This is a genomic window from Caulobacter endophyticus (assembly GCF_029543245.1).
Taxonomy (GTDB): Bacteria; Pseudomonadota; Alphaproteobacteria; order Caulobacterales; family Caulobacteraceae; genus Caulobacter; species Caulobacter endophyticus_A.
On record NZ_JARQWV010000004.1, the window covers coordinates 170,351 to 277,138 of the forward strand.

The window sequence follows — 106,788 nt, forward strand, 5'->3', positions numbered from 1 at the left end:
CCTGGCGACGCCTTGCGCCTCTATGAGCTGGAGCGGCTGGCGGTCGCGGCCGGGGTCACGCCCGTGGTGACCAACCGAGTGCTCTTTCACGACAAGGACCGCCGCCTGTTGCAGGACGTCGTCACCTGCATCCGCGAGAACACCACGATCGACGACGTCGGCTTCAAGCGCGACCGCCACGCCGACCGCTATCTGAAGCCCCCGGCCGAGATCCAGCGGCTCTTCCCTCGCCATCCACGGGCCATCGCCGCGTCCGTGGCGATCGCCAAGCGCTGCCGGTTCTCGCTGTCCGAACTGAGCTATCAGTATCCGCGCGAAGTGGTCGCCGACGGCGAGACGGCGCAGCAGACCCTGGAGCGCCTGACCTGGGAAGGCGCGGTCCAGCGTTTTCCGGACGGGGTGACGCCCGAGGTCCGCAGGATCCTCGAGCACGAGCTGAAGCTGATCGGACAGTTGGGCTATGCGCCCTACTTCCTGACGGTCAATTCCATCGTCGGCTACTCACGCAGCCAGGACATCCTCTGTCAGGGTCGCGGCTCGGCCGCCAATTCGGCGGTCTGCTACGTGCTGGGCATCACCAGCATCGACCCCGAGCGCAACGACCTTCTGTTCGAGCGCTTCGTCAGCGCCGAGCGCGACGAGCCGCCGGACATCGATGTCGACTTCGAGCATGCCCGCCGCGAGACGGTGATGCAGTGGATCTTCGAGACCTATGGCCGCCATCGCTCGGCCATCGTCGCCGTCGTCCAGCGCTTCCGACCGCGCGGCGCGGTGCGTGACGTCGGCAAGGTGCTGGGCCTGCCCGAGGACATGACCAAGGGTCTCTCCAGCCAGATCTGGAGTTTCAGCCGCGAGGATATCGAGGAAAGGCACGCCCGCGACATGGGCCTGGACCTGTCCGACCGCCGCCTGCGCCTGACCCTGGAGCTGTCGCAGATCTTGCTCAACACCCCGCGCCATTTCTCCCAGCACCCCGGCGGCTTCGTCCTCACCCAGGACCGGCTCGACGAGCTCGTCCCCATCGAGCCGGCCCGGATGGAGGGCCGCCAGATCATCGAATGGGACAAGGACGACATCGACGAGCTGAAGTTCATGAAGGTCGACGTCCTGGGCCTGGGCATGATGACCTGCCTCAAGCGCGGCCTGGATCTGCTCAGAGACGCCAAGGGGATCGCCCTCGACCTGGCCAGCATCCCGCCGGAGGATCCGCGCACCTACGCGATGATCCGCCGGGCCGACACCCTGGGCGTCTTCCAGATCGAGAGCCGCGCGCAGATGGCCATGCTGCCGCGCCTCAAGCCCCGGTCGTTCTACGACCTGGTCATCGAGGTGGCGATCGTGCGCCCAGGACCCATCCAGGGCGACATGGTCCATCCCTATCTTCGCCGCCGCGAGGGCAAGGAGCCGGTGACCTTCCCCAAGCCCGAGTTGGAGAAGGTGCTGGGCAAGACCTTGGGCGTGCCGCTCTTCCAGGAGCAGGCCATGCGGGTGGCCATCGAGTGCGCCGGCTTCACGCCCGGCGAGGCCGACCAGCTGCGCCGCGCCATGGCCACCTTCAAGTTCACCGGCGGGGTCAGTCACTTCAAGGACAAGCTGGTCGGCGGCATGGTCGAGCGCGGCTATCCGGTCGAGTTCGCCGAGCAGACCTTCGCGCAGCTCGAGGGTTTTGGCTCCTACGGTTTTCCGGAAAGTCACGCGGCCAGCTTCGCCCTCCTGGCCTACGCGTCATCCTGGCTCAAATGCCATCACCCCGAGGTGTTCTGCGCGGCCCTGCTGAACAGCCAACCGATGGGCTTCTACCAGCCGGCCCAGATCGTCCGCGACGCCATCGAACACGGCGTCGAGGTGCGGCCCATCTGCGTCAACGCCTCGCGCTGGGACTGCACGTTGGAGGAGGCCCCCGACGGGTCGCTGGCCGTGCGGCTGGGTCTGCGCATGGTCGGCAGGCTGGCCGAGGCCGACGCGGCGCGTGTCGTGCTCGCCCGCGCCGAGGCCCCCTATCGGTCTATCGACGATGTCTGGCGCCGGGCCCAGGTCGGGACCGGGGCCTTGTCGCGCCTGGCCGAGGCCGACGCCTTCCGCCCGAGCCTCGCCCTGGCCCGCCGCGAGGCCGGCTGGCTCATCAAAGGCTTGCGCGACACCGCCCTGCCCCTCTTCGACCAGGCCGGTGCGAACGAACTTAACGAGCCTGCCCTAGCTCTAAAGCCCATGACCGAGGGCCGCGAGATCGTCGAGGACTACGGCCATGTCGGCCTCAGTCTCCGCCGCCATCCCTTGGCGCTGCTGCGTGATGAACTCGCCGCCCAGGGCTATCGCCCTTGCCAGGCCGCCGCCAGCGGTCGCGATCGCCAGTTCATCAAGACGGCGGGCCTGGTCTTGGTGCGCCAGATGCCCGGCACGGCCAAGGGCGTGATGTTCATGACCCTCGAGGACGAAACCGGCGTCTCCAACCTGGTGATCTGGAAGACGCTCTACGAAAAGCAGCGGCGCGTGGCGCTGGGCGCCCACCTGCTGGGCGTCGAGGGACGCATCCAGCGCGAGGGCGATGTTGTCCACCTGGTCGCCTACAAGCTCCATGACCTGGGCGCGGTCCTGTCGAGCCTGCAGGATCGCGGCGTCGACGCCGGCGATCTCTCCTGGGCCCGCCGCAGCCGGAATTTCTGTTGAGGGCCCGATGATCGACAGGCAACCCTTGCTCTTCGACCTGCCCCAAGACCTGCCGATCACGCCCAAGACGCCGTGGCCGGAAGGCTTTCGCTATCAGGCCGAGTTGATCGACGCGGCCGAGGAACGCGACCTCGTCGCCAGCTTCCAGGATCTGCCGTTCAAGGCCTATGAGCATCTGGGCTATTTCGGAAATCGCCGCATTGCCGGCTTTGGTTGGCGCCAGGACGAGAGCGGCCGGATGGTCGAGACCGGCGAGCCGATCCCCGACCTGCTCCTGCCCTTGCTCGACGAGGTGGCGGCGTTTACGGGCCTGGCGCGCGACAGCTTCCGCCATGCCCTGGTCACCGAATATTCGCCGGGCGCGGGGATCGGCTGGCATCGCGACCGGCCGCCGGCCGTGGCGATCGCCGGGGTTTCGCTCCTGTCGCCCTGCCATTTTCGCCTAAGGCGCAAGGCCGGGGACCGCTGGGACCGCGCCTCGATCATCGCCGCGCCCCGCTCGGCCTACCTGATGGCCGGTCCGGCGCGCAGCGACTGGCAGCACAGCATCCCCGCGCTCGAAGCGCTGCGCTATTCGGTGACGTTCCGGACGGTGCGGCGCTAGACGCGCCAGCCGACCAGGAACGTCTCGATCAGGGTCTTGGCCAAGCCTTCGAACCGCGCGGCGGCGGCTACGGGAACGCGGGCCAAAAGACCGCCCGGAAACTTGGCTAGCGCGCCGCCGGTCAGAGCGATCAGCAGCTCAAGCTGGCCGCGCGCGTCACGCGGCTCCGCATCCGAACCAAGGCCCGAAACCTTGGCGTCGGCAGGAATGACGAACTCATAGGTGACGACTTTGCTGGCGGCGGCGGCGTGGGCCAGGAAGCGCTCGCGGCGCTCGGTGACGCCCTCCAAATCGAGGATCTCGGCGCTCGTCTCGACCGTCAGATCGTCCTCGAACGGCAAGGGCGCGGCCTGCGCCGAAGATCGCTTTTTCATGCCCTTGATATGGGGACGGCCCTGGGATTTTGGAGAGGTTGACCGGCCCGCGGGCGCTAGAGGGCGAACCCGGCGGTCCGGCTTTCCCGCCCGTCATACGCACGCGACGGACCGTATCTCAGCGCCCGATGCGGCGGCCAAGTTTCACCGCCGGCGACGGGGCGGAATCCTTTCGCCGCGCGAGGCGTTGTCTCGTCGCCAGGAGATCGCCATGCCCGACACCCAGACCTATCGCGTCCATGCGCGCGGCGAAGCGGCCAGCCACGGCCATGCGGTCGACGCCGTCAGCTTCGAGGATGCGGCGGTGGCCTTCGTCGAGCTCTGGCATCCGCCGGTCGACGCCGACAACGAGATTTCGCTGATCGTGCGTGAGACTGAGAGCGGCGTGGAGCACTGCTTCCGCATCGACCTGGACAGCGGCGAGGCCGCCCCCTGCCAGTAGAGGCAGGCCAGAACGAATCACCCCTTGCCCCGTTGAGTCGAGTCTTCGCGGCCCGGCGCTCCTGAGGGCCCTCACGGAAGCAAGACCATGGCCGGCTATCGCCCCACCTGGCAGGGACACCTTCGCCTTTCGCTCGTCACCTGCCCGGTGGCGCTTTACACCGCGACCAATTCCGGCGGCGAGGTCCATTTCAACCTGATCAATCCGGAGACCAACAACCGGATCAAGATGGTCACGACCGACCCCGACACCGGGCCGGTCGAGCGCGCCAAACTGGTCAAGGGCTATGAGTTCGAGAAGGGTCAGTATGTCCTGCTGACCAACGAGGAGATCGCCTCGGTCAAGCTGGAAAGCACCAAGACCATCGACATCGAACGCTTCGTGCCCGAGGCCGACATCGATCGCATCTACTGGGACAATCCCTATTACCTCGCGCCCGACGGCAAGCTGGCCCAGGAAGCCTTCAGCGTTATCCGCGAAGCCATGGCGCGCTCAGGCCAGATCGCACTGGGCCGCGTGGTGATGTCGACCCGTGAGCGCCTACTGGCCCTGGAGCCGCGCGGCAAGGGCATCCTGGCCTATACCCTGCGCACCGATGCGGAGGTCCGCGCCGAGGATGAGATCTTCGGGGCGATCAGCGACAAGGCGCCGGACGCGGCGATGATCTCGATCGCCGAGAAGATCATCCAGCAGCAGGAAGGTCCGTTCGATCCCAGCCAGTTCACAGACCGCTACGAGGAGGCGCTCAAGGCGCTGATCGCCGACAAGCGCAAGGGCCACAAGGTGGCCAAGGTCGCCGAGCCGGACGACACCAATGTCGTCGATCTGATGGCGGCGCTGCGCGCCAGCCTTGGCGGCGCGCCCGGCGCCAAGGCAAAGCCCGCGAGGGCCGCGGCCAAAGCCACCGGTCGTTCGAAGGCGACAGCCGCGCCGGCGCCCGCCAAGGCGCCGGCCCGCCGCAAGGCCAGCTAGGCCTTCTGGCGGTCGCTCTTGTCGCCCTGGCCGCGTCCAGCGTCATGGCTGGAGTGGCGGCGCTGGTCGGCGGCGGACGACTTGCCGACATCGACCTGTTCGGAGAAGTGACCCCCGTCGTCGCGGCGAACATAGCGCTTGTCGCCCGGCGTCGGCTCGATCAATTCACGTTTGGACATGATGGGTGGTTTCCCTTTCGGAATACGAATCCGCAGGCCGGCCCATCTGTTCCGCACCCAGCCTTTGGAACGACGTCCCGGCGGCGACGGTTGTCCTGGCGTGCGGATCGCCACCTTGAACATCAACAACGTCCTCGGCCGCTTCGATCCGTTGATCGAATGGCTGGACGACGCCCAGCCCGACGTTGTCTGCCTCCAGGAACTGAAAGCCGAGCAAGGCCGGTTTCCCGCCGAGGCTTTGGAGCAGATGGGCTATGGCGCGGTCTGGAAGGGCCAGCGCACCTGGAACGGTGTGGCGATCCTGGCCCGCGGCATGACCCCCGTCCTGACCCGGACCGCCCTGCCCGGCGAGCCCGATCCCTCCCAGAGCCGCTATATCGAGGCGGCGGTGGGCGGCGTGCTGATCGGCTGCCTCTACCTGCCCAACGGCAACCCCGTTCCGGGTCCCAAGTTCGACTACAAGCTGGCCTGGTTCGAGGCGCTCCTGGTCCATGCTCAGGATCTTCTGAACACCGGGGCGCCGGTCGTGCTGGCCGGCGACTACAACGTCGTGCCGACCGAGGCCGACATCTATCCCAACCATTCCTATGGCGGCGACGCCCTGCTGCGCCCTGAAAGCCGCGCGGCGTTCCAACGACTGTTGGCTCAAGGCTGGACGGACGCGCTGCGCGCCGTGCATCCGAACGCCGCGCCGTGGACCTATTGGTCGTATCTGCGGGAGCGCTGGCCCAGGGACAAAGGCCTGCGCATCGATCACCTTCTTCTGTCGCCGGACCTGGCCGACCAGCTCGAAGACGCCGGCGTCGATCGATGGGTGCGGGGGCTCGACGGCGCGAGCGATCACGCGCCGGCGTGGATCAGCCTCGCCGACAAATAGGCCGACGCCGGCGCATCCTAGACGCGGCCCGATCGCCTAGCGATCTGGTCCCGATGGCTCGCGCCCTGGCAGCAAGCCCTTGCCGCGCGCGAGGGCGAGCACCTGGCTGAGCCCCTTCTCCTGCGCGGCGACGGGGTGGCGGCCGATGGCCTCGATCGCCCGTCGATCGACCTCGCGCACGGCCTGGCCCACCCCAAGCGCCATCTGTGAGGGCGCAACCAGGGTCTCTTCGCCGAGCGCCTGGGCGACCATCAACCGCGTGCGGGTGCGCGCCACCGCCTCGATGCGCTTGTCGGCGCGTTTGATCTTGCGCTCCAGGGTCCGCCCTTCCCGGCGCGCGGCCTCGGCCGCCTGCTTTTCCGGATCCAGCCGCGCGGCCAAAAAGGCGCGGCCTTCGGGCCCGCTCAGCCAGTCGCGGCGGACGGCGTAGCGGATCTCGGCCAGGCGGGCGGCCTGCTTGGCCCGCGCCAGCGCGTTGAGTTCAGCGTGCGCCGCCCAGATCATCCGCGCCGGATCGCGCGCCCAGCGGACCAGGGTCGAGCGTCGGGCGCGCCCCTTGGCGATGCGGCGTTCGGTGGCCGCAAGGCGACCTTTCGCGATCGCTCGGGCCGCGGCGGCCTCGGCCAGCATCTCGCGCGCGATATCGCCCGCCCGGGGCGGGGTCGCACGCTGCAGACGCGCCAGGTCGCGGGTCCAACCGTCGCGCTCACCAACCATGGTGGCGTGAATCGCCTCAAATTCGCGGATCACCGCCCCGATCGGATAGGGCCCGCGCTCCAGGCCCGCCGCCATGCGGTCTTCCAGGTCGCGCAGCTTGGCCGGCCCGTCCTTGCGCGCCTGGTTGCGCTCGGCCACCCGGCGATTGATGTCGCCGCGATCGGAACCCTCGCCGCGCCGCTCCATGCCCGACGCGGCCGGCCCCAGATGGATGGTCGGCTCCTTTTCCTCGCCCTGGTCGGCCAGGCTGTGATGAGTGACCTGCGGCGCGTCCTGGCCCAGGTGCTGGCGCAGATGCTGGTTCTGGATCTCGCACCATTCCAGCCTCAGCGCCTTGACCGCGTCGGGATTGTCCCACTCGCGCCCCTTCAGGCCGAAGCCTTCGGGGCTCACGCGGCGGGTGGTGACCAGGATGTGGGCGTGATGATTGCGCTGGTCGCCGTGGGCGTCGGGATCGTGCAGGGCGTAGTCGGCGATCATACCGCGAGCGACCAGGCTCTGCTGGACGAAGGCCCGCACGAGGGCATGGCGCTGGACGTCATCGAGCTCGTGCGGCAACGAGATGAGCACCTCCCGCGCGGTCCGCGAGTCCGCCCGCTTGTCGGCCGCTTCCGCGGCGTTCCACAATCTCTCGCGATCGCCGAACGCCGCCGGCGCGGTGTCCGGGGCCATGACGCCGGAGAAGGCCACCCCGCCCTTGGCGGTGTAGTCGAAGGTCATTTCCAGGCGCTTGTCGTGCAGGCTGGTCGCGGCGCGATAGGCGGCGGCCGCCACGGCCGACCGGCCGTCCGCGCGCTTGATCGCCTGCACCTCGAGCCGGAACTGCGCCACCGGGTCTCCTCGTCCAAATCGCGCCTCTGCGCTTAAGGATCGCTAAGGGGCTGGCCCCTTGGCTGTCGGCGTCATCCCGATGACGCCGGCCGCAGGCATTGCTTGCAATGCATAACTGCGCCCTTGTCACCAACGACGCGTTAGGGGTACGCTCCTCCCTGCCCGAAATCAAGTCGCCGCCCGTCCCCCGCCCCCTCAACCGGCCCGACGCCATGCCAGTCGACAACGCCTCCCAGACCGCCCGCCCCCGCCGACAGCCCGAGAGCGACGCCGCCCGCCAGCGCCGGCTCCAGGCCCTCGAAGTCGCGCTGGCCGATCGCGAGCATCGCGCCAAGGAAGCGCTCTCGGGCCTGCGCGGCACGCTTCCCCGCAACCGGGGTCACGTCACGCCGCTGGCCAAGATCAAGGACGACGAGGAGCGGCTGGCTGTCTGGCGCGCCCGGGTCGAGCGCCTGGAAGCCCTGCTCGACCAGACCGAGCGCAAGCGTGAGACGCGGGCCAAGATCGTGCTGAGCACCACCCTGCTGGCGCAGGCGGCCGAGGACCCCGACGACCCGCTGCTGGCGCGTCTGCAGGCCATCGTCGACGCCCGTGTGCATCGCCCCCGCGACCGGCTGGCGATCGCCGAGACCCTGGGCCTGGCCATCGCGCCGGTGCGGTCGCGGCCTGTTCCCGACCTGCCCGACTTCGACGCCCTGGCCGACGAGATCCTGCGCGAGGACGCCGCGGTTCCCGATGCCGCCTCGCCGCCTCGACGGCGCAAAAAAGGGGGCTGACGCCCCCTCCCCTAGTGCCGGGTTTCAGCCTCCCACCGCTCGAACATCTGCTCGAGGGCTTCGTCGCACTCGGCCTTCAGTTGGTCGGCGGTCTTGGCTCCGGGCGGAAAGTCGACGGCGAGACTCGTCACGGCCAGATGGTCGAAGGTGATGACCCAGCTCAGCCGCGGATCGTCGCGATCGGCCGCGTGCCGCGCCAGCACCGCCTCGCGATCGTCCGACCAGCTGCGGATGTAGCCGCCGCCCAGCAGGTAGAACGTCGTGCTGTACCGTGGCTGGCCGCTGGCGATGTGGGCCTCGATCAGCTCACGCTCGACGAGGTCGAATGAGGTCTTGGACATTGGACAACTCCGGCTGGACCGACGCTCCCCTTGAGCGCCTTTGTCCCTCACCTCCTGTCGGGCCCCGGCCCGTCACCGCAGGGGTCGCGCAGAGCGCGGCCCCGTAGGGGAACCCGCGCCAGCGGGTTGACGGGCTGGGTGACAGGATAAACTTGGAAGAGGCGCCCCCAGGCTCAGTCGGGCCGGCTACGCCGTCGCCAGTCGACGGCGGCGAGATCCCGTGGGGATCTCGTCAGTCCGGACCGCCGCGCGCGTTGGACGCGAGGGCGACGGACGCCACGGCGCGCCGCCACCGGCGGCCGCCCGCGTCCGGGAGCCTCGCGCGCCGGGCCTGTCAGTAGGACCGCCTCGCCCGCTGGCGGGCCAGCGAGGCCGGCCGCATGACGCCCGAGGCGCGGCGCCATCAAGCTCACGCGGCCGTGGGACGACCGCAAGAGCGTGCGAAACCCGCCGGCCACGCCGGCGCGCCGAGCGACGGTCCCCGACCGGCGGCGGCCTGGCTCGAGGCCAGGCCCAGCGACCCAAGTCGCAGACGGGGTCGCTCGAACCGCGCCCGACGCGCCTTGCGCCCTCGCGGTCGGGGAGCCGACAGGCCCGACCGCCGGGCGCTCAAGGCGCGAGCGCCCGCGCCAACCGTCCGTCGGCGACAAAAGGGGGGCCAAGGCCCCCGGGTCAGTCGCCGACGTAGCCGTCCATGCGGCTCGCCTGCCACTGCTCGAAGAACAGGTGATCCACCAGGACGCCGCGGGCGTTGAGCATGTCCAGCTCATCCAGGATCACCCAGGTCTCCTCGGCGTCCATGGCGTCCCAAAGCGCCTGCACGCGCACCCGCTCCCGGGCGCGATCCACGGCCTCAGCCCTATGCAGGGCGGCGTCCAGCGCGCTGAGATGGAACTGCCAGCACCAGACGTGCTCATCGAACGCCTCGTCGCCCAGAACCGGCTCGGCCGCGCGCAGCACCAGCGGAGCCGTCCGCCCCGAACGCGTCGTGAAGAGATTGAACATCGTGAAACCTCCAGGCCGCCGCTCCTCGTGAGCGACGTTGAACCCGAGGGCCACGGACGGGGTCCCGCAGTCACCGCAGCGGCCGCGCCAGCGGACGCGCAGGGGAACGGCGCAGCCGTTGACTTCGGGTCGTCCGTGACACGATGGGAAGACGTCGCCACCAGGCTCAGTAGGACGCCCTACGCCGTCGCCAGACGACGGCGGCGAGATCTCATGGAGATCTCGTCAGGGCGGCCGGGCCCGCCCGTCGGCGGACGGTTCGATGGGCGCCTGGGCGACGCCGCCAGGCGTGCGCCCGCGCCCCTGAGAACCGCGATCACCGTCCGTTACGTGCAAACCCTAGCGACGGGTCTCGACCGTGCCCCCGTCCGACAGCACGAAGATGCCGCGCGCGCCGGCCTGGTGCGGCGGCGGCGTCACGTCGGGGGCGTCCGTTCCGTCCGCCGGCGGCCTTGGCACGAAGATCGCGTCGCGAGACGATGCGATCGGCCCGGCGGCCGCCTTCCCGCCGCCTGTTTCGACATAGAAGGCGTGGTCGCCGATCACCGCGCTGGGCGCGCGGCCGCCGAAGTGGACAAGCCTGGGCGAGACCTGGCCGGCCGCGGCCCGCGCCGCGACGATGCGCGGGTTCTGGAAGTAGAGCGCTTTGCCCGTGGGATCGGGAACGCGCCCCTCCAGCACCAGATTGACCAGGGTGTCGACGCGGGCCCGCTGAACCGGGCTGGCCGCCGGCAAGGCCCGCCAGTCCCCGCCCGCGCGAAGCACCGGCTCGAACTGGGCCCGGGCGTTGAGCACCTGGTCGACGCTCCTCCCCCAGCGCCCGTCGGCGAGACGATTGAGGATGGTGCAGACGACGGCCAGGAGGCCGCTGTCGCCCTGGTTGGCGGCCTCGGCCACCGTGACGCGGGCGATCGCCTCGCGCGCGCCGGGCGCAGCCAGGGCCGCGGCCAGGTCCTCTGCGCGCGCAACACCGCCCTGCAGGCCCAGAAGCAGCCCCAGGAGAGCCATAAGCGCCCGGCGCGGCCTCATGCGCCCCGCGTCCAGATCGGGGCGTAGACGCCGAGGATTTCCGAAGCCTGGACCGGACCGTAGTAGCGGCTGTCGAAACTGCTGGGGATCCGTCCGGAAAAGACGACGTACTCGCCCGCGCCCAGGCGCCGGCACCCGCGCCAGCGCGGCAACGTGCGTCCGCCCCGATCGCGGTCGGCGATGGCCCCCAGCGCGCGCCCGTCGATGGATAGACGGCGCTCGGCGCAGGCCAGCGCCCCCTCCCCGGCCGCCACCGTCTTCAGGATGCTGCCCCGCGCCCGACCCGGCTGGGCGAGACGCAGATAGGGCATGGCGGCGGGCGGCGGCCGAAAGGCGATCAACAAACCGGGGGCCGGATCGGCGGCGATGCGGCGGTAGAGGCCGACAGGCTCGCTGGGCGAGGTGTTGAGCAGCACCAGCGGCGCATCCAGCAAGGCCGACCCCAGCGCCAGGGGCGCGGGGATCAGGGCGGCCAGGACGAGAGCACCGGAGACGCGCATGCGCTCAGCCTCCCCTACCCCGCCCGACCGTTTCAATCCCCCAGAAATCAGGGGCGGCCGCGGCATGCTCGCGCGGCCCGGTCACTGATCCACCGTGGAAGTTGCCACCTGGCAACCTGCTTCATCCAAGCCCGCTGGCGCGCGCGTCAGGCCCATCGGCGCGCACCGGCCGCCTCTGTAAGGCGCACGAACCTGCTCGGCGTCGCCGCCGCCGGTCACTGATCCCCCGACAAGGTTGCCATGTGGCAACCTGGGTTCCCGACAACGAAAAAGCCCCGCCGGCTCGGCCGACGGGGCTTCAGAAGCCAATGATCGATCGCGCCTCAGGCGCTGGGGCGCAGCCGGACCAGCTCGGCCTGCAGGGCGGCGATGAAGTCGGCGTTGGACGCGCCGGCGTCGAGCGCCAGCTCCAGCACCGCCTTGCCTGGCCCCTTCGGCTTGACGGTGAACAAGGTCACCGCCCCGTGCTTGACGACCCGGGTCTCCCCCGAGGCCGTGGGCGCCTCGGTCTTGCCCAGGCCAGCATTGCGCAAGGTCGCGACCACCTTGGCCGGCTCGATATAGGGCAGGCCGGCCGCGCGCCGCCCGGCCTGCTCGTCGGCGAGCTTCCCGGCCGCGGCGATCACCCGGCCCCGTTCGGGGTTCTGGGCCAGGACGGGCTTGAGGTCGCGGGCGTGCTTTTCCAGGACCTGCAGGTGGTCGCCGAAGGCCCCGACGACCTCGACCGGCAGCCGTCCCAGATCCAGGAAGCGCGACAGCCACGCCTTGGGGCGCTCCAGGCGCTCGGCCATGCGCGAGGCCACGCCGCCGTAGTAGAGGTCGATGGCGCTCAGATAGTCGACGGCCCGCTCGTAGTCGGAAAGATCCTTGCGGGCGCGGTTTTCGATGTCGGCCAGGCGGAAGGCCTGCTCGTCGGAGAGCTCGCGCTCCTCGATGAGATACTTGATCTCGCGATGCTCGACCGCCCGCAGATAGCTGACCGCCCAGTGGCGGCGGGCCCCGGCGATGACCTCGTAGTCGAAGTTGGGATCGTCGGCGACCCGCCGAACGATGGCCGGGAACTCCTGCTTGCCCTGGGCCCGCAGGCCCTCCAGCAGCTCGGCGGTGTTCTCGGGGCTCAGCAGTCCGTAGTTGCGGTTATGGCGCGCCCACATCCGGCAGCGGGCCGGATCGACCAGCCGCAGGGTCTTTTCCTTGAGGTCGCCCGAGGCCAGGCGGGACAGGCCCGCCATGCGGTCGTTGAGGCGCGGCGGTATGGTCGCGGCCGGCGCAGAGGCCGGCGCGGCCCGCGCGACCTCGGCCGCCGGCGCGCTGGCTCTCGGGGGATTGGTGACCGCCGCCGGCGGCGTGTCGCCGACCAGGCTGGCCAGGATGTTGCGGTTCTTGCCCGTGGTGGACGCCATCGTCCCCTCCCCTTTCCTAGCCCACGCCCAGTCGCCGCAGCTCGGCGCGATGGCTCGGCCAGGCCTTGCGGATCAGGATCTCGATCTCGCTGTTGAGGCGATCGAGGTTGTTGCGGCAGCGCTCGTGGACGCGGCCGCCGCTGGCGACCTCGTAGACCGTGCGCAGCTGGACGTTGGCGTTGTCGATCTCGGCCGAGTCCAGCAGCGAGTTGGTCAGCATGTCCGAACCGAACACCGCCGCCATCATCTCGCGGATCTGGATGTGGGCGCTCTTGCCTTCGTCGACCTTGGTGGCCACGACGCGCAGGAACTCAAAGCCGTTCTTGTTCAGGCCGTATTGGTCAAGGACCTGGACGGTGTCGACGATCATGCGCAGGAAGTGGGCGGTCGAGGCGAAGTCGACGGTGGACGGCGGCGTCGGGATCAGCAGGGCGTTGGCCGCGCGCAGCACCGCCAGCGAGATCATGCCCAGGGCCGGCGGCGGATCGAGCAGCACGACGTCATACCGGTCGGCAATACCGGCAATACCATCGCGCAGCCGGTCGAGCAGTTCGGGCCGGCCCTTCATGCGGGCGGCGGCCTCGTATTCGGCCTGGTAGAGCCCGAGATTGGCCGGGATCAGGTCAATGCCGGCCCAGGCCGTCGGCCGGATGGCGTAGTCGAGAGTGGGCGCCCCGCCATGCTCGAAGAACGGCAGCAGGGTGTCGTCGTCGTCGATGTCGATGTCGGGATTGAACCCGAACACCGTCGTCGACGAGGCCTGGCTGTCGCAGTCGATAATCGCGACCCGATAACCCTTTAGGGCCAGATATTGAGCGATGTGGCAGGTCAGGGTCGACTTGCCGACCCCGCCCTTGAAGTTCTGCACGGCCAGCACGATCGGCGGATCGCCCTCGGCCCGGCGCGGCCGGGTGCCGAAGAGATCGCGCATGGCGTTGACCTCGGCCAGGCTGTAGCCCTCGCGGCGACCGGTCTCGGTCATACGCGGCGCGGGCAGCCTGCCCTCGGCCTCGGCCTGGCGTATGGCCTCGGGGGTCCTACCGACCATCTCGGCGGCCTTGCTGATCGGAAAGCGCGTGTCGACGATCTTCTCGACGCCCGGCGCGAACACCGTCGCCCGCAGGCGGGTGATCACGTCGTCGGCCCGATTGGTCAGATTGTTCAGCGCGTCGAGCAGCACCGGTCCGGTGGCTGGCTCGGGCGCCATGGCGATCGCGGTCATCACCCCCTCCACTTTGCAAATTTCGACGAGACTAGACGATATTTGCAAAGTTGTCGTTGGAGAGCGTAAACAAAACCTTAACCGTCAAGCGTCGCGTCGAGCCCTCCAAGGCTCGAGGCGCGTCGCGCTCGCAACGACTTCCCTGCCCGCGTTAGAAGAAATCGTTATCGACGAAAGTTAGAAGGGTTAAGCGGTCCGAAACAGCCTCCAAAGCCTTGTCTGGCAAGGGTTCGCCAAGACGGCCGGTCACCGATCCCCCGACACGACGGTCACCGATCCCCCGATGGACCGGTCATCGATCCCCCGAGGAAAAGGTCACTGATCCCCCGACGGTCGGCGACGACGGTCCAGCATCCCGTCCAGGCTCACCGCCCGCGCGTCCTCGCGGGCCCGGCGCGAATCGGCGGCGGCCAGGGCGTCGAGCTCGGCCTTGATTCGGGCGCGCTCGGCCGCGTCGCGGCGCACGAAATGGACGGCCGCGGCCCCGTCCCGGGTGGTGGCGTGGGTCAGGGCGTAGTCGGGCAGGCTGTCGGCGGCGATGATCTTCTTGAGCAGGTAGGTGAACTGCTTGAGCGGTCCTTCGCTGCCGGACTTGTCGTAGAGGACGCTGACCCGGCAGGTCCACCCGCCCTCCTGGTCGCCGGCGTGCTTGCGGGCGATGCGGTAGATGGCCCGCTCCAGGCCGCCGGTCAGCAGGAAATAGTCCGGATGCAGGGTCAGTAGGGCCCGGTCGCGCATCAGCCCCTCATAGACCCAGTTGGACAGGGTCAGGGTCAGGCCGCGCGGCGCGCCGGTGACCGGATCGGACTCCAGCGTCCACTCGTCCAGCCAGCCGAACTGCGCGCGCTTGTTGCGCTTGGGCGCGCGCAAGCTGGTCTCGATCGTCGTCGACTGCAGCCGCTCCAGGGCCGCCTGCAGTTCGCGATAGGCCGTGCCGCCGGTGTCGCGGTGGATGGCCTTGAGCAGGTCGTAGGAGGTGGTGTGGATGGTGCGCGGGATGTCGTTGTCGCCCCGGTCGCGCAGCTTGTTCAGGTGCGAGGTCGCCCAGATCAGGATGTCGGCGTCCCAGATGGTGGCGATGCCGAACTGGGGATTGGCGCTGACCCGGACATGGACGTCGCCGTCGGGCGAGACGTACTCGATGGGCTTGAGGCGCTTGCGCTTGCCCAGCGAGAAGAACGGCCGCTCCATCAGCTCGCGCTGGTCCTTCCAGGCCAGGTCCGCGACCTGGGGGATGAAGAGATCGAACTCTTGATTACGAATCGCGCGCTTGGACATGTCGGGATCCATTGTGCGCCCCCGACCCGGCCGACGCAAAAGCCCGCCCAGCCCTCCTCAAAGCCGCCCGCCGCGCTCGCGGCGCCCGCGGCGCCTGCGACGCCGCGGGCCCTTCATCGCTGAAGGACACTCCCGCGCGCCGCGGCCGGAAAGTTGCCACCTGGCAACTCCCGGCCCTGACGGTGGATCAGTGACCGCCGCCGGCCTCGCCCCAACGGCTCGCGCCCGTTCACCACGACCGCGGCCGCCACGCCGGGCCCCGCAAGTTGCCACGTGGCAACTCCCCGCCGCCCGAAAGTCGCCACGTGGCTCCGCGCGGCCCTGTCGGTGGATCAGTGACCGAACGGCCCGCCCCGGATCGGGGCGGGCCTGCCGGCCTTAGCCGTCCTGGCCAGGCTCAGGCTCGGGGTTGGCCTCGGGGCGATCGAGCGACTTCAGCTCATGGTCCGGGCCGGCGACGACGATCTTGGTGAAGTAGTGCTCCTTGCCGTCCTTGTCGGTGTAGCGCTCGTTGCGGATCTCGCCCTCGACATAGACCTTGGAGCCCTTGGCCAGAACCCGGCCCTCCAGCCACTTCACCGTGCTGGGGCTCCAGACCTCGACCTGGTGCCAGGTGGTGAAGTCCTGCCGCTCGCCTTCCTTCTTGCTGTAGCGGCTGGTGGCGACCCGCAGCACCGCATAGGCCTTGCCCTTCTGGGTGGTGCGGATCTCGCTGTCCGCGCCGGTGAAGCCGATCAGTTGCGCCTTGTTCAGCATGGTCTTTCTCCGTCTCCCGCCGGGAAGAGCCCCGGCGGTCCGCGGCCTCGCCGCGATCACGGCCCCTGGCTGGGCGGGGAAGGAGGGACGGGCCCAAGCCCGCGGCGGCTGGACGCCGGCCTGCACGAGAGCGCAGCGCAGGAAGGCCGGAGGCTCCGGCCAGAGCGCCTGGCCGCGCCAGGTCGGCTTGGACCCGGCCCGCCCCGCCCTAGGGACGACGTGATCGATCGCGGCGCGGTCGCGGCCCGCAGGCTTGCATCCGCCGCAGCGCGAAAGACCCGCCGACCCAGGGCGCGCGCGGCTTCACCGCCGCGGGCGGCGAGCCGCTCGCCCGAACGGCAGGGGAGGACGCCACGAGGGTCGCCGCCAGACGCGCCAGAGGCCGAAAGCAGGCGCGCCCAGGATCCGCCGCCGCCGCCAGCTCGCCGTCGGCGTGCGGCGCGCCAAGCGGCCAGCAGGGCAGGGCGGCCAGGGCCCGGACCTCTGTCGAGGCGATCCCTCCCAACGCCGCCGACCTGGACGGCGGCCCGCCGCCAGGGTCGTCGCCGGTCCGAACCGAGCGCCGCACGAACGAATCGCCAACCCCAAGCCGTCGTGGCCGGCAAGGGCGCGGACCCGAGATCTGGATCGCCGTTCCGGGTTCATTCCGCCCCGCCGCGAGGCCAGGCGGCGCGGCGAGAACCGCCGCGCCGAAGGCGGGCTACCTCGCCGGGCGGATCGGCACGCAGCGGACGCCGCGCTCGGCCGCCTTCTGGGCCAGGTTCAGGGCCGGACCGAACGGCCGCTCGGCAGCCCTCGGACCTGGCTGCAGGCTCGCCGCCAGGGTCAGGACGCAGACCGGCTCCAGGTCCAGCAGCGCGTCATTGGCCTTGAACAGGGCCGCGCGGCCCGCGCCGTCGAAGTCGGGCCTGGCCAGGACGAGCTTGACGCGCTTCTGCCTGGCCCAGCTGATGGCGAGCTTCTCGCCGCCTCGGGCCCCGCAGGTGGCCAGGGCCATGTCGGGCCAGGTTTCCAGGGCCCAGTTGAGAGCGTCGAAGATCCGCCCGCCGTCGAGCGGGGTGTCGGCCCCCGGCGCGGCCCGGAAGGCGACCACGGCGCAGCCTGGATCGACCGCCTGCTGGCGACGGGCCTTCATCGCCCGCACCGCCTCGCGCGCCTCGACCTGGGCGGCGGTGACGCGCGAGCCGCGCACGCTGCCGCGCCAGGGCGTCCAGACCTCGCCGGTGGCCGCCCGGTAGGTCTCGGCGGCGGCGTCGCGCACCAGGTCGGCGGCCAGGACCGCCACGTCGGCCGCGCGGGTCCGCGCCGTCGCCGCCTGCAGGTCGGTGTCGGCCACCTCCGAGGCGTCGAAGTCGCGCAGCAGGCGGATGATCTCGTCACGGCCGCGATCGGCCTCGCGGTCGATGCGCTGGGAGGCTGAATGGAAGGCGCCGATCAGGGCCTCGCAGAGCACGCCCTGGAAGTCCTCCAGGGCGGTCTCGCCGACGAGGTCGAGCAGCTCGGTCATCAGCGCCTGGCCCAGTTGGACGAGGGCCTCCTCGGGCGGATGCGGGCGCGGATCGTCCAGGTCCAGCGCCTGGGCCTCCAGGGGCGTCAGGCGGCCGGTGAGGGGAGGGGGCTGAAAGGTCATGGGAAAGCTCCTGTGGGCTTGAGGTCGGAACGAGCCCTTCGGCTCGCGACCGCCCTTCGCGCCGCCGGCCCGGCGGCCGCCGCAGGGGCTTTGAGCGCAGCGTCCCTTGCGGCGGCCTCCGGACGGTGGCGAGGTCGCCAGGGCCAAGGGCCCGTTCCTGCCAAGCCCCAGACCGCCATGCCGATCAGGCTCAGACCCCGCGTCGCGCCGTCCCTAAAGCCCCGCGACTCCCCGGATCGGCCGGGCCCGATAGGCGCGGGCGCGGTGGCCCTCGCAGTAGGACGCCCGTCCCGTCGGGGTCCGCGCGACGGGCCGGCCGCACCAACTGAAGGCCCCTTCCCTGGGATCGCCGATCGGCCAGCGGCAGGCCTGGCGGGGCAGGGCGGCCAGATCAGCCGCCAGCCCGACCGCATCGACGAGCGCGGCCCGCGGCCGAGCCAGCGCCGCGGCCGCTGGGGCCCCGCCGCAGGGCGGCGGCGGGGGAGGGGAGGGGGCCTTGCGCCGGAGCCGGGGCCGCGCCGACAGGCGCGCGCGCCGCCCCGGGGCGGACGGCGACCCGCCGCCGGCCAGGCCCAGGCGGTGGATCTTGCCGATTACGGCGTTGCGGCTCACCGCCCCCAGGGCTTGGGCGATCTGGCGGGCGCTCAGCCCCTGCGCCAGGAGCGCTTTGAGGCGCGCCACCCGGGCATCGGACCAGCCGCCGACAGCGGGCAAAACGCCCTCTGCCGCAGACGATTTCACAACAGAAGACATGGTCGACGCTCACTCTGCGCGCCCCTTCGGCGCGCCCGCCGCGTCCCTGGCTCCGCCTTCCGCGCCCCCCCAAGAACTGGGGGATTGCCCCAGCCGCCGCCGCAACCTAGCGTGACGTCGGTCGGGAACCCGACTGTCATCGCTCCGCCTCGCGAGCTGATCCCGCCGTCGCCGAGCGACGGCCAAACTATCGGCCCCGCCGGGTGGTCGGCGCTATGTCCAAGCCTTCGGGCCAAAGGCGCCGGCGCGCGTGGTTCACGCGTTCTCAACGCCCGGCTTCCGCTCATGCCCGCGCCTCGAGCCGCCAGGGTCAGGTCGTCCCAGCGCCCGACCAGGCGGTCACGATCGGCGACGATTTACGGACGTCAAATTCTAGGGCGCTCCCCCGACCGCCATCTTCCAAATCCCGCGGAGAAGCGCATCGCCCCTTCGGACAACTCGATCAATGTCCTCGATCATGAGGACGCTGCTGGGCGCAATACAGGCCGCCTCCCGGCCTCCCCAAACCCCCTAAAATTGGGGTATTGCACGCCCGGCGGCACACAACCTAACGTCGATCATCCTCGACGGTCCGCCGGCGAGGCCAGGGTCGGGCGCTCGCAAGGGCGCACCCCGGCCGGGCGGTCGTCGCTCTGTACAGGCTTTCGGGCTAAAGGCGGCGGCGCACGTGGTTCACGTGTTCTCAACGCCCGGCTTCCCGTCCCTTCCACCGCCGCGCGATCCTGCGCAAACCCCTTGTCCGCCAAGGCCCGCTCGGCGAGACTCCAAGTCCGATGAAGTCGAATCTCGATCACCTGCCTGACCGCCAGCAAGAAGAGCTGGCCGCCATCACCGGCCACCTGCTGCGCGGCTTCGAGACGGCCACGGATGGCGGCACCTCGGCCTGGCGCCGCTACGCCAAGATCCACAAGATCATCCTGTTCGGCAGCTATGCGCGCGGCGACTTCGTCGACGAGCCCGAGAACGGCTACCTGTCGGACTTCGACATCCTGGTGGTGGTCAGCGACGAGAAGCTGACCGACATCGCCGAGTACTGGTACGAGACCGAGCAGAAGATCCTCCACGACCCGGCCATCGGCCGGATCGTCAACCTGCTGGTCAACGACCTCGACGACATCAACAAGGGCCTGGACGCCGGCCGCTTCTTCTTCCGCGAAGTGATCGAACAGGGCGTGGTCCTCTATGAGGTCCCAGGCCACATCTTTCATCCACTGAAGCCGTTAACGCCTCAGGCAGCCTTGGACTTGGCGACGCTGTACGACAAGGAACAACGGTCCTCGATCAAGACCTCTTTGGTTAGGGCTGCCCAGGCAATTGCTATGGGACAGGAGGACGACTGGCCCCAGAAGGCGGCCTTCGACCTGCACCAGGCCACCGAGGCGGCCTATATCGCGGTGCTGCTGCTAACCGGCTTCTACGCGCCGCGCTCGCACAACATCCTGTTCCTTCGCGGCCGGGCCGAGGCCAAGGCGCCCGCCCTGATCTCAGCCTGGCCGCGCGAAACCCGAGAAGCGCGCAAGCCCTTCGGGAAACTCAAGCGCGCCTATGTCGACGCCCGCTACAATCAAGCCTCCTACCAGATCAGCACCGCCGAACTGCAGGACCTCAGGGCCTCGGTCGAAACCCTCGTCAGTTTGGTCCGCGCCGTCTGCGACGAGCGCCTGACACAACTGGCCAAGGCGGCGGAAGAGGAAAGCTGAGCCTCTCGGCATTCCCGCGTCAGGGATCGCAACCCGAACGGGCCGAGACCCCGACCGGAGAGGGGAGGCGGCTCGGGGCGGCTCCGCCGCCTAGAGCCCGGCCGCCGCAGGCGGGACGCCTCGCGGTCCCAGCGTCGCAGCTGTAACAATTCGTTCCCCTGCTGGAGCTCGCATCCTGGAGCCATGCAGCCTAGGGTCGCCGCATCGTCGGCCACGATCCATGGGCGCCGGCGGCTGAGAGACCAGGCCTTGCCCCACGCTCCCGCCTGACGACGCGGGAGGTCTCGATGGCCATTTTCCTGTTCTATCCCAGACTGCATGACGGCGCCTGCCTGACCTTCGTCACGGCCAGCCTCGCCGACGACGGCGCGGCCCTGCGCCACGCCGCCCTGATCCTGGCGGACCACGACTCGGCAGAGACCGTGTCGGTGTGGCAGGGCGAGCGCCCCGTCGGCGCCGTGGGCCAGGGCGGCTTCACGTCGCCATCCCGAGGCGCGGTCCTTCTGGTCGAGGACTGCTTCTTCCAGGCCGAGGCCTTCAGCCTGGCCCTGCGCGGGGCCGGCTTTGCGGTCACCTGCGCCGGCGACGAGGCCCAGGCCCTGGCGCACCTGCGCCGCCACGACCCGGATGCGGCCATGGTGGACCTCGATCTGGGCGAGGGACCGTCCTACGCCGTGGCCGAAGCCCTCGAGGCCCAAGGCGCGCCGTTCCTGTTCATCACCGGCTATGACCCCGGGGTTCTGCCGCCGCGCTGGCGCCACATCGACCATGTCTGCAAGCCGGTGATGGGCGGCCAGGTCGTCGAGGCCGCCGAGAGACTCCTTGGACCGACCCCGACCCGCATTTCCGCCGCCCCGAGACTGCATCGCGCGCCGCCTTCCCATACGGTCTAGGCTTGGGCGCTCGCCCAACCGGACCAGAGCAAGGCCACGGTCCCATCCGCGCCAGCGCACCTCTCAAGCGTGATCTCAACGCCCGGATCGAGGGACCCACGGCAACCCTAGCCCCGCCGTCCAGTCCGACCGAGCCGCAGGGGAGGGGCCCGCCTGGAGCCCGGCCGCTGGCGGGACGCCAATCCCCTGACGGTGTGGTTGGGATCTCGGGACGGAAGACCAGATGTCGACGTCAGGCGCATCGCCAGGGCTGCAGCGTCACTCCGAACCCGGATTCTCGACTGCGGTCCCTGCCTGTCGACCGCGCCCCGGAAGGCGGAGATCTGCCTGTTGCATGTAGCCGGCGGATCGAACAGCCGTCGCCGCGATCAGCGTCCAGCCCTGCCATTACCGCGAACAGCCGGTGGGTGGGTCAGCTAGGGGTGGATAGCGGCCACGGGCTAGCGTCGCTTCCTGAAAAGGGTTCTCGGCATAGGCGGCTTGAGCGGGGATTTACGCACGCTGCGTTGTCTGATTTTCCATGCCCGTGCTCAGCTGGCAGGGCGTCCAAAGGGCTGTATCGGATCAAGCGGTGCCGTTAAGGTAGACCCACCGATAGATGGGCTAAGAGGCCGATTTGAACAGCCGCTCACAGTCGTTGGCGTTCCCACCCGGCTTTCTTAAGAAGTTGCGGGATGCCATCGGGCAACTGATTGCAGTCAGCTCTGCCAATGACGTTCCCGCCATTTGCCGGCGATACGGCATCGGCGATGGAACGCGCGAAGAGGCAATGGGTGGCAAGTTCCGCTATGTGAACAATCGGCTGCTCGGACTTCCGAACGAACAGGTTCTGGCAATCGCCAGGACCATCAGCCAGGAGGAGGGCGACGCGGAGTTGCTTGCTCTGCTGGCCAGTATCGAGCCGAAAGTCGCACCGCCGAAGTCGGACCCCGTTCCTGGATTTGGTGCCCCAACACGACCCTACTATGCCGAGCGTACCGGTAAACAACCTGCGGGCGGGAAGATCGATCTGAAGACGCTCAAGGCGCTTTACCGGTCGGAGTACGATCGGTGGGAACGAGACGGATATTTCCAAGAGCACTTTGGAATGTACTGCGTTGATGCCGACTTCCTCCCCGGGAAGCTGGGGTGTGATATCGGCACTCGGATGCTCTATCACCTCAATAAGAGCGACCTCTGGCCTATAGCTGAACAGCTCGACATCTACAGCGAGGATGACCTCTTCAGCGTCATCGAGTTTCTGTTCGATCACATCTCCAAGCCGCTAGATGGTCAGCACCATTCCTATAACGACTGTGGAATGCACTGGCAGACTTTCGATCGGGCTCTTGGGCAGGCCGAGTATCGTGTCAGCGTGAACGCCATCTTGGGCCGTTATGCAAATGGGTACGAGCTGTCTCCGACCGGCGAAGTGATGGAACTTGGTCCTCCGGGGACAGCGAACCTGCTTCAAACCGAAGTGCCGATCGCGGACCACAATGTGTCAGGCCGGGTCGACGCCGCGATCAAGAAATATCGCCAACGACGGTCAACGATGGACGATCGGAGGGACGCGGTTCGCGACCTTGCCGACGTGTTGGAGTGGCTGCGCCCACAAGTCAAACAGGTCCTTGATAGGAAGGACGAAGCCGCGCTCTTCGACATTGCGAACAACTTCAGCATCCGCCACCACAAGCCCGAGCAGAAGAGCGACTACGACCCTGCAATTTGGCTTAGCTGGATGTTCTATTTCTACCTCGCGACGATCCATGCCGTCGTGAGGATGATCGAGAAGGGCAAGGCCTGATGGAATGGAGCGCTGAGGTTCAGGCGGCACTCTGGGGAGCCGGCGCTAGCTGACCCACCCACCGGCTGTTCGCGGTAATGGCCGGGCTGGACGCCGATCGTGGCGACAGCTGTTCGATCCGCCGGCTACATGCACCTGTCGCACCTTCGCCTCCTGCACACCGCCTGCCACGACAGGCTGCACAAGGCGGAGAAGCGCGACCCGGACTGGCGACGGGCGATGGGCATGCCGCCCAGGGCCGACTAGGCCGCCCGCGGGCGCAGGCGACCGGCAGCCCCCTCATCCTCCCGGCCCCTCTAACCGCCTGACCGCCCGCCAGAACGACCAAGGCCTGGCGCTGACCTGCTCGACCTCGAACCAGGCCTCCTCGCCCTCGAAGTCGGGCACGCGCTCCTTGTCGATGAAGCTGTCGCGGCTGCGCTGGGCGCGGCGCGTGCCGCCCTCGAAGGTGAACATCAGCGTGCGCCCCTGGTCGGCGCCGCCATACTGGCGCACGCGCCGCAGCTTCACGATCTCGCGGCTGATGATCTTCTCGACCGTAGGCGCGTGCGGGCTCGCGCGCCGGCCGGCGCGTTGGGTGGGCATGACAACCTCCGCGTCCCTGAAATGTTCTCATTCCGGTGCGCCCAAGAGTCAACAGCTCACGACCCCAAGTTGGCCGCACATCCGGGCGGCGATCAGTGACCGCCAAGGCCAGAACTTGAGCCAAGCCTTCAGGGAAGGGTGCTGGGGGCGGCCCAACCGCGTGGGGTCCGGCCGCCGCAGGCGGGACGCCACGCGTTCCCAGCTTCCCAGCTGTAACAATTCGTTCCCCTGCTGGCGCTCGCATGCCGGAGCCATGCAGCCTAGGGTCGCGGCATCGTCGGCCACGATCCACGGGCGCCGGCGGCTGAGAGACCTGGCTTTGCCCCACGCTCCCGCCTGACGGCGCGGGAGGTCTCGATGGCTGCTTTCCTGTTCTATCCCCGTCTGCCGGACGGCGCCTGCCTGACCTTCGTCATGGCCAACTTGGCCAATGACGGCGCCGCCCTGGAGCACGCCGTCCAGGTGCTGAACGACCACGCCTCGGCCATGGCGGTTTCGGTATGGCAGGGCGAGCGCCACGTGGCGACCTACCGACGCGCCGCCGCCAGGCTGTCGTGGAAAGACCCGTCGGAGACACCGTGGGCGATCCCCTGTTCGTAACGGCGAATTCACGCGACATACCGCGGCGGATGCGGGATCCAGGTCGGGCTGATGATCATGCCGATCCCAAGGAGCCCTGGATGCTCGCCTTCCTCGCCGCGCTGGCCGCCGCGGCCGTCTCTGTCCCTCCTCAACCGGCGCTGACCCAGGCTATCGCCGCACGCGACGCGGCCCTGTTCGACGTCATGTTCGCCCAATGCGATCCGGAGGCGCTGGCGGCTCTGGTGACCGAGGACATGGAGTTCTACCACGACAAGGGCGGGGCGATGGACCGCAAGGCCTTCGTGGACGACTACGCCAGCAGCTGCGCGGCCAAGCGCGCCCCTGACGCCTGGCGTTCCCGGCGCGAACTGGTCCCCGAAACGTTGAAAGTCCATCCCATTCCCGGCTTCGGCGCGGTCGAGGAGGGCGCTCACCGTTTCTATGAGCGCAAGGGCGAGGGGCCCGAGCGCCTGGCCGGCACGGCGCGGTTCTCGATCCTGTGGAAGCTGGGCCCCGACGGCCAATGGCGCATGGCCCGGACCTTCAGCATCGACCACGCTGCCGCGCCCTGATGATTTTCCCCGGCGCCAGACCAGGCTCGCGCGACACAAAGGATCGAGCCGCCCCCGCTCACGACCTAGGACGTCGGACGGGCGCAGACCATGGCCGCACCGGGGCCGGGCGGCTGTCGCGGCTGTCCGGGCGTTCGTTCAAGGCGTCAGCGCACGTTTCAAGCGTGATCTCAACGCCCGGATCGAGGAGCCCAGTCCGGCGACCAGCCCGACACCCGCCCCACCGAAGCCTCCTTCGGACCGGACGCGAGGAAGCGATCGCCTGGCTGCTCATCCTCTGGACGATCCCGATCTCAAACGAGGTCATCGAAGGCTTCTTCCGGTGGAGCCGCGAAAAGCCCAAGGCCCGGGCGATCCGTGACGACCGTTCCCACCACGTGCACGAGGCGTTCATGGCGCGGGCTCAGTGACAGGTCGGGGTCTCGAAGTGCTCGGCCAGGAAGGTCCTGATCAGCTGGGCGCCTGCCCGCCACAGCGCAGTGGCCGCCTCGATATCGGCGGCGGCGTCCATCTGGCGCGTGATCCGATCGATGGTGCGGCCCAGGCGGCGATAGGCTTCCACCTGCGCCAGGGTCAGGCGGCCCGCCTTGAGGTCGTCGCGAACCATCATGATCCGGGCCAGCAACGCGTCGGCCTCGTCCTGCTGATCGTCCACCCGCCTAGCGCCTTATGTCCAGAGTCGCCCCCGGATCCCGATCATCCCCATCCGCCCGCCGTCCACAAGCCCCCCGGCGGTATGGCAGGATGGCCCGACGAATCTCCCGGACGCCCATGCCCGACGCCCCGCCCACAGCCCTGGACCAACCCGACCTCGCCGCCCTGGAAGCCATGGCCGCCCAGCTCGAAGCCAGCGGCCGCTATCGCCTGCTGCGCCGGTTCGAGGGCTGCACCCTGCACGCCGGCGCCGATCCGGCCACGCTGAAGCGCGGGATCTTCCTCGACACAGAGACCACGGGCGTCGACACCCGCAAGGACGAGATCATCGAACTGGCGATGGTCCCGTTCGATTACGACGCCGATGGCCGCCTCTGCGCCGTCCACGAGCCGTTCATCGCCCTCCACCAGCCCTCCAAGCCGATCCCGGCCGAGGTGACCAAGATCACCGGCATCACCGACGCCATGGTCGAGGGCCGGGCGATCGATCCCGCCCAGGTCGCCGCCTTTATCGCACCAGCCCTCATAGTCGTCGCGCACAACGCCGCCTTCGACCGTCCGATCGTCGAGCGCCTGACCGAGGCCTTCAAGCTCAAGGGCTGGGCCTGCTCGATGAGCCAGGTCGACTGGAAAGGGGAGGGCGCCGAAAGCGCCAAACTCTCCCATCTCGCCAGCCGGTGCGGTTTCTTCTTCGACGGCCACCGGGCCGAGAACGACTGCCTGGCCGGCCTGGAGATCCTGGGCCGCCCGCTCGCCGACGGCCGCACGGCTCTCGCCCACCTTCTCCAGGCCGCCCGCGCCCCGACCTGGCGGATCACCGCCACCAACGCCCCCTTCGAGCAGAAGGACAGGCTCAAGGCCCGCGGCTATCGCTGGAACGGCGACGACGTCGCCGGCCCCAGGGCCTGGTACACCGACGTCGCCGAATCCGACCGCGAGGCTGAACTTCTCTTCCTCGCCCAGGAAATCTACGGCTACGACCCTGGCCTCACCCCACGCCGGATCACCGCGTTCGAGCGGTTCTCGGAGCGAGCCTGATGACGCAAGGCCCTCGCCCGCCTGACGACCTGAACGTCCGCGAGGGGCAAGCAGCCGACATCCAGCCGATCGTGGCCCTGTGGCGCACGTCCATGGCCCAGCACGCGCAAAAACATCCGATCTTCACACCCAAGGCCGACGGCCACATCGCCTTCGAGGGCTTCCTGGCCGAGCACATGGCGGTGAACGACGCCGCGGTCGTCGTGGCCGAAGCCGGCGGCGAGATCGTCGGCTACGGCATTTGCCAGCTTCGCCGGCGCCCCGCCTGTTTCGAGCCCCTCGAACACGGCCTGATCACCGACCTCGAGGTCGCCGCCAGCCATCGGCGGCGCGGCGTCGGCGAACTGATCCTGGGCGCACTCTGCAACTGGCTGGCCGGCCGCGGCCTCACGCGAGTTGAGATCGAAGTGGCCGCCGCCAACGAGATAGCCGTCAGCTTCTGGCGCAAATGGGGTTTCGAAACCTACTGCCAGACCATGGGCAGGACGCTTTGACCGGGCCAGACCGACGCACATGCGCCATGTTCAAGTGGCGTAGGTTGACTCGTCGCTGACGTTGGGAAGGTCCGCTTCCTGGCGGCTGCGAAGCCGTGGGCGACGTCGGTCCGGTATGGTCATCATCGAAGCTGCGGGCGCAGCCCCCGCGCCTGCCGAGGGGGACCTTTTCCTGCTGGCCACGTTGTTATGCCTGGACGGCGAATTCGAGGTGGTCAGCGTGACAGTCCACGAGGGCGCGTGGCGCGCAAGCTGTCTGGCTCGCGAACGCGACAAGCGCGTTTTTTTTTGAACCTCTGAACTCTTTGCCCGAAAGGCCGCGCCCATGTGCGACAACATCGATTTCAGCGGCGCAGGCGATCGGGCGAGGATCAAGCCCAATGAGCCGATGGAGGTCCGCTACTGGACCGAGCGGTTCAACGTCACCGAGGAGGGCCTACTGAAGGCTATCCAGCTAGTTGGTGCCGACGCCGAAGCCGTGCAGGCTCACCTCAAATCAAGTTCGGCGGGCGGCGGATGACGAGAGGCTGAGCGGGACAAGGCCGCCGAGGCGTTCGCCGAACTGTATGCGCCGCGGCTCGCGGGCGGGGCCGTTGATGGTTGGCCTCGCGGGGCAGTTAAGCTCGTTGGCCTTGTCGCGAGAAGTTCTACGGCTGGCGGCAATATTGCGGGCTCGGGAGATAATCGCGGACCTTTAATCGCAAAATCCGAGAGATGATGGGGCCGAAGCCACATCCAAGCGTTGTCAAACCAGTTCCCTAAAATGATCGGCTCACCTGTGCTCACCGACCCGGCTCTCGCGGCCCTGATTATCGAGAATGCACGGGACTTCGCTATCCTTACGCTGACTCCCGATGGGATGATCACCAGTTGGAGTCCGGGAGCCGAGCGAATAACTGGCTACACGCCCCGTGCGGCGATCGGTCAAAGCGTCGATATTCTCCTGACGGCGCCGGATCTTGCGGCGGGCGCCGGCGCGCTCGAGATCAGCACGGCCTTTAACCGTGGCCGCGCCGAGGACAGCCGCTGGCATGTCCGGCGGGATAAGGAATGGTTCTGGGCAAACGGGGTCATGGTGCCGTTCCAGCATGCGGGAGAGTGCGCGCTGCTGAAGATCATGCGTGACGAGACGCCCGCCAAGCTGGCCGCCGAGCATCGCATTCTCCTTCTCAACGAGCTCAACCATCGGATCAAGAATACTCTTGCGACCGTCCAGTCGGTGACTGAGCAAACCCTGCGCGCCGGCGGCGTCGCGGCAAGCACGCGGCAGAGCCTGACTGGACGGCTGATGGCGCTCTCCAAAGTTCACGACGTACTGACCCAGGAGAGCTGGGCTAGCGCGGATCTTGCCGAGGTGGTCGGCAAGGCTGTTGCGCCGTTTCAGGTCGCTGAGCCTGTTATCGGGATTTCCGGTCCACCTGTCCGGTTGAGCCCCAACCTCGCGGTCGCGATCTCGCTCGCGCTGCATGAACTGGCCACCAACGCCAACAAGTTCGGAGCGCTAAACCGCCCCGGCGGCCGGGTTGAGGTCAGCTGGACCGACGCTCACGATGGCGTAGGGCAGCGCTTCCTAAACTTTCTTTGGCGGGAATCTGGGGGGCCGCCAGTGAGCCCTCCTGAACGGCGCGGATTTGGGGCTCGACTTCTGTCGCGGGTCTTCGCCGACGCCCGCGGCGAGGCTCGGCTGGATTTTGCCGCGTCGGGCGTATGCTGCGTGATAACTCTCCCGCTTTCAGAAGATGGCGAGACGCCGATACTGAAAGTTGCGCAAGATCCTCGCGGCTTGGCTTTCTAGAAAGCTGAGATCATGCGGCGAAAGCCAGGCCCGAGAAGGGCGCGCCCCTACGGCGAAACGGTAGCGCATGTTTTTGAGCACGGCCGCAGGCAGGATGGTGCTTCACGGCCGGTTGGAGCGTCCAGTCCTCGGAACTGTCCCACCGACCGCAACTGGCGTGAGATGGCATGGAAGTTGCCATCGCTCACTGGCCAAGCGGATGACTTCAAGACATTGGCTCACCTCTTGGTGAGAACGGTTAGGTCGCCGGCTGTAAGGGCAAGATCAGAGTTGCACCTCACAGCAACGCAGCGGAAGTCGACGGCGCGATGACTTAGCACATGTAGCTGGCGCGCTACCTTGCAAAGCTCTTCCGTTTTAGATCGCGAAACCATTCTCGCCGGAGATCCGGATTTGGCAGGCATGGCCTTCCTCAATTCGCTTTCTGGCCCGACGCATGGCCGAAGCCTTGGCGATATCCTTGTCGGGCGAGGCGCCAAAGAAGAGACCTGCCTCTTCCGCCGCCCATAGGCCGTCGTTGCGGCAGACCGTGATGACAATGCGATCGATCGGGGGCTGTTTCATGGGTGTCCTGTTGTCGGGGCCGATAGTGGCTGGCGACCGCACTAGGCATCGCGATGCCGGGAAGGGCGCGAGGCGTTGAACGCTTCGTCGGAAAAACGACGCCCAAGCTCGTCGGTCAGACCGCCAACTTGCGACGTCAGGTCGTTCAACTGGCGCTGAAGTTCATCGCAGCGCTGGCGAAGCTGGTCGCATTCGTCGCGAAGGCGCAGCAGGTCCTCGCTCATGCATCACCTCGCCAAGCGGTTGCGGCTTCAGTCCGGACCGTTCCGGTCCTGGTGCTTGCCAAGGTAGTTCAGGCCGTCGTTAGTCGGGCGCCAGCCACCACGGCCATGGTGCGCAAGGCCGAGCACGGCCAGCTCTTGGACGTGCCGGATATTGACCGCATCGAGCGCTCCGGTGCGCAGGCGACGCTCCAACTGGCGAAGCGCGCGGTAGGCGCCTAGCGACAGCTGGCTGGGGCCAGTGTCGCACGCGGCGTCCGGCACAAGGCTCAGCACCTGTGAGGTTGCGGTGAGGTCTACGGGTTCGGGCATCTGCGACTCCTGGTGTCGCAGCTCAGCGACGCTGTTGATGGCCGGGGCGCCGTGATGGGCTGCGGCTGGCCCGCAAACGCGCGATCATGGCGCGGCGCAGATCCCGCCCTCGGGCGGCCATCGGCCGGGCATCAGATGGCGCAGCGAAGGCGTCGATCAGGGTCTCGTGGACCAGGAACCGAGCCGCGTTGGGATCGGGCAGAAATCGATCAGCCAGGCGCTGAAGGTCATGAGACAGCATCATGACTTGGAGATTGCGCTGATGGTGAGACAGCATCTGGATGTTTCCTTCCCTTGAAGAGGTGAAACCGAATGACGCGTCCCTGTTATCGAAGGATTTACCAGCGATCCCGTTTAATTTTCGGCGATGTTATGGCGCGGCGGAAAAATCATCGCCGCACCTTATATTTTCGTATCATACAATTATATTGAAGGCATTGCCAGGATCGACCGGATCCTTTCCTCTATTTATTTTCATTGAACTCGCGCTGGCATCGCGTGAGCGGCGGCGTTGCCGCCTGAAGGGCGTGCATGCGTTTCCAGGTCGAAGCCTCCCTCACCTACGACTTTGCAGCGCCATGCGAAGTTCTTCTGCTGGTCGAAGCCGCGCACGGGCGGGACCAGCAGGTGACGTCGGATGCGCTCACCTTCTGGCCGCCCGCACCGGCCCGCCGTATCGATGACCCGTCGACAGGCGAGCGCCGTACGGTGTTCGCAGCTTCGGGCAGGATCAACGCGCTCTATCGCGCCACGGTCGAGACGGCGGCGTCCGATCATGGGCTGGCTGGCGCGGAGGAAACGGCGATCGCAGACCTGCCGAGTGAAGTGCTGCCTTACCTTCGGGCCAGCCGTTACAGCCCCTCGGATCGACTGATGCGCTTCGTCGAGCGGGAGGTCGGCGGTTTGCGCGGCGGGGAAAAGGTCGCCGCGATCCTGGCCTGGATCGCCGAGCATGTGGACTATCGCGCCGGGGTCAGTCACGCCGCGACGACAGCGGTCGACACTCTCGTCGACCGCGCCGGCGTTTGCCGAGACTTCAGCCATTTGGCGATCGCGCTCTGTCGGGCGGGCAATATCCCGGCTCGAGCTGTCAGCGGGTACGCGTGGAGGCTGGAGCCGCCCGATCTCCATGCCGTGGCCGAGATCTATCTCGGTGGCCGCTGGCGATTGGTCGACCCCTCCGGCCTTGCTCCGCTCGAGGGTCTTGTTCGGGTCGCGACAGGCCGTGACGCTGCGGACATCGCGTTCATGACGATCTTCGGCGCCGCGACGCTCGTCGAGCAGCACTTCAGCATCGACAGGGTCGGCGGGTGAGGTCGTGACTGCGCGCAGAAGCCACCGGGGCCTGCCCGATACGCTCGGGCCATTCCACTATCAGTTTCGGCCCGGTCAGGCTGGGCGCTTTGGCACAGTCCTGATCCGAGCGCCCGCCGGGGCGCCGCTGCCGGCGTGCGGCGATGCGATCACCCTGACGACCCGCGACTGTTACGACGCCGAGTTCGAGGTGACGCAGGTCGATCAAGATGGCGAGGGGTGGCGGATCGGATGTGAGCGCAGACCACGATAGAAGTTCGCGAACCACACGATTTTGGCGGGCTAGGCCTGAAAGCGTTTATGGCCTCCATCTCAGCAGCCGCCAATTGGAAGGGCCGTTAAAGGTCGATCTCGCCCGTACGCATGGCGGGCTAAAAGTCGTGTTCTTGGAGAGGTGCCAACGTCGGCAACTGGCGCCACCCGGTCGGCAATGTGGACCTGCGGATTGGCAGGGAAGGGTGGGGAGCGGACTTCGCCTCAGTCCTGACCGACAGGTGGCCGGTGTAGCGCCCAATCCTCCATGCCCTCGATCGTAAGTGAGGGAAGCCCTCCGATATGGATGAAGCGCGTTTCCAGCCAGCACCAGTCGTCCGGGCTGTCTGCGGCCGCTTGCCTCTCCACAGGGCAAGGTCTTGCTTCGTAGGAACAGATCGCGTCGTGGCTTGGGAGGTAGCGACAGGATGCAGTGCGGACACGAACCCGAGCGGCTCTATTCATCGAGCGGCCGTCAACCACGCCCACCGATTGAATGATCTGGTCAAGTCGGAGCCCTGTCTCCAGCTGGGCAATGTCGCGAGCAGATGGAAGAGCCCACGGGATGAAGCGACAGTGTTCAGTCAGGCTCGTCAACAACCACTGCGCGCCGTTGCGCTCGAATAGGGCCGAGCAGGAATAACGTGGGCCTCCGTAGGCGGCGAACGTTGTGAACCGACAGGAAGCCGGCCCGGGCCCTCGGAGCTTGCAGCGAGACTCAGAAACGAAAGACTCTGGCGGCCTTCCGCAGGTTGCCTGCTCCGGACAAGGCAGTCGCGCGATGTAGTTGCGATAGGCGCTCTCGACTTCAGCAACGTCCGGAGTTCCTGACGAGCCGCGATCCGGCGCCTGAGAGGGCGTGGCACAGGCTGCCAACGCCAGGGCGAACAGTAGGGTGCTAAGTCGAAACGGCATCCATCATCCTCCTGTAGCCGCTCCGCAGACGAACTGACATTACACCCAATGGCCCCTTTCCGCTGTCTGAAACTGGCCCGAAGCGAAGGGCCCGCGACCACTCGCGCCAACGTCCGCAATGGGTCGTGAGCGGTCGCCAACGTCAACGATGCAATGTCCCGAATTTGGCGTGATGTAATGTTCGCTGCGCGCCGCTGCCGCCATGAGCGTCCGATCATGGTAGGATGAGGCGAGGGGAGTAGCCAATTCGCAGGAGGCGAACATGGCTCAATTTGACCTCTTCCTTCCGCCCAAGCGTCCTTGGAATACTGGCCGCATCATCGGTCCCAAGCCGCCGTTCAAGCCCAGGCACATCTGGGGAATCCGACAGCAGCTCAAAGCGAACGGGCGTGTCCGGGACCTAGCCATGTTCAATTGCGCCATCGACGCCAAGCTGAGAGGCTGCGATTTGGTGAAGCTGCGGGTAAGCGACGTGGCGCCAGGCGGTTCGCTTCGAGCGCGCGCGACGATCATCCAGCAGAAGACCGGTCAGCCGGTGCCGTTCGAAATTACAGAGCCCACAAGGGACGCTCTGGCAGTTTGGCTGAAGGTGCGCGGCCGGCGTAACGACGACTGGCTGTTTCCCAGCCGCAGTCGATCAGGCGATCACGTCAGCACTCGGCAGTATGCCCGCCTTGTTGATAAGTGGGTGTCGATGATCGAGCTTGAGCCACGGGCCTATGGCACGCATAGCCTCCGCCGAACGAAGGTCGCGCTGATCTACAAGAAGACCGGCAACTTGCGCGCCTGCCAACTCCTCCTCGGACACAGAAAACTCGAGAGTACGGTCCGATACCTTGGCATCGAGGTCGATGACGCGCTGGAGATGTCGGAGCAGATCGACCTGTAAAGCGCCGGCTCACCCCCGTTTACTGCGGCGCGGGCGGCTCGGCGCGCCTCCCACGAACGCGCCTTCCTGGAGGCACGTCAACGTCAACAATTGGCGCGACCTCGTCCGCGCGGAAAGCCAGAATGCCCCTGAAGATCGGCCGCGCGGTCAAACGTCAGGCGGGTCCTTGGAATTGGCTGTGGACTGCGCCAGCCGCGGGTTGAAGTTGTCACGAGACACCTGCCACTGTCGGCCTGCGGCGCGCCGCCGAACTCAAGGAGATCCAGGTCCATGTCGGACAAACGCCTTAACACCCGCGCATGTTTTGCCTTGCTGTCGCTCGGCAGCGCCATGCTGGCGACGTCCGCCCTGGCGCAGGTCACGCCGTCTGACGTCCGTGACTTGATCGGCGCGCGGGGTTCGAGCGGCGAGGCGGAACTAGCGTCGCGCGGCTACGTCAACACCGGCGTCCAATCGGGCGATGATCGCAAGTGGACCTATTGGTGGAATGCGAGGCGCGGCGTCTGCCTGTCGGTGTCGACGGTCAACGGTCGCTATGACTCGATCGTCTCGACGCCGGCTCCCGACTGCCGGCAGGGCGGCGGCAGGGCCGACGACGACCGCGGCTATCGTCCGCCGGAATTCGGCTATGGCCGTCCGGGCGGCGGCTATCGCGAGCACATTGCGCTGGTCTGCTACGGCGAGGGCCAGCGCATGACCAACCAGATGAAGTCCGGATATGAGTGGGACTCGGACAAGCACCGCTATGTGCCGCGCAGCGGCTTCGAGCTTTCGCGCCAGGACTACGACACCTCGGTCACCATCGAGATCGACGGTGGCCAGGGTCGCATCCGTCCCGCCAAGAACATGATCCCGCCGCTCCATTCGAGCAGCGACGGCGGCTGGTACGATATCGCCAACCTGTCGGTCTCCCGCGATTTCATCCGGGGCGAGTTCAAGTTGAACGGCGCAAACCGTCCCAAGATGACGATCGACCGCCGCGCGGGCCGCATCACGCTGGATGGCCTGACCAAGTTCAGCGGGACCTGTGATCCCCTGGATGGCGACCGCAAGTTCTAGACTCCAGAGCCGGCGCGTCTTGTCGCGCCGGCGCTCTTTCACCATCCGAGGAGATGATGATGCGACGTTTGGCCATAACGCTGGGCATGACGCTGCTGGCGACCGCGGCGGCTGGATCCGCCCTGGCGCAGTCGACCCCGGCCGACGTCCGGGATCTGGTCGGCGCGCGCGCCTCGAGCGGGGAAGGGGTCCTGGCCTCGAGAGGCTACGTCAATGTCGGCGGCCAGGCGGGCGATGACCGCAAATGGACCTATTGGTGGAACGAGCGGCGGGCGACTTGCCTGTCGGTGACCACCCTCAATGGCCGCTATGACGCCATCGTCTCGACCCCCGCGCCCGATTGCCGTCGCCGGCCATCGCCCAGCACCTTGCCGGGGCCTGTCGGCGGCCCGGTGTCCGACAGTCGCGCCGAGGATATCCGCTTCGAGCGCGGAGCCTCGTCGGCGACCCGGCGCGGCGTAATCCGGGGTTATGAGACGGTGACCTACCGGCTGGACGTCCGCGCCGGCCAGATGATCAACGTGTCGATGCAGGGCAACAACCGCTCGGGCTATTTCAACGTCACCCCGCCGCGCGCCAACCAGGCCGTGTTCAACGGTTCGACTAGCGGGAACCGCTGGCGCGGCCGGGCGGCGACCAGCGGCCCCTACGAGATCCAGGTCTATCTGATGCGCAACGCCGCCCGTCGTGGTGAACAGCTGCGCTACACGCTGGACGTTGGCGTCACCCGCTAGGTCGGCGCTCGCCGAGCCTGCTCGTCAGTCTAGCCAGATCCTTGAGCCGCGCTGCGTTGGCGCGCGCGATGTAGCCGCGGCTCGAGGACTTGAAGACGCAGGCGTTTCGCCGGGCGAGCCAGGCGCGCTGTTCGTCTTCGAGAACCGTCGCCGCAGCGGGCGCCAGTCGACCGCGAAGATCGAGATAAGCCGCCTCGACCCGCCCGTTCTGGGCAAGCAGATCGGGACTCTCGCAAACGATCGTCTCGGCCACAAAAACCTTTTGCGCGCAGTCGAGCAGCGGTGGGCGATCCGGTGGCGGCGGGACGGGCGCTGTCTGCGCCGCAGCGTTCGATGCGAGAACCGCCAGCGTCAGCGTCAACGCGGCGCCTCGAAACGGAAACGCGGAACACAATCGAGCCGAGCGCATGCGGGAACTCCAATCTCGGCTTGCTGGCCAGCAGTCTGTCGCGCCAAGGTTACGCTAGCGTGCGACGCCACTACCAGTGCGATATGGAGCGAGGGGCAGGATGACGGACAATGATCGCGGGCTGAGCCTTGCGTCGCGGATTGCCTCGGTGGTCTGGTTCCTGCTCGGCGTAGGCTTTCTGCTCAGCCTGCCGCCACTGATCGAACTCTATGCCTGGATTCCGCTGGCCATTCTCGCCCTGGCCGCGGTCCTGGCGGTTCCTGTCGCCGCTGTCACCCGCTTCGTCCTCGACCGCGCGCGGCGCAAGTCGTTCCTGGCCCATTGGCTCAAGGCCAGCGTCGCCCTCCTGCTGGTCCTGACCACCCTGGCTGCAGCGCCGCTCTACTATCTGGCCGCCATCGTCCAGACCGACCCGTTGCTAGCCCCGCAGGTCGTGCTGACCAACGGCAAGAAGACGATCCTCTTCCAGGGCATGATGCACATCGGCAGCGACACCTTCTACAAGACCGCGATCTACGACTTGGAACACGCCCTCAACGAAGGCTACGTGGCCTATTACGAAGGCGTTCGGCCTGACCCGGCGGGCGATGTGTGGTTCCGCGACACCCTGGCGGGCGGCGGCGATCTCAACGCCATCTACGGCAGCGCCGGCAAGGCTTGCGGCCTGGCTTTCCAGGGGCCTTATTTTCAGCTGCTGAAGACCGACATCCAGGATCATCCCAACCGGCACGTCGCCGCCGATGTCACCACCCTGGACCTGAAGACTGAGTACGAGCGGATGATCGCCGCCGATCCGAAGTTCGCCGACGCCATACGCCAGGCGCGGGAGGCGGATAAGAAGGACGCCGGTATCGCCACCGAGGTCGCCGGCTTCGTTCGTTGGGCCGAGGACGGCACGCCAGGCCACCGCTCGATCGCCGGCGTGCTCTGCCGCGGCGTGCTGACCTACGCGCTCGGCGACAAGCACAGCCGCGACAAAGATGACCCAATGAACCGGTTGATCCTCGACTATCGCAACCGTCAGCTGGTCGCCCGTATCGAGGCAGATCCGCGCCAGAAGATCTACATCAACTACGGGGCAGCCCACCTTCCGGGCCTGTTGGCGATGCTGCGTCAAGGCGATCCGAACTGGAAGGTGGTGTCGGAGAAGTGGTCCCGCGTTGTAGAGCCGCCCGAGGACCTCCAAGGCCGGCCGCTGAATTAGCTGTAAGGTCGCGTCAGCTGCTTAAATCAAGGGTCTGGCCAGCCGCCAGGGCGAGTATCAGGGAGATACCGACCACGACCATCCATGCCAGAACGAAGCACCCGAAGGCCGATGCGAACGCGCGCGTGCGGCCATAACCATTGCGCCGGCGCCAGCGCGTCTCGGTCGCCACGTACCAACTCGAAATGCCGACGAACAGCACGGCGGCATGCGGCCTCAAGGCAGGCCACCCCGAGAGGACCATCAACGCCAGACCCACGACCAGCGCATACACCGCTGCCGGGAAACACTCCGGATAGACGTGCCCGCGAAGGGTTTTGCGTGTCATCGGCTGCCTGGCTGTCAAGGTTCGCTCGATCGAGAACAGCAACGGAAATACGCCGTACAGCACCGACTGGAAAATCACCGCGTTCTCATGTGAACGCAGCGCCTTGACCGGCGTCTCCAAGAGCGGCGTTGGCGCCATCGGAGCTACGGCGAGACGGATCAGATGGAAGATCAGCAGGCTTAGGATCAGGAAGAGCGGCGGACTCAGGGCGTCGTCGAACTGCTGTTCCTCCGGCTTCCGCAGTTCGGCATGGGCGTGGTCCAGCATGCGCTGAGGCGTAAACAGCGTCCTAAAGAGCACGAGGGGGTAGAAGACCAGCCAGCTCATCACCTCGAAGACCAGTTCTTCGAGCGATCTGAGGATCTTCATGAAGTCCATTAGCTAGTCCTAGCGGCGTCGGGATGAGAACCACCGTGCGCCAGACTCGCCCTAGCGTCCAGCCGTCGAGGTGCCGCTTGGCTATCGAGCGTCGTGTTGCTGGAGGAAAGCTAACGGCAGCTTGTGGCGCTGCCCGGCCCGCGACGCAGATGTTGGGATCGGCCGTGGTGGGGCGCTAGCGGTGCATGGAATACTTTAGTCGGGCAGATTAATCAGGAATTTCGCAGCGCTCGAAGGTGGAAACAGCGGCTGTGACAGCAGTGGGTGAACTAGGCGAGGATCGATTGTAGTCTCGAAAGACCGACCTTGGTTTGGCGGCTCACGATACCCCTAACAAGCAGCGCGATCAGAAGTCGAAGCAAGAAAGAGCGGCTACGGCTCAGGAACTTGAGGCGCAGCTCTGTCACCTGAGGAGATTTGGACGTCAGCCTTATTTCCATTCGCGGAAATACCGGGGAAAGCTCGCCCTCGGTGACAAAGAGATCCGGGGCTCGGACCTCGATCGTCCGGATGGTGAAGACAGTAGTTCGGCCAGAGGGCAGCACGAGGGTTTCCTCATAGGCCTTTCCCGGCGCGCCGTGCGGCAGGTCGTCCAGGGCGACGACCTTCAGGGCCCCAGGATACCAGCGGGCGTAGTTCTCATGGTTCGCAACGAAGGCGAAGACCTCGTCCGCCGGGCGGGCGATCTCGATGACTTGGTCGGCGAGCGGGATCGGGGTTTTCTGGCTCATTGAGCGATCTGGACAAATTTGGTTCAATCTGTCAACTTGCTGCATGGCCACCACGCAGACCACCACCGACGCCATACTGGACGGCGCTCTGCGCGAGTTCACCCGGCATGGCCTTGCCAAGACATCTATGTCCGACATCGCTCAGTCGGCTGGCGTCTCGCGAACGTCGCTCTACAGCGCCTTTCCCACAAAGGTCGATGTGTTCCGCGCCTTGAGCGGTCGGATCAACGAGCGTGTCCTTGCTGCGGTCGTCGCCGCCATCTCGACAACGGGGACGTGGGATGAGCGCTTGCAGGCGATCATCAGCGCGCGCGTCGGATGGGTCTACGACTTGCTTCGCGCCACTGAACACGGTCGAGAACTGATAAGCGAGAAAAACAGAATCTGCGGCGGCTCCGTCCTCGCAGCGAACGATCGGTTCGAAGCGGTCGTCGCTGGCGTGCTCGCTGAGGCCAGGCTCGAAGCCCAGGACGAGGCGCGGCTCGCACGTTTACTTATCCAGTCTGTCAACGGGGTCCTAGAACAGGCCTCGACCAGAGAGGAAGCGGAGCAGGGCGTTGAAACCTTGGTCGCCATCTTCTGCGCCGGTCTGACGGCCGGAAGGTGAGCATTGCCGCGTAGTCGAACGACGCTAGGGTCCCAAGGCGGGCAAGGGGGCCGATGTGTTGGACGATAGCTACCAGATGCTCAAGGTCGTCGGGCTGTCGATGACCGTGGCGGTGATTGCGTTCGCTGTGCATTTGCTGCTGGGGCGGCGGACGAAGCGGCGCGATCAGGTTGTTCTGCTGGCAGGCTTTCTCGTCATCTACGGCGCCTTCAAGCTGGACGCTTTGCTGCTGGAGAGCGGCTTCTATCTTGCGGCGCCGCATATATCGGGCGTGATGGTGTTCGCGCGCTTCTTGCTGCCGCCGGCGATCTTCTTCTATGCGCGAGCAATGACCTCCCCGGCGCCGCGCTGGCTGGACCGGCGCGACCTTTGGGCCGCGCTCTGGCCCTGCGCCTTCGTGGCGGCAATGGCGCCGGTCTATCTGCAGGATGCACGGGTCAAGGCGGAGATGATCGCCGGCGATCTGACCGCTTCGCCGCAAGGGGGCTATGTCGCCCTGCTGTGCAAGATTTCCTTCGTCGCCTTCCTTGGCGTGGCGATCACCTATCTTGTCCTCAGCCTCAATCTTTTGCGCGCTCACGGCGTGCGGATCCGCGATGCGTTCTCGAACATCGACGATCTCGCGCTGAACTGGCTGGCCCATGTTCTGCTGGTGCTGGTGGTGGGCTGGGCCTGGATCGTCGTCGGAGACTTCTTCGCCATCTGGCGCCTGCGCCCGCCTTGGTATCCGACGCTGACAATTTACCTCGAACTGGCCTGGATTGGCTTCATCGCCCTTAGTGGCGTGAACCAGCCATCGCTCTACGAAGCGCCGGCAGCCGCCACAAACGCTGCATCGGAGGGCTATGCGCGCTCGGCATTGAGCCGTGAGCAAATGGCGCGGATTGGCGCCAAGCTCGACCGGGCGCTGGCGCAGGACCGCCTGCACGTCGATCCGAACCTGTCGCTGCACACGCTCTCGGCGCATATCGGCGTCTCGGAGAACTATGTGTCCGAGACGCTGAACAAGCATCTCGGGGTCAACTTCTTCGAGTTCGTGAACCGGCGACGGATCGACGATGCGTGCGCTCTGCTGCGCGCCGGCGATTGCTCGGTCCTGAGCATAGCCTACGAGGTCGGCTTCAATTCGCGCTCGACCTTCCATGCCGCGTTCAAGAAACATCTCGGCGCCTCGCCGCACGCCTTTCGCAAGGCGGGCCCGCAGCCGCAGGGCGAGGGCACCCAGGCCTAGCGAGTTTTCGACCCAACACATGTCCTGACGGGCCCGTTTGGACGAAATGGGCGCGGTACTCCTCCATAGCCTCGGTGCTCAAGCATTGAATGAGGCAGGCATGCAGTTCGAGACCAAATACCGACCCCAAGCCATGGCGCGCTTTGCCGGACTTTCCTACGTCGCCTACGTCGCGCTGGGGCTCTACATCTCGTTCGGTCCGGCGGGGCAGATCTTCAAGGCGGGTGTCAGTGCGAAGACCGACTTCTTCTTCCGCACCGGCCTCGTCGCTGAAATGGCGCTCTACATTTTCGTCGTCCTGTCGGCCGCGGCGATGTACGGCGTGCTGCGTGAGGTCGACCGCAACCTCGCCTTTCTGGCGGCGAGCTGCCGCCTGATCGAGGGCGCGATGGGCGCGTGCTTCCTACTTTTGAAATACGCCGCATTCGCTGCCCTGACGCGAGATGACCTGGCCGGCGGCCTGACGGATGCGGACCGGCAAGGGCTGATGATGCTCTTCAAGCACGTCCACGGCTCGGGGCTCTACTTCTTGATGACGGTCATGGGCGTCGGCGGGGCAATTTACTTCTGGCTGTTCTACCGTACGCGCCTGATCCCGCACTGGCTGGCCGCCTGGGGCGTCTTCACCTACGTGCTGATGATCGCGATTGGCGCAGCCGTGATCCTGTTCCCGCTCTTGAAGCAATGGGTGATGATCGCATTCCTGCCGGGCGCCGCGTTCGAGCTCTTGGCCGGGCTCTGGCTGCTCTTCGCCGGCATCGATATGCGTCGGCATGACGGCGAGGGGATGGCTGCGGGGTAGGCGCAAGGTCGCCTTTTTGAAGGTGGACCAATTTCCGCTTATGGCGCTGCCAGGTCGGCGAGATAGGACCGTGGTATTGGCCGGGGAACGGACACAGTTCTCGGGCTGAGCGTGAGGTTCCCCCGGGGCGCAAGAAGTCGGCCGACGTTAATGCTCGGCGGAAGCCGGCCGGTCCGCTCGACCGGCAGGGTTGAATCTGCAATTGCCAAGCTTGCATCGGTCGAGCCGCGCTCATACGGCTGACTGGACAAGTTGTCGCAGGGGGATGGTCCGGCCTTGGAAAGACTAGGTTCTGTTCAAGACTTCCAGCCTGGGTTCTCGACCACGCGCCATTTGGTTGCTTGGCGATGAGCTTGACGCAGATCCCGGATCTGGACGCTTGCGCCGCTGAACCCATCCGTATTCCCGGTGGCGTCCAGCCCCATGGGGCCTTGGTTGTCGTCGAGCCCGTGACGGGCGCGATCCTGCAGTCCAGCGCGAACCTGCCGACCGTCCTGCGATTGTCCTCGCCTGCAACAGGCTTGAGCGACTTGGACCCAAGCGGGGCCCTTGCGGCTGACCTGGAAGCTTGGCGCGCGAGCAATGAGCCTTTGTTCCTGCGAACAATAACCTTGACCTCTGGTCCTCAGCAGGTCGCGGCGCATCAGGGCGAGCAAGGCATCATCGTAGAATTCGAAGCGCCGCCCGCCAGTGAAGGTGAGACGCTCGAGGCGCTCTATCCGCGCCTGCGAAGGTTCGTGGCCGCCACCGAGGATGCGCGCGAGGTACGGGCCATTGCCGAGGCGGCCGTGCGCGAGGTGCGCGCCCTGACGGGCTTTAATCGGGTGATGCTCTACAGCTTCGACACCGAAGGAGTCGGAACCGTCATCGCGGAAGACGGCGATGGCGTCCTGCCGTCCTATCTAGATCTTCGCTTTCCAGCCTCTGACATTCCCGCCCAGGCGCGCGCGCTTTATCGCCTCAACCGCCTGCGCCTCATCCCTGACGCCAACTACACGCCGTCACCGATCGAGCCGGCGCTCAATCCGATCGATGGCCAAGCGCTCGACCTTTCCGGCGCGGCGCTACGCAGCGTCTCGCCCATCCATCTTCAGTACATGCGCAACATGGGCACCTTGGCGTCCATGTCGATCTCGATCCTGGTCGATGGCGAGCTTTGGGGGCTGATTTCGGGCCACAGCGCCCAACCCCATCTGGTTAATCCGCAGGTCCGGACGGCCTGCGACTTCCTGGGCCAGATCGTCTCCCTGCAGATCGCCGCGCGCGTGCGCGCTCAGCTGGCCGCGGACCATGTGGCCGCCAAGCGCACCGAGACTGCGCTGCTCAGCCGGCTGGCGCCGGCCCAGGATTTCCAGGTCGGCCTTGTCCAGAACCCGGATCTCTGGCTCGATCTGGTCCATGCCCAGGGCGCGGCGCTTGTCGTGGACGGCGTGGTGTCCGTGGTGGGCCAGGCCCCCTCAGTCCCGGAGATCGAGCTGCTGACAGCCTGGTTGAAGGCGCGCGGCGATGCGGTCTTCACCACGGACGCGCTGAGCAGCCTGTGGCCACCGGGCGAGGTCTTCGCGCCCGACGCCAGCGGCGTCCTGGCGATCTCGATCTCCCAGTTGCACCCCGACTATATCCTCTGGTTCCGGCCGGAGGTGATCCGCACGGTCACCTGGAGCGGCGATCCGACCAAGCCAGCGATCGAAACCGGCGTCCTGCATCCGCGAAAGTCGTTCGAGGCTTGGAAGCAGCAGGTGCGCCTGCGCAGCCTCCCCTGGACAGACGTCGAGACCGAGACGGCCGCCGATTTTCGCAACGCCATCCAGAACTTCGTGCTGCGGCGAGCCGAGGAGCGCGCTGAACTGACCGCCGAACTGGAGCGCAGCAACAAGGAGCTGGAGGCCTTCTCCTACTCGATCAGCCACGATCTCCGCGCGCCGTTCCGGCACATCGTCGGCTATGCTGAACTCCTGAAGACCAAGGAATCAAACCTCGACGACAAGTCACGCCATTACATCCAGACCATCGTCGATTCAGCTCTCACCGCAGGACGCCTGGTCGATGATCTTCTGGCCTTTTCGCAACTGGGCCGATCGCAGGTCACTCGCGCGCCAGTCGATATGCGCAAGCTGGCCGAGGAGACCCGTCGCGCGCTGGAAACTGAGATCGAGGGGCGTGTCGTGCGCTGGGAGATCGGTAACCTGCCGCCGGCCTTCGGCGATGCGGGCCTGCTGCGCCAGGTGATGATGAACTTGGTCGACAACGCCCTCAAATACACCCGCCCGCGCGAGGAGGCCGTGATCGCCATCGCCGGCGAGGATCGCGGCGACACGACGGCCTATTGGGTGCGCGACAACGGCGTCGGCTTCGACATGGCTTACGTCGGCAAGCTGTTTGGCGTCTTTCAACGCCTGCACCGGATCGAGGACTTCGAGGGCACCGGCATAGGTTTGGCGCTCTCCAAGCGGATCATCGACCGCCACCATGGAACCATCGAGGCCTATGGCAAGCTTGGGCAAGGGGCCACGCTATTGTTCACCCTGCCCAAAGCCCCACGGAAAGACGACGAAGGACACTGACGAGACGTGGCTGACCTGCGACCCATCCTCCTGGTGGAGGACAATCCGCGCGACCTGGAACTGACCTTGGCGGCTCTGGCCAAGTGCCAGCTGGCTAACGAGATCATCACCACCCGCGACGGTGCCGAGGCGCTCGACTATGTCTATGCGCGCGGCGACTATGCCGATCGCCCGGCCGGCGACCCGGCCGTCATCCTACTCGACCTGAAGCTGCCGAAAATCGATGGCCTCGAAGTGTTGGAGAAGCTCAAAAGCGACAGCAACTTCCGCCAGATTCCGGTTGTTATGCTGACGTCTTCGCGCGAGGAGCGCGATCTTGTCAAAAGCTACGAGCAAGGGGTCAACGCCTTCGTGGTCAAGCCGGTCGACTTCAACGCCTTCTTCGAGGCCATCGAGTCCCTAGGCATGTTCTGGGCGATCCTCAACGAGCCACCGCCACGTTCCGGCCCCGCCGATGGACGGTAGCTCGGTCCGCGCGCTCTGCGCGCTCCTTCTGGAAGACAGCGATATCGACGCCGAACTCGTCGAGGGCCATCTGGCCAAGGCGGGCTTGGTCTGCACGATACGGCGCGCCGTTGACCGAAAGAGCTTCGTCGCCGCCATCGAGAGCGGCGAGTGCGAGATCATCCTCGCCGACTACGCCTTGCCGGATTTCGATGGCCTGTCGGCGCTGACCATTGCCAAGGCTCTGGCTCCGGACACGCCGTTTGTCTTCGTCTCCGGTGTGGTTGGCGAAGAGTTCGCCACCGCCGCGATCAAGCGTGGCGCTACTGACTACGTCCTCAAGCGCAACCTAACGCGCCTGGGCACCGCCGTCGAAAGGGCCCTGACCGAGGCGCGCCAACGAAATGAGCGCCGCTGGGCCGAAGAGGCCCTGGCGCGCAGCGAACTTAACCACCGCCTGGCGATCGAGGGCGCAGGTCTTGGTGTCTGGAGCTTCGACAGACGCACCGGCCTGCTGTCCATCGACGCTCGATGCAAGGCGCTCTGCGGCCTGGCCGAGAATGCCGATGTAAATCTTGGCCAACTGATGAGCCTGTGCTGGCCCAATGACCGTCTGAAGCTGCGGGCCGCCGCCCGCCGGGCCACGCGAGCGGGGCATGAGGGAGAGGGCGTTTTCACGCAGGAGGTGGCGATCGACGGGGCCGACGGTCGCGAGCGGATGATCGCGCTGCACGGTCAGGCGGTGTTTGAGGCTGGCGTCTGCTTGCGTTTCGCCGGCGTGGCCAGCGACGTCACCGAGCAGCGGCGCGCTCATGCGGCGCTGGAGCGCCTGAACGAGCGGTTGGAGGCCGAGGTCGAAGCGCGCACCGCCGAGCGCGACCGCATCTGGCGGCTCAGCCGCGATCTCTTCGCGGTCCTGGATCCGCGCGGCCGCTTCAAGCAGATCAATCCTGCTTGGACGGCGCATCTGGGGCATGCGGCCGGCGGCCTCTTGGCCATGCAACTGTCCGATATCCTACACGCAGACGATCTAGAGATGGCCCGCCAGACCTTCGCGGGTCTTGCCGGTGGCGGGTTCGATCGCTTCGACGCGCGAGTTCGTCACGCCGACGGGACTTGGCGCTGTATCGCCTGGACCGTGACGCCCGAGCGCGACGCCTTCTATGTCGTCGGACGCGACATCACCGAGGAGAAGCTGTCGGCCGACGCCCTGGTCATGACCAATGATCGCTTGCGCGCCCAGATCGACGAGCGCCAGCAGATCGAGCAGACCCTCCAGCAGATGCAGCGCCTAGAGGCCGTCGGTCAACTGACCTCGGGCGTCGCGCACGACTTCAACAACCTGCTGACAGTAATCCTGGGCAATATCACCTTCGTCGAACGTGCGATAACCGACCTGCGCGCCGATCCCGCCATCGCGCGGCGGATCCAACATATGCGCTCGGCGGCCGAGCGCGGGGCGAGCTTGACCGCGCAGCTTCTGGCCTTCTCGCGCAAACAGAAGCTCGCACCCAAAGCGCTGAATCTCAACGAGGCGGTGAGCGGGATGCGCGAGCTGCTGCAGAGCACGATGGGGGGCAGCATTCGCATCGAGACGGTGCTGCAGCCCGCGCTCTGGGCCGCCCTTGTCGACCCGACCCAAATCGAGATGATCATCCTCAACTTGGCGATCAATTCTCGCGACGCGATGGAGGTCGGCGGCGGCCTGACCCTTGAGACCCGCAATGTGGCGATCAGCGAGACGCCAACCCGGCCCGAGGAACCCGTGCCCGGCGACTATGTCGAGCTCTCCGTCAGCGACACGGGCCCTGGCATGCCTGACGAGGTTCTGGCCAAGGCCTTCGAGCCTTTCTTCACCACGAAAGCCGTGGGCAAGGGCTCGGGCCTGGGTCTCGCCCAGGTGTTTGGCTTCGCCAAGCAATCGGGCGGCGGGGTTCGCATCGAGACCAAGTTGGGGGAGGGGACCTCGGTGAAGGTATACCTCCCGCGCGCCGCGGCCGATGAACTCAGCGCCGCGCCGGGACGCCTGGAGCCCCTCGCCGCGGTTGCGGCCAACACCACCATCCTGGTCGTCGACGACGACAGCGCGGTGCGGGAAATCACCGTCTCTCTGCTGCGCGAGCTCGGCTACGGCATTTTGGAAGCGGGTAGCGGGGCCTCAGCTCTGTCGATGCTGGCCGACCGCGCCGACATTGATCTGCTGCTAGTCGACTACGCGATGCCGGGCATGAGTGGCCTGGAGACGGCAACCCGGGCTCGCGCCATGCGCCCGAACCTGCCTTGCATGTACGTCACCGGCTATGCCGACCTGGCGGCCCTACGTGAAGTCGGCGGCCAATCTGTCGTACAGAAGCCCTTCGTCGGCGATGAATTGGCTCGGAAGGTTCAGGCCGTACTGGGCGAATGGACGGACAACGCCAACGTGGTTTCCCTCGCGAAGAGCCGGCTTCGCGATCCGCGTCGTTAGGGCCTGTCAATGTGCCACCAGCCTTGCTGTGCTGACGGTCTTCGCGGCCTACGTGGCGTGTCGGCCGCTCTCCGAACTTAGGTTCGACCCTCCACAGCTATGGGGACTGCGGCGACGGCTAGTGTCTGGAGGCGTGCCAACGTCAGCTTCTGGCGCGCGTCGGACGACGACCGAGGCCTCGATGACGAGCTGGGGGCGATCGTCGCACGAAAAGGTTGTCGATCAGGGGGCGGAACAGGCCGCGAAGGCGCCCATCGTCGCGCGTGCTCGAGACGATCGAACGCTCCGGCGAACTCCTCTCGCGACATCACGCCCAGCGCGATGAGGATGCCGATCAGGGCCGCGGTAACGCCAGACTGATAGTCGCTCATCAGCAATGTGGATTCGTCAGCGGTCATGCGCTCGCTCCAATGTGGGCCTGACTCAGAACTCTTCCCAGCTATCGAGCGTCGGCGCCGCTGAGCCCCGGACCAGCATCGGGCCGCGGGTCATTGGGCGCGTCTTTTTGATCGCGCCGGGACGCTCGCGAGGCGGGCTGGACGCGGCGCTTGTCGCCGTGACCGCGCTGATTCTGAACCGTCCGACCATCTGGCGAAGCTCGCCTGCTTCGAACTTCAGGCTGGCGGACGCGGCGGTGGCCTCCTCGACCATGGCCGCATTTTGCTGGGTGACCTGATCCATCTGATTGACCGCGACATTGACCTCGTTGAGGCCGGTCGCCTGTTCCTTGGAAGACTGGGCAATCTCGGAGATCAGGCCGTCGATCTGGCCAACCTTCTCGACGATTTCGCCGAGCGCGCGGCCGGTTTCGCCGACCAGCTTCACGCCGCGTTCGACCTGCGAGCCGCTATTGGCGATCAGGGTCTTGATCTCCTTGGCCGCCTCGGCTGAGCGTTGGGCCAGAGCACGGACTTCCTGGGCGACAACCGCGAAGCCGCGACCAGCCTCCCCAGCGCGGGCGGCCTCGACGCCAGCGTTGAGAGCCAACAGATTGGTCTGGAAGGCGATTTCGTCGATGACGCCGATGATGCTGGTGATCTGGCCCGACGACTTCTCTATCTCGCCCATGGCGGCCACGGCGTCGCCAACGATCTCGCCCGAACGAGCGGCGTCTGCCCGGGCGCTGGATGCCGCTGCCGAAGCCTGCCGGGCGCCCTCAGCGCTGCGATTGACCGTGGCGGTGATCTCGTCGAGCGCGGCGGCGGTCTCCTCGAGGCTGGCGGCCTGTTGCTCGGTGCGGCGGGAGAGGTCGTCCGAGGCTATAGAGATCTCGTCGGCGCCAGCGCCGACGCTGCCGGTGGCCGTGGTCACCGAACTCATGGTCTCGTCGAGGGCGGCCAGGGCGCGGTTGAGATCGTCGCGCAGTTTCTGGAACTGCGGATCGATCGGCTGGTCGAGCCGGCAGGTCAGGTCGTTAGCCGCCAAGCGCTCAAGGGCGGCGGCGATCTGGTTGACGGCGTCGACCCGCCCGGTCACCACCGTGGCGAATTTCACGATCTTCTCGACGCGGCCCCTAGGCCCGAACACGGGGTTGTAAGAGGCCTGGATCCAGACCTCCTGGCCGCCCTTGCCGACACGCTTAAACTCGGCGGCGACATATTCGCCCGCGTTCAACTTACGCCAGAAGTCAGCGTATTCGGGCGAGCCGGCGTAGGTCTTGTCGACGAACATCCGGTGGTGTTGCCCTTTGATCTCCGAGAGGCTGTAGCCCAGCGCGTCGAGGAAGTTCTGATTGGTGTCCAGAACCAAGCCGTCGGTGGAGAATTCGATGATCGCCTGAGCGCGGCTGATGGCGGTGAGCTTGGCTTCAAAATCCGCGTTACGCAGCTTCTGGTCCGTGATTACGGTGGCGACCTTCACCACGCGCTCAACCTTGCCCGAGCCGTTGCGGACAGGATTGTAGGAGGCCTGGATCCAGACCTCGCGACCGCCCTTGCCGATGCGCAGATATTCACGCGCATCGAACTCGCCTTGGCCGAGCTTGGACCAGAAGTCGCGGTAGTCTTGACTCGCTGCATACTCAGGCTCGACGAATAGGCTGTGGTGCTTGCCGACGATCTCGGAGAGCCCATAGCCCATGGCGTCGCAGAAGTTGGCGTTGGCGGACAGGATCTTGCCCGACAGGTCGAATTCGATCGTGGCGAGTGAACGATCCAGCGCCGCCAAGGTATGGGCCGGATTGCCATTCAAACGATTGCGTAACCCAATCACCGCGCTTCCTCCGAGGTCAAGCTTTCGCGCAAAGGAAGCGAACTGGGGTCAACGAACGGTAAAATTCGAAGGCGTGATTTGTCGCGGTCTTAGAAAATCGAGCCCGATTTGGGTTGCTTGTTCTCAATTAAAGGTAGCTATTTTCTGTTCAGAGAATTTGATGATGGAGAATATTGACCTGATTTCGCGCTATGCGGGAAACCCCCGACACGAACGTGAAGATTTCTAGCGACGATCTGCCGCATCGCATCGGGCCTGAGAAACGACCGGCTTATTTGATGACATCTACAGAGGAAGTTTGGCGCGCGGCGCGATTGGATGCTCTCGGCCCGAGGCGCGTGCGCCACCTGAGCGCCGAAGTCGTGTTCTCGGAGGTGATCCAAAGTCGGCTATTGGCGCGCCGGGCCCAAGAGCGTCGTGTTCTTGGTGCCGACGCAATGTCCGCAAATGGCGCTGGCAGGACCGTCAAGCGGTTGGCCCCTGACGCTTTGGAGTAGCGGACTTCAACCAAAGAAAGAGGGGCCCGAAGGCCCCTCGAAGTTAGCGTCCGCTAGGCGCGATGATCAGTATTCCATCGCCGGAACCGGAGCCGGCGCGACGTCCTTGGGCGCCTCGGCAATCAAGGCCTCGGTGGTGATCAGCAGCGAGGCGACCGAGGCGGCGTCCTGCAGGGCCGTGCGCACCACCTTGGCCGGGTCGATGACCCCGGCCTTCACCAGGTCCTGGTACTCGCCGGTCGCGGCGTTGAAGCCCCAGCTGTAGTCGGTCTTCTCCAGGAGTTTGCCGACGACGTACGAGGCGTCCTCGCCGGCATTGGCGACGATCTGGCGGGCTGGGGCCTGCAGGGCGCGGCGCACGATATCGAGACCAGCCTTCTGATCGTCATTGGCCGGCTTGACGCCGTCCAGGGCCTTTAGGGCGCGCAGCAGGGCCACGCCCCCGCCGGGCAGGATGCCTTCCTCGACGGCCGCGCGGGTGGCGTGCAGGGCGTCGTCGACGCGGTCCTTCTTTTCCTTGACCTCGACCTCGGTCGCCCCGCCGACGCGCACCACGGCCACGCCGCCGGCGAGCTTGGCCAGGCGTTCCTGCAGCTTCTCGCGGTCGTAGTCGGAGGTGGTGTCCTCGATCTGCCTGCGAATCTGGGCGACGCGAGCATCGATCTCGCCGCGCTGGCCCGCCCCGTCGACGATGGTGGTGTTGTCCTTGTCGATCGTGACCTTCTTGGCCCGGCCGAGCATCTCGACGGTGATGTTCTCCAGCTTGGTTCCCAGCTCCTCGGAGACCACATTGCCGGCGGTCAGCACCGCGATGTCCTCGAGCATGGCCTTGCGGCGATCGCCAAAGCCCGGAGCCTTGACGGCCGCGACTTTCAGGCCGCCGCGCAGCTTGTTGACCACCAGGGTGGCCAGGGCCTCGCCCTCGACGTCCTCGGCGATGATCAGCAGCGGGCGGCCGGACTGCACGACCTTCTCCAGTAGCGGCACAAGCGCGGCCAGGTTCGAGAGCTTCTTCTCGTGGATCAGAATGTACGGGTCGTCGAGCTCGACGCGGAGCTTGTCGTTGTTGGTCACGAAATACGGGCTGATATAGCCGCGGTCGAACTGCATGCCTTCCACCACCTCCAGCTCGGTGGCCAGGCTCTTGGCTTCCTCGACCGTGATCACGCCCTCGTTGCCGACCTTTTCCATAGCCTCGGCCAAGATGCGGCCGATCTCCTCATCGCCATTGGCCGAGATGGTCCCGACCTGGGCGATCTCGGTGTTGGCGCTGATCTTGCGCGCGTGGCTCTTGAGATCGGCCACCACGGCGCCGACCCCCAGGTCGATGCCGCGCTTGAGATCCATCGGGTTCATGCCGGCCGCCACGGCCTTGGAGCCTTCACGGACGATGGCTTGGGCCAGCACAGTGGCGGTCGTGGTGCCGTCGCCGGCCAGATCGTTGGTTTTGGAGGCCACCTCGCGCAGCATTTGCGCGCCCATGTTCTCGAACTTGTCCTTCAGTTCGATTTCCTTGGCGACGCTGACGCCGTCCTTGGTGATGCGCGGGGCGCCGAAACTCTTGTCGATGACGACGTTGCGGCCCTTGGGGCCCAGGGTGACCTTGACCGCATCGGCCAGGATGTCGACGCCACGCATCATGCGGTCGCGCGCGTCGGATGAGAACTTTACTTCCTTGGCAGCCATGGTTCCTACTCCTCTCGGTTGGGCTGTCAGTGGACGGAAATGGGATGGCGAATTAGGCGGCCTTCTTGAGCGTCGCCTCCGTCTCCAGAACGCCGAGGATATCGCTCTCCTTCATGATTAGCAGGTCCTCGCCATCGATCTTGATCTCCGTGCCGGACCACTTGCCGAACAGGACGCGATCGCCGGCCTTGAGGTCCAGCGCGACCAGCTTGCCGGCGTCATCGCGGGCGCCGGGGCCGACGGCGACCACCTGGCCCTGCTGGGGCTTTTCCTTGGCGGTGTCGGGGATGATGATGCCGCCCGAGGTCTTCTCCTCGGCCTCGATGCGGCGGACGACCACACGGTCGTGCAAGGGGCGGAAATGCATGCATAACCTCCAGATGCAAAACAGAATGTGATGGGTCCACCGGGCTCGCACCTAGCGGACGGACGTCAAGCTAGGCGGCGCCGAAGAGGCTTCAAGAGCCCGCGGTGAAAATTTTTCGACGGGGTTGGATCCGCCCCTGGCGGCCGTTTGCGATGGTCCCTGACGGCTTGACGCTTCCAGCGCCTGGGCCAAAAAATCAGCGCACGCGAATGCGCCAGATCGGCGTTCGCTGACGGGAAAGGATCAAAGAACAGGAGGTTCGATTTGCCCCGCGCCCGTGTCTCTAACGCCAAGCGCCTGGTCGCTATCGCCTGAGGACGCCGCCCATGGACAGGGATTTTCTCAAGCAGCTCGACGGCTACGGCCTGGCGACCGCCCAAATCCACTACTATCGGCTCGACTATCCGGCCGTGCTTCAGCTCTACGTCTGGCAGGAATACGACCTTGCTCCGCGCTTTCCCATGCTGCAGGCCTTTCTCGACCATTGGCGGCGCGAGATCGAAGCCGCGCTGCACTCGGTCCAGGTCGCCCACCATCGATTGATCGGTCCGTCGGAGTGGCGAGCCGTCAATGGCGTGATCTCGCTGCATTAGCCCCCGGCAAGCCATGCGCGGTGGCTCGGCTCCGCCTTGGCTTTGGGCCCGGTGACACCTTGGTTCACGGATCGAAAAATTTCTGATGCGAGCGTCTTGACGCGTTTCGGCCGTGTCCTAATTCATCGCCTGCTTGCCGGGCGCCGACAGGGCCTGGCCCTGGGGCGCATAGCGCGTGGCTCGGCGCCCCTCATGTCCAACTTGCTTTCGAGGAGATGGAAATGAGCACTGTTTTTGATTTCAGCCCTCTCTACAGCTCCATGATCGGTGTGGATCGCATGGTCGATCTCGTCGAGACCGCGCTCCGCACCGAGGCGAGCGCCAGCTATCCTCCGTTCGACATCGAGAAAACCGGCGAGACCGCCTACCGCATTTCGCTGGCGGTCGCGGGCTTCGCGCCGAAGGATCTCGAGGTCGTGGCCCAGCCGAACCTCCTGGTGATCAAGGGCCGAAGGGCGGCGAACGAAGACCAGGGCGCGCGAACCTTCCTTCACCAGGGCCTGGCCCACCGCGCGTTCGAGCGCCGGTTCGAGCTGGCCGACTATGTCGTGGTCAAGGACGCCGTCCATGCCCATGGCGTCTTGTCGATCGATCTGGTCCGCGAGGTGCCCGAGGCCTTGAAGCCCAAGCAGATTGCGATCGGGGTCGGCGCGCGCCAGCAGGCGCTGGAGCTCAAGCCGGCCAAGACGCGCAAGGCCGCGTAAGGAGCTGGCCATGCGCACGCATACCCATGCGAAAGATCGGGCTCGGCCATGGCCCGTTCGGCCGGCGGTCGGCTTCCTCCACCCCTTGGAGGTGCTGAAGGATCAGGATCTCGATCTCGCCGAAAAGCGCGAAATCCTGGCGGCCTGGGCTTCCGATGCGAGCGCGGTCGAGCATCGGCCCAGTCAGAGATGGCTCTTGGGAACGCCCGCGCCTGTGCCGCTCAGCGAGGTCCTGTCCGCGCTGCGCCGCCTGGACCGCGACCTGTTCTCTTGAGTTGGGGCGGGCGGCCGGCCAGCCGATGGTCGGCCGCCACTTCGCTCCGCTCGCTGCTTTGCGTTATGACCATGCCTTGTTTCATCTTTGTCGAGCCGTCGAGCGACGGCTGGATCGTTCGCGGCGACTTCCGCGACAGTCCCCTGCAGTTCACCACCGGCGCCCGGGCCGAGCAGGCCGCGCGTGACTGGGCGCATCGCCTGGCGGACGCCGGCGAGCCTGTGGTCTTGGAGATTCGCCTGCGCGATGGCGCGCGCGCCGGCCGGTTCCTGTTTCCGCCTCACGCGGCGGACACGGAAGCGGGCTTGGCACTGCGCGCTTAGCTAGGCCGCAAGCGACTCAGCCGTCGCCCGCATTCGCCTTAGGGCGGCGGCAAGGTCTGAAAGCGCCAAGGCGAAGGGCGACCCATCGCGGAGCGATTTCTGAGCCTCGGACCATTGCCCGCGATTGATTTGGTCGGCAACCAAACCCGCCTGCTGGTGGAAGGCCCGATGGTTTTCCAGCAAGCCTAGGAAGGCATGGTTGCCGGCCCAACGCCGGGCGCCCTCGCCGTGGATCCAGCAGCCGGTGGGGCAGTGACGATCCGATCGCAAGGCGGCCAAATCGATCGGTTGTCGCTCGCTCAGAGCCGCGACGAGCGCTTCGCGGATGTGGTGATGGTTGTGTGCGTGTTCCTGAAAATCCATGACCAAACCTCTCGGCTCAATCCAATGCGGGGGTTTTCGCGCAGGATGGTTGCCGGTTGGTTTTCGCTGGATCGCTGTCCACAGTTTTTGATGGTCTGATGCACGGCCCTTCTCTCGATCGCGCAGTGATTTCCCCCTGGCGAAACGTCGCGCTGTCAGATGGCGGCGGAAGGTCCAGTTCCTGGAGGTGCATCAAGGGCAGCAACTGGCGCGATCCGGTCATCTAGCCCATGCCCAACAGCGTAAAACCCTTGGGCCCTCGGAAGGGTCGTGGCATCAGCGGGCCTACCACCCCAGCCATGAACGCCGACCCATGACCCCCGACGACTTCCGCCAGCTGGCGCTCAGCCAACTCAACGCCCGCGTCGCCTCCCGCCTGGGGACGATCGAATTCCTCGTCGGCGACAAGGTGTTCGCCACCCTGGGCGCGCCCGACCCGGCCTTCGCCGTCCTGCGCCTTTCGCCCCAGGACCAGGCGGCGGCCATGGCCGCGGCGCCCGGCGTGTTCTCGCCTCAGGCCGGCGGGGCGGGGGCGCGAGGGGTGACCTGCGTGCGCCTGGCCCTGGCCGAGCCGGCACATCTCAAGCCGGTCCTGGCCAAGGCCGCCGCCAAGGCGCGCAACAGCCGCAGCGCGTTCAGCCGGATCGGCTAGCCTGCTTGACGCAGGCGGCGTCCTGCGAGGCGACGATCCGGCAGGCGGCTAAGACCTTGCCTTGCCATCTTGCCGAACCCTGTTCTAGACTCGTCCCACGTCGCTGAAAGCGCGGCGTCGAGGCGTGAGAACCTCGCTTGAACCAACCGCTTCGCGTTCGGCTCCGCCCCGGCGCGACCGGTGTGCTGCGCCGGCGGCGCCGTCGATGACGGCCGCTCCACACTCAAGCTTGTGTCTCGGGAACGCGGCTTTGCCGCTTCCGCCGCCTCTCCTTGGAGGCGGACGTGACCGGGCCAGCAGAGACCAGACTTCGAGCCAGACCCCCTCGGCGCGGGAGCCCGCGCCGATGACCCTCAAGACCATCGACCCGGTCCTGGGCGAGACCCAGACCGACGCCCGCCGCAAGCTCGACGCGCTGTTCCGGCGCCAGGCGCCGGCCCTGTTGCGGTTCCTGTCGCGGCGGACCAGTCCCGAGGAGGCCCAGGACCTGGCCCAGGAGGCCTTCCTGCGCCTGACCCATGCGGCAGGCAAGCAGGCCCTGCAGAAGCCGGAGGCCTATCTTGGCCGCATCGCCCGCAACCTGCTGCGCGATCGGGCCAAGAGCGTCTCGGGTCGCCGCGAGCGCAGCCACGCCGTTCTTGAGCCCGAGGCGCATGCGACGAGCGACGGCGATCCCCACCTGGCCCTCGAAGCGCGCCAGCTGCTCGAGCGTCACGAGGCCGCCGTCCTCAAGCTCAAGCCCAAGACGCGCGAGGTCTATCTGCGCCATCGCGTCGACGGCCAGTCCTACGCCCAGATCGGCGCCGCCCTGGGGATCGGCGTCAGCGCTGTGGAAAAGCACATGATGAAGGCGATCGCCGCCGTCGACCGCAGCCTCGGCCGGCCCTAGGATCACGCCATGACCTTGGGGGAAGAAGAGCATCTGCGCCGTGAGGCGGCCGCCTGGTTTGCGCGCATGCGCGGACCTGGCGCACAAACCGCGCGCCCTGACTTCGACGCCTGGCGCGCCGCGCCCGGCCGCCAGGAGGCCTATGACCGACTGGTCCGGCGCTACGAGGAGTCGGCGATCCTGGGTCATTCCAAGCTCTCGGACCTGCGCCTGCGCACCAGCGCCTCGCGTCGGGGCCCCCCGCCCGCGGCGTGGTGGGCGGCCAGCGCCGCCGGCCTCGTTGTGGCCATCGCCCTGGTCACCGTATCGCCCTGGCCGATCCTTCCCGACGATCAGCCGCCACAGCAGCGGCTCGCCGCCGGGGCCGGCCAGATCCGCAGCCTGTCTCCTGCGCCAGGTCTCACCGTGGTGCTCGACGCTGACACCGTGCTGCTGGCGTCCAGCGAGCGCGGCCGCTCGCGCCTGGTCCTCGAACGCGGACGCGCCCGCATCCACGCCCGGGGTCCGGTCGATGTCCAGGCCGGGGCCATGCGCGTCATGGGCCAGGACGCGGCCTTTGATCTGCGCCTCAGCGAGCGGTCGGTCGAGGTCTCCGCCCTCTCCGGGAGCCTGGAGGCGCGGCGCGACCGGCATCCCCTGATCTCGGGCCGCACCCGCCTTCAGCCGGGACAGGCGCTGATCCTCGCCGACGACCGCCTGGGCCCGCCGACCCGGGCCGCCGGGCGCGAGCGTCAGTGGCCCCAGGGACTTCGCCTCTACCAGGACACCCCGCTCGCCGAAGTTCTCACCGACGCCAATCGCTACGGCGCCCGCAAGATCCGGCTGGCCGATCCCGCGCTGGGGTCCCTGCAGGTCAGCGGCGCCCTGAAGGTCACCGATCCCGACGGCCTGGCCCGGGCCCTGGCCGCGGCCCTGTCGCTGACGGTGACCCAGCTCCCGGGCGGCGACCTGGCGCTGTCGCGCCGCGGGGCGTGATTTCGGCCGGACCGAGAAGTTTTTTGTGAGGGGTCGCCGCGCGGCCTCGTCAGAGCCACCCGGAACGACCGCGACCGTCGCGGTCCGCCGCCCGGGGGCTTCATGCAACACCACACCACCCTTCTACGCCGCGGCCTGATGGCCACGGTCGCCGGTCTCGTCCTGGCCGCCGCCGCGCCGGCCCTGGCCGCGCCGCCCCTCCTGCAGGCCGAGCACCAGACCTATGACCTGCCCGCCCAGCCGCTGGGCGAGGCGCTCGGCGCGGCGGCCCGGATCAGCGGCCGCCAGGTGGTCGTCGCCTCGCCGCTGGTGCGGGGCAAGACCGCCCCGGCGCTGTCGGGCCGCTACACCGCCGACCAGGCCTATGCGGCGCTGCTCTCCGGGTCGGGTCTCAAGCTCGTCCGGGTGGGCGCGACGCTGGTGCTCAAGCCCGCCGACGAGACCGCGCCGGGGGAGGTCCGCGCCGGTGACGAGCCCGAAAGCCTCGCCGAGGTCGTCGTCACCGGCTCGCGGATCCGAGGCGCTGGACCGGCCGGCGCCAACATCATCGCCATCAGCCGCCAGGACATCGAGGCCAGCGGCCTTGCCTCGACCCAGGAGATCCTGCAGGCGCTGCCGCAGAACTATGCCGGCGGAGCCTCGGAAGGCGCGGCTTCACTGAGCAATCGCAACGGCGCGCTGTACAATGGCGGCTATGGCACGGGCGTAAACCTCAGGGGCCTGGGCAACACCTCGACGCTTGTGCTGATCAATGGCGATCGTCCCGCCATGGGCGGTCTTGCTGGGAGCTTCGCCGACCTCTCCCTGATCCCGTCCACTGCGGTGCAACGGGTCGAGGTGCTCGCCGACGGGGCCTCGGCGATCTATGGCTCGGACGCGGTGGCCGGCGTCGTCAACCTGGTCATGCGAGATCGGATGGACGGGGGCGAGGCCCGCCTCCGCTTCGGTTCCGCCGATGGCGATCTCAGCCAGGGCCAGGCCGCGCTGATCATCGGAAAGGTGTGGGACCAAGGCAATGTCACCCTGGCCTACGAGGCCTTGCGTCGAGGTCGCCTGGCGGCCGAAGACCGTGACTACGCCCGGGAAGACCTTCGCCCGTTCGGCGGCCTGGACAGGCGCTCCAACTATGCCAGCCCCGGCACGATCGTAGCGGGCGGGCGCTACTTCGCGATCCCGGCCGGACAGAACGGGGCGGGCTTGGGCCCGGCGCGCCTGGCGCCGGACCAGATCAACCGTCGGGACGCGCGGCTGGGCACCGACATTCTGCCGCGCCAGACCAGCCAGTCGCTCTATGTGTCGGGCGGCTACGACATCGACGCCGACACGACGATCACCGCCAGGCTGCTCGCCGCCGATCGCCGCTATGACCTGCGTGGCATTCCGGTCTGGGCCAGCGCCGTCTCGGTCCCCGTCACCAACCCGTTCTACGTCGATCCGCTCGGAACCCGCCTGCCGGTCCGCGTCCTCTATCGGTTCGCCGAAGATCTCGGCGCAGAGCGTGACCGCGGCCACGTCCGCGCGGTGAACACCGGCGCGGAACTGACGCGCCGTATCGGCGCCTGGTCGCTGACGGCTTCCGGCGGCTACGGCCGCCAGAACGACGCGATGGGCCTGCAGAACATGGTCAACACCTATCGTCTCGGCCTCGCGCTCGCCGACACCAATCCAGTCACGGCCTACAATCTGTTCGGCGGACCACGGGCGACAAATCCCTCCACCATCGAGTCGATCCGCGGTTGGTCCAAGAGCAACGGCGTCTACACCGTCTGGACGGCGGGCCTGAAGGGCGACGGCGACCTTCTCGAGTTGCCGGGCGGGCCGCTGAAACTCGCGGTCGGCTACGAGCACCGCAGCGAGCGCTACAGGCTGACATCGTCCAGCTATCAGACAACCGCCAATCAGCGCGTGGTCCAGACAGCCTTCCCCGGCGCGCGCAAGATCGAGGCGCTCTACGCCGAACTTCGCGCGCCGCTGATCGGCGAGCGCCAGCAGACGCCGGGCGTACGGCGCCTTGAGCTGTCCCTGGCCGGGCGGCTCGAGGACTACAGCGACTTTGGCCGCACCACGAACCCCAAGGTGGGGTTCGACTGGGCGACCTTCGGAGGGCTGACCGTCAAGGGCAGCTACGGCGCCTCATTCCGCGCGCCCAGTTTCCAGGATCAGCGGATCGGCCCCGGGCAAATCCAGTACTTTCCCTATGCCGTGGTCGATCCCCGGTCGCCGACGGGCATGACCAATGTCCTCTTCCTGCTCGGCAATACGCCGGGGATCGGCCCGGAACGGGCCAAGACCTGGACTGCCGGTGTCGAGTGGAAGCCGCCCGGGGCGCCCGGCGTGCGCATCGCGGCCACCTATTATCGCGTCGACTACCGGGACCGGATCGGCGCGCTGAACGCCGACGCCCTTAACATGCTGATCAATCGCGACCTCTACGCCAGCCAGCTCAACGAGGCTCCAACGGCGGCGGAGATCGCCGAGTACTATGCCTCGCCCTACCTCTCGAACACGTCGAACATCGCGGCCGGCGACATCAAGATCATCGCCAACGCCCGCAATCAGAACCTGTCCTCCATGGTGCAGGACGGGATCGACTTCGATGCGGGCTGGCAGGGCGACCTGGCCGGCGAGCGCATCGGTTTGGGCGTGTCGGGCGCCTACACCTTCCGCGTCGACAAGCGATACACCGCCGGGGCGCCGTCGGTCGACGTGGCCGACAGCGTCGGCAATCCGCTGAAGCTACGTCTGCGAGGGCGGGCAAACTGGTCCCGCGGCCTATGGGATTTCGCCGCCGCGCTCAACCATTCGGGCGGCTACGTCAATCAGACGGTGACGCCCAACAGGTCCGTTTCAAGCTGGACCACCCTCGACCTCAATGTCGCTGTTCGCCTGCCGCCGACCCCGGGCCTCTTGAAAGGCCTGCGGCTGGCTCTGTCGGTGACCAATCTGTTCGACAAAGACCCGCCGTTCGTCGAAAGCGTCACCCCGTCGAGCGCCATCGGCTTCGATGTGGACAACGCCTCGCCGATCGGCCGCCTGGCAGCCCTGACGGTGACCCGGTCATGGTGACGTTTCTGATGGCGCTGGCGATTGCGGCGACGCCGCCGTCGCCGGCATTGCGCGACATGGTGGAGATGGCCACGCTTTCTAGCGTCTCGGTCTCGCCCGACCAGCGCTGGGTGGCCTATCGCCAGGAGGAGGCCTCGATCGCGGAGAACCGCCGGCGCCTGTCCTGGTGGGCCGCCCCCACCGACGGTTCGCGCCCGCCGGCCAGGCTCGCCGACGGCGGCGAGCCCGTCTGGACCGATGCCGGGCCGGCCGACGCCGAAGCGCCGCAATGGTCGAGCGACGGACAATGGCTCTATTTCAGGGCCGTGAGCGAGACGGGCGTCCAGGTCTGGAGAGCCCGCCCGTCGGATCGTCGCGTCGAGCAGGTGACGCAGGATCCCGCCGATATCGAGGCGTTCGTCCTGAAGGGCGGCACGCTGACCTGGCGCGTCCGCGCAACCCGCGAAGCCATCCGGCAGGCCGAGCGCGACGCCTACGATCACGGCGTCCGGATCGACGGCGCCGTCGATCCGGCCCAGAACCTGTTCGACGCGGTCGACGTCAACGGCCGGTTCGCGGCCCAGCGTCTTGCCGGCCAATGGTTTCAACGGCGCGGTCTGCTGGGCGCCGCGCCCGCGAGGTTCTACGAGGCCGACCCCGGCGGCCGAGCCGTGCAGGAAATCGACGCGGCCGCCGCCGCGAGCCGCGGACTGTCGTCTGGAGAGACGCGGGCTCCATTGTTTTCGGGCCCTGCCGCGCTCGACGCGACATCCAGCTACGGTCGCCTGACAATCACCCGCGCGCGAGACGGCTCGGCGAGGGTGGTCGTAAGCCGTTCGGCCGGAGCCGCGCCCATCGTCTGTTCCGCCCCCCTCTGCCGGTCCAGGATCAGCGCCGGCGTCTGGCGGCCCGGCAGGGACCAGATCATCCTGACGCGGGTGGAGCCTGGCTATCGGCAAAGCCTCCTTGTCTGGGACGTCGCCCGCGACAAGGTCCGCCTGCTCGCAAAGGGCGACGGCGTTTTGGGCGGCGACCCGAGGGACGTCGCCCCCTGCGCCCTGACCCAGGACCTGGCGTTCTGCGTTTCGGCGACGCCACAGCATCCGCCGCGGCTGGTGGCCATCGATCTCGACGAGGGGGCCGCCACAATCGTCGCCGAGCCAAACGCTTCGCGAGCTCTGCTGGGGGTCGCGCCGCAGAGACTGGCCTGGCGTGATCCTCAAGGGAACCAATTTACCGGCGTGTTCTTTCCGGCGGTCCCGGTGACCGGCGGCGGCAAGCCGCCGCTGTTCATCACCTACTATACCTGCCAGGGGTTCGCGCTGGGCGGGGAGGGAGACGAGTGGCCTCTCCGCGCCCTGGCCGATGCGGGGATCGCCGCCCTGTGCATCAACAAGACGAGCGTGCCGACCGACAAGCAGGACTCGGTGGCCAACTACCGGGTCGCCCTGTCGGGCGTTCGCGCCATCCTCGGCCGGCTGGACGGCGAAGGCCGCATAGACGTTCGGCGGATCGGGATGGGCGGCCTGAGCTTCGGCAGCGAGGTGACCATGTGGGTCGCCACCGAATCCGACCTGCTCACGGCGGTCTCGATCAGCACGCCCCAACTCGAGCCGGCCTACTACTGGATCCATGGGGTGGCCGGCCGCGACAACCACGCCCCGATGCGCGTGGCGTGGGGTCTGGGCGCGCCCGACGAGACCCCGGAGCGTTGGAAAATGGTGGCGCCGGCGCTGAAGACCGATCGCCTCCGGGCGGCCACCCTGATGCAGATGTCCGAGCAAGAATATCGCGTCGGTCCCGAGCTTCTGGCCCGCCTCTCCAACAGCAACACGCCCGTCGAAGCGTACGTCTTCGCGCAGGAACCACACATAAAGGTCCAGCCCCGTCACAAACTGGTGGTCTATCAGCGCAATCTCGACTGGTTTCGGTTCTGGCTGCTGGACGTCGAGGATAGCGATCCGGCCAAGTCCGAGCAGTATGTCCGATGGCGCGCGATGCGGGATCGCGCCAAGACCTAGGACCAACGGCGCGCCCAGGATTCGACGTCGGCGATCTGCAGGATCCGGAAATAGTCCGAGCCTCTCGGGGGGCCGGTTTCGCGCAGCAGGCCGGTGAGCGCGGCCTTGTCGAGAAGGCCCGCCTGATCCAGGCGCCCACCAAGGAGGTGGCTGGCGAGCTTTCCCCGCGCCGCCTCATAGGCTGGGCCCGCGAAACCGGACAGGTTGCCCTTGGTGCGGCGATCCGTCACCAAGGGCGGCAGGGCATGGCGGAAGGCCGCTCGGGTGACCGCCCTGTCTCTGCCCCCGCGGATCCACTCCCAACTGGGAATGGAAAGGCAAAGCTCGACGATGGGCTGAGACAGCAGCGGCGTGAGCAGGGGCGCCGTCTCCGATCGCGCGAAGGCGTCGAGATAGTTGTGTGCGCTCATCAACAGCTTGAGGTGCTCAACCTTCCCCGGCAGCAAGCGCGGGCCATCCAGCCACGGGTGAGGTTCCAAGGGCGTACCGGCCACACGTGGAGCCAGGAACCGCAGGTCCGAACGCCAGGCCTGCGCCGCCGGGGCGAAGGCGCGTTGGACCGACATGCTGCCAGCGCGCCATAGGCTGCAGTCGTGCAGCAGGGCGAGGTCCTGCACGGCGCGGATCCAGACGCCCAGCTTCCCGCGCCGGAGTGCATCGGCCGCGGGGGTCGACGAGTGGGTCTTGAAGAAGACGTTGTCACCGCCGCCGCCAGAGACGAAGGCGTCGCTCCCAAGCTCGACGGCCCGCGCCTGGAGCGTCAGATCCCAGGCCCCGAGCAGGGCATGGCCGCTCGGACGCGGGCGGCGCACGCTCGGCGCCACTGTCAGATCCACGTCGCCTGGCGCCAGAGCGATCTCCTCAAGCGCCAGTCCCAGCCGTTCGGCCACGGCGCGGGCATAGAGGCGTTCGTCGCCATCAAGCGCCGGCGACACCATGTTGACGCAGCGGACATCGACGTCGGCGTCCCAAAGGCAGGCGGCCAGGACCGACGAATCCAGACCGCCGGACAACTCCAGCAAGACCTTGTCACGGCCGTCCGCCCAAGCCCTGACACAGCGACGCACGAGGTCCCCAAGCGCCTGCGAGTGATCCTCCTCGCCGTCGTCGGCCACATGGTCCCCGGGCGACCAGAGCGCACGTTCGTCAGGACGGCCCGACGACCAGGTCAACGCCGAGCCTGGCGGCAGTTCGGCCAGGCCCTCGAAGCCAGTCCGCCGCGCGCGCCTGAACGGATAGGCCATGAAGTGGGCCACGAACGACCAGTCGATCCGTGGTGTCAGCCAGCCCAGATCGATGAGGAGCCCGACATCGTTGGACATGACGTCTACCGCTCCGACCGTGAGCCGATATGCCGACAGGGCGCCAAATGGGCTGCGGATCACGTGTGCGGCTCCGGCCGGATCGGCGAACACGGCAAGGTAATCGCCCCAGAACCCCGACACGAACGCAGCGCCGGCGCTGGACGACACCGCCTTGGCGAGGTCGGGCGAGATGGTCTTGGCCCGGCGAAAATCGGCGCGGCTGAAAACCTCGCCGAAGACCAGGCCCATGTCGTCCGGCAGCCGCACGGATTCTGGTCGGTCGCTCATCACCACGAAGTCGTGTCCCGCCAGGCGCGACGTCATTTTCCGCCGTTCGAGAACCACCTTCTCGCGCTGGCGCACCAGCTCGGCAGGGCCGCAAAGGATCAGAATGCTCGCCGTCATCTAGAGCACCAGGATCGGCGTGAAGGCCTCGATCCGCTCCAGCCGATCGTTGAGCACCAGGTCTTCGCACTGGAGCCAGCAGTGGGCGGCGAACGGACTGGCGATGACGCCGAAAACCAGATCGGCATGGCCGCCCCGCCGCCTCATGAACCCGCGCAGCGCCAGCGAATCCAGGAGACAGACCGATCGCACGGGGACAAGGGCCCGGTGTCGCAGGAAGCGCCTGGCGAGGACGGGAACCCGATCGGCCTCCGAGCGGGGCAGGGCTTCCTGATTGGCTTGCAGCTGGCTCAGGATCTTGGCGAACGGCTCGCGCCGGAGGCGTCGGCTCGTGCCCCAGATCGATGAGGCCACGCCTATCGCGTCAATCATGCTTGAGCGGCCCGTAGGCGCGTGGGCGAGCTCGCGTCGTGCTGGAATGACAGGAGCACGCGGCGCGCGACGCCCGTTGGGCGTCAGCAGTCCCCGGCGGATCAGGGTCTCCACCTGGTCGGGGCGGCCAGCGCCCGGCCCATCCCGAACGACGGCGCTGAACGCTTCCCCTAGGGTTTCGTGGATCGTGAAGTAGCGCGCGCGGACCGTGTCGAGAAAAATGGGACGACCGGCCGCGAAGCAGTAGGCGAGGTGGTCGGGAACGACGAGATCCATGTCGGTCTCCGAGCGGACGTCCCCAGCCCGGGGACGCCGCAGTGGTTCAGGCGTCGGAAAGGCCAAGCTCGGGTTGGAGCTGAAAGCCCTCGATGTTGACGCCCATCATGCCAGCGGTGACGTCGGCGACCGCACCAAGGTCGATCACTTCCGAAGCCGTGTTGTCGTGCGTATCCATGACTTGTCTCCCGGAATGCGAAGGCGGCGCCCTCTCGGGCCGAAAGGGCGCCGGGGACGTCAGTCGTCGCTGATGCCGGTGGCCGGCTGCTGGACGAAGCCCTCGATGTCGCTGAGCTTGCCGCCCTGCGTTTCGACGGCGACGGCGCCCAGGTCGATCAGGGCGTCTTCGATGTGGTCTTCGATCCGTTCCATGACGGTCTCCTTCTCCAGGTCACGCCCACCGTGACAGTCGAACGGTGCGACCACAGGTAGAGAACCCGAAGGAAATAACGCCGGAATTTTCCGATTATTCCGCAGGACGCCGCGGGTCGCGGTCACTGAGGCCATGGAGGCTGCGGACGATCGCGGGCACCAGCCGCAGGCGGCGGCGGTGATAAGCGACGAGCGCCTGACGCAGCGCCGTGGATGACCCGGCGGCGGCCAGGCCTCGCAGCTCCCGGGTTTCCTCCTGGAACTCAGGGACCAGCTCCAGCTCGGCGCAGCGTGGGCGATGCAGGCGATCGCTGGCCCCGGCCACGGCCCATTCGACCTCGACATTGCCGCTGCGGGCGGCCAGGCGCGCGAACAGGTCCTCAAGGGCTGCGATCGGACCATCGCCCTCGGGAGCCTCAGGCGAGATAGCCGGCTCGCCGCCGGCCGACCTTGCGGCGTTGACCAGGAGGGCGACGTTCCATTGATAGAGGTCCGACAGGTCCGGCTCCGTCAGACGGGGAACAAGGAAGCCCTCGCCGGGCAGGGCGGTGAGCAGCCGCTCGCCGACCAGGCGATGCAGGGCCGCCCGCACCGGCGTGGCGCTGGCCCCGAACCGCCGCGAAAGCTCGGGGACGTCGATGCGTTCGCCGGGCCGCAGGGCGCTTTCGGACAGCAGGAAGGTCTTGATCGAGAGGTAGACGCGCTCGCCGGTGCCGGGCCGATCAATCATCAGGCTTAACTCCCTGGACGCGACGCAACGCAGCACGCCGAAAGGCGGGCCGCTGTCGCCAGGTCCTGTCGCGCCAGGTCCTTTCGTCCAGGGGCCCGCCAAAGGGGCGTGAGGATGGAAGCATCGATCGCTGATGGCATCTCCCCGAAATTCCCCCGCGAATTTTGGGGGGTGGATTTTCCAGGACCTAAAGCAGGCCCAGGGTCCGGAAGCTGGCGACCGTTTCGGCGCCGACGATCAGGTGATCATGGACGAGCACGCCCAGAGCCTTGCCGGCGCTGGCGACTGCCCGCGTCATCTCGATGTCGGGCTTCGAGGGCGTGGGGTCGCCCGAAGGATGGTTGTGGGCCAGGACGAGCGCGCTGGCCCCCGTCTCCAGGGCCCGCCGCAGGACCTCACGGACATAGACCGGCGCGTGGTCCACCGTGCCCTTGCCCAAGGCTTCGGCCAGGATCAGCTGGTTCTTCCTGTCCAGGAAAGCGGCCCAGATCTCCTCTCGCGGCAGGCCTCGGAGCTTGGCCTGGAAGAAGGCGGCGACCGCCCCGAACGAAGACATTACCGGCCGCGCGCTCAGCGCCGCCAGGCTGACCCGGCCTGCCGCCTCCCGCAGGATCTTGAAGTTGAGGATGGTCGCCTCGCCGACGTGGCGGCGCAGTTCGGCGCGGTCGGCGGCGAGCACGCCGGCCAGGCCGCCGAACCGCTCGACCAGACGCGCGGCCAACTCGCAACCTTCGGTCCGTTCGTCCTGGGCCAGATGCACCTGAAGGATCTCGGCGTCCTGCATGACGTCGACTCCGAAGCGCGCGGCGAAGTCGAGGACCTCCTGGCGCGACGGCGCCCGCCCTCCCGGGGTTTCGGGCGTGAAGGGGCAGGGCTTGGCCGTCGTCTCCAGCACAGTGGCGGTCTCGGCGGCGAAGGCGATGAGGGCAGGGAAGGCGGACATGGCGTCCTCCGATCTGACAGCGCCGGACCCCATGCCCGGATCGCTCGCCCCCCTCGCCCTGGCTTTTTCTTTCACCCCGCCGCCGACAGCCGGCGCTGGACCGGCCAGCGGGCCAGCACCGCGCTCAGCACAGCCGGCTTGTCGACGGGCACGAACACCCGCGGCGTGTAGGCGATGATCTCCACGAAGCAGCCGAGATTGACGAAGCTCTGCCGCTGAGCCGCCGCCCCCACCACCTCGATGCGCCAGCGGTCCATGACCCGCGCCCGGCGCAGCCACAGGCCGCCGGCCAGCGCCAGCGACGCCCCGTCCTGCAGGATCGAGCGCTGCGCGAACCGCGGCTCGCCGAGGCTCTGGGCCGCGTCGCCAAGCCCCAGCGCGACTTTCAGTGGCGGGACCTGCAAGGGGTCCAGCGCCCGGCCCAGCCACCGGCGCCCGTCCGGGGCCTTGATGCGTCGCACGCTGGCCTGGCGGCTGGGCAGGCTCGACCAGACCGGCAGCAGGAGGCCGGTGACCAGCACGATCTCGCGGGTGGTGAACGGGTCGGCCGCTTCGAGTTCGGCGCGCCAGGCCGCCGACCAGGTCGCCTCGTCAACGCTCTCCCAGGCCGACTCCTCGAAGGTCTTGAGCGGCGTGGTGACACGCTTTTCGGGCCGCACCAGGCGCACGGCCGGGGTCAGGCGATCGTCGTCGTCGGTCGTGGTCAGGCCCTGCACCGCCAGGGCGGCGCGGCCGGACTTGCGATTGACGCAGTAGAGCAGGGCGGCGCGGTCCAGGCCCAAGAGGGCCTCCTCGACGCTGACCAGGCTTCGCCGCGTGCGCAGCGAAAATCGCGTCAGGCGCGTCTGCGCCCTCGTCATCACGTCGGTGCGGAGGGTCTCCTCGCCCAGGACCACCAGCTCGTCGGCGACGATGTCCTCTACGCCCCGGTCCAGGGCGCCCGTGGCGGCGGCCCGTTCGAGAATCCCCGCCAGGATGACGTCGAAGGCGGCGAACAGACCGTTCTGGTCGGCGATGCGCAGGGCCAGCAGCCGGTTGAGGAAGGTGTTCATCGGCGGCAGATCGTCGGACGATCGCAGATTGCCCTGGCCGTCGAGCAGGGACAGGCCCGTCTTGGTCTCGAACGTCGGGCGGTCCATGGCCTCCACCTCGCCGTGGTGGAGGGCGACATAGAAGGCCTGCAGGGCGCGGTGGGCCCACGGGCTTTCCAGATTGTCCTCGGCCCGGAACAGCCCGGCGCCGGCGGTTCGCCGCTCGCCGCGGGTCAGGGCCCCCAGGCTGTCGAGCCGCCGCGCGATGGTCGACAAGAAGCGCTTTTCGCCGTGGATGTCGGTCGTCACCGGTCGAAAGAGCGGGGCGCTGGCCTGGTTGGTGCGGTGCGAGCGGCCCAGGCCTTGGATGGCCGCGTCGGCCCGCCAGCCTGGCTCGACCAGGTAGTGGACCCGGCGCTGCTGGTTGGCCGCCGACAGGTCGGCGTGATAGCTGCGCCCGGTGCCGCCGGCGTCGGAGAACACAAGCACGCGCTTGGCCCCCGACATGAAGGCGTCGGTCTCGGCCTTGGCCGCCGAGGCGCTGCGGCGTTCGACGACACGGCGGTCCTCCCGCCGTACGATCCGCCGGCCCCGCCCGGTGACCTCGGCCACCAGGTCGGGTCCAAGGGCGTCGAGCACCGCGTCCAGCACGCCCGGCGCGGCGGGCAGGCAGGCCAGTTCGGCCACCAGCTGCTCGCGCAGCGCCAGGGCCTCCTGGCTGTAGACCGGCCGGCCGTCCTCAACCATCGGCACGAGGGTCACCGAGCCGTCGTCGTTGTTGATGGCGCTCATCGCCTGGATCGGGAAGGCGGCCATCAGGTAGTCGAGCACCTGGTCCTTGGGTGTGAGATCGACGGTCAGGTTGTTCCATTCCTCGACGGGGATCTGCGCCAGGCGTCGCTCCATCACCGCCTCGTTGGTGCTGACCACCTGCACCACGCTGGAGCGGCCGGCGGCGAGGTCGGCGCGGATCGCCGCGATCAGGCTGGGGGCCTTCAGGCCGGCCAGCAGGTGGCCGAAGAACCGAAGCTTGGTCCCCTCGAAGGCCGACATCACCGCCGAGGCGGCCTGGCCGCTGCGGGCCGCGCCGTTCTCGTCGAGCACGCCGGTGGCTTTCAGCGCCTGCCGAAGATTTTGATGGATCAGCTGATAGGCGTCGGCCCAGCGATCCCAGATCAGGATGTCGTCGGCCGACAGGGCGTGGGGCAGATCCTCATACTCGACGCCGTCGAACGACAGCGAGCGGGCGATGTAAAGACCCAGCGCCTTCAGTTCCCGGGCGATCAGCTCCATGACCGCCACGCCGCCGGCCTCGACCGCTTCCAGGAAGGCCTCGCGCGTGGTGAACGGCGCCTCGGTCCCGCCCCACAGCCCCAGGCGAGCGGCATAGGCAAGGTTTTCCGGCGTCGTCGCGCCGGTGGCCGAGACATAGAGCACCCGGGCGTTGGGCAGGCGGTTCTGCAGGGCCAGCCCCGCCTGGCCCTGCAGCGAGGCCTTCTTAGGTCCGCGCCCGCCCTTGGCCCCGCCGGCGGCGTTGGCCATGGCGTGGGCCTCGTCGAAGACGATCACCCCGTCGAAGTCCTCGCCCAGCCAGGCGACGATCTGGTCCAGGCGCGAGGGCCGGTCCCCGCGGGCCGGTTGGCGCAGGGTGGCGTAGGTCGAATAGAGGACGCCGCGCTCGAGCGGGATGGCCTCGCCCTGCTTCCAGCCGCTCTGCGGGACGATGTCCTGGCCCTGGCCGCCGATCGCGGCCCAGTCGCGGCGGGCGTCTTCCAGCAGGGCGTCGTTCTTGGAGAGCCACAGGGCGCGCAGGCGGCCCTGGGCCATGTTGTCGGCGATGATCCCGGCGATCTGGCGGCCCTTGCCGCAGCCAGTCCCGTCGCCCAGGAAGAAGCCACGCCGGAAGCTGACCGCATCGTCGGCGTCGGCGCCGACCGCGACGGCCTGGTGGGCGGCGTGACCGATCCGCCAGCGGCCCGGCAGGGTCTGGGCGTGGGCCTCGCCGGCGTAGACGATCGTCTCCAGCTGGGCGTCCGACAGGCAGTGGGCGTCGACCAGGCTGGTGGGCAAGAGCGGCCGATAGGTCGGGACGGGCGGAGCGACCGAGGCCATCGGCCCGGACTCGACCAGCGGCGAGGGATGGGGAGCCGCGCCGGCGATGGCGATGCGCCCCAGGCGGTAGGCCTGATAGAGGCCCACATCGACGCCCTCGCCCCGCCAGTCGATGACCGCGTAGTCGAGGGTCCGGGTCTGCGCCAGCAGCGCCAGCCGGCGGCCCGGACCGGCCAGGCCGCGCTCGCGGGCGACGAACGCCGCCGGCTGGACGAGCGTGCGGAAGATCCTCGGCTTGGCGCTGTGCCGGCCGGGCAAGGCGGCGACCCTGCCGACCGCTTCGGCCAGGTCGTCGCAGGAATGCAGGGGCGCGATCGGTCCGGCCTCGCCGCGGTCGAGCACCAGAAGGCCCGTCTCCACCGAGGTCCCCTGGCCGGCGAAGGCGCGTGCGGGCAGGCCGATCCGGCCCACGATCGTGCCGCGCGCGGCCAGACCCGCCAGTATGGCCTCGGCCTTGAGCCGGGCCAGCGGCACGATGGCCGCCAGGCGCCCGCCGTCGGCCAGGGTGTCGAGCGCGGCGTGCAGATGCGCCTCCAGCGGCCCGAACGGCGGATTGCACAGCACCACGTCGAAGCCGCCCGCCCCCGGCAGACGGTCCTTCAGTTCGACCGCGTCGTGGCGCGTGCGCGGCGCGGCCGCAAACAGGCCGTCCAGCAGGCCCGCCCGCTGGGGCGAAAGCTCGTTGAGGGTCAGGCTCGCGCCACAGACCTCGGCCAGGATGGCCATCAGACCCGTGCCCGCCGAAGGCTCGAGCACCTTGTCGCCGCCGCGCACCTGGCCGGCCATGGCGGCGAGGGCGCAAAGCTGCGGCGGGGTGGAGAACTGATCCAGCGCCACCTGCTCGTCATCGCGGCGGGTCTGGGTCGGACAGAGCGCGGCAAGACCCTCGAGCAGGGCGCAGATCTCGACAGGGGCGTCCTCAAGGCGCGCCAGCTGGGCCGAAAGTCGACGAATCTGCAGGACGAGGGCCGCCTCGCACGCGTCATAGGCGTCGCGCCAGGACCAGGCGCCCTCAGCGTCGCTGGCCCCGAAGGTCATGGTCATCACAGAAGCCAGGAGCTTGCGGTCCAGGCGGCGCGAGCGGTTGAGATGGGGAAACAGGGCGCGGGCCGCGGCCAACAGGTTGGCGACGGCGTCGCTGGCGTCGTCGGCGAACAACGACAGGCGCGAAGGGGACGAGGCGGTCATCGGACAGGGCCTTTGCTCACCCGCCGCGGAAGGCTCCTCCTCCCAGACCCGGCGGGCTCGCCGGCCCCGGCCCTGCCTCTTCCTCCTGGAACCGTCCCAAGCCAGGCCAGCAGAATGCGAGCCCCCGCCTGGAGGGCGGGGGCTCGCGCCGTCAAGCCGCGATCACCGACGCAGCCTCGTCCTTATCGTCGGCGGCGCCGACGTCGCCTTCGGCCGAGCCGGCCTCGAGCGCCTGGCCGGTCATGACGCGAGCCATGGGGCCGGTCACGGGGCCGGCGTCGTCCCCGACGGCGGTCTTGGGTCGCTCTTGCGCCGCCTCGACCCGCGGCTCGGCCGACGCCCAGGAGAGGGCGGCCGGCGCCCAGCGCCGCTGCGCGGCCGCATCCGCCACCAGGATGACCAGGTCGTCCTTCTTCAGGCCCGCGGCGCGATCATCCTCGACCTCCATGGCCGACAGCATGGCCAGGAGCTGCTTTTTGGAATGCAGCGCCAGGAACGGGACGTCGGCGCACCAATGGGTCGAGAGGTCGGTGTCGCAAAGGGCGGCGATCTCGACCGCCTCGGCCCGCGCGCTGCGCCGGATCAGGGTGTTGCGCACCTCCTTCAGGTCCACGGACACCGCCACCAGTTCGGCCAGCAGCGCCATCTTCTCGCCGTGCGGCAGTCCGTCGACGAAGCCGATCGGCCGCAGGCCGGAGGCCAGATAGGCCTCGCGCCTCGCCGCCAGGCGCTCGAACACCTCCCCGTCGAGGGCCGGCATCGGCGGCGCGCCCCTGCGGGCGTAGGCGCTGGCCTCCACGGTCAGGGCCGACTCGCTGGGGCGGCTCGTCCCGCGCAGGGCCAGGCATTTGAAGAGCTGGGCCAGGAGAGCGGTGAGGGCGGCGGCGGGATCGTCGGCCAGATCCCGGATCAGGCCGCGCGTGGCGGTATCCGTCCGGGTCTCGTGCAGGTGGTGTCCGGCCCCGTCCAGTTCGACGCTCACCTTGGCCGCCGCGATGTCCGGCGGGCTGGCCGAGGCGGCGATGCGCGGCGCGGTTTCGTCATCGATCTCATCCTCATCAAGGATCTCCTCGACCTCCTTTCGGAAGAAGCGGGCCTCGACTCCGAGATCGGCGCTGGGCGACAGCAAGAGCGCCCCCAGTTCTCCTCGGCCCAGACCAGCGGCGGCCAACGCGGCGTCCGCCGTGATCAGCTCGACCATGGCGTCCAAAGCCGCCTCGCTGTCGAACGTCATCGCCTTCAGCCGGACCCTGGCCGCGTCGAGCGCCTCGCGCGCACTGGCCCGCGCGACCTTCTGAGCGTCGGTGAGGTCGCCGTGATAGACGTATGGCAGGGTCTCGTAGCCGTCGGGCGCGGCGACGCCGCCGTCCGGCCCGCTGAACACCGTCAGCCCCAGCGCGACCAGCTTGTCTGCGAGTTCATCGACCCGCGACTGCCACAGCCGCTGCAGAAGATCCGGATCGAGCACGACGTCGGGCATTTCGCCGAAGAGGTCGCTGCTGGAGCCGCCGCCGGCCGCGGTGTAGCGGGCCATGCCGACCAGCGCCACGCGCGGGTCCTTCACGCTGACCCGTCCGCCTTCGACGCGGCGCGCAGCTGGTAGTCCTGCAGGTGGCCGTCCAGGGCGGCCTGGGCGAGCTGGCCCTGCTGGGCCTTGTCGTCGATGCGCGCGAAGAGCTTGACCTGTTTGAGGGTCAGGCGACCCTGGCGGAAGGCGTCGAGCACCTTGGCGTGCACGCCGGCCAGGGCTTCCAGGCGGCGGATCTCGACGACGTCATAGCCCAGGGCCTTGCCGATGGCGGCCGTATCCATGCGGGCCTTGCGGAACTTGCCGATGGCCAGGATCACCGCGGCGGTGTGGATCGGCGCGCGCTCGGTGTTGGGCAGGACCAGGGCGGCGGCCTGGGCGGCCTTGCTCACCGCCACCTGGCAGGCGACCGGATGATCGTCGTCGATGTCGCCGCGATCTCGGCGCAGCAGCAGCGCCATGCGACGCCGGCGGCCGTCCAGCACCATGAACGGCGCCTCGCCCTTGCGGCCGGGTCGCACGATCGGCGCGATCAGGACCCCGGCCGCACCGATGGTGTCGGCCAGCTGAGGAATGTCATCGTCGACCGGCTCGTCGAAGCGAAGGTTCTCCGGCGCCAGGTCCAGGTCCCCCAGGCGGACGCGGAGCGTCTGGAAGTCCTGGAGCTTGGCCTCTGGAGCGGCGGGCTCGCTAGAGGCGGTCGGGACGGTGCGGGTCTTGGTCATGTCGAAGCTCCCGCGCCGGGCCAGGCCCATCCTGGATCCTCGGCGCGCCCGCGCCGGCCCTGCCTTTGTCCTTTTGGTCAGAGCTCGGCCTTGGCCGCCTCGTCCCAGTCGCCGATGCCAGGCGGGGGCAGGGCGATCTGGGTCCTTATGCCGCCATCGCCCAGCGCCTCGGCCAGCTGCCGGGCCGAGGCCTCGCCGTCAGGGCCCCGATCTGCGGCGATCAGCACGAAGCGCACGCCCGCGGGCGGCCGCCAGCGCCGCAGGTTCGAAGTCGACAGCAGCGCCCAGGCCGGAAGGGCGAACCGACGTCGGGCGGCCAGGGCCGTGAACACCCCTTCGGCCACCAGCAGATCCGGCCCTGCAGCATCGAGGCGCACGGCGCTGCCGGCCGGGATCAGGCCGACGGTCTTGCGCGGCAGGGCCAGGTCGGTGGCGCGCCGTCCGCCGGGGGTCAGATAGGTGAGCTCGACGGCGGTGACCGTTCCGTCGGGACCCTGCACGCCGGCCATCAGGGCCGGGCGCGCGGCCCCTGTCGGCCGATAGACCGCGAGCGGCGCGGCCGGATGATGGCGCAGCGCGTCGGGTCCGGGGATGTCGCCCGCGACGCCGCGACCTCGGCAGTGGCGTTCGGACAGCGTGGCGGCGACAGGCCGGCCCTGGCGCCAGAGCCGCAGGGCCGCGTCGCGGCGCGCTGCGCGCCCCCGATCCGAAGCGGTCTCGACCGGCGCCGCCGCGGTCCAGTCTGCGGACGGTGCCAGCAAACCAAGGTCGCGCAGATGATCGCGCACGGCGCGCCAGTCGCCGCCGGCGAAGCTATGGACGATGACCCGGCCGTCGCGCTCCAGCAGCGACACCGAGCGATCGCGCCGACTGTGGCCGGGGGCGGGGATGTTGGCGCGGCGACCTCCGTCATAGAGGTCGCCGCCCAAGCGGCGGACGATGGCGCGCAACGACATGGGCAGGACTCCTTGGCCGCATCAGGCAGCCCGCCCGTCCAAGCCCCGGCTTGGCCTTTGTCACGGCGGCCCCTCAAGCGCTCCGGCCGGGCGTCCGCGCCGCAGGCCGGTCAGGCGCAGCAACAGCCGCCTAACAACTTATACGGATAACCGTATAATGGGTGATTATACGGTTATCCGTATATCCTTGCTTTATACGCCATGCCGTATAATCTTGCACTATACGCAATGGCGTATAAAGGTCGGAGACACGCCGTGGACATCATCGTCCGAAACGAAAGTCAGCTCGCCGCGAGCCTCAAGCGCTTTCGCAAGAAGGCCGACCTGACCCAGACCGAGCTGGGCCGCGCCGCCCAGCTGCGCCAGGCCACCATCTCCGAGCTCGAAGCCGGCAAGGGCGCCACTCTGGAAACCCTTTTCACGGTCCTGGCCGTGCTCAACCTCGAACTGGTCGTGCGGCCTCGCCGAACCGTCGACGACGCGGCCTTGGCGGACCTCTTCTGATGGCCCGCCGCCCGCGCCACAGTCCGCTGGCCGTCTACATGAACGGCCGGCGGGTCGGGCTGCTGCGTCGCGAGCCCAGCGGAGCCGTCGATTTCACCTACGACGCCGAATGGCTGACGGTAGGCGCCGCCTTGCCCGTTTCGCTATCCCTGCCGCTGCGCGAGGACCGCTACGTCGGCGCGCCGGTGATGGCCGTCTTCGACAACCTGCTGCCCGACAACATCGACATCCGCAGCCGCGTCGCGGCCAGGGTGGGCGCCGAAGGCGCAGATCCCTACAGCCTGCTGTCGGCGCTGGGCCGCGACTGCGTCGGCGCTCTGCAATTTCTCCCCGAGAGCGCGCCGCCGCCGGTTGTCGGCCGGGTGGAGGGCCAGCCCATGACCGAGGCGGCCATCGCCAGGATCCTGGCCAATCTGGCCCGCGCGCCCCTGGGTCTGGAGCCCGACGATGATTTTCGCATCTCGATCGCCGGCGCACAGGAAAAGACCGCCTTCCTGCGCCAGGACGGCCAATGGCTGCGACCGCTGGGCGCGACCCCGACCACCCACATCTTCAAGCCGCAGATCGGCCGCCTGCCCAACGGCCTGGACCTCTCCAACAGCGTGGAGAACGAATACCTCTGCCTGACCCTGCTGGCGGCGTGGGGCTTGCCCAGCGCCGCCGTCGAGATGGCCAGCTTCGAGGACCGGCGGGTTCTGATCGTCGAGCGGTTCGACCGCTTCCACGACCGGGATCATCGCCTCCTGCGCCGCCCGCAGGAGGACTTCTGCCAGGCCCTCTCCACGCCGTGGGTGGGCAAGTATGAGGCCGACGGCGGCCCCGGCGTCCTCAAAGGCTTGGATCTGCTGGCCGCGAGCGACACGCCCGCCAACGATCGCCCGGCCTTCCTGAAGGCCCAGGTCGCCTTGTGGCTGCTGGGGGCCACCGACGGCCACGCCAAGAACTTCAGCCTCTTCCTGCAACCGGGCGGCGGCTTTCGGATGACCCCGCTCTATGACGTCCTGTCGGCCGAGCCCAGCCGCGCCGCCCGTCGGATCGAGCCCAAGCAGATGAAGCTGGCCATGGCCGTCGGCGATCGGCGGCATTACCGGGTCGGCGACATCGCCCCGCGTCACTTCGTCCAAAGCGGCGTGGCCGGCCGCCTGGATCCTGAGGCCGTCCGCAAGATGCTGGCCCACCTGGCGCAGGCTGGCCCTGCGGCGCTCGACCGGGTGCTGGCCTCGCTTCCCGCGAACTTTCCGGCCGCCGTCAGCGGCCCGATCGCCCAGGCGGCCCATGCCCGGCTGGCCCAGATCGGCCGATACCTGGATGGCGACGCCGCGACCAAGGCTTGAGCGGCCCGCCACCGACGCGGCCAATGGCCCACGACGCGGCGCCAAAAATCGCCGCTCACGCGCATGAAGCGCCGTCATCGGCATATTCCCCTAGCCCCTGCGCGAGGCGGGCGCTCTTGGCGGCGCCTTGGCCAAGCGATCCTTGAGCCCATAGAGACTGGGCAGGAGCTTCAGGCCGCCGAACCGCTCGCGTTCGCACATGGCGCGCAGATAGCCGCCGGCCGAGCTGCGGATCTCCCCATCCTTCCAACGGGCCAGCACGGTGGCCAAGGCTATGGCGGCCCTGTTCCTGCCCATGGCCTCGCGCGCTTCGCGCACGGCCGACAGGTTGATCCCCATCAACGGCGCGGCCCGGCCGACCGCGTCGACAAGGTCCTCCCACTGGGCTGCGGACGGATCCTCCAGGAAATCCTCCAGCTCGGGCACGGCCTCGAGCACCAGCGACAGCGGGATGACCTCCTCGCTGATCGCCGCCTCCACCGCCGCCGGGTCAGCCTCCGCCGCCCGGCGGGCCGATCGCGCCGAGGGCTCGACTACCTCCTTTCGAGGAGAAGAATACGTTGCTCCTGCGGATCTAGGTTGGGTTGTAGGTTCTTTCTGGGCTTCGTCCAAGACGCCCCTGGGCTCATCATGAGTGGATTTGCGAGCCTTCACCCAGGCTGCGTCCACCGCGGCCAGCAGCGCCTGGAACGTCTCATGCAGCGCCTCGAGCTCACCGAGGCTGGGGGTTCGCGGCAGGCGGCCGAGCGCCTGGTCTACCGCCCCGGCCCAGTCGTAGGTCGTAAAGCCCCGATGCACCGCGTCGGCGCAGACAGTGCGGATCTCGCGTCGGATCTCCCCGAGCTTGCGCTTGAGATGCCGGCGCTGGGCCTGCTCGAGACTACGGGCGGCGGCCAGGTCGGCGAACTCGTCCCAGCGCGCGGCCATGGGCGCCAGGTCAAAGCCGAAGGCCTCGACGATAAAGCCGCGCTCGTCGCGCCAGCCCCACCGCTTGCCGTTGCCGCTGTCCTTCATGTGCACGAGGCCGGAGCGGACGGCCAAGCGGATCAGGCCCTGCACGCAGCTGCGCGAGCGCTGCAGCTCCTCGCAGAGCGCATCGTTGGACGGCCAGGCCAAGGGATGGGTGCGACCCGTCCAGTCCTGCTCGGCGGTGACCCGCACAAGAGCGCGGATCAGGCGCACGAGTCCGTCACCGTACCCCAGACGGGGCGCGGCGCGCTCGAACCGGTCAAGCAGCATGGCCTTGGAGATACCCTCCGGCAGGCCCTGATAGGTATCGGCGAGCCTCGCCGCCGCCCACTGGGCGTCGGCCAGACGGCGCACGTCTCCTACCCCGTTCGAGACGGTCTGCATTTTCTGCTCCTCCTTAGGGAGGCCGCAGGCACACAGGTTCCCGTCGCGCGAACGCGCGTTTTTGGATTGCAGCGATGTCGGTGATTCGGTTAGAAAGAGCAGGAACTAGGAGCTCGGTCGGGGTTGGCGCCCCGTCTAGCGAATGACCTGGAGAACCCGGCGCGTTACAGCGAGCCGGGTTTTTCTATGCGCTCACGGCGTGTTTCCTTTCCTCGTCGCCCCCGTCGAAATAGACCTCGAACACGTGTTCGAGGGCGTCCATCCGATTGGCGAAGCCTCGCTCGGCCTTCATCGCGTCAAGCAATTCGATGAAGCGTTTGCCGACCATGCCGTTCAGCTGAGCCTTGCCGGCCGCACGGGCCTCGGCGCGAAGGCGCTTCTGGTATTCAGCCTGGTATGCAAGATCGCGAGCGGTCTTCATGGCCCCGCCGATAAGATCGCGATTCCAGCCGGCCAACTAATAAAGGTAACCGGCGAAACACCCGCGTTAAGCGAATAATGACCCTTGATCTGACTGGGAATCGGGGCGCGATCCATTGCTTGGTAATTCAAGGGGATGACCCGCCTTCAGGCGGCAGGACGAGGTCGCGGTCGATCAGCACCCGGACAAGCTGGCCAGGCGCGATGCGCAAGGTCGGCGCCCTCTGCAGGTCGCGCTCGACAAGGCGCTGGCCGGTCTGGCCGGCTGAGGCCGCGACCCCGCCGGCCGCGTCCTGCAGCACGACCTGGTCGCCCCGTCGACCCACGCTATTTTGCGCCGCCGCGCCGCCGATCGAGATCAGGGTCGAAAGTCCGATGGCGCGGGCCAGCACCGGCAGGTGGCGATCGGTCTTGCCAGAAAGGCCGCTCATCCCGGCCGCGTCGAGCCCGACCATGGCGCCCAGATCGACGCTGCGGCCGCTGGGAAAGACCATCTGCGTCCAGACGACCAGCACCCGGTCCTGGCCATAGCCGACCTGGCTGTCATAGCGACCGATCAGGCGCGTCCCCTGCGGGATCAGGACCGTGCGCCCGGTGCGGTGATCGAACACCGGCTCGGTGACCTGGGCGATGACCGGTCCGGGCAGGTCCGAATTGATCCCGGTGACCAGGGCCGCCGAGACCAGGGCCCCGGCCTTGACCTCAAAGGGAGACAGGGGCGGCCGCGGCAGGATCGGGGCCAGCGGCCCGCGCGCCGCCGCCGCGGCGATGAACTGCTCCCTGGCCGACGTAGGAGACGGCGGGGCGGGCGCCCCGTTCGGGCTTGCGGGGGCCAGGGTGGCCGCCGGCGCGGCGGGATCGAGCGCCTCGGCCGAGAGCCGCGCCACCGTCGCGCCGCCGGTCCCGTTGAAAAAGGGCGGCGAGGCCCGGGCGGCCAGGCGCTCCTGGCGGGCTTGCTGGACCTCGGGGAAGACCGGCGGGGCCGGCTGCGGCGCCGCGGACGGCGCGGAGCCTGGCGAGGCCCCCGCACCCGTGGACGCGCCGAGCGGCGGGGGCAGGGCGGCCGGATCGTCGTACCGGGCCGGCAGGCGCGCCTCGATCGGCGTGGGTCCGTCCGCGGCGCGCGGCGGCGTCTGCGGCGCAGGCGCTCGCCGGGCCGGGCCCTGGCCCATGCCCAGGATGAATCCGGCGCCGATCACCAGGACGATGACGCCGGCGACGGCGGCGATCGCCGCGGGCCGATAGCGCGTGATCGGCCCGCGCGGGGCGACCAGGATCCCTTCGGCAGGTCGCTTGGACGCTGCGCCCGCCGCGGCGGAGGGATGGGAGACCGGCGGCTCGACGTTCATGGACGCGGCCCCTGTCGGATCAGCCGCACCACCACCGGCTTCTTGTCGCCCAGGCGCAGTTCGGCGCGGTCGACGATCCGGTCCACGACCAGGTAGCGGCCCAGGAGACGCGAGTTCACCAGCTGGGCCTGATCGTCGGCGTCGAGCAGGAAGACGGGCGGGGCCTCGCGCACGGCCAGGTCGGGAGGAAACTCGATGTAGGTCTTGGTCCCGTCGTCGAACACCCGCACCGGCGTCCAGGGCGGGGCGCGGCCCTTCAGGGGCGTGACCAGATAGCGAAAGTCGAGGCGCTCGACCGGCACGGCGGCCTGGACGGCCTCGGTCGCCTGCTCGGCCGCGGCGTGGCGCGCGGCGTCGGCGGCCCTGGCCTGGGCCTCTTCCTGCGGATAGGTCCAGGACAGGACGCTGGTATAGGCGCCGCTGTCGGTGGAGACCGCATCGATCAGATAGGTGCGCTGGTCGGTGGTCAGAACGAGGTTGGTGCGCAGGCCGCCCCGCATCGGCTTGACCAGCACGATGACCTGCTGGGCCTGTCCGGTCCCGGCTTCTGTTTCGCCCAGCACCCAGCGCACGGTGTCGCCGGCGGCCTTGGCGATCAGCTTCTCGCCGGGCCGCAGCGCTATGGTGGTAAGGAACCTTGGGCTGGTGTGGATCGCATAGAGCCGGCCCGGCTCGAAGGCGTGATAGAGCGCGGCGTTGACAAAGACGCCGCTGGCGGGCCCGGCGCGCGCTTGGGCGTTGGCCCGCTGCAGGGTCGCCAGCGGCTTGGCCAAGGCCAGGTTCGTCCCGGACCGTCGGCGCGGCCCCCTGGACCGCGCGGGCGCAGCCCGCTGGTTTGCGCCGGTGAGCGAAGCGGCCGGCGTAGGGGCCTTGGCCTGCACGACGGCGCCGACGCCCGCGCCTTGGGCCCCGGCGCTCTGGGCCTGGCCGCTGGTCGGCGGGACCGGCGGCAGGACCGCGGGTCGGGATCTCTGGGCCTGAGACGGCGGCGGCGCGGACGATTGGGCGGATGACGCCGCCGCCAAGGGCGCGCAGGCCAGGGCGCCCATGAGGGCCAGGGCGCGGCCGGGAAGGGTGATGCGCAGGCTCATAGGTCGCGGCTCCACTGGAAGCTGGTGATTTCCAGGCCCCGGGCGTTGTCGAAGAGCTCGGCCTCGGTCTTGGGCGGCCTTGGCGCGACGCTGAACAGGCCCGTCCAGCGCACCTGCGGACCGGCCACGCCTTGCAGGTAGGTGGTTTCGCGCCATTGGACCTGGAAGGTGGTCGGGCTGCGCGCGAGCACCGAGGCGATTTCGACGGAGACCGCCTCCTGGCCCAGACGTGCGGCAGGGTCGTGATCCTGGCCGTACTGGACGAGGCTGGCGCGCGCGCCCTGATTGGTCATCCGCGTGGCCCGCGACCAGTTCTCCCGCAGGACCACCGGATCGGTGCTCTTGGAGCGCACGCGCTCCACGAAGTCGCAGACGAAGCTGGCCTTGACGGCCTCGTCGGGCCTGTAGGCGCGGTCGGCCAGTTCGACCCGCCCCGGGCGTCCGTGCCGGTCGATCGGCACGACATAGGTCGCGATCGGCCGTCGCAGCTGCACATAAAGAAAGGCGCTGGTGCTCAGCATCGCCAGCACCAGGCAGCCGAAGGCCATCAGCCGCCAGTTTTTCGCCTGCACGCGCGCCGAGCCGATGCGGTCGTCCCAGACCTGGGCGGCGCGATGATACGGCGTCTCCTCCGGCGTGGACTGGCCATAGCGGTCCTGCGGGCGCTTGAAGGCGTTGGACGTCATCGGCGGCTCCTTCAGGGTGTGCGTCGGCCAGGGGGATCGGGCTCGCCGTCCTCGGGCGCGGCCGGCGCGCGGGCCGGCGGCTCGGGCGGCGGATCATCCCAAAGCCCCCCCGCCGAAGCGGCCGACGAGGCGTTGGCCCCGGCCGGTGGCGCGTAGGAGGCGCGCGCGCGGCCGACGACGGCGCTGGTCGAGGCGGCCCGGCGCCCACCGCCCGAAGCAGCGGCGCCGTCGCCTGACGACCCGCCGGGGGGCGAGCCGCCGGATGCTCCTCCCCTGCCGCCGCCTTGGCCGCCGCCCTGGCCCCCGCTGGGCAGCCGGGAGGCCGAGCGGGCCGAGGCGGCCGATCCCGCTGCGCCTGCGCCCATGGCCCAGCGTCCGGCCAGGGCCAGTCCGCCCACCGTGGCGGCCAGGCCCACCGCCCCGGCGGCGGCCGAGCCGGCGCTGAGCTGCGGACCGCCGGTGATTAGAGCGGCCGCCAGGGCGGGCAGCTTCAGCGCCAGCATGACGATCAGCAGGGCGGCCAGCAGCAGCCCGCAGGACTCTTCCCAGGCCGGCTCCGGGGACACGACATAGCTGGCGAAGATCTGCTCGCCGATCGAGACCACCAGGGCCAGGGCCATCACCTTCGCGCCCACCGAGACGACGTAGCCGATGGCCCGCTCGGCCATGAAGGCGGTCTTGGTCAGGATCCCGAACGGCACGGTGACGAAGCCGATCAAGGTGACGACGTAGAACTCGATGACGGTGACGGCGATTTCGATGCCAAGCACGATGTAGGCCAGCACGATGCCGAGCGCCGAGAGGCCGGTGATCAGGATGGCGTCGATGTGGTTGAAAAACCCCAGTCCGCCGCCCTCGCCTGCGATGCGACCGATGTATTTGAGCAGGTCGAAGGCCACATCGAGCCCGTCATGAACGACGCGAGAGGGCTGCATGAGGTCGCCGATCGTCATGCGCCCGCCGCCGGCTTTCAGCCCCAGGGCGGCAAAGCCGTTAACGACGGTCAAGGTCAAGGCGCGCCACCCCGAGATCAGCCAGGCGAAGAAGCCAAACAGCAGAATCTTGCGCACCAGCGCCGCGGGGACGTTCTCGTGCTCGTCCAGCGCCCAGAGCAGCGCCGAGACGCCCAGGCTGATGGTCATCAGAATTCCGAACGTCGCCTGGACGTCGCCCTGGATCAGCCCGAACCCCGAGCCGACCTGCGTGGTGTAGCGGTCGAGCAGATCGTCGATGGCGGCGGGCGAAGCGGTGGACATTGGGCGCTCAGAAGCTGTGCCGGGGCCGGCGTGGCGGCGGCGGCGAGAGGACAGACAGGCGTTGTCGGTCCGCCTCCGCCTTGTCGGCCGCCGCCTGCATCGCGGCTCTGCAACGGCCGCTCATCGGCGTGCGCCTGGTCCATTCCTGCCGGGAGCAGGCCTTCTCCTGCGGCTGGATCGGAGATTTTGGTTCGCAGGCGGGAAGGGCCAGGACGACAAACCCTAGGACGGCGGCGCGGCGGAGCATCAGAAGCTGTTCCTGGGTTTGGAGGGGGGCGGCGCGCTCAGAACCGAAAGTCTTTCACGGTCGGCCTCAGCCTTGCTGGCGAGGGCGCGCTTCTCGGCCTCGTAGGTCTGGGCCTGCCGTCCTTGGGTGATCAGCAGGACCTGGAGCTGGGTGAGCTGGGTCGAGAGCGCCGCCAGCAGCTGGTTGGTGGCCTGGATCGCCGCGGTCTGCCCGGCCGCGGCCTGGGAGGCGTCCACCGCCGCACCGACCGCCCCGGCCGTGACACCCTGGGCCTGGGCGATCTGGTTTTGAACCTGCAGGGCGTCCTGCAGGGTCTGGCGACTAGCCTGGCTCCAGGCCTTGAGCCTGTCGGCCAGGGCGGCTGGAGAGAGCCCGGCCAGATCGCCCGGATAGAGGGCGGCGAACTCGCGACTGATGTCCGCGGCCGTGTAGCCCAGACCCTGGGCCTGGCGCAGCAGGCCGGTGGCCTGGCTTGCGATGTCGCGAAGGGGGCCGGTGACGTCCAGGCCCAGGGTCTGGAGCATGCGCTCGGAATTGGCCAGTTGCGCCTGCAGGGTCTGGATCTGCTGCAGGCCCTGGCTGACCTGCTTGAGCATCTGGGCCACCGCGGCGGGATCATAGACGGTGAGCTGGGCGCGGGCCGCAGGCGCCAGGCCCGCCGCCAAAAGCGGCGCCAGTCCCAGAGGCGTCCAGCCCAGAAGACGGCGACGACTGGGGGTCATGGGGTGGTCTCCTCCTGCAACGGTGTGGAGTTCTCGGCCTCAAGGGCCAGGAAGCGCGGCTCCGACGCCCCGCGCACGGCCAGGGCGGCGGCCAGCCAGGCCACGCCGGCCGCCACCAGCGGCGGGCTGACCAGGACCTGCGCGCCGGCCACGGCCATAAGCGCGCCGGGCGCGAGCAGGACGAGGAAGGCCAGGCGCCGACGGCGCGGGCTGGCCGTCCACGCAGCCGGCAGCCGCCCCCAGGGACCCAGGCGCGGATCAGGCCGCATGGCGGGCCTGCGTCAGGAACTCGGCGACCTCGGGCAGGCCCTTGGCGCGATAGAAGGCCGGCGCGAAGCCTCTCTGGCCATGCTCGGCCAGGAGCTTTGTCATCAGGGCCTGGTCGCCGGGCGAGGCCGAGCCGACGGCGGCCAGGGCCACGGGCCCCAGGCCCAGCTCGAACAGGCGATCGCCGGCTGGACTTTGATAGTAGTATTCGCGCTTGGCGGTGGCCCCGGCGATGATCGACACCTGCTGGGCGTTGAGGCCGAAGGCGGCGTAGGCCTTGGCCAGATCCGGCGTGCGCGCGTCCGGATTGGGCAGGAAGATCCTTGTCGGACAGGCCTCCAGCAGCGCGCCGGCGATCGGCGAGGCCAGGGTCGTCTTAAGGCTGGGGGTGGTGAAGATCACCGCCACGTTCTTCTTGCGCAGGGTCAGCAGCCACTCGCGGATCTTGCCGGCGAAGACGGTCGACTCCAGCAGGAGCCAGGCCTCGTCGAGAACGAGCAGGGTCGGGCGACCATCGAAGTCGCGGGCCAGCCGGTGGAAGAGACAGGTCAGAACCGGGGCGACGGCTGTGCGGCTGGCAATCAGCTCGCCCATCTCGAACGCCTGCCAGTCTGCCCTAGCCAGATCCACCTCTGCCGCATCGAGCAGCCGGCCGTAAGGGCCAGCCAGGGTGAACGGCGCCAGCGCCGCCTTGAGCGCCCTGTCCTGCAGGGTCGCGGCCAGCAGCGTGAGGGTGCGCTGGGACCGCGGCGCGGCGGCCAGACTCTGCAAGGCCGTCCAGACCGCTTCGCGCACCGCCGGGTCAAGGGTCATGCCGCTGGAGACCAGCAGATCCTCCACCCACCCTTGCGCCCAGGTCCGCTCGTCTGGGTCGTCGATGTCCGCGAGAGGCTGGAACGCCAGGCCTCCCCCGCCGCCCAGGTCGTGAAAGGCGCCGCCGACCAGCAAGGTGGCGGCCCGGGCGCTGGCGCCCTTGTCGATGAGGCGCACCTGGGCCTGCGGATAGCGCAGCCACTGCAGCGCCATGGTCAGCAGCAGCACCGACTTGCCCGCCCCGGTCGGCCCGCCCACGAAGGCGTGGCCGACGTCGCCCTGGAAGAGGTCGAGGCGAAACGGCGTGGTCGAGCCGGTCAGGGCGTGCATCAGCGGCGGCTGGGGACCTTCAAAGCCGCGCTTGGCGCATTCGGCCGACAGGTGGGCGTTGTGGTCGGGGCCGGGCCAGATCGCCGAGACCGGCAGCAGGTCGCAGAGATTGAGCGTGCTGACCAGCGGCCGCCGCTGGTCGGCATAGGCCTGGCCCGGCAGGCCGCCCAGCCACGCCTCCACGGCGTTGAGGTCCTCGACCTTGGCCACGAACCCGGCGCGATTGACGACGCTCTCGACCTGCCGCACCTGGGCGGCCAGCACGTCGGGATCGGGATGGGTCAGGGTGATGGTGGGGGTGACGTAGCCCAGCGCCGCCAGGTCGTCGCCGAGCATCGCCAGGGCCGCGTTGGCGTCATGGGCCTTCTGGGCCGCGTCGGGATCCTCCAGGACCGACGGCTCCCTGGTGATCGCCTCCTTCAGAAGGGCCAGGATACCCTTGCGCTTGGCGAACCAGCGCTTGCGCAGGGTGGTGACGGCCTTGCGCGCATCCTCCTTGTCGAGCGGCAGGAAACGGGTGACCCAGCGATAGGCAAGGCCCAGGCCGTTGAGCTGGTCGAGGATCCCCGGCCAGGAGGCGGCCGGATAGGCGCGCACCGACAGGGTGCGCAGGTAGTGGCCGCCCAGTCGCGGATAGAGACCGCCCTGAAGGTCGTCGTCGGTCAGGAAGGCGTCGAGATAGGCCGGCGACGGCGGCGGCGCGACAGGGTGGGCCTTGGTCGAGACGCAGGCGTGCAGATAGGTCAGGGTCGCCGCGTCGTCGAGCGGCGCCACCATGGGCAGGACGCCGGCCAGGATGTCGCGCAGGCTGGCCACCGCGGCCTGGAACTCGTCGAGCGCGGCGCGGTAGAGGGCCGAGGCGCCCTTGCCGTCAGGAAGGTTCTCCACCAGCAGGCTGCGGGCCGCGCCGACCGCGTCCTCCGGCGGCAGGAAGGTCAGGGTCAGGAAGTAGCGGCTCTCGAAGTGCACGCCCTCGGCCTCGAAATCGGCGCGTCGCTCTTCGTCGACCAGGTGACTGATCGGGTCGGGATAGGCCGCGGCCGGATAGGCTCGCGAGGGCCGGCGCACGGCCTCGACATGCACGCACCAGCGCGAACCCAGCCGCCGCAGGGCGTTGTTGATCTGGGCCCGGGCGGCCACAAGGCCGATGTCGGTGGCGCTGGCCAGGTCCGGCCCCCGAAACGCCAGGGTCTGCTGGAAGGCCCCGTCCTTGTTGAGCACTACGCCGGGCGCGATCAGCAACGCCCAGGGCAGGTGGTCGAACAGCCGGCTGGATTTTCTACGATACTCGCCCAGAAACAACATGATCCTGCGCCTCAGCCGTCGAGCCAGGCCGGCTGGCGTATGTGCCGGCGAAGAATGTCGAAGACGTAGGGGTCCTTGCGCGCCAGGACATAGGCGCCGGCCCAGAGCCCCAGACCCAGCGGGACGCCGATCAGCGGGGCCTGCAGGCCCAGCGCCAGGATCGCCGTCAAGGTGCCGATGAGCACGGCCAGGCCCCGCGGCACCCCGCCCAGGGTGATCGGCTCGGCCAGCGAGCCATGGAAGTCGATCTCGAACCCTTCGACCCGCTCCATCACTAAAAGCCCGCCCCGCCGGTGAAGTTGAAGAAGGACAGGGCGAACGAGGAGGCGGTGAAGGCGATCGACAGCCCGAAGATGACGCTCAGGCCCCGTCGCACCCACGAGCCGCCTTCGGAGAAGGCCACCCCCAGACCCGTCAAGGCGATGGCGATCACCCCGATCGCCTTGGCCACGGGGCCGGTGATGGAGTCGGCCACGGCGCTGAGCTTATCGTCCCAGGGCATGGCCGCGCCCCCGCCGCCCGAGGCCAGGGCCGGACCGGCGGCCAGCACCAGGACCGTCGACAGAACCAGCAGGCGCAGCAGGCGAGGGGAGGGGCGCGATGGGAAGGTGGGCGTTCGCATGGCCGGGTCCTCGCGGTTGACGCCAAGACCGTGCACAGCCTGAGTTTGCGTCGCAATTCAGCAGATTTCGCCAGTGAAAACCCACGGGACTTCAGCGTAACAATCCCCGGCGTGGTCTACCGGCGTCGATCTTGGAGAGGTGGATAGGATATGCAGCTCCAAGGGCGGGGGCGCGGTCACCAGGACGGATGGCAAGCCATCTTTGTCCAGGGCCCGATTGGCGGTGACCGCGCAAACAAGGACGGCGCGATCCGTCGAGCTCTTGTCGCGTTCGCACCTTCGAAAGGCGCGCCAACCACGCATCCGATAGCATCGCCAGGGCTTTGGCTGACTGCGCCCGGGTCATTCGCGGGTTGATGAATCAGAAAAGCATCGGCGCCGGCAGGCAAACCTCACCTGCCCCCAGTCAGATCTCGCCGAGGCTAACCGCTAGAGCCACGGCGTGGGCGCGATTTCGCGCTCCAAGCCGTCTATAGGCCTCCGAGAAGTAGCTGTTCACCGTGTGCTCGGAGATTCCCAGCTTGTGGGCGATCTGAGCGGCAGTCCTTCCCTTTTGGGCCTCTGACAAACATTCACGCTGACGCGGCGTAAGACGGTAACGACCTGACACTCGGTTACTCCGGCTAGGCTAGCCGGCCTGTCCGTTAAGAGACGGCGCCCCCAAACAAAGCCGTTCTCAAGCGGCGTTGTACGCGAACCTCGACCTACAGCGGACGTGGCTCAACTCATGATGGAGCCCCTACTATCATCGGCGTAAGCAGACCGAAAGGTCCAATGTCGGATTTGTGACAGTCGACAGCCGGCTAAGGCGCGGACGGCAACCCACCGCAGGGCCTGGGCGCCAAGATGAGCAATCGGACGACAGGGTCCGTCGGACCGGGCGATTGACAGCCTACCCGCCGTCGCAACCCGAGCGGCGCGAAGCGGTTCGTTGGAGGATTTCGCAAACGTGCTGGCTTCGCCGTGGGCAGGCGACAACCGTGGAGCCGTTTGATCCTATGGCCAGCCTCGGCCTTTTCGCGTCCGGCCAGGCTTGGCGCTCTTTGCGGCCGGTTCCAAGGCGTTAGCTCAGCAGCAGCAGGGTCACCAGGAAGCCGATCGAGAACAGCGCTGCTGCAATGACGCCCACCCACCCGATAGGCGTAAGAAGGCGGGGGTTTGGTCGAGCGCGCGGCGGCATTGGCGCAAGCATAGGCCGCCATGACCAGCAGCGCCAGACCGAGCGGTGCGTGACGCGATCATGTCGGGGCGTGGAGCATCATCTCAATGACGCCATCGACGTGGCGATCGGCAGGTTTGAGCGCACCAGTGCGCCCAGGCAGCGGGCGACGCTAGGACCTGCTCCTCGTGGAGGATTTCGCATTCGATCCCGCCTGATTTCAGGACGTCTTGCGTCAGGGTTCTGAGCGCGGCTTCCAAGCCTGACGCACCTGTTGGGCCTAGCTGGCGGCGTGGATGACGGCGGCCGTGAGCGAGCTGATCGGCCAGAGCGGACCTGTCCCATGGAAGGGCTGGGCCCGCCGTGCCGGCCGTATGTATATCGCGCCATAGCCCGCGCCTCGTTGGGGGCGCAGGTTCCTCGGCGCGGCAAGCTCATTCTCCGCACCCAGTGCGGAGATAATGCCGCCTAATTCTCCGCATACAGGTTTGCCGCGACGCTCCCGGCTCCTGCCTCGCCATGAGGACTTGGCCCCATCCGCTGACGCGGCGGTTCTGCCTGCAACGGATGGAAATACGGGGGAGCGCGAAAGGGCGCAGAGGTTAAGGCGGGCGGCGCCTGGCGTTGGTCTCGCGGCATTTGGCCGGCCGCCGCCGTTGAGGTGATGCGCGCCGGCGTGGCTCGCGCATCGAACAATCCGCCTCGGGCGCCTGCACGCAGAGCATGCGGACATGCAATTTCCGCAAAGGGGGGCGCAGGCTTTTATATTCTGAGCTGATCGGTCAGGCTCGGCCCGTTGACAAGCACACGTGCCACTCTTGGCGCAACCTGCACAGCCGCGCTGGACAACGTGTGTCGCACAGGAGGCCGTCTCGTGCCTGCATTGTCCTTCGCAACGGCTTACGGAATAGGTCCAGCTGGACATCCCTCGCCGCCGCCGGCCGGTTTCATGGCCGCGGTTCTGACGATACCCGACGATGCGCCGCCCGGAATGGTGATCGGCTCAGTTCAGGCGCCCTGCGGCTATGTCGTCGAACTGATCTACGACAGCGATGGACGATTTGCGCTGTCGGGCTCCAACCTGGTGGTGGGCGAGACCTTGCTGACACCCGGAAGCTATGGTCCCGGGGGAACGCAATCCTGGCCGGGTCCGGTGCTTCGAGCGATGAAGGCCGGCGAACCCTACAGCGATCTCGTGCTGCGACCGGAAATCGCCGTCGCGCCGGCGCGCGCGCCGTCGACGATCCCCGGTCTCAAAGCCGCATGGCTTTCGGACGTGGGCGTCGACGTCAACGCAAGCGGCCAGGTGCATGCCTGGTTAGGCGCCTGGCAAACCCCTTACAGCCTGAGCCAGACGACGCTGGAGGCGCGGCCGAGCCTACTATCCGGCTACGGGCCTGGCGGGCTGCCAGGCATCCTGTTCGATAGCGCCAAAGCCCAGTTTATGAGTATCGATCCGCCTCTATCGATGGCTGGCGGCACGATCGTGGCGATCTATCAACCGCGAGACACCGCCGCCAACAAGACCTTGCTCGGCTCGGGAAACCGGTTCCTGTGGCAGACTTCGGCCAGTTCGGTGTCCCTGAACATGGGCGCGACCGCCATCGCCAACCCTGTCGCCAACGCCAACCTGACCATCAACCGCCTTTCCCTGCTGATCGTCACTCACGACGCGGCCAGCGGCGCCTTTGGCGCGCGAGTCGACGGGGTGGTCGCATCCGGCGGAGGCGGAGCGGGCCTGTCGACCGCAGCCTTCACGATGGTGGGCAAGCACAAGAACGCCAACTACGGCAACTACGTCCTGTCTGCATTGCTGATCTACGATCGGGTGTTGAGCAGCCAAGAGATCGCCGAACTGGAAGCTTGGGGGATGGGCCGGCGGACCAGCGAATGGTTCTGCGCCGCCGACGGCCTGCCAGGCAATACCGGCTTCACCGCCGCCTCGCCCAAGCCCGCAGCCCAGGGCTTTCTCTCCAGCCAGAGCTTTAGGGCCTGGGACAGGATCCGCTCCAGGGGAGGGGATCTTATGCTGGGGACCATTACCGCGATCAGCGGGGGAATGACCCTGGGCAAGCCGCTGCGCGCCATGACCTACGGGCACGGCAGGCCAAGGTGGTGGGGGGCGGGGCCTAGCGCCCTGGCGTATGACGGCGCCTATCCCGTCCAGACCGCCGCCCTGACGCGCGCCAACCCGCTGGGGATGATCTGGTGGTATCGTGAGGGTCTGCGCGCGCCGCCCGTACAGCTTTTTGCCCGCGCCTTGGACCAGGACCGCTCTTTCCAGCTTGTCGCCAACCTTCTGCAACTGCGCCTTGAACCGGGACGCAACGCCAATGACGAAATCCTTGTCATTCCTGCCGACCTCAGCGATCAGCAACTCTATGGCATCGGCGCCAGCTACTTCGAACTACACGACCACGACGTGCGCCACTTCCTGGGGCAGATGTGGTCGCCTCAAGGCCAGCGAACCGTTTTACGGGACTGCTATCTGGGCTTTAGCTGCGACGACGGGCATTCGCCCGGCGGCGCGGCGCACGACTGTTCGTTCAACGAAATCACCGGGACGGGCACGAGTTTGTCGATTACGCGCGGTCCGGGCGATGGCGTGAGCCTCCACGGCGGAGGGGCCCATACGCTTCGCTATAACTGGATCCACGACTGCCTAGGCCCGGGAGTCCGCAATGAGGAAGGCTCAAGCGTCGTCATCGAAGGCAACAATGTCGAGAACTGCGCCGCCGCCATGAGGATTATCCGCAATCCTGCCTATCCCGGCCCGGCGATGGCGCTCTATCGCGGCAATCGCATTCAGCGTGGAGCGGGCGCTCTGCAACGCGATGGCCTTCTGCTTGACAGCAACCTGCCGGCCAATATCGAAGTGGTGGTCAGCGATAATCTGTTCGTGGGCGAGGGCGTGACGGACGGCCTTGCCGTTCGCACCAACGGTTTTGGATCGGTGAGCGGCACGGGCAACGTTCAGCTCGGCTTCTCAGCCCTGGGCATGTGATCTCGCCTACATTCGTCTAGCGTGACGCCCGCCCTGCTTGGAACTTAAAGCCGAAAGCCAGTTGGCGCTTGAGTTTCAGCGTTCTATGAATAACAATACTTTGAAACTTCTTTCGGACCTCCAAATGAAAGCTGATGATTTCGATACCGTGTTTTTGACGGCCGAGATCGTTGCCGCCTATGTCGGCGCCAATACGATATCCATCGGCGAAATCCCGCTATTGATACGGAGCGTGCATGGGGCTCTGTCGGACGCTGCGCGACCGCACAGTAGCGTCGCCGAGCCGGTCGAGCCAAAGCCAACGGCCGCTCAGATCCGTAAATCGATCACGCCGGACGCCCTGATCAGTTTCATCGACGGAAAAGCCTACAAGACCCTGAAGCGTCATCTGACGACGCACGGACTGACCGTTGATCAGTACAGGATGCGGTTTGGACTTCCGGGAGACTATCCCACGACCGCGGCGTCCTATAGCGAGATGCGCAGCGGGCTGGCCAAGGCTCTGGGGCTTGGCCAGCCCGGCAAGGCCGCCAAGCGTTCCGCAGCAAAAAAGCCGTAGATGGGCTGTTGCGATCGCTTGGCGCGTCATCGCATCCTTTGAGTTTGAGCCGGGGTTTTGCGGGCGTGGTCGCCGACCGGCCCCATCCGGCCCGCACCGCCAGGCTTGAGCTCGACGGCGACAGCACGCTCAGCCTGCCAGCCGCGCCTTAGGGGGGGGCGAACGCAGTCCGGCATGAAGCGCTGCAGCCGGTCCTCAAGGGCCGGGTGTCAGCCTCAACGGTGATCTGCGTTCAAATGAACACGATATTGTCGTAGAGCGCCGCGCCAAAGACGCCCTTGAGCGTGATCGTCGCGTCGAAGAGGTCGCCGCCGCCGTCCTGATCGAAATCCAGGTAGGTGTAGCCGCCGATCTCCCTTATCCGAAGATTGCCGGCGCCGATCGCATCGGCGACGGAAGCCGGCGCAGGCCCCTCGATCATGTTGTGGAAGAAGAGAAGGTCCTCGTCGTCACCGGAGACATCCATGTCCCAAACGATTTGGCGAGCGCGCGCTGTGTTCAAGAACCCATCGAAATGAAACTCGTCGGAGAAATTGTTTCCCGTTAATTCGTGCGCATAGCTGTCGCCCTCGGCCAGGGCCCACAACACATCCTCGCCGAACTGGCCGATCGCTTTGCCGCCCAGCTTGTGCAGTATGAGCGTGTCGTCTCCGACGCCGCCTTGCAGGTGCGCCGCTAGGGCGCCATCGAAGCCGCCTTCGACGTGGTCATTTCCTTGGCCGGCCGCCACCGCCCGCCCGTGCCAACGAATGTTATCGTCGGCGCCGGTTGTGAAAACTGTATCCGATTGCCCAAGATCGTCAGTACCGATCTGGCTGCTGGAGGCGATGAAACCGTCGATCGTGATCCCTGCGGTCGTCTTGGAGTAGTCCACCCTGCCGACCCAATAGCGATCATTGTCGCCATCGGCAGCAGCCTGAACCGTGGCTTGCAGGCCGCCTTGCACGTAGTCGGCGCCGTCCCCATCACGAAGAATGTCAGCTCCATCGACACCGTAGATGGCGTCGTCGCCAGCACCGCCGTTGATTGTCTCAATACCCGGGGTGCCCACCAGCACGTCTCCACCGCCGCGGCCGTCGAGATCCAATCCGGGCGCCAACGAAAACACCCAGTCATTGCCGTCATCGCCGACGTACTGGTCGCTCACGGCGTGCTCGACGAGCGCGGAACTGGCGCTCGACGCGTCGTCTCGCCAGCCGTAGCCAGCGGGATATCCATCCTCCACGGCGTAGTCGATCAGGGGATGGTCTCCCAGATCCGCGTCCGGGAAGCCTGGGAGCCAATTGCTGTAAACGCCGGGATCGCCGATCCACATCGACTGCCAGCCGAAATAGGCGTTGATCCGATTGAACAACAGCGCCTCTTCGGCGGCGCTATCGATGACTGCGATCGTAAGCCCCTTTAGTCCGAGCTCTTCGGCGAAGCCGGCATAGGAGAGAGGCAGGTTCGTCCAAACGCCACCTGGAAAGTAAATTTGATAAAGCGTCGTTGCCACCTTGTCCTCCATGTCGCGCGTCGCAAACCGTTGGGGATACTAAGGAAACGCTGGATGGGGGCGCGAACGGCTGAAGGTTGCGCCCGGTCCTGCCGCAGACAGCCTGCACGCCAGGAGATACACGCTTGGTGTTGTATGCCCCGCCCCCGAGCATGTCCACGGCAGGTTGCATCGCGACGTTTAGCAAACCCGGCGCTTTAAGCCGGAGCTCAAAAGCCTGCGGCGATGTGCTTTGGAACCTGGGGTGGCCTGGCCCGTTAAGGTCTCGCTCAACGAGCAATGGAAGTCCCCAATCCAGGCCCCGGCGATCTACCCCGCGCCGGGGCCATCTGGTTTGATGCGCGCGGCGCCAAGCCGTCGTCTTGAACGGCGTACGCCTTTAGGGCTGCGATCAACCCCTCACAAATCTCTGCGGCCACAGTCTGCAACGCCGCGACCAGCGCCTGCCTTGCGCCTTGGGGGCAGAGACCGCCCGACCAAACACTTGCGACATTCGCTTACGCCGTTTGCCCAGGAACATGCAGGATTCAGGGTTGGGTGCGGCAATGACACTAAGGCTTTGTTTGTCCGCTTGAATTTCACCCGGCCAGCGCCCATTCAAGACGGTCAGCCGCCAGCAGGGCCTTACATGCTGGCCAGGAGGACCACAATGTCGCCGCAGAACGGCTTGCAGACCAAGACCGCGCGCCCCGGGGGCGAGGCCGGCGCGGGCCTGCATGCGGCCATCATCATGGACGGCAACGGCCGGTGGGCCAAGCGCCGCGGCATGCCGCGCGCGCTGGGTCACCGGGCCGGCGTCAATGCGCTGAAGCGCACGGTCGAGGGCGCGCCCTCGGCCGGCGTAGGCGTGCTGACCGTGTTCGGCTTCTCGACCGAGAACTGGCGCCGTCCGGCCCAGGAAGTCTCCGAACTGATGGGCCTGCTCAAGGCCTATGTCGAATCGGACCTCGAGCGGCTCAGCCGTGAAGGCGTCCGTGTGCGGATCATCGGCCGCCGCACGGGCCTGTCGCCCGACGTGCTGGAAGTGATCGAGCGGGCCGAGCGCCGCACCGCCCACAACGACAGCTTCCTGCTGCAGGTGGCGTTCAACTACGGCGGCCAGGCCGATATCGCCGACGCCGCGCGCCGGTTCGCCGAGCGCGTCGAGCGGGGCGAGGCGAGGGCGGCCGACCTGGACGAGGCGATGTTCGGCTCGTTCCTGTCGACTTCCGCGGCGCCGGCGCCGGATCTGATCGTGCGCACCAGCGGCGAGCACCGGATCTCAAACTTCCTGCTGTGGGAATGCGCCTACGCGGAACTGGTGTTCCAGGACGTGCTGTGGCCCGACTACGGGCCCGAGCACCTGGCCGCCGCCGTCGCGGAATATCGTAGCCGTGACCGGCGCTATGGAGGCATTGCGGCCGATGACGTCGCCGTCGCCGGCTGAAAGACAAACCGAACGGATCCCTAGTCGCCCAAAGATCGTTGTTCTCCGAAGGGTGAGGGGAGGCTGTCGGCGGATGATGAGGCGCTGGCCTTGGCGTGGCCTGTTTGGTGGGCGCGTAGCGGTTCAACCGGGCGTGCACGGGGAGCGCACGCCGATCGAAACGCTCACGCAGTTGGCGCGGCTGCTTATGCCGGGATGCCAGGTTAATACGCGGCATGATCTTGAGCGCTTGCCGCTGGAACAGCTGGAAGATCTTCATGAACGTCTGCTCGTCGATCTGGCTGAAACCAGCGCTGGCGATATCCGCCGGGATCTGTTGACGGCGCTCTACCCGCTCTTGGTCGACCGGCGCGTCGAAGCGGCGAGCGCGGCGGTTTGTGGCCAGCTTGCTGAAGACGGTTCGACGCGCTCGCCGCACGGAGGGTTCGGGTCCGTAACGCCCTAAGGCTGGTCCGCCGGCCGGATCGAGGCGTAGGACGGAACGAAGCAAAGGCGCCCAGGCAAGCATCCTGCCTTGCATGCGCGCCAGCATAGATGCGAGCCTGGCGATGCTTGTTTGGGCCTTCTTGCGCAAGAACCTGGCGCCGGCGAGAACCTGCGAGCGGTCAGCAGTCCCTTTCACTCGGCGCTGCAGCCAGGGAGTCGATATGAAATCGTTATCAGGGCCGAGCACCGCGCAAGGGCCTTTGCCGGTTCGCTTTTGGATGTCGGCAGCCGGCCTTGTGGTCATCGGCGTTTCGCTGGCGGGCGGCGGCTGCTCCAGATCTCAACCGCCCTCCCCTGGGAAGAGCGTCTACGAAACGGGGCATGACGAGGTTCGCACTGACCAGTTGGCCGATGGCCGTCGCCTCATTCTCGACCGCGCCAGTCGTGTCAGCGTCAACCAGACTTACGAGGGCGAAGTCCTCAGGCTCGAACAGGGCAGGGCCCGGTTCGAGGTGCGTCGACCGGCCGTGATCGAGGCGGGAGACGCGCGGATCGACGCCGCCAACGGCCTTGTGGATCTCGGCCTCACCCCAGACGGAGGGGTCGATGTCACTGCTCGCACGGCGCGCGTCGAACTGACCACCCCGCGGATCGGCGCGACGGTTCGGCTGCAGCCTGGGGAGCGCCTGGTCTGGGACCTCAGCGGATTGCCAGCGCAAGCCAAGCCCTTAGCCGAGGATTGGGCTGGTTCAGCGCCATGACCCGCCGCTGAACCATCACTCAAGGCAGGACGAGGAAGGTCGCCCCCTCGCAAGTCGAGATCTACGAGGGAGCGACGCCCGTCGCCTGGCCGGGGGATGGCCGTTTCCGGGCGAACCTTGATAAGGTCTGCGGCCCCGTCACACAACAATGCTCTTCGAGGCACCGGCGAAGGAAGGCAGGGGCTGAAAGCCACAGCGTGAGGTCGGACAGAAGCCACGCTGCGACCGGCCAATAAAGACCCTTGCTTCACCGCTCGGCATGGATAGGCGTCACGGCGCCGCAAGGTTAGGCATTGCAGCTGCGGGCTGGCTTATGCGCTATTATGTCCGCAACTCGGCTGGGTCGCCTTCGTTTTGCCAGGCGGGTCGAAGATGACTGCGATATAAACATGTCGCCTGACCGCCAATGAGGCCCAGACTCGTGAAGCGCTTGATCGCCGCCATCATTACTTTGCTTTGCATAGCCTCTGTCGGTTCGCTTGTCGGTTCCCTGGGCTACGCCATGCGCGGGGAGGGGCAGCGGAGTTTGGCGCTGCTTCTTTTTGGTCTGATGAGCGCCTGCGGCGCCTTTCTGATGTTTCCTCAGGGCGCCCGGCACCAGCGACGACGCGCCCGCCGTCGTCCGCATCGGTTTAGTTGGACGTCGCAGGCCGGCTATGTAGATTTCGAAAACCGCTATTATCAAGATTAAGGCGGCGGCGTCTTAGCGCCTGGTGCGCAGCTTGCGCATCGAGGCCAGGCCAGAATGCCAGTGATCAAACCGACCCGGTTGAACGCAGCTCCAGACGGCCGCCCCCGCATAGGCCAAGCGCTTGGGACGGGTGGGTTCAAGCAGAAACGCATGGACAGCAGCGGCGATCGCCGCCGTCGGCCTGCCCGCGACAATGTAGTTCTTGGCCAGGCGCTGCATTTCGAACGCCAGCAGGCTGCGCTTAGGGAGGCGCGGCACAAAACGGCCGGCGTAGGTCCAGAAAAGTTCGGCCCGCTGAAGGCGGAGGGTGAGGTCAGGATTTGCGCCTGCGCCCGACATGCTATTGGGGTGAAGGCGACGTGTCGACAGCGGCGCGGCAAGGATATGGACCCGGCCTTCAAGTAGGCTTCGCATAAGAAGCAGATGATCCTCTCGGAACCGCAGTTCCGGCTCGAAGCCGCCCAGTCGCTGGAAAAAGCTACGCTTGAACAGCATGGACGAGGTGAACGAGTGGATGCGCCCCTTGAGGATCAGGTCGACGAAGCGATCGCGCTCGAGCTTGGCCAAGGTGCTGACGTGGTCGATGCCCCCGTCCGGACGGGCCGTGCGGCTCTCGCACAGCACCAGGTCCAGACCCTGGTCGGCTAGGAAGCATGCGACCTGCTTCTCCAGCTTGTCGTCGTCCCAGACATCGTCGACATCGAGGAAGGCGATGAGCTGAGCATCCGCCGCCGCCACGCCCAAGTTTCGCGCCACTCCAGGGCCCTGGTTTGCTTGAGCCAGAACAGTCGCGCCATACGCGGCGGCGCACTCGGCAAGCACCTTTGCGTCGTCAGCAGACGAGCCGTCGTCAACGATGATAATCTGGTCTGGACGGCGCGTCTGAGCCGCAAGCATGGCCAGCGCCTCAGAAATGAACGCTGCGCCGTTGAAGAAGGGTATGACGACCGCAACCTTCAGTTCCGCCATAAGTCATGATCCTTATTAACACCGACGAGGTCGACGCCGGTCATCAATCCATGCCATGAGGCGCTCTGTCCTCAATCAACCAGATAGCGACGGCAGATGACAAAGCACAGCGTGAACTCCACGCCGGCGTCGGATTGCACGTCGGCCGCGGCAACGTCGCTCAACCATTGAGCGGAATCCGAAGATCATCACACCGGAAAGGCCCAGCACCCCTGATGCAGGTTCTACACTTCCATGCGGAACACGGTAATTTCGGCGACGATCTCAATGAGAGCCTGTGGCGTAGGGTTTTGGACCCCCGCGTTTGGGACGCGCCCGACACTGTTCTGGTGGGCATCGGCACCATCCTCAACGCCGACCGTCTCAGCAGAGAATCGCTCGGCGACGCCCGCGTCTTCATTCTCGGCTCGGGTGCGGGTTACGGCCGCCTGGCCGCGCCTGAAATCATTGAATCTGCGAAGATCCTGGCCGTTCGCGGTCCGCTGACCGCAGCTCTGGTCAGTCAACCCGACCGAGCCGCCACGGACGGCGCGGCTCTCCTGGCAACGCTCCCCGAGTGCCAGCCGATCGAGCGCGGCGCCCGCGCCGCATACATTCCCCACATCAGTTCGGCGTTGACCGGGGACTGGGCCAAGGTCTGTCAACTCGCCGATCTCGACTATATTGATCCGCGTTGGAGCGTCGAGCGCGTGATCAGCGCCATTCAGCGCGCCGATGTGGTGATTACAGAGGCCATGCACGGCGCGATCCTGTCCGATACGCTCCGCGTGCCGTGGGTGCCGGTCGTGACTTCGCAAAAAATACTCGACCTCAAGTGGCACGACTGGACCCGCTCATTGGATCTTGTCTATGCCCCCCATTTTGTTGCGCCGGCGCGCGCAAAGCAGGCGCTGGTCCAGATGCGCGCCCGCGCCAAGGCCAATCCGCCATCGGGCGTTCCAAGCAACGAGGCGTTGTTGGCTGACTTCCGGGCGCGCTACGGGGGCCAGGCTCATCGCAGCGTCTCCAAACCGAAGGTGCGCGCCGAGCGGCCCGTGGTCGACAAGCTCCTGTCGGCCTTCGACCCTTTGGCCGCCGCGTCGACTGCGCGAGCGCTGCATCGACTCAAGTCAGCGCCGCGCCAGCTCAGCGCCGATACGGCGTTCCGCGCCCGTCTCAACCAACTTCAGGACGCCGTCGGCAGCCTGGAACGGGCGGTGATATCCGACTAGCGAGCATTTCGCCGCGGATAGGCCCGCGTGCGGCCGGCACAGCCGCACGTTTTGCCACTTGAGTCAAAAATAACGCGACGTTTTGGCGCGCGCGTTAGATTTTGCTTTGCTTAAAGGGAGAATGTTGCAACCCTGGCCGCTCCCAAACGTATCTCAGACGTGTGTGGAGTACGTTTTTGACGGTTGGGAGAAAAAGAGGTTTGTGATGGCTTACATATTCCATCGCCGCGAGCGGTTAACCATCAGCCCGGGGATGTTTCGCCTTGCGGCGATCGCGCTCAACATCGCCCTCTGGGCTGGCGTCATCGTTGTCGCCCGCCTATTCTTGTGAAGCGATTTGTCCGAACGCAACGAGCCGACTTGCCATCAACCTCAAGTCGCCTAGCAAGCTCCAGTTCTGAATATAGTCGGCTTCGGATTTGGCCGCCGTTCGCACGGTCAAAAGATTGATCGTCCCATCGTAGGGGCCGATCAATCCAGGCCGAACCTGGTATCGCCTAGCGAACTCGGGCGCGACACTGCGTAAAACAGCTTCCCGTTCCGCATCGACCGCGACAGGTCCGACCATCGACATCTCGCCGGCCAGCACATTGAATGCGCCTGGCGCCAAGCACAGGCCGGTGTCACGGCATATCGCCAACTCCGCCAGATCCGGCATGAGCATCACCCGGGAGAAACCGCGCTGGCCCCTCCCAAGGACTTGGACCTTGATGAGCCCAGACCGGCGGTATGCGATCCTCGCATAGGCCAAAAGCAGCAACAGCATCGGGGTCCAGAACAAGAGCAGAGCCGCGGCGATCGCGATGTCAAAAGCTCTCTGATAGGGTCGCGCGGCTGTGGCCATATCGGCCGCTGCAGGCGGACGACGGTGACTGGTCCGGGTGAGCAATTGACGTTTCCCCCGATTGGTTTGCCGGTTGTGCCCCCGGCGGATGTTGAAGTCCGAAATCGTCGTTTCGTTCCGGAGATTGATCAATAAGTGTGCATGTTGCCCGTTTGATCCGTGGCGACTGGGCCGACGCTCACACCTGGCCGGCGCAACGGCCCGCGCTGACGCGCCAGAATTCGCCGAGCCTCCGCGATGAGCCGCTCATCCCCGCTCGCTTGATCCAGATGGAAAGGGACAACCGCGCCGTGGCGCCGTTCCAGCTCCGCGCAAAGGCACAGAGCTTCAACCTGAATCCAACGTTCGCCCCGTTCGCGCCTGCGCATTCTTCCCCCGTCAACCGGCCACCTGCGTTATTTCGGCTCGCCTTGGCGCGCCGAGTGTCAGGCTTGCAGCGTGTGTGCCAGTTGAGGGGCATTATGACACAAATGCAGAGAACGTCGTTCTCCAACCTTGGGCTCGCGAAACATTTTTTCGCATTTGCCCCACTTGCACACGCGGCCTGCTCCACTTTTGCGAAAGCGAAGTGTTTTCTTCCCGACATAGCGCGTAGGGGAAGCGCGGGGAGGGGGTGGAGGACGTCGCCAGGGACGTCACGAGCGGCCCCAGCCGCTCGACTTTGTCGACGCATGCGGGCCGCGGCCGCATCAGCTAGGCAGGCGCAAAAACGCCGCCGCCAAGAGGCGGCGGCGATGCACAGCTCAGCTTTGCTCAGGCCTGAATGAAGCGCTGGCGATACCACGCCACGAACCGGGACAATCCATCGGCCAGGCTCGTCGTCGGGCTCCATCCGAAGTCGGACTGCATCTTGCCGATATTGGCGTAGGTGGAGACCACATCCCCCGGCTGCATGGGCAACATGATCTTTTTAGCCTCGATGCCGATCTCTCGCTCGAGGATCGCGATCATGTCACCGAGTTGCTCGGGATTGTGATTGCCGATGTTGTAGATGCGGTTGGCAGGTTCGGGCGGTGGGTTGTCGAGCGTGGCGATCACGCCTGCGACGATGTCGTCGATATAGGTGAAGTCGCGGCGCATCGCCCCCTGATTGAACACCTTGATCGGCTCGCCGGCGAAGATCGCCTTGGTGAATAGCCAATAGGCCATGTCCGGTCGCCCCCAGGGCCCGTAGACCGTGAAGAACCTAAGCCCGCTTTGCTTGATTCCATAAAGGTGGGAGTAGGTCTGCGACATGAGTTCGTCGCAGCGCTTGGTCGCCGCATAGAGCGATATAGGACTGTCCACGGCGTCGGTTTCGCTGAACGCGCCCTCGGCGCGATTGCCGTAGACCGAGCTTGAGGAGGCGTAGACCAGGTGCTTGATCCGCCCCTCCGTGGCGCGCACGGCCTCGAGCACCCCAAGATGGCCAGATAGGTTGGAGTCGAGATAGGCGAAGGGCGCGTCGATCGAGTAACGCACGCCCGCCTGCGCCCCCAGGTGCACGACGCGGTCGACGTCTGCAGCCGTGATCAGCGCTTTGACGGCTTCGCGATCGGCCAAATCGCCCTCGACGAAGGTGAACCGATCCGCCTCCGCCATATTGGCCAGTTCAGCCAACCGGCCATGCTTGAGGGCAGGGTCGTAATAGGGATTGAGATTGTCGAACCCGACGACGCGCTCGCCGCGTCTCAGCAGGGCTTGGGTCAGGTGAAAGCCGACGAAACCGGCTGCGCCGGTGACGATGATGGTGCCTGGCATATGTCGTTTTGCTCGCGAGGGGGCGGGAAAGGGAGTTAGGTGGCGCGGCCTGAACGGAAAGCCATCAGATAGGTTGAATGGACATTGGTGGTCAGGTAGCGCCACAGCAGACGCCGCGGCTCGAGGGCCGCGCGCCAAGCCCACTCGAGACCGGCCTTTTGGAGGAAGAGCGGCGCGCGGGCGCGTTCGCCGGCGAGGAAGTCAAACAGTCCCCCGCAGGTCCGCACCCAGGTTACTCGAGGCAACAAGGTCTTGAAGCGGTGAGCGACAACGACCTGGCGCGGATTGCCGACCGCCAGCCAGAGTACGTCGGCTCCTGAAGCCGCAACCTGCTCGGCGATGGCCGGTATTTCCTCGTCCTTGAAGTAGCCATTGCGCCGGCCGACGACCTGAAGCTTTGGATACATCTCCCGGACCCGGGCGACGGCGCGTTGGTTGGCTTCCTCGGTAGCGCCGATCATGTAGAATTTCAGGCCGTGCTCGGACGCCGCGCGAGCTGCATCGTGGAACCAATCCGTGGTGGAGACGCGCTCGGGAATGGCTTCGCGGCCTCTCCAACGCGAGGCCTTGACCACTGACATGCCGTCGGCGGCGACGTGATCGGCCGCCAACACGGCTTTGCGATAGACTGGATCGGTGGCGAAAAGGGAAACGACCTGCCCATTGGCGGTTGTCACGACCTTTGGGCGACCTTGCCCACTGCCGATTGCGCGCCAGTCGCTGAGCAACTGCTCGCACCACTCGCCGGCGCTGAGGCGTTCGACCGGAATTCCGCCAATCACCACCTTCGTGCGTCCATGAACATTCGTCATGCTCGGACCTCCTCAGCCAGAACTTTCTCGAAGCCGTCAATCATCGCTTTCAGGCTGAAGCGCCGTTCCACAACAGCCTTGGCCATAGCGCCCAAATCCGCGCGACGTTGCCCACTGGAGATGACATCCTTGATGGCCGGCGCCCAGGAGGCTGGCTCGTCGAGCTTGCACAGAACCGCCGCCTCGGTCCCATCGATGTCGCATACCGTCTCGCGCTGCTCGGGGATGTCGCTGACAATGATCGGCAGACCCGCGTGCATGGCTTCCAGGACGGCGTTGCTCTGCCCTTCGTATAGGCTCGGCTGGATGAAAACGTCGCAACCGGCGAGCAGGGCGGCTGCTCCGGCGCGATCGACATTCCCCAGAAAACGAACCCGCTCGGTGAGGTTTAGCGCCTCGACCTTGTCCTCGAGCATCGGACGCTCCTCGCCGTCGCCCGCGACGACCAGGAAGGCGCCCGGGGTCTCGGCTATACGTTCAAGCAGGAAACTGTAGTTTTTCTGGCGCTTCATCCGGCCCAGGGCAAGGATGAGGATCTCATCCTGGGGCAGGCCGAACTGTGTTCTCACCGCCGAACGATCGAGCCGGGAGGGCGACCATTCGATGCCATTGTGAACCACGGAAAGTTTCCGGCGATAAGCGGCGGGGTAGCTGTCGAACGAGTCTTTCACCGCGCCCGAGACGCAAACGATCTGATCATAAAGGCCGATCGTGCCCCAGACCCGGTCAAGCGCGCGCATGAGCTTGCCAAAGGTGGGCCCAGGCGCTCGTTGGGAGGCGATCCTTATGGGCACTCCGGCGAGAAAGGCCGCCATCGCTCCCATCACGGTGCCCAGGGGCATGAAGCATATGACCGCATCGGGCTTCTCGCGTCGTAGCTCGCCCAGCAGCATGGCGAAAGCCTTCAGATAGCCTTTGGCTCCAAGGCGGGGGCTCCGGATCAACGCCTTAACGTGAGGATCGCCCTCGAAAGCCAAGGCTTCCTGATAGAGGAAGCGGACCTCGACTTGATGGCCGCGGGCGCGCAGCTGCCGCGAAAGGCGAACCAACGCCTCCTGGGCGCCGGCGACGTTCATGAACGAGGCGATCGATACGATCTTAAGCGGGCGCAGCGGAAGGGCCTTGTGCATGGGTCAGATCCATCCAGCGCGCTTGATGATGTCGATGGGCGCGATACCCAAAGGAGCAAGCTCGGCTTGGCCCAGGATGAGGGCCGCCTCGTGCTGGGTCGCCAGAGCGCCGGGAAGTTTGTGCAGCGCATATCCGCCATTCAGGCGCGTTTCGAAGAAGCGCGCGATGTCATCGATGAACGCCGCGGCGCGCGCCTTTTGCTGATCGGGCAGGTCTGGCCCGGCAGCCGAGGTCCGAATGATCTGAACGATGTCGAAATCCAGACAATAGGGCGCCGACTCAATGAAGGGCTGATTGTGCGAAACGGCCACGGATCGCTCAAACAGCGGGGCGGCGGCCTTATAGGGCAGTCGGCCAGTGGCGTAGTTGACCCAATGCAGGTGGACGATGCCGCCGACATCGCCCGCATCGGGATCATGCCTGAGCCGATAAAGGGCTCGGAAGCCTTTCTGCACGAGATCGCTCTTGTAGCATTTGAGCAGCCCCGTGCGTGGATCGATGAGGCTGTCGGCTGCCTTGAGCACCGAATCAACCGCAGGCACGCCGCGCCGTTCGGCGCCGGCCGGATCCAAGACCCACAGTGAGAGCACGATCGACGCCGAACCGCCGATCCAGTGGCTGACGCGCCAGCTGTGGTGGCTCCACTTCTTAGGCCACTTGGGCCGAGCGTCAGCATCGAGCAGGTCCGAAATCTTCCACCCGTCGACCGCAAAGAGCGGCCGGGCGACCGGAAGGTCGTGGCTCAAGAGCAGCCGCAGTGCGCCGAGCGCGTAAGCCGTAAGATGGACATTGGCCGAGGGAGCATCCGGTGCGGCGGCGTTCAAACCACCAGCGAGCCGCCAACGACGAGCGTGGTCCCAGAAGGCCTGAGCCCCATCGGGGCCGATAAGGCCGGTTTGTCCAATAAGCTCTAGCGTGTAGACGACGTCGCACGCGTCCTGCAACGCCAGATCAGGCGCTGGGCGGCCCTTAACAAGCAGTTCCAGGGCCGAATGGTGATGTTCCTCGAGGTAGTCCAGAAAGCGTCGATGAGGCGCAACTGTCATTAACCGTCTTCCGATTTTTGGGCGCGACCGATTTACTGCGTTGGCAGAGCCGGCCGTCGGGCACTTCGAGGATCGCGGCCCTTTATACACAGACGCCATGTTGGCACAACGCTGTGACAGCACGGCGAATCCGAAGGATTATTGATTTACCGTGTCGTTCTTTGCTCGCCGGGCAATCAATTCTTGCGCGTGGCGCCCGCTTGCGCGGCCGCGAGAGGCGCAACGCTTGCCTTCAGGTGCTTGCAGGAAGCCGCCACGGTTGGACGCAGGCGACCGCCTTGTGGCGCGAATCTTCGCCGACTCAGAGCAGCCAGAAGCCCGACAGGTCGGAGAACGCGCCCTTTATCGAGGCGATCGCCACGAACTCATCTCCGCCGCCATCGCTATCGATCGCGATTTGCGTATAGCCGTTAGCGCAGGTCACGCGCAAAAAGCCCTCTGCGAGCGGATCACCGACCGTCGTGTTGAACAGCGCCGACATGTCCAGCTTGTCACCCGCTGTAAGGTCGTTGATCCTCGCAAAGCCCCCGGCGCCGAACACGAACAGGTCGCCGCCTGCGCCTCCGGTCACCTCAGCCTGACCTCGAATAATGAAGGTGTCGACCCCCGCGTCGCCCAGGAGGACGACCTTGCGCCCGGCTTCCGCCACAAGGACATCATCGCCGCGTCCGCCCGCCGCGTAGGCGAGCGGCGTCAGTTTGTCGTTCCCGCCGCCGCCGGAAAGCCGCTCGACACCAGAAAGGACGTCGTCGCCCGATCCGCCGATCAGTTCCCGCGTACTGACGATATCGCGTCCGCTCGCTCGGCTGGAGACCGTGACTGCGCCGAACGGACCGGCGCTGGTGGTCAGTCCTTCGCTCGCATGCTCATAGCTGACCCGGCCCTGGAAGGTGGTGAGCCAGTCCTCGTCGCCGTCGATGGCGGCCTTGATTACGCCGTTGGCGAGGGTGATGTCATCGCGACCATCGCCGTCGAAGGCGGTTGTAAAGACCAGGCTCGACGAAAGCACGTAATCATCGCCTGCCCCAGCGTCGATGAGGCCGCCGCCCGAAGGCGCGCTCGCCAGTCCTTCATTGTAGTCGGAGTAGAAGTCATCTCCGTCGCCCATCAGGATGGTCACGCCGGGAGCCGCGCCCCCGAGCGAGAACCAGTCGCTGAAGCTGGTCCCTTCAACGCGCGAGCCGGAATATTCCATCAGGAAGGCTGAGACGTCTTCATAGGGGTCGGCAAGGAAGGGTCCCACCGCGGCGACATAAGCGCTGTCATTGCCAGGGTCGGCGTCGCTATTGCTCTCATCGCGAAGCTTCTCCGCCGAGACAGGCGAGCCGTCCATCCAGACCCAGCCAACCCCATTCTTGTGCGCCCCCGTCCAGCTGGGGGTTTCATGGGCGCTGTCGCTGGGGCCCGCCTCCGCCAGGCGCGCCAGGAAGCGCGAGCTTGGGCTGCTGTCTTCCTTGAGCAACGAGCCGCCGGCCTTGGACGCCATTAGCTGTGCCTCTTCCCAACCAATCAGACGCCCGACCTGCACCCAGTTAATGATCCGCGACGCCATGACCTGCCTGCAAAGGTTGAGGCCGCCATGTTGCGCAAACCCCGGGGTGGCGCCAAGCGCATTTCGTGACTGCAATAAACATTGTGCGGCGGCGCTTGCACCATGGTCCCGACGCGATCGTCGATCATCAAATTGGCCAAATTGCCCAGGATCAGACTCTCAGGTACGAACGGACGACGGGCTGTATGAAAATTCTTCGCGTTAAGACTGTTGCGGAGTGGCAGGCTGCCTGCGGCGCCCAGGGACCGCGCGCCGTGGTGTTTGATCGTGGCGGTTACTACGAGCTCGACCGTGAAACCGTCATTGACCATGACGACATCGTCGTTATGGGAGAAACCGCGCCAGAGCCTGTCATTTTTTCGCGTTTTGGCCTGCGCGTTCAGGCCAGCAACGTCACCCTTCGCCATTTGACGGTGCTGCCAGGACCAGGGCCGCGCGCTCAGGATCGTGATGGGATAAGGGTTCTTCCACGTCGCGACAAAACACCGGTGCGCGGGTTTCGCGCCATCAACCTCACCGTGGGGTGGAGCTGCGACGAGGTCTTCAGCTTCGCCCACGGCGCGGTGGAGGACGCTCTTGTGCAAGATTGTATATTCGCTGAGGCGCTGAGGATCGCCGGGGGGACGTCTCACCCTGATTGGACTCACCCCAAGGGCGCCCACTCGATGGGCATGCTCATTGGCCGGCGCAATCTCGGCGTGCGTATCGTCTCCAACCTCTTCGCCTTCAACTTTTTTCGCAATCCGGCGGTGCACGTGGCCAGTCAGGCCTGTGTGGTCGGCAACATCATCTACTCACCCTTTGAGAACGCCGCCCACGTCTACGTCGATAAGGGACAGGGGCCTCGAGACGCTGTCTTCTCCGGAAACTGGCTCGTCGACGGCCCTAAGCTCCATGGCAATCGTGTCAGCGCCGCCGTGGCCACGCCCCAGCCGATGACCAGCGGAACCGTCGAGATTTACGACAATGGACGGGTGATGCTGGATCAGGCCTTGCCTGCATCCGTGCGGGCGACCATCACCCATTGCGGCGCCCGTCCCACCCTCGCCGACGGATTTTCCGAACGTATTCGACGCGCGGTGTTGGATCGCACCGGCGGGTGGCGCGACGGTCCCGATTTGCCCTGGCCGCCGCCTGGCCCGTCAGAGCCCGACTGGCGCGCCGCGCCTGGAACAGCCCAAGCCCTGCTACGCTACGCGGCGCGTCATAACGCCTTGCTTGGCGGTCGCACGCCCTAGGCCGTTCAGCGTTGCTTTACCATGGCTGAGAACCGGCGATTAAGCCCGTAGACGGCATAGCTCACGCATTGACCGTTCGATCGTCGCGCCGTCGCGCTTTCGAGCCGTCGAGGAGGGCTGACCATGGCGCGTGCCGCGAGCGCGAAGAACGAGCTTTCAAGCGCTGGGGCGAACGCGCCAGATGCAAACATCGGCCGTCTGCAGGAAGCAGGACCTGACCACGCGCCTGTGCGGTCACAAAGCCGCACTTTGCAAGAAGCGCTCCTTCGAAACTTCGAGACTGAGCAACAGGCCGCTCTGCCGCGCCCCTGGCCAGTCGGCATGCGCATGGTCGCCATTTTCGGCGCCGCTGGCGCTCTGTGGGTCGGATTGGCTTTGGCGGTGCGCGCGCTTTAACAAGCCGTCCTTCAAATCGAAGGCGAGACTAGCCGGTCGTCTCGCAACAGGGTAGGGGGCTCTTGGCCGCTTCCCAGCCTTGGTCAAGGACCCGCAATGAGCCTCGCCGCCCAGCCAGCCCGTCCAGACGTCCTCATCCTGCTGCACGATCTGCGCGGCGGCGGCGCAGAGCGCGCCATGCTCAGGTTGGCCGGCGGCATGGCCGCCGCAGGCCGCCGTGTTCATCTGCTGCTCGTCAGCGCTCAAGGCGATTATCTGTCCGAAATACCCCCGGCCGTCACCATGAGCGACCTGGGCGGCGGTTCGGTCTTCGGTGCGATTCCCGCGATCGCCAAAGCCTTGAAGACTTATCAGCCGAGGGCGTTTCTGGCTGCTCTTACTCACGTCAATGTCGCCGCTATCATCGCCGCGGCCCTGGCTGGCTACAGAGGCCGCCTCGTCGTCTCCGAGCGCAATCAGATTTCGGCCAAGGCCGCAGCGGCGAAATCCTTGCGAGAAAAGATCACCTACGCCGTCGCTCCGTGGGCGTATGCGCGGACGGACGGCATCGTTGCGGTCTCCGACGGCGTGGCCAAGGACCTCATCACCTTTGCCCGGCTCCCGGCTGAAATCGTCCACTACGTGCACAATCCGGTCTATGATGCAGGGCTCGCCGTTCGCGGCGAGGCCCCGGCCCCGCATCCATGGCTGGAGGACGGCGGAGCTCCGGTTATCATCGCTGTAGGCCGTCTGCACGAGCAGAAAGACTTCGCCACGCTACTGGCGGGGTTCTTTGAGCTGCGCGCCAAGCGGCAAGCGCGTTTGATCATTTTCGGCGAGGGTCCCGAACGCCAAGCCCTCGAACGGCTAGTCTCGGGCTCAGCATTCGCCGCCGATGTCGCGCTCCCGGGGTTTTGCACCAATCCCTTCGCGGCCATGTCGCGAGCCGCGATGCTCGTTCTGAGCTCGCGATGGGAAGGCTTTCCGAACGTTTTGGTCGAGGCGATGAGCTGCGGCGCGGCCGTGGCCGCCACCGATTGCCCGAGCGGGCCGCAGGAAATCCTCGACGGAGGACGCTACGGGCCTCTGGTCAAGGTCGGAGACGCCTCAGGCCTGGCCAAGGCGATGAGCGCGGTTCTCGATAACCCTGACGCAGGCCCGATCGCCGCCGAGCGCGCGAAGGTGTTCTCCGTCGAGCGTGCGGCGGCCAGCTACCTCGAGATCCTGCGGGCCTGAACCTAAAACAGGAAATCCTCGGCCTTCAGCAGACTTGGCGTGGCGTTCAGGACGACGATCTCCCCATGGTCGGGGACATGGACGATGGTCGATGTCCCCTGAGCTATGATCTGAAGCTGTTCGAAGGTGACCCCGACGCTTCGAAGATCGAAGTGGTCGACGCCCGCCTCGAAATCAACGACCGTGTCGCTTCCCCAGCCCCCGGCGAAGACGAAGCGATCAGAACCGGCGCCGCCGATGAGCCGGTCGTTTCCGCCGGCGCCGGCCAGAACGTCGTCGCCGCCAGAGCCGTTTAGGGTGTCCGACAGGGCCCCGCCGATCAGAGTGTCGGCTCCCGAGCCGGTGACGATGTCGACACGCTCGATATCGACGATGAACGAGCCGCCGCCGAT

Annotated in this window: 105 protein-coding genes (1 of these 105 running past the window's edge); 48 read left to right on the forward strand and 57 right to left on the reverse strand. The window is 67.2% G+C overall.

All coding sequences use genetic code 11. The features are described 5' to 3' along the window. Both P7A99_RS05410 and P7A99_RS05415 read left to right on the forward strand, forming a co-directional pair. On the forward strand, positions 1-2,667 hold the 3' portion of the coding sequence (locus P7A99_RS05410; RefSeq protein ID WP_277792914.1) for an error-prone DNA polymerase. The gene continues 498 nt to the left of window position 1, outside the view; 2,667 of the gene's 3,165 nt are visible here — the last part of the coding sequence; its start codon lies off the left edge, out of view; the stop codon is at positions 2,665-2,667. A gap of 7 nt (positions 2,668-2,674) precedes the next feature. Continuing rightward, entirely contained in the window at positions 2,675-3,271 is a 597-nt protein-coding gene (locus tag P7A99_RS05415) for an alpha-ketoglutarate-dependent dioxygenase AlkB (RefSeq protein WP_277792915.1), read from the forward strand. Here P7A99_RS05415 and P7A99_RS05420 read toward each other — a convergent pair. Continuing rightward, on the reverse strand, positions 3,268-3,645 hold the full coding sequence (locus P7A99_RS05420; protein ID WP_277792916.1) for a hypothetical protein: 378 nt from the start codon (positions 3,643-3,645) through the stop codon (positions 3,268-3,270). The two genes, P7A99_RS05415 and P7A99_RS05420, sit on opposite strands and share 4 nt — an antisense overlap. Positions 3,646-3,856: 211 nt before the next feature. Between P7A99_RS05420 and P7A99_RS05425 the strand changes: the two genes are divergently transcribed. Next, positions 3,857-4,087: a DUF5961 family protein gene (locus P7A99_RS05425; protein WP_277792917.1), complete on the forward strand. Its 231-nt coding sequence runs from the start codon at positions 3,857-3,859 to the stop codon at positions 4,085-4,087. Between the two features lie 87 nt (positions 4,088-4,174). Then, on the forward strand, positions 4,175-5,059 hold the full coding sequence (locus P7A99_RS05430; protein WP_277792918.1) for a Ku protein: 885 nt from the start codon (positions 4,175-4,177) through the stop codon (positions 5,057-5,059). On the opposite strand, the gene P7A99_RS05435 is transcribed toward P7A99_RS05430, so the two are convergent. Next, positions 5,056-5,238, reverse strand: a complete 183-nt coding sequence (locus P7A99_RS05435; RefSeq protein WP_277792919.1) for a hypothetical protein — start codon at positions 5,236-5,238, stop codon at positions 5,056-5,058. The genes P7A99_RS05430 and P7A99_RS05435 overlap by 4 nt on opposite strands. A gap of 115 nt (positions 5,239-5,353) precedes the next feature. Between P7A99_RS05435 and P7A99_RS05440 the strand changes: the two genes are divergently transcribed. Next, the gene (locus P7A99_RS05440) at positions 5,354-6,115 is read left to right on the forward strand and encodes an exodeoxyribonuclease III (protein ID WP_277792920.1); all 762 of its coding nucleotides are present in this window, start codon (positions 5,354-5,356) and stop codon (positions 6,113-6,115) included. 36 nt (positions 6,116-6,151) lie between these two features. Here P7A99_RS05440 and mobQ read toward each other — a convergent pair whose 3' ends face one another. Beyond that, positions 6,152-7,663, reverse strand: a complete 1,512-nt coding sequence (gene mobQ / locus P7A99_RS05445) for a MobQ family relaxase (RefSeq protein WP_277792921.1) — start codon at positions 7,661-7,663, stop codon at positions 6,152-6,154. 212 nt (positions 7,664-7,875) lie between these two features. Here mobQ and P7A99_RS05450 point away from each other — a divergent pair, with 212 nt between their 5' ends. Beyond that, complete coding sequence (locus P7A99_RS05450; protein ID WP_277792922.1) at positions 7,876-8,439, forward strand: hypothetical protein; 564 nt, start codon at positions 7,876-7,878, stop codon at positions 8,437-8,439. Positions 8,440-8,450: 11 nt separating this feature from the next. Here P7A99_RS05450 and P7A99_RS05455 read toward each other — a convergent pair whose 3' ends face one another. The 10 genes from P7A99_RS05455 to P7A99_RS05500 form a co-directional block, all read right to left on the reverse strand. After that, a complete protein-coding gene (locus tag P7A99_RS05455) occupies positions 8,451-8,780 on the reverse strand; it encodes a hypothetical protein (RefSeq protein ID WP_277792923.1) in 330 nt (109 codons plus the stop codon). 672 nt (positions 8,781-9,452) lie between these two features. Next, positions 9,453-9,785, reverse strand: coding sequence for a hypothetical protein (locus tag P7A99_RS05460; RefSeq protein ID WP_277792924.1), 333 nt, complete (start codon positions 9,783-9,785; stop codon positions 9,453-9,455). A 339-nt stretch (positions 9,786-10,124) separates the two neighbouring features. After that, complete coding sequence (locus tag P7A99_RS05465; protein WP_277792925.1) at positions 10,125-10,814, reverse strand: cell wall hydrolase; 690 nt, start codon at positions 10,812-10,814, stop codon at positions 10,125-10,127. Beyond that, positions 10,811-11,314, reverse strand: a complete 504-nt coding sequence (locus P7A99_RS05470) for a S26 family signal peptidase (protein WP_277792926.1) — start codon at positions 11,312-11,314, stop codon at positions 10,811-10,813. Before P7A99_RS05470 ends, P7A99_RS05465 begins: the two co-directional genes overlap by 4 nt. 323 nt (positions 11,315-11,637) lie before the next feature. Next, on the reverse strand, positions 11,638-12,717 hold the full coding sequence (locus tag P7A99_RS05475; protein WP_277792927.1) for a ParB/RepB/Spo0J family partition protein: 1,080 nt from the start codon (positions 12,715-12,717) through the stop codon (positions 11,638-11,640). 16 nt (positions 12,718-12,733) lie between these two features. After that, a complete protein-coding gene (locus P7A99_RS05480; protein ID WP_277792928.1) occupies positions 12,734-13,939 on the reverse strand; it encodes an AAA family ATPase in 1,206 nt (401 codons plus the stop codon). 315 nt (positions 13,940-14,254) lie between these two features. Next, complete coding sequence (locus P7A99_RS05485) at positions 14,255-15,217, reverse strand: replication initiator protein A (RefSeq protein ID WP_277792929.1); 963 nt, start codon at positions 15,215-15,217, stop codon at positions 14,255-14,257. Positions 15,218-15,595: 378 nt separating this feature from the next. Further along, entirely contained in the window at positions 15,596-15,973 is a 378-nt protein-coding gene (locus P7A99_RS05490; RefSeq protein WP_277792930.1) for a single-stranded DNA-binding protein, read from the reverse strand. A gap of 700 nt (positions 15,974-16,673) precedes the next feature. After that, positions 16,674-17,603: a DUF2493 domain-containing protein gene (locus P7A99_RS05495; RefSeq protein ID WP_277792931.1), complete on the reverse strand. Its 930-nt coding sequence runs from the start codon at positions 17,601-17,603 to the stop codon at positions 16,674-16,676. A gap of 213 nt (positions 17,604-17,816) precedes the next feature. Next, entirely contained in the window at positions 17,817-18,356 is a 540-nt protein-coding gene (locus tag P7A99_RS05500) for a GcrA family cell cycle regulator (RefSeq protein WP_277792932.1), read from the reverse strand. A 773-nt stretch (positions 18,357-19,129) separates the two neighbouring features. Here P7A99_RS05500 and P7A99_RS05505 point away from each other — a divergent pair. The 4 genes from P7A99_RS05505 (at position 19,130) to P7A99_RS05520 (ending at position 22,981) form a co-directional block, all read left to right on the forward strand. Next, positions 19,130-20,056, forward strand: a complete 927-nt coding sequence (locus P7A99_RS05505) for a HEPN domain-containing protein (RefSeq protein ID WP_277792933.1) — start codon at positions 19,130-19,132, stop codon at positions 20,054-20,056. Positions 20,057-20,343: 287 nt separating this feature from the next. Beyond that, complete coding sequence (locus tag P7A99_RS05510) at positions 20,344-20,949, forward strand: hypothetical protein (protein WP_277792934.1); 606 nt, start codon at positions 20,344-20,346, stop codon at positions 20,947-20,949. A gap of 616 nt (positions 20,950-21,565) precedes the next feature. Next, positions 21,566-22,735 carry a hypothetical protein gene (locus P7A99_RS05515; protein ID WP_277792935.1) on the forward strand — a complete coding sequence of 390 codons (1,170 nt, stop codon included), beginning with the start codon at positions 21,566-21,568 and terminating at the stop codon, positions 22,733-22,735. Between the two features lie 99 nt (positions 22,736-22,834). After that, positions 22,835-22,981, forward strand: a complete 147-nt coding sequence (locus P7A99_RS05520; RefSeq protein WP_277792936.1) for a hypothetical protein — start codon at positions 22,835-22,837, stop codon at positions 22,979-22,981. Between the two features lie 33 nt (positions 22,982-23,014). Here the strand turns inward: P7A99_RS05520 and P7A99_RS05525 are convergent, their stop codons facing one another. Then, on the reverse strand, positions 23,015-23,320 hold the full coding sequence (locus P7A99_RS05525; protein WP_277792937.1) for a hypothetical protein: 306 nt from the start codon (positions 23,318-23,320) through the stop codon (positions 23,015-23,017). 357 nt (positions 23,321-23,677) lie between these two features. Between P7A99_RS05525 and P7A99_RS05530 the strand changes: the two genes are divergently transcribed. Both P7A99_RS05530 and P7A99_RS05535 read left to right on the forward strand, forming a co-directional pair. Further along, the gene (locus P7A99_RS05530; RefSeq protein ID WP_277792938.1) at positions 23,678-23,920 is read left to right on the forward strand and encodes a hypothetical protein; all 243 of its coding nucleotides are present in this window, start codon (positions 23,678-23,680) and stop codon (positions 23,918-23,920) included. A gap of 80 nt (positions 23,921-24,000) precedes the next feature. Continuing rightward, complete coding sequence (locus tag P7A99_RS05535; RefSeq protein WP_277792939.1) at positions 24,001-24,474, forward strand: nuclear transport factor 2 family protein; 474 nt, start codon at positions 24,001-24,003, stop codon at positions 24,472-24,474. A gap of 403 nt (positions 24,475-24,877) precedes the next feature. Here the strand turns inward: P7A99_RS05535 and P7A99_RS05540 are convergent, their stop codons facing one another. Then, entirely contained in the window at positions 24,878-25,129 is a 252-nt protein-coding gene (locus P7A99_RS05540; RefSeq protein ID WP_277792940.1) for a hypothetical protein, read from the reverse strand. 116 nt (positions 25,130-25,245) lie between these two features. Here P7A99_RS05540 and P7A99_RS05545 point away from each other — a divergent pair, with 116 nt between their 5' ends. The 5 genes from P7A99_RS05545 to P7A99_RS05565 all read left to right on the forward strand — a co-directional run bounded on the left by P7A99_RS05545 (position 25,246) and on the right by P7A99_RS05565 (position 28,455). Beyond that, positions 25,246-26,166, forward strand: coding sequence for a 3'-5' exonuclease (locus P7A99_RS05545; protein WP_277792941.1), 921 nt, complete (start codon positions 25,246-25,248; stop codon positions 26,164-26,166). Next, positions 26,166-26,660 (forward strand): GNAT family N-acetyltransferase, encoded by a 495-nt coding sequence (locus tag P7A99_RS05550; RefSeq protein ID WP_277792942.1) that lies wholly within the window; start codon positions 26,166-26,168, stop codon positions 26,658-26,660. Before P7A99_RS05545 ends, P7A99_RS05550 begins: the two co-directional genes overlap by 1 nt. 115 nt (positions 26,661-26,775) lie before the next feature. Next, entirely contained in the window at positions 26,776-26,952 is a 177-nt protein-coding gene (locus P7A99_RS05555) for a hypothetical protein (RefSeq protein ID WP_277792943.1), read from the forward strand. A 33-nt stretch (positions 26,953-26,985) separates the two neighbouring features. Further along, positions 26,986-27,180: a DUF3606 domain-containing protein gene (locus P7A99_RS05560; RefSeq protein ID WP_165257149.1), complete on the forward strand. Its 195-nt coding sequence runs from the start codon at positions 26,986-26,988 to the stop codon at positions 27,178-27,180. A gap of 258 nt (positions 27,181-27,438) precedes the next feature. Continuing rightward, a complete protein-coding gene (locus tag P7A99_RS05565) occupies positions 27,439-28,455 on the forward strand; it encodes a sensor histidine kinase (protein WP_165257148.1) in 1,017 nt (338 codons plus the stop codon). Between the two features lie 357 nt (positions 28,456-28,812). Here the strand turns inward: P7A99_RS05565 and P7A99_RS05570 are convergent, their stop codons facing one another. From P7A99_RS05570 to P7A99_RS05585, 4 genes are read right to left on the reverse strand one after another with little or no spacing between them, the layout of a single operon-like run. After that, positions 28,813-29,019 carry a hypothetical protein gene (locus tag P7A99_RS05570; RefSeq protein ID WP_109101323.1) on the reverse strand — a complete coding sequence of 69 codons (207 nt, stop codon included), beginning with the start codon at positions 29,017-29,019 and terminating at the stop codon, positions 28,813-28,815. A 41-nt stretch (positions 29,020-29,060) separates the two neighbouring features. Beyond that, positions 29,061-29,243: a hypothetical protein gene (locus P7A99_RS05575; RefSeq protein WP_109101322.1), complete on the reverse strand. Its 183-nt coding sequence runs from the start codon at positions 29,241-29,243 to the stop codon at positions 29,061-29,063. Between the two features lie 27 nt (positions 29,244-29,270). Next, a complete protein-coding gene (locus P7A99_RS05580) occupies positions 29,271-29,552 on the reverse strand; it encodes a hypothetical protein (RefSeq protein ID WP_233247650.1) in 282 nt (93 codons plus the stop codon). A 22-nt stretch (positions 29,553-29,574) separates the two neighbouring features. Continuing rightward, a complete protein-coding gene (locus P7A99_RS05585) occupies positions 29,575-29,829 on the reverse strand; it encodes a hypothetical protein (protein WP_109101321.1) in 255 nt (84 codons plus the stop codon). Positions 29,830-30,083: 254 nt separating this feature from the next. On the opposite strand from P7A99_RS05585, the gene P7A99_RS05590 reads away from it, so the two are divergent. From P7A99_RS05590 to P7A99_RS05605, 4 genes are all read left to right on the forward strand, one after another. Further along, positions 30,084-30,866, forward strand: coding sequence for a transglutaminase-like domain-containing protein (locus P7A99_RS05590; RefSeq protein WP_277792944.1), 783 nt, complete (start codon positions 30,084-30,086; stop codon positions 30,864-30,866). A gap of 1,429 nt (positions 30,867-32,295) precedes the next feature. After that, a complete protein-coding gene (locus P7A99_RS05595) occupies positions 32,296-32,922 on the forward strand; it encodes a site-specific integrase (protein WP_277792945.1) in 627 nt (208 codons plus the stop codon). A gap of 270 nt (positions 32,923-33,192) precedes the next feature. Then, the gene (locus P7A99_RS05600; RefSeq protein WP_277792946.1) at positions 33,193-33,981 is read left to right on the forward strand and encodes a hypothetical protein; all 789 of its coding nucleotides are present in this window, start codon (positions 33,193-33,195) and stop codon (positions 33,979-33,981) included. A gap of 59 nt (positions 33,982-34,040) precedes the next feature. Next, positions 34,041-34,715, forward strand: coding sequence for a hypothetical protein (locus P7A99_RS05605; RefSeq protein ID WP_277792947.1), 675 nt, complete (start codon positions 34,041-34,043; stop codon positions 34,713-34,715). On the opposite strand, the gene P7A99_RS05610 is transcribed toward P7A99_RS05605, so the two are convergent. Further along, positions 34,705-35,076, reverse strand: coding sequence for a lysozyme inhibitor LprI family protein (locus tag P7A99_RS05610; protein ID WP_277792948.1), 372 nt, complete (start codon positions 35,074-35,076; stop codon positions 34,705-34,707). The two genes, P7A99_RS05605 and P7A99_RS05610, sit on opposite strands and share 11 nt — an antisense overlap. 148 nt (positions 35,077-35,224) lie before the next feature. Here P7A99_RS05610 and P7A99_RS05615 point away from each other — a divergent pair, with 148 nt between their 5' ends. Next, positions 35,225-36,328 carry a hypothetical protein gene (locus P7A99_RS05615; protein WP_277792949.1) on the forward strand — a complete coding sequence of 368 codons (1,104 nt, stop codon included), beginning with the start codon at positions 35,225-35,227 and terminating at the stop codon, positions 36,326-36,328. A gap of 13 nt (positions 36,329-36,341) precedes the next feature. On the opposite strand, the gene P7A99_RS05620 is transcribed toward P7A99_RS05615, so the two are convergent. Together P7A99_RS05620 and P7A99_RS05625 are read right to left on the reverse strand one after the other, a co-directional pair. Further along, the gene (locus P7A99_RS05620) at positions 36,342-37,034 is read right to left on the reverse strand and encodes a hypothetical protein (RefSeq protein ID WP_277792950.1); all 693 of its coding nucleotides are present in this window, start codon (positions 37,032-37,034) and stop codon (positions 36,342-36,344) included. Between the two features lie 269 nt (positions 37,035-37,303). Continuing rightward, on the reverse strand, positions 37,304-37,765 hold the full coding sequence (locus tag P7A99_RS05625; protein WP_277792951.1) for an SRPBCC family protein: 462 nt from the start codon (positions 37,763-37,765) through the stop codon (positions 37,304-37,306). A 43-nt stretch (positions 37,766-37,808) separates the two neighbouring features. Between P7A99_RS05625 and P7A99_RS05630 the strand changes: the two genes are divergently transcribed. The 6 genes from P7A99_RS05630 to P7A99_RS05655 all read left to right on the forward strand — a co-directional run bounded on the left by P7A99_RS05630 (position 37,809) and on the right by P7A99_RS05655 (position 45,880). Beyond that, on the forward strand, positions 37,809-38,372 hold the full coding sequence (locus P7A99_RS05630; RefSeq protein WP_277792952.1) for a TetR/AcrR family transcriptional regulator: 564 nt from the start codon (positions 37,809-37,811) through the stop codon (positions 38,370-38,372). A 58-nt stretch (positions 38,373-38,430) separates the two neighbouring features. After that, positions 38,431-39,603: a helix-turn-helix domain-containing protein gene (locus tag P7A99_RS05635; RefSeq protein ID WP_277792953.1), complete on the forward strand. Its 1,173-nt coding sequence runs from the start codon at positions 38,431-38,433 to the stop codon at positions 39,601-39,603. A gap of 100 nt (positions 39,604-39,703) precedes the next feature. Next, a complete protein-coding gene (locus P7A99_RS05640; protein ID WP_277792954.1) occupies positions 39,704-40,405 on the forward strand; it encodes a DUF4386 domain-containing protein in 702 nt (233 codons plus the stop codon). 353 nt (positions 40,406-40,758) lie between these two features. Next, positions 40,759-42,969, forward strand: a complete 2,211-nt coding sequence (locus tag P7A99_RS05645; protein WP_277792955.1) for an ATP-binding protein — start codon at positions 40,759-40,761, stop codon at positions 42,967-42,969. A gap of 6 nt (positions 42,970-42,975) precedes the next feature. Next, on the forward strand, positions 42,976-43,434 hold the full coding sequence (locus P7A99_RS05650) for a response regulator (RefSeq protein ID WP_277792956.1): 459 nt from the start codon (positions 42,976-42,978) through the stop codon (positions 43,432-43,434). Beyond that, positions 43,424-45,880: a response regulator gene (locus P7A99_RS05655; RefSeq protein WP_277792957.1), complete on the forward strand. Its 2,457-nt coding sequence runs from the start codon at positions 43,424-43,426 to the stop codon at positions 45,878-45,880. Before P7A99_RS05650 ends, P7A99_RS05655 begins: the two co-directional genes overlap by 11 nt. Before the next feature lie 423 nt (positions 45,881-46,303). Here the strand turns inward: P7A99_RS05655 and P7A99_RS05660 are convergent, their stop codons facing one another. The 3 genes from P7A99_RS05660 to groES all read right to left on the reverse strand — a co-directional run bounded on the left by P7A99_RS05660 (position 46,304) and on the right by groES (position 50,641). After that, positions 46,304-48,091 (reverse strand): methyl-accepting chemotaxis protein, encoded by a 1,788-nt coding sequence (locus tag P7A99_RS05660; RefSeq protein ID WP_277792958.1) that lies wholly within the window; start codon positions 48,089-48,091, stop codon positions 46,304-46,306. 563 nt (positions 48,092-48,654) lie between these two features. After that, a complete protein-coding gene (groL, locus tag P7A99_RS05665) occupies positions 48,655-50,274 on the reverse strand; it encodes a chaperonin GroEL (RefSeq protein ID WP_165257235.1) in 1,620 nt (539 codons plus the stop codon). Between the two features lie 52 nt (positions 50,275-50,326). Next, positions 50,327-50,641: a co-chaperone GroES gene (gene groES / locus P7A99_RS05670; RefSeq protein ID WP_101718699.1), complete on the reverse strand. Its 315-nt coding sequence runs from the start codon at positions 50,639-50,641 to the stop codon at positions 50,327-50,329. A 326-nt stretch (positions 50,642-50,967) separates the two neighbouring features. Between groES and P7A99_RS05675 the strand changes: the two genes are divergently transcribed. The 4 genes from P7A99_RS05675 (at position 50,968) to P7A99_RS05690 (ending at position 52,535) form a co-directional block, all read left to right on the forward strand. Next, positions 50,968-51,234, forward strand: a complete 267-nt coding sequence (locus P7A99_RS05675) for an usg protein (protein WP_101718698.1) — start codon at positions 50,968-50,970, stop codon at positions 51,232-51,234. A 221-nt stretch (positions 51,235-51,455) separates the two neighbouring features. Continuing rightward, a complete protein-coding gene (locus tag P7A99_RS05680; protein ID WP_101718697.1) occupies positions 51,456-51,938 on the forward strand; it encodes an Hsp20 family protein in 483 nt (160 codons plus the stop codon). A gap of 10 nt (positions 51,939-51,948) precedes the next feature. Beyond that, the gene (locus P7A99_RS05685) at positions 51,949-52,212 is read left to right on the forward strand and encodes a hypothetical protein (RefSeq protein ID WP_101718696.1); all 264 of its coding nucleotides are present in this window, start codon (positions 51,949-51,951) and stop codon (positions 52,210-52,212) included. 71 nt (positions 52,213-52,283) lie between these two features. Then, positions 52,284-52,535, forward strand: a complete 252-nt coding sequence (locus tag P7A99_RS05690; protein ID WP_116491641.1) for a hypothetical protein — start codon at positions 52,284-52,286, stop codon at positions 52,533-52,535. Here P7A99_RS05690 and P7A99_RS05695 read toward each other — a convergent pair whose 3' ends face one another. Continuing rightward, the gene (locus P7A99_RS05695) at positions 52,536-52,898 is read right to left on the reverse strand and encodes a CZB domain-containing protein (protein WP_165257232.1); all 363 of its coding nucleotides are present in this window, start codon (positions 52,896-52,898) and stop codon (positions 52,536-52,538) included. It lies immediately after the preceding gene. Between the two features lie 313 nt (positions 52,899-53,211). Between P7A99_RS05695 and P7A99_RS05700 the strand changes: the two genes are divergently transcribed. The 5 genes from P7A99_RS05700 (at position 53,212) to P7A99_RS05720 (ending at position 60,480) form a co-directional block, all read left to right on the forward strand. Continuing rightward, positions 53,212-53,550, forward strand: coding sequence for a hypothetical protein (locus tag P7A99_RS05700; RefSeq protein ID WP_277792959.1), 339 nt, complete (start codon positions 53,212-53,214; stop codon positions 53,548-53,550). A gap of 346 nt (positions 53,551-53,896) precedes the next feature. Continuing rightward, positions 53,897-54,439, forward strand: a complete 543-nt coding sequence (locus P7A99_RS05705; protein WP_277792960.1) for an RNA polymerase sigma factor — start codon at positions 53,897-53,899, stop codon at positions 54,437-54,439. Positions 54,440-54,448: 9 nt separating this feature from the next. Continuing rightward, the gene (locus P7A99_RS05710) at positions 54,449-55,414 is read left to right on the forward strand and encodes a FecR family protein (RefSeq protein ID WP_277792961.1); all 966 of its coding nucleotides are present in this window, start codon (positions 54,449-54,451) and stop codon (positions 55,412-55,414) included. A gap of 102 nt (positions 55,415-55,516) precedes the next feature. Then, positions 55,517-58,480, forward strand: coding sequence for a TonB-dependent receptor (locus tag P7A99_RS05715; RefSeq protein ID WP_277792962.1), 2,964 nt, complete (start codon positions 55,517-55,519; stop codon positions 58,478-58,480). Continuing rightward, positions 58,474-60,480, forward strand: coding sequence for an Atxe2 family lasso peptide isopeptidase (locus tag P7A99_RS05720; RefSeq protein WP_277792963.1), 2,007 nt, complete (start codon positions 58,474-58,476; stop codon positions 60,478-60,480). Before P7A99_RS05715 ends, P7A99_RS05720 begins: the two co-directional genes overlap by 7 nt. Here P7A99_RS05720 and P7A99_RS05725 read toward each other — a convergent pair. The 10 genes from P7A99_RS05725 to P7A99_RS05770 form a co-directional block, all read right to left on the reverse strand. Further along, the gene (locus tag P7A99_RS05725) at positions 60,477-62,189 is read right to left on the reverse strand and encodes an asparagine synthase-related protein (RefSeq protein WP_277792964.1); all 1,713 of its coding nucleotides are present in this window, start codon (positions 62,187-62,189) and stop codon (positions 60,477-60,479) included. The genes P7A99_RS05720 and P7A99_RS05725 overlap by 4 nt on opposite strands. After that, the gene (locus P7A99_RS05730) at positions 62,190-62,837 is read right to left on the reverse strand and encodes a lasso peptide biosynthesis B2 protein (RefSeq protein ID WP_277792965.1); all 648 of its coding nucleotides are present in this window, start codon (positions 62,835-62,837) and stop codon (positions 62,190-62,192) included. A gap of 46 nt (positions 62,838-62,883) precedes the next feature. Then, a complete protein-coding gene (locus tag P7A99_RS05735) occupies positions 62,884-63,015 on the reverse strand; it encodes a hypothetical protein (protein ID WP_277792966.1) in 132 nt (43 codons plus the stop codon). Between the two features lie 59 nt (positions 63,016-63,074). Beyond that, positions 63,075-63,209, reverse strand: coding sequence for a benenodin family lasso peptide (locus tag P7A99_RS05740; protein WP_277792967.1), 135 nt, complete (start codon positions 63,207-63,209; stop codon positions 63,075-63,077). Positions 63,210-63,303: 94 nt separating this feature from the next. Further along, a complete protein-coding gene (locus P7A99_RS05745) occupies positions 63,304-63,939 on the reverse strand; it encodes a GntR family transcriptional regulator (RefSeq protein ID WP_277792968.1) in 636 nt (211 codons plus the stop codon). A 187-nt stretch (positions 63,940-64,126) separates the two neighbouring features. Beyond that, the gene (locus tag P7A99_RS05750; RefSeq protein ID WP_277792969.1) at positions 64,127-64,882 is read right to left on the reverse strand and encodes a JAB domain-containing protein; all 756 of its coding nucleotides are present in this window, start codon (positions 64,880-64,882) and stop codon (positions 64,127-64,129) included. A 71-nt stretch (positions 64,883-64,953) separates the two neighbouring features. Further along, entirely contained in the window at positions 64,954-69,213 is a 4,260-nt protein-coding gene (locus P7A99_RS05755) for a strawberry notch family protein (protein ID WP_277792970.1), read from the reverse strand. 151 nt (positions 69,214-69,364) lie between these two features. After that, a complete protein-coding gene (locus tag P7A99_RS05760; RefSeq protein ID WP_277792971.1) occupies positions 69,365-70,777 on the reverse strand; it encodes a hypothetical protein in 1,413 nt (470 codons plus the stop codon). After that, entirely contained in the window at positions 70,774-71,466 is a 693-nt protein-coding gene (locus P7A99_RS05765; RefSeq protein ID WP_277792972.1) for a ParB N-terminal domain-containing protein, read from the reverse strand. The genes P7A99_RS05760 and P7A99_RS05765 overlap by 4 nt, the downstream gene beginning before the upstream one ends. A 77-nt stretch (positions 71,467-71,543) precedes the next feature. Next, positions 71,544-72,422, reverse strand: a complete 879-nt coding sequence (locus tag P7A99_RS05770; protein ID WP_277792973.1) for a DUF7146 domain-containing protein — start codon at positions 72,420-72,422, stop codon at positions 71,544-71,546. A gap of 255 nt (positions 72,423-72,677) precedes the next feature. Here P7A99_RS05770 and P7A99_RS05775 point away from each other — a divergent pair, with 255 nt between their 5' ends. Both P7A99_RS05775 and P7A99_RS05780 read left to right on the forward strand, forming a co-directional pair. Beyond that, the gene (locus P7A99_RS05775; protein ID WP_277792974.1) at positions 72,678-72,926 is read left to right on the forward strand and encodes a helix-turn-helix transcriptional regulator; all 249 of its coding nucleotides are present in this window, start codon (positions 72,678-72,680) and stop codon (positions 72,924-72,926) included. After that, the gene (locus P7A99_RS05780) at positions 72,926-74,260 is read left to right on the forward strand and encodes a type II toxin-antitoxin system HipA family toxin (protein WP_277792975.1); all 1,335 of its coding nucleotides are present in this window, start codon (positions 72,926-72,928) and stop codon (positions 74,258-74,260) included. Before P7A99_RS05775 ends, P7A99_RS05780 begins: the two co-directional genes overlap by 1 nt. 90 nt (positions 74,261-74,350) lie before the next feature. Here the strand turns inward: P7A99_RS05780 and repC are convergent, their stop codons facing one another. The 12 genes from repC to P7A99_RS05840 form a co-directional block, all read right to left on the reverse strand. Further along, on the reverse strand, positions 74,351-75,613 hold the full coding sequence (repC, locus tag P7A99_RS05785) for a plasmid replication protein RepC (protein ID WP_277792976.1): 1,263 nt from the start codon (positions 75,611-75,613) through the stop codon (positions 74,351-74,353). A gap of 184 nt (positions 75,614-75,797) precedes the next feature. Then, entirely contained in the window at positions 75,798-76,034 is a 237-nt protein-coding gene (locus P7A99_RS05790) for a transcriptional regulator (RefSeq protein ID WP_116491645.1), read from the reverse strand. Between the two features lie 127 nt (positions 76,035-76,161). Then, positions 76,162-77,382 carry a TrbI/VirB10 family protein gene (locus tag P7A99_RS05795; protein ID WP_277792977.1) on the reverse strand — a complete coding sequence of 407 codons (1,221 nt, stop codon included), beginning with the start codon at positions 77,380-77,382 and terminating at the stop codon, positions 76,162-76,164. Then, positions 77,379-78,473, reverse strand: a complete 1,095-nt coding sequence (trbG, locus tag P7A99_RS05800; RefSeq protein WP_277792978.1) for a P-type conjugative transfer protein TrbG — start codon at positions 78,471-78,473, stop codon at positions 77,379-77,381. Before trbG ends, P7A99_RS05795 begins: the two co-directional genes overlap by 4 nt. Continuing rightward, positions 78,470-79,159 (reverse strand): conjugal transfer protein TrbF, encoded by a 690-nt coding sequence (trbF, locus tag P7A99_RS05805; protein WP_277792979.1) that lies wholly within the window; start codon positions 79,157-79,159, stop codon positions 78,470-78,472. Before trbF ends, trbG begins: the two co-directional genes overlap by 4 nt. An 11-nt stretch (positions 79,160-79,170) precedes the next feature. Continuing rightward, complete coding sequence (gene trbL / locus P7A99_RS05810) at positions 79,171-80,415, reverse strand: P-type conjugative transfer protein TrbL (RefSeq protein WP_277792980.1); 1,245 nt, start codon at positions 80,413-80,415, stop codon at positions 79,171-79,173. Between the two features lie 246 nt (positions 80,416-80,661). Further along, positions 80,662-81,384, reverse strand: a complete 723-nt coding sequence (locus tag P7A99_RS05815) for a conjugal transfer protein TrbJ (RefSeq protein ID WP_277792981.1) — start codon at positions 81,382-81,384, stop codon at positions 80,662-80,664. Next, positions 81,381-81,653, reverse strand: coding sequence for a hypothetical protein (locus P7A99_RS05820; protein WP_277792982.1), 273 nt, complete (start codon positions 81,651-81,653; stop codon positions 81,381-81,383). Before P7A99_RS05820 ends, P7A99_RS05815 begins: the two co-directional genes overlap by 4 nt. Continuing rightward, positions 81,643-84,099: a conjugal transfer protein TrbE gene (trbE, locus tag P7A99_RS05825; RefSeq protein WP_277792983.1), complete on the reverse strand. Its 2,457-nt coding sequence runs from the start codon at positions 84,097-84,099 to the stop codon at positions 81,643-81,645. The genes P7A99_RS05820 and trbE overlap by 11 nt, the downstream gene beginning before the upstream one ends. A gap of 11 nt (positions 84,100-84,110) precedes the next feature. After that, positions 84,111-84,371 (reverse strand): VirB3 family type IV secretion system protein, encoded by a 261-nt coding sequence (locus P7A99_RS05830; protein WP_277792984.1) that lies wholly within the window; start codon positions 84,369-84,371, stop codon positions 84,111-84,113. Between the two features lie 2 nt (positions 84,372-84,373). Beyond that, positions 84,374-84,721 carry a TrbC/VirB2 family protein gene (locus tag P7A99_RS05835; protein WP_277792985.1) on the reverse strand — a complete coding sequence of 116 codons (348 nt, stop codon included), beginning with the start codon at positions 84,719-84,721 and terminating at the stop codon, positions 84,374-84,376. Positions 84,722-85,127: 406 nt separating this feature from the next. Continuing rightward, positions 85,128-85,331: a response regulator transcription factor gene (locus P7A99_RS05840; RefSeq protein ID WP_277792986.1), complete on the reverse strand. Its 204-nt coding sequence runs from the start codon at positions 85,329-85,331 to the stop codon at positions 85,128-85,130. Positions 85,332-86,829: 1,498 nt separating this feature from the next. Between P7A99_RS05840 and P7A99_RS05845 the strand changes: the two genes are divergently transcribed. Together P7A99_RS05845 and P7A99_RS05850 are read left to right on the forward strand one after the other, a co-directional pair. Further along, positions 86,830-88,884, forward strand: coding sequence for a right-handed parallel beta-helix repeat-containing protein (locus P7A99_RS05845; protein WP_277792987.1), 2,055 nt, complete (start codon positions 86,830-86,832; stop codon positions 88,882-88,884). Positions 88,885-88,921: 37 nt separating this feature from the next. Continuing rightward, on the forward strand, positions 88,922-89,443 hold the full coding sequence (locus P7A99_RS05850) for a MucR family transcriptional regulator (protein WP_277792988.1): 522 nt from the start codon (positions 88,922-88,924) through the stop codon (positions 89,441-89,443). A gap of 232 nt (positions 89,444-89,675) precedes the next feature. Here the strand turns inward: P7A99_RS05850 and P7A99_RS05855 are convergent, their stop codons facing one another. Then, positions 89,676-90,950 (reverse strand): hypothetical protein, encoded by a 1,275-nt coding sequence (locus P7A99_RS05855; protein WP_277792989.1) that lies wholly within the window; start codon positions 90,948-90,950, stop codon positions 89,676-89,678. A 637-nt stretch (positions 90,951-91,587) separates the two neighbouring features. Between P7A99_RS05855 and uppS the strand changes: the two genes are divergently transcribed. The 4 genes from uppS (at position 91,588) to P7A99_RS05875 (ending at position 94,242) form a co-directional block, all read left to right on the forward strand. Then, positions 91,588-92,364 (forward strand): polyprenyl diphosphate synthase, encoded by a 777-nt coding sequence (uppS, locus tag P7A99_RS05860; protein WP_431307645.1) that lies wholly within the window; start codon positions 91,588-91,590, stop codon positions 92,362-92,364. Positions 92,365-92,437: 73 nt separating this feature from the next. Next, on the forward strand, positions 92,438-92,809 hold the full coding sequence (locus P7A99_RS05865; protein WP_277792990.1) for a hypothetical protein: 372 nt from the start codon (positions 92,438-92,440) through the stop codon (positions 92,807-92,809). A 259-nt stretch (positions 92,810-93,068) separates the two neighbouring features. Continuing rightward, positions 93,069-93,551: a FecR domain-containing protein gene (locus tag P7A99_RS05870; protein WP_277792991.1), complete on the forward strand. Its 483-nt coding sequence runs from the start codon at positions 93,069-93,071 to the stop codon at positions 93,549-93,551. A 421-nt stretch (positions 93,552-93,972) separates the two neighbouring features. Beyond that, complete coding sequence (locus P7A99_RS05875) at positions 93,973-94,242, forward strand: hypothetical protein (protein WP_277792992.1); 270 nt, start codon at positions 93,973-93,975, stop codon at positions 94,240-94,242. A gap of 12 nt (positions 94,243-94,254) precedes the next feature. Here the strand turns inward: P7A99_RS05875 and P7A99_RS05880 are convergent, their stop codons facing one another. Beyond that, entirely contained in the window at positions 94,255-95,211 is a 957-nt protein-coding gene (locus P7A99_RS05880; RefSeq protein WP_277792993.1) for a glycosyltransferase family 2 protein, read from the reverse strand. Between the two features lie 215 nt (positions 95,212-95,426). Here P7A99_RS05880 and P7A99_RS05885 point away from each other — a divergent pair, with 215 nt between their 5' ends. Next, on the forward strand, positions 95,427-96,422 hold the full coding sequence (locus tag P7A99_RS05885) for a polysaccharide pyruvyl transferase family protein (protein WP_277792994.1): 996 nt from the start codon (positions 95,427-95,429) through the stop codon (positions 96,420-96,422). 319 nt (positions 96,423-96,741) lie between these two features. On the opposite strand, the gene P7A99_RS05890 is transcribed toward P7A99_RS05885, so the two are convergent. The 6 genes from P7A99_RS05890 to P7A99_RS05915 form a co-directional block, all read right to left on the reverse strand. Next, positions 96,742-97,311, reverse strand: a complete 570-nt coding sequence (locus P7A99_RS05890; protein WP_277792995.1) for a sugar transferase — start codon at positions 97,309-97,311, stop codon at positions 96,742-96,744. 708 nt (positions 97,312-98,019) lie between these two features. Continuing rightward, on the reverse strand, positions 98,020-99,006 hold the full coding sequence (locus tag P7A99_RS05895) for an NAD-dependent epimerase/dehydratase family protein (RefSeq protein WP_277792996.1): 987 nt from the start codon (positions 99,004-99,006) through the stop codon (positions 98,020-98,022). Positions 99,007-99,041: 35 nt separating this feature from the next. After that, the gene (locus tag P7A99_RS05900) at positions 99,042-99,818 is read right to left on the reverse strand and encodes a WecB/TagA/CpsF family glycosyltransferase (protein ID WP_277792997.1); all 777 of its coding nucleotides are present in this window, start codon (positions 99,816-99,818) and stop codon (positions 99,042-99,044) included. After that, on the reverse strand, positions 99,815-100,948 hold the full coding sequence (locus tag P7A99_RS05905; RefSeq protein ID WP_277792998.1) for a glycosyltransferase family 4 protein: 1,134 nt from the start codon (positions 100,946-100,948) through the stop codon (positions 99,815-99,817). Before P7A99_RS05905 ends, P7A99_RS05900 begins: the two co-directional genes overlap by 4 nt. A 3-nt stretch (positions 100,949-100,951) precedes the next feature. Further along, entirely contained in the window at positions 100,952-101,995 is a 1,044-nt protein-coding gene (locus P7A99_RS05910) for a hypothetical protein (protein ID WP_277792999.1), read from the reverse strand. 301 nt (positions 101,996-102,296) lie between these two features. Continuing rightward, the gene (locus tag P7A99_RS05915; RefSeq protein ID WP_277793000.1) at positions 102,297-103,547 is read right to left on the reverse strand and encodes a lectin-like protein; all 1,251 of its coding nucleotides are present in this window, start codon (positions 103,545-103,547) and stop codon (positions 102,297-102,299) included. 185 nt (positions 103,548-103,732) lie between these two features. Here P7A99_RS05915 and P7A99_RS05920 point away from each other — a divergent pair, with 185 nt between their 5' ends. Together P7A99_RS05920 and P7A99_RS05925 are read left to right on the forward strand one after the other, a co-directional pair. After that, entirely contained in the window at positions 103,733-104,785 is a 1,053-nt protein-coding gene (locus P7A99_RS05920) for a hypothetical protein (protein ID WP_277793001.1), read from the forward strand. 492 nt (positions 104,786-105,277) lie between these two features. After that, the gene (locus P7A99_RS05925) at positions 105,278-106,396 is read left to right on the forward strand and encodes a glycosyltransferase (protein WP_277793002.1); all 1,119 of its coding nucleotides are present in this window, start codon (positions 105,278-105,280) and stop codon (positions 106,394-106,396) included. A 2-nt stretch (positions 106,397-106,398) separates the two neighbouring features. On the opposite strand, the gene P7A99_RS05930 is transcribed toward P7A99_RS05925, so the two are convergent. Continuing rightward, a partial coding sequence (locus P7A99_RS05930) for a M10 family metallopeptidase C-terminal domain-containing protein (RefSeq protein ID WP_431307646.1) occupies positions 106,399-106,788 on the reverse strand: 390 nt, incomplete at its 5' end.

Coding starts and splice junctions, on each gene's coding strand:
- P7A99_RS05545 (WP_277792941.1), top strand. CDS start 25,246: ATGCCCGACGCCCCGCCCACAGCCCTGGACCAACCCGACCTCGCCGCC.
- P7A99_RS05415 (WP_277792915.1), top strand. CDS start 2,675: ATGATCGACAGGCAACCCTTGCTCTTCGACCTGCCCCAAGACCTGCCG.
- P7A99_RS05720 (WP_277792963.1), top strand. CDS start 58,474: ATGGTGACGTTTCTGATGGCGCTGGCGATTGCGGCGACGCCGCCGTCG.
- trbF (WP_277792979.1), bottom strand. CDS start 79,159: ATGACGTCCAACGCCTTCAAGCGCCCGCAGGACCGCTATGGCCAGTCC.
- groES (WP_101718699.1), bottom strand. CDS start 50,641: ATGCATTTCCGCCCCTTGCACGACCGTGTGGTCGTCCGCCGCATCGAG.
- P7A99_RS05685 (WP_101718696.1), top strand. CDS start 51,949: ATGCGCACGCATACCCATGCGAAAGATCGGGCTCGGCCATGGCCCGTT.
- P7A99_RS05910 (WP_277792999.1), bottom strand. CDS start 101,995: ATGACAGTTGCGCCTCATCGACGCTTTCTGGACTACCTCGAGGAACAT.
- P7A99_RS05600 (WP_277792946.1), top strand. CDS start 33,193: ATGTCGGACAAACGCCTTAACACCCGCGCATGTTTTGCCTTGCTGTCG.
- P7A99_RS05905 (WP_277792998.1), bottom strand. CDS start 100,948: ATGCACAAGGCCCTTCCGCTGCGCCCGCTTAAGATCGTATCGATCGCC.
- P7A99_RS05920 (WP_277793001.1), top strand. CDS start 103,733: ATGAAAATTCTTCGCGTTAAGACTGTTGCGGAGTGGCAGGCTGCCTGC.
- P7A99_RS05555 (WP_277792943.1), top strand. CDS start 26,776: ATGGTCATCATCGAAGCTGCGGGCGCAGCCCCCGCGCCTGCCGAGGGG.
- P7A99_RS05450 (WP_277792922.1), top strand. CDS start 7,876: ATGCCAGTCGACAACGCCTCCCAGACCGCCCGCCCCCGCCGACAGCCC.
- P7A99_RS05475 (WP_277792927.1), bottom strand. CDS start 12,717: ATGGCGTCCACCACGGGCAAGAACCGCAACATCCTGGCCAGCCTGGTC.
- P7A99_RS05460 (WP_277792924.1), bottom strand. CDS start 9,785: ATGTTCAATCTCTTCACGACGCGTTCGGGGCGGACGGCTCCGCTGGTG.
- P7A99_RS05770 (WP_277792973.1), bottom strand. CDS start 72,422: ATGTCGTTGCGCGCCATCGTCCGCCGCTTGGGCGGCGACCTCTATGAC.
- P7A99_RS05595 (WP_277792945.1), top strand. CDS start 32,296: ATGGCTCAATTTGACCTCTTCCTTCCGCCCAAGCGTCCTTGGAATACT.
- P7A99_RS05780 (WP_277792975.1), top strand. CDS start 72,926: ATGGCCCGCCGCCCGCGCCACAGTCCGCTGGCCGTCTACATGAACGGC.
- P7A99_RS05615 (WP_277792949.1), top strand. CDS start 35,225: ATGACGGACAATGATCGCGGGCTGAGCCTTGCGTCGCGGATTGCCTCG.
- P7A99_RS05865 (WP_277792990.1), top strand. CDS start 92,438: ATGATGAGGCGCTGGCCTTGGCGTGGCCTGTTTGGTGGGCGCGTAGCG.
- P7A99_RS05605 (WP_277792947.1), top strand. CDS start 34,041: ATGCGACGTTTGGCCATAACGCTGGGCATGACGCTGCTGGCGACCGCG.
- P7A99_RS05530 (WP_277792938.1), top strand. CDS start 23,678: ATGGCTGCTTTCCTGTTCTATCCCCGTCTGCCGGACGGCGCCTGCCTG.
- P7A99_RS05880 (WP_277792993.1), bottom strand. CDS start 95,211: ATGGCGGAACTGAAGGTTGCGGTCGTCATACCCTTCTTCAACGGCGCA.
- trbG (WP_277792978.1), bottom strand. CDS start 78,473: ATGAGCCTGCGCATCACCCTTCCCGGCCGCGCCCTGGCCCTCATGGGC.
- P7A99_RS05830 (WP_277792984.1), bottom strand. CDS start 84,371: ATGGAGCGGGTCGAAGGGTTCGAGATCGACTTCCATGGCTCGCTGGCC.
- P7A99_RS05580 (WP_233247650.1), bottom strand. CDS start 29,552: ATGCCCGAACCCGTAGACCTCACCGCAACCTCACAGGTGCTGAGCCTT.
- P7A99_RS05575 (WP_109101322.1), bottom strand. CDS start 29,243: ATGAGCGAGGACCTGCTGCGCCTTCGCGACGAATGCGACCAGCTTCGC.
- P7A99_RS05885 (WP_277792994.1), top strand. CDS start 95,427: ATGCAGGTTCTACACTTCCATGCGGAACACGGTAATTTCGGCGACGAT.
- P7A99_RS05755 (WP_277792970.1), bottom strand. CDS start 69,213: ATGACCGCCTCGTCCCCTTCGCGCCTGTCGTTGTTCGCCGACGACGCC.
- P7A99_RS05470 (WP_277792926.1), bottom strand. CDS start 11,314: ATGCGCGTCTCCGGTGCTCTCGTCCTGGCCGCCCTGATCCCCGCGCCC.
- P7A99_RS05640 (WP_277792954.1), top strand. CDS start 39,704: ATGCAGTTCGAGACCAAATACCGACCCCAAGCCATGGCGCGCTTTGCC.
- P7A99_RS05550 (WP_277792942.1), top strand. CDS start 26,166: ATGACGCAAGGCCCTCGCCCGCCTGACGACCTGAACGTCCGCGAGGGG.
- P7A99_RS05820 (WP_277792982.1), bottom strand. CDS start 81,653: ATGCGGCCTGATCCGCGCCTGGGTCCCTGGGGGCGGCTGCCGGCTGCG.
- P7A99_RS05480 (WP_277792928.1), bottom strand. CDS start 13,939: ATGACCGCGATCGCCATGGCGCCCGAGCCAGCCACCGGACCGGTGCTG.
- P7A99_RS05895 (WP_277792996.1), bottom strand. CDS start 99,006: ATGCCAGGCACCATCATCGTCACCGGCGCAGCCGGTTTCGTCGGCTTT.
- P7A99_RS05675 (WP_101718698.1), top strand. CDS start 50,968: ATGGACAGGGATTTTCTCAAGCAGCTCGACGGCTACGGCCTGGCGACC.
- P7A99_RS05900 (WP_277792997.1), bottom strand. CDS start 99,818: ATGACGAATGTTCATGGACGCACGAAGGTGGTGATTGGCGGAATTCCG.
- P7A99_RS05735 (WP_277792966.1), bottom strand. CDS start 63,015: ATGGATACGCACGACAACACGGCTTCGGAAGTGATCGACCTTGGTGCG.
- P7A99_RS05485 (WP_277792929.1), bottom strand. CDS start 15,217: ATGTCCAAGCGCGCGATTCGTAATCAAGAGTTCGATCTCTTCATCCCC.
- P7A99_RS05730 (WP_277792965.1), bottom strand. CDS start 62,837: ATGGATCTCGTCGTTCCCGACCACCTCGCCTACTGCTTCGCGGCCGGT.
- P7A99_RS05560 (WP_165257149.1), top strand. CDS start 26,986: ATGTGCGACAACATCGATTTCAGCGGCGCAGGCGATCGGGCGAGGATC.
- P7A99_RS05490 (WP_277792930.1), bottom strand. CDS start 15,973: ATGCTGAACAAGGCGCAACTGATCGGCTTCACCGGCGCGGACAGCGAG.
- P7A99_RS05510 (WP_277792934.1), top strand. CDS start 20,344: ATGGCCATTTTCCTGTTCTATCCCAGACTGCATGACGGCGCCTGCCTG.
- uppS (WP_431307645.1), top strand. CDS start 91,588: ATGTCGCCGCAGAACGGCTTGCAGACCAAGACCGCGCGCCCCGGGGGC.
- P7A99_RS05695 (WP_165257232.1), bottom strand. CDS start 52,898: ATGGATTTTCAGGAACACGCACACAACCATCACCACATCCGCGAAGCG.
- P7A99_RS05765 (WP_277792972.1), bottom strand. CDS start 71,466: ATGACCAAGACCCGCACCGTCCCGACCGCCTCTAGCGAGCCCGCCGCT.
- trbE (WP_277792983.1), bottom strand. CDS start 84,099: ATGTTGTTTCTGGGCGAGTATCGTAGAAAATCCAGCCGGCTGTTCGAC.
- P7A99_RS05795 (WP_277792977.1), bottom strand. CDS start 77,382: ATGAACGTCGAGCCGCCGGTCTCCCATCCCTCCGCCGCGGCGGGCGCA.
- P7A99_RS05870 (WP_277792991.1), top strand. CDS start 93,069: ATGTCGGCAGCCGGCCTTGTGGTCATCGGCGTTTCGCTGGCGGGCGGC.
- P7A99_RS05715 (WP_277792962.1), top strand. CDS start 55,517: ATGCAACACCACACCACCCTTCTACGCCGCGGCCTGATGGCCACGGTC.
- P7A99_RS05430 (WP_277792918.1), top strand. CDS start 4,175: ATGGCCGGCTATCGCCCCACCTGGCAGGGACACCTTCGCCTTTCGCTC.
- P7A99_RS05465 (WP_277792925.1), bottom strand. CDS start 10,814: ATGAGGCCGCGCCGGGCGCTTATGGCTCTCCTGGGGCTGCTTCTGGGC.
- P7A99_RS05745 (WP_277792968.1), bottom strand. CDS start 63,939: ATGATTGATCGGCCCGGCACCGGCGAGCGCGTCTACCTCTCGATCAAG.
- P7A99_RS05425 (WP_277792917.1), top strand. CDS start 3,857: ATGCCCGACACCCAGACCTATCGCGTCCATGCGCGCGGCGAAGCGGCC.
- P7A99_RS05570 (WP_109101323.1), bottom strand. CDS start 29,019: ATGAAACAGCCCCCGATCGATCGCATTGTCATCACGGTCTGCCGCAAC.
- P7A99_RS05700 (WP_277792959.1), top strand. CDS start 53,212: ATGACCCCCGACGACTTCCGCCAGCTGGCGCTCAGCCAACTCAACGCC.
- P7A99_RS05750 (WP_277792969.1), bottom strand. CDS start 64,882: ATGTCCGCCTTCCCTGCCCTCATCGCCTTCGCCGCCGAGACCGCCACT.
- P7A99_RS05740 (WP_277792967.1), bottom strand. CDS start 63,209: ATGGAACGGATCGAAGACCACATCGAAGACGCCCTGATCGACCTGGGC.
- repC (WP_277792976.1), bottom strand. CDS start 75,613: ATGCAGACCGTCTCGAACGGGGTAGGAGACGTGCGCCGTCTGGCCGAC.
- P7A99_RS05585 (WP_109101321.1), bottom strand. CDS start 29,829: ATGCTGTCTCACCATCAGCGCAATCTCCAAGTCATGATGCTGTCTCAT.
- P7A99_RS05815 (WP_277792981.1), bottom strand. CDS start 81,384: ATGACCCCCAGTCGTCGCCGTCTTCTGGGCTGGACGCCTCTGGGACTG.
- P7A99_RS05855 (WP_277792989.1), bottom strand. CDS start 90,950: ATGGAGGACAAGGTGGCAACGACGCTTTATCAAATTTACTTTCCAGGT.
- P7A99_RS05590 (WP_277792944.1), top strand. CDS start 30,084: ATGCGTTTCCAGGTCGAAGCCTCCCTCACCTACGACTTTGCAGCGCCA.
- P7A99_RS05455 (WP_277792923.1), bottom strand. CDS start 8,780: ATGTCCAAGACCTCATTCGACCTCGTCGAGCGTGAGCTGATCGAGGCC.
- P7A99_RS05655 (WP_277792957.1), top strand. CDS start 43,424: ATGGACGGTAGCTCGGTCCGCGCGCTCTGCGCGCTCCTTCTGGAAGAC.
- P7A99_RS05710 (WP_277792961.1), top strand. CDS start 54,449: ATGACCTTGGGGGAAGAAGAGCATCTGCGCCGTGAGGCGGCCGCCTGG.
- P7A99_RS05925 (WP_277793002.1), top strand. CDS start 105,278: ATGAGCCTCGCCGCCCAGCCAGCCCGTCCAGACGTCCTCATCCTGCTG.
- P7A99_RS05790 (WP_116491645.1), bottom strand. CDS start 76,034: ATGAAGACCGCTCGCGATCTTGCATACCAGGCTGAATACCAGAAGCGC.
- P7A99_RS05680 (WP_101718697.1), top strand. CDS start 51,456: ATGAGCACTGTTTTTGATTTCAGCCCTCTCTACAGCTCCATGATCGGT.
- P7A99_RS05500 (WP_277792932.1), bottom strand. CDS start 18,356: ATGTCTTCTGTTGTGAAATCGTCTGCGGCAGAGGGCGTTTTGCCCGCT.
- P7A99_RS05525 (WP_277792937.1), bottom strand. CDS start 23,320: ATGCCCACCCAACGCGCCGGCCGGCGCGCGAGCCCGCACGCGCCTACG.
- P7A99_RS05535 (WP_277792939.1), top strand. CDS start 24,001: ATGCTCGCCTTCCTCGCCGCGCTGGCCGCCGCGGCCGTCTCTGTCCCT.
- P7A99_RS05915 (WP_277793000.1), bottom strand. CDS start 103,547: ATGGCGTCGCGGATCATTAACTGGGTGCAGGTCGGGCGTCTGATTGGT.
- P7A99_RS05630 (WP_277792952.1), top strand. CDS start 37,809: ATGGCCACCACGCAGACCACCACCGACGCCATACTGGACGGCGCTCTG.
- P7A99_RS05495 (WP_277792931.1), bottom strand. CDS start 17,603: ATGACCTTTCAGCCCCCTCCCCTCACCGGCCGCCTGACGCCCCTGGAG.
- P7A99_RS05620 (WP_277792950.1), bottom strand. CDS start 37,034: ATGGACTTCATGAAGATCCTCAGATCGCTCGAAGAACTGGTCTTCGAG.
- P7A99_RS05625 (WP_277792951.1), bottom strand. CDS start 37,765: ATGAGCCAGAAAACCCCGATCCCGCTCGCCGACCAAGTCATCGAGATC.
- P7A99_RS05705 (WP_277792960.1), top strand. CDS start 53,897: ATGACCCTCAAGACCATCGACCCGGTCCTGGGCGAGACCCAGACCGAC.
- P7A99_RS05835 (WP_277792985.1), bottom strand. CDS start 84,721: ATGCGAACGCCCACCTTCCCATCGCGCCCCTCCCCTCGCCTGCTGCGC.
- P7A99_RS05690 (WP_116491641.1), top strand. CDS start 52,284: ATGCCTTGTTTCATCTTTGTCGAGCCGTCGAGCGACGGCTGGATCGTT.
- P7A99_RS05505 (WP_277792933.1), top strand. CDS start 19,130: ATGAAGTCGAATCTCGATCACCTGCCTGACCGCCAGCAAGAAGAGCTG.
- groL (WP_165257235.1), bottom strand. CDS start 50,274: ATGGCTGCCAAGGAAGTAAAGTTCTCATCCGACGCGCGCGACCGCATG.
- trbL (WP_277792980.1), bottom strand. CDS start 80,415: ATGTCCACCGCTTCGCCCGCCGCCATCGACGATCTGCTCGACCGCTAC.
- P7A99_RS05420 (WP_277792916.1), bottom strand. CDS start 3,645: ATGAAAAAGCGATCTTCGGCGCAGGCCGCGCCCTTGCCGTTCGAGGAC.
- P7A99_RS05435 (WP_277792919.1), bottom strand. CDS start 5,238: ATGTCCAAACGTGAATTGATCGAGCCGACGCCGGGCGACAAGCGCTAT.
- P7A99_RS05845 (WP_277792987.1), top strand. CDS start 86,830: ATGGCCGCGGTTCTGACGATACCCGACGATGCGCCGCCCGGAATGGTG.
- P7A99_RS05725 (WP_277792964.1), bottom strand. CDS start 62,189: ATGACGGCGAGCATTCTGATCCTTTGCGGCCCTGCCGAGCTGGTGCGC.